This window comes from Kitasatospora sp. NPDC001660 (assembly GCF_053596725.1).
Genome location: NZ_JBSFGU010000017.1, coordinates 56314 through 156219 on the forward strand (window position 1 = coordinate 56314; position 99906 = coordinate 156219).

Sequence of the window (99906 nt, forward strand, 5' to 3'; positions counted from 1 at the left end):
CCGGAGCGCACCGGCCGCCAACTGCTGTACATGATCTGGCAGCGCAGCGACAGCCCGGAGGCGTTCTACAGCTGCTCGGACGTCGACTTCGGCCGGCCCTCCGCCACCGGCGGCGCGCCGGTGTCCGCGTTCGCCGCGCAGGCCCCGGCCGCGCCCAGCGACGCGCAGATCGCTGCGGACGCCCCGAAGTCCACGGTCGCCCACCACGGCCACGGCGGCGACCCCTACTCCCCGGCCGGCGTCGTGGTGCCGACCGCCACCGCGGCCGTCGGCACGTCGGCCGCCGGTCCGCTGCTGCTCGCCGGCGCCGCGGCGATCGGCGTCGGGTGGGCCGGCATGGTGCTCCGGCGCCGTCGCGTCGAGGCTGTTCGACGCGACTCCTGAGCGCCGGACGCGGGGCCGGGCCGGTTCACCCCCGTCCGGTCCGGCTCCCCGCGTGAGTGGTGAACGACGGCGGCCCACCCGGAACGTTCCGGGTGGGCCGCCGCTGTGCGTGAGGAGCCGCCGCCGCTCAGGTGGTGGTGGTGCCGCCCGAGCCGCTGTCCCCCGAAGCGCTGCCGCCCGCGCTGCCACCCGCGCCGCCGCCGGGCAGCGGCATCGAGGGCAGCTTGCCCTTGTAGTCGCCGATGCCCTTGACGATGGTGTCCATCAGCCCGAGGTCCGGCGCCTTGTCGGCGATGTCGAAGCCGAAGTGCACCGAGACGAGGCCGGTGCCGTCGGAGGACGGGAAGACCACGGTCTGTACGTAGCCGCTGTTGCCCTTCGAGGCGTCGACCTTCCAGCGGACGAGGTAGCCGTCCTTGCCGTTCACGGTGACCGCCTCGGACTTCAGCTCCTGGTGGCCGGTGATGTCGCCGTAGGAGCCCTTGGCCGCCTGCGCGATGTCGGTCCTGGCCGCCGCCTGGACGTCGGTGCTGCCGTCGATGTGGCCGGTGTTCACGCCACCGAGGGTGCAGTTGTTGCTGCCGTCCACGCAGGTGTAGTTCCCGACGGTCATCGACGCGAAGCCGTCGGTGGTGCTGCCCGCGTCCCAGCCGGACGGGACGGGCAGGGTGATCCGGTTCACCAGGTCGATCGCGCCGCCGGCGCCCGGGCGGGCCTTGCCGTTGCCGCCGGAGCCGTTGCCGCCCTTGCCGCCCTTGCCGCTGCCGCCGGAGCCGTTGCCCCCGGGGCCGCCGTTGCCGCCGCCGAGGCCGGGGAAGCCGTTCCACGGGCCGTTCCCGTCCCACGGCGCGGCCTGCGGCTTCGCCGCGCGCTGCGGGCCGTCGTTGTGACCGTCCATCGCGAGGTAGGTCGCCCCCGAGCCGACGCCCAGGCCGAGCACCGCCGCCAGGGCGGTCGCGATCACCAGCTTGGACGGCTTGCGCCGGGCCTTGGCCGGCGGCATCGCGGCGCCGTACGCGGTGCCGAAGGGCGGCGGCTCCGGGTAGCGGACCGCACCGCTCTCCAGCACCTCGCCCTCCAGCACCCTCGGCCCGTCGGCCGCCGCCGTGGACTCCTCGACCGTCCCCGGCCCCGGAGCGTCGGGGGCCGGGGGCTCCGGCGTCGGCGCGTCCGAGGGTGCGGGCCGGGTGCTGGCCGTCCAGCCCTTGCCGTCCCACCAGCGCTGCGGTCTCGGGTCGCCGCTGGTGTCCTTGGGGTCCGGGTACCACCCGGCGGGAATCTGCTCACTCACACCAGAGAATCTAAAGGCACCCGGATAAACGTGAAATCAGCGCGACCACGAATTCCCGTACTCCGGGATGAGATTACGGTGAGAAGCACTCCCGGGAGCCCGCGAAGCACTCCGCCCGGCCTACAGCGGTGTGACGTACGCCCCGGCGATGCCGCCGTCCACCAGGAACTCGCTCGCGGTGATGAACGAGGAGTCGTCGCTGGCCAGGAACGCCACCGCGGCGGCGATCTCCTCCGGGCGGGCGAAGCGGCCCAGCGGGATGTGCACCAGCCGGCGCGCGGCCCGCTCCGGGTCCTTGGCGAACAGTTCCCGCAGCAGCGGGGTGTCCACCGGCCCCGGCGACAGCGCGTTCACCCGGATCCCCTCCCGGGCGAACTGCACGCCCAGCTCACGGGACATCGACAGCACCCCGCCCTTCGAGGCGGTGTACGAGACCTGCGAGGTCGCCGCGCCCATCCGGGCCACGAAGCTCGCCGTGTTGATGATCGACCCGCGCCCGTGCCGGCGCATGTACGGCAGCGCCGCCTTGCAGCACAGGTAGACGGAGGTCAGGTTGACCTCCTGCACCCTCCGCCACGCCTCCAGACCCGTGGTCAGGATCGAGTCGTCCTCCGGCGGCGAGATGCCCGCGTTGTTGAAGGCCACGTCCACGCTGCCGTACGTCTCGTAGGCCTCGTCGAACAGCGCCTCCACCATGTACGGGTCGGTGACGTCGGTGTGCACGAACAGACCGCCGACCTCCTTCGCCGCCGCCTTGCCGGTCGCCTCGTCGAGGTCCGCGCACACCACCTTCGCGCCCTCGGCGGCCAGTCGGCGCGCCGCGGCCAGGCCGATGCCGCTGCCCGCGCCGGTGATCACGGCGGTGCGGCCGACCAGGCGGCGGCAGACCACGCCGTCCCGCCCGGAACTGTCGGACTTGGTCATCGGCGGCTACTCCTCGCTGTGGATGAGGACCTTCTCGGTCTCGGTGAAGTGCCGCAGCGCGTCTCCGGTGGCGGGTCCGGTGCCGGTGGCGCGGGCGGTCATCGGCCTCACATCCGTTCGAAGGAGCGGTAGCGCTCCCAGTCGGTCACGGCGCCGTCGTGCGCGGACTGCTCGACCCGGGCCATGTTCAGGTAGTGCTCCACCACGTCGTCTCCGAAGGCCGTCCGGGCGAGCTCGCTGCCGCCCCACAGGTCGGCCGCCTCCCGCAGCGAGCCGGGCACCCGGGCGTACTCCTCGACCGCGTACGCGTTGCCCAGGCACGGTGCGGGCAGTTCCAGCTTCTGCTGGATGCCGTGCAGGCCGGCCGCGATCATCCCGGCCACCGCGAGGTACGGGTTGACGTCACCGCCCGGCACCCGGTTCTCCATCCGCAGGCCGGGCCCGTGGCCCACCACCCGGTACGCGCAGGTGCGGTTGTCCCGGCCCCAGGCGACCGCCGTCGGCGCGAACGAGCCCGGGCGGTAGCGCTTGTACGAGTTGATGTTCGGCGCGTACAGCAGACAGAACTCGCGCAGCGCGACCAGCTGGCCGGCCATGAAGTGCCGCATCGTGTCGGTCATCCGGCCGTCCCGGTCCGCGAACGCGGGGGCGCCCACCGCATCGCGCAGCGACAGGTGGATGTGGCAGCTGTTGCCCTCGCGCTCGTCGTACTTGGCCATGAAGGTGAGCGCGCAGCCCTGCTGGGCGGCGATCTCCTTCGCGCCCGTCTTGTAGACGCTGTGCTGGTCGCACGTGGTGAGGGCGTCGGCGTAGCGGAAGGCGATCTCGTGCTGGCCGAGGTTGCACTCGCCCTTGGCCGACTCGACGGTCAGGCCGGCTCCCGCCATCTCGTTGCGGATCCGCGACAGCAGCGGCTCGACCCGGGCCGTCCCGAGCATCGAGTAGTCGACGTTGTACAGGTTCGCCGGGGTCAGACCGCGGTAGCCGCTCAACCAGGCCTGCTCGTAGGTGTCCCGGAACACCAGGAACTCCAGCTCCGTACCGATGTCGGCGGCCAGCCCGTGCTCGGCCAGCCGCTCGATCTGCCGGCGCAGCAGCTGCCGCGGCGCCGCGTCCACCGGGTGGCCGCCGTGCCGGGTCAGGTCGGCGGTCACCTGGGCGGTGCCGGGCTGCCACGGGGTCAGGCGCAGCGTCGCGAGGTCCGGGCGCATCGCGAAGTCGCCGTAGCCCGTCGCCCAGGACGAGAAGGCGTAGCCGTCCACGGTGTTGAGGTCGACGTCCACGGCCAGCAGGTAGTCGCAGGCCTCGGCTCCGTTCTCGACCACCTCGTCGAGGAAGAACCGGGCCGCGAACCGCTTGCCCTGCAGGCGGCCCTGCATGTCGGTGAAGGCGAGCGCGACGGTGTGCACCTCGCCGGCGTCCACCAGGGTGCGCAGGTCGTCCAGCGCGAGCGGGGCCCGCGGCGGCCCGCCCGCGGCGGCGGCGTTCTCGGACATGGCGACGGAACCCTTCTCCTCGATCACTCTTCGAGATCAGGCGGTCACAGCGAACCGTACGGCCTGCGGCTCGCGGGGCGGAAGAGGGCGGGCGGGTGTGGCGCGCCGAGATGCGTGATTGACGAGGGAACGGACGCGGCGGGTGGAGAATGCGCGCCATGGATCGCAGGCCTTTCATCGGCGTCAGCACCTACGTGGTGGACGCGAGTTGGAGCGACTGGCGGGACCGCCGGGTGGCACTCGTCCCCGAGCGGTACACCGGCTACGTCCAGGACTCCGGCGGGATCGCGGTGCTCCTGCCGCCGGACTCCCCCGAGTGCGTGCCCGACGTCCTCGCCCGGCTGGACGCCCTCGTCATCGCGGGCGGGCCGGACATCGCCCCGGCGTACTACGGCGCGGCCGCGCATCCGCGGACCGAAGCGGACTCGCCGGAGCGGGACGTGTGGGAGGTCGCCCTGCTGCGGGGCGCGCTCGCGGCGGGCATGCCGCTGCTCGGGATCTGCCGGGGGATGCAGGTGCTCAACGTCGTATGCGGGGGGACGCTCGTTCAGCACCTGCCGGACGTCGTCGACGTGGACGTCCACGGGGGCACGCCGGGCACGTACGGGACGCACCTGGTGCGGCCGGTGCCGGGGACGCTGCTGGGCGGGCTGCTGCCGGAGAGCGAGTTGGAGGTGCCGACCTTCCACCACCAGGCGGTCGACCGGGTGGGGGGCGGCCTGCGGGTCTCGGCACACGCGCCGGACGGGACGGTGGAGGCGGTGGAGGGGCCGGGGTTCACGCTGGGGGTGCAGTGGCATCCGGAGCAGGGGGACGACCTGCGGGTGATGCAGGCCCTCGTGCGGGCGGCCACGGCGGCGCAGCTGGATGCGGTGCCGCTGGGGTAGGTGCAATTGCCCTTGGGGAAGCGGGGGTTCGGGTCGCCGCCTCCCGATCCGCACAGTTCCCCCGCGCCCCTACCGCAGCCTCTTGCCCGACGTGGGTGGGTTCGGGGCGCCGTCTTTCGAATCGTGCGGTTCCCGCGGGGATCCGGGGTTCCCGGTGGATCAGGTCGGGGTGGGGACCGGGGTTTCCAGGTGGGTCGCCGCCTCCAGGAGGGTGGGGAGCATGCGGGTGGCGTGGGCGGCGTAGCCGGCCGGGGACGGGTGGACGCCGTCGGGGCCCAGGAGGGTGTCGGCGTGGTCGCGGAACTCGGGGCCCGACGTGGGGGCCAGGTGGGAGCCGGTGCGCGTCGCGGTGCGGGTGTGGAGGCGGGCGAGGCGGCGGGAGCGGTGGTGGCCGATCCAGCGGGCGAGGCAGCGGAAGCCGGGGCCGTGGTTGGGGTTGGGGCACGGCACGATGACGAGCTGCCAGCCGGTCTCCCGCAGCGTCTGCGCCAGGTGGGCGAAGCGGCGGGCGGACCGCCCCAGCGGCGCGGGAAGCAGGACGTCGTTGCCGCCGACGATCAGCACCGCGACCCCCGGCCGCAGCCGCGCCGCCCGCAGCACCTGCCGGCCGACGGCGGCCGTGGTGGCGCCGACCCGGGCGTGGACGCGCAGGACGACCTGACGGCCGGTGCCCTCGGCGAGGCCCTGGGCGAGGCGGGCGCCGAGGGTCTGCCCGGGGCGCTGGGCGCCGAAGCTCTGGGCGAGCGAGTCGCCGAGCATGAGCAGCGTGAGCGGCTGCTCGTCGCCGGGTTCGGCGGGCGCGTACCGCCCGTCCGCGATGGGGACGGACCAGTCGGTGGGCGGGCGGCGGAACACGAGGCGGGCGTAGAACCTGGCGAGGGGGACGGACATCGGGGGCTCCGGGTTCAGGCGGCGGTGAGCACGACGGCGGCGTTCTGCCCGCCGAAGCCGCTGGAGACGGACAGGGCGATGGGGACGGTGAGCGGGCGCGGTGCCTTGGTGACGACATCGGGGTCGATGGCGTCGTCGGGCCGGTCGAACGCGGTGGCCGTCATCGCGGTGCGGAGGCTGTCAGTGCCGCCGGCGAGGACGAGGCCGCAGGTGCCGGAGCGGATGAGGTCGCAGGCGTGCACGCTGTTGGCGCTGCCGCCGAGGACGGTGCCGAGAAGATGCGTCGGTTCATCAATTCCTCTGCGGTCGCTTCGCGTTCGACGAGCCAGCGGACGGGTTCCGCGGTAGCGATCCTCACAATTCATGATCGTCGCGGACCCGCGCGCGACGGTGCAAGCCCGGCTCACTCGGGCGGGTGACGGGTTCACTCGGTTTGACCCGGGCGGTCGCCGAGGACATGCGGAACAGGGCGCGGCACGCCCGTCCGGACGGCAACGACAACGGTCACCACTACAGCCTTTGGATCTTTGTCGATTCTGCGGTTCACTTCCGGTGCGGGGCGATCGCGCCGCGCCCCTTCCCACCCGTGCGTCCAGAGAGGACTTCGATGGCCGGGCACGAGCATTCCCACGATGATCATGCGCATGACCACGACCGCTCCGGCGGCCACGGCGGGCACGCGCACGGCCACGGACCCGGCGGCGGTCACGGCCATGGTCACGGTCACGGCGGCCACTCGCACGGCGTCGCCGCCGACGCCGACCGCCGCTGGCTGCTCGGCGCCCTCGCGCTGATCGTCGTCTTCATGGCCGGCGAGGTCGTGGTCGGCTTCGCGGCCCAGTCGCTGGCCCTGATCTCCGACGCCGCGCACATGCTCACCGACGCCGCCTCGATCGCCTTGGCCCTGGTCGCGATGCGGCTCGCCGCCCGCCCGGCCCGCGGCGGCTACACGTACGGGCTCAAGCGCGCCGAGATCCTCTCCGCGCAGGCCAACGGCGTCACCCTGCTCGTCCTGTCCGCGTGGCTGGGCTACGAGGCGATCACCCGGCTGCTGGAGCCTGCGGACGTCACCGGCTCGCTCGTCCTGGTCACCGCGCTGATCGGCATCGTCGTCAACCTCGCCGCCACGTGGTGCATGTCGAAGGCCAACCGCAGCTCGCTCAACGTCGAGGGCGCCTTCCAGCACGTGCTCACCGACCTGTACGCGTTCATCGCCACCGCCGTCGCCGGCCTCATCGTCCTGACCACCGGCTTCGCCCGGGCCGACGCGATCGCCTCGCTGATCGTCGTCGCCCTGATGCTCAAGGCGGGCATCGGCCTGGTCCGGGACTCCGGACGGATCTTCCTGGAGGCCGCCCCGGCCGGCATCGACCCGGACGCCGTCGCCGACCGCCTGGTCACCGAGCCGCTCGTCGAGGAGATCCACGACCTGCACATCTGGGAGATCACCTCCGGCCAGCCCGCCCTGTCCGCGCACATCCTGGTCACCCCGGGCGGGGACTGCCACGCCGTGCGGCGCGAGCTCCAGCGCCGGCTCGCCGACGAGTACGGGATCACCCACAGCACGCTCCAGGTCGACCACGTCGGCGAGGACGAGGCGGGCGCGCTGCTGCAGATCGCCGCTCCCGGCGACCAGTCCCCCGAGCACTGCGCCGACGCGCACGGCCCGGTGCACCGCGCGGGCCCGCACGAGCACTGACCCACGGGTGGCGGCCCGGGACCGGCGCTCACCACTCCCGGTGCGTCCGAAGCTCCGACTCGATCCCGCGCTCGCGCAGCCACCTCCGCTCGCCGGCCCGGACGATCCCGGCACCGTGCCGCTCCAGGAGCTCCGCCGGATCACTCCGGCCGTCGCCCCCGAGCGCCTGCCGCAGCAGCGGCACGTGCTCGGGGGCGACGGTCACGACGTACTCGTACTCGCGGCCCGGGTCCCGCAGGTCCTGCCCCTCGATCCGCGGTCCCCCGTCCTCCGTGAGGATCATCGTGACCCACACCTCGGGCCAGGGGGTGAACCCCAATGTGCGCTCATTCGCCGTCACGGCTCGACCTTGGGCCGCTCGTCGGCCCGGTACGGCATGATCTGGGACGTGACCGCACCGCGACTGATGCTGCTCGACTCCGCCAGCCTGTACTTCCGGGCCTACTTCGGCGTACCGGACACCCTGCGCTCCCCGCAGGGCGAGCCGGTCAACGCCGTCCGCGGCCTGCTGGACTTCATCGCCCGGCTGGTCCACGACCACCGCCCCGACCACCTGGTCGCGTGCATGGACGCCGACTGGCGCCCGCAGTGGCGGGTGGACCTCGTGCCCTCGTACAAGACCCACCGCCTCGCCGAGGAGGCCGAGGACGGCGAGGAGGAGGTGCCCGACACCCTCGCCCCGCAGGTCCCCGTGATCGAGCAGGTGCTGGACGCACTCGGCATCGCCCGCGTCGGCTCCCCCGGCTACGAGGCGGACGACGTCATCGGCACCCTCACCGCCCGGGCCGCCGGCCCGGTGCAGATCGTCACCGGCGACCGCGACCTGTTCCAACTCGTCGACGACGCCCGAGAGATCACCGTCCTCTACCCCGTCAAGGGCATGGGGAACCTCCAGGTGACGGACGACGCGCTGCTCCTGGAGAAGTACGGCGTGCGCGGCGCGCAGTACGCCGACATGGCCGCCCTCCGCGGCGACCCGTCCGACGGCCTGCCGGGGGTCAAGGGCATCGGCGAGAAGACCGCCGCCCAGCTGATCAACGAGTACGGCGACCTGGCCGGCATCCGCGCCGCCGCCCTCGACGTTGCCTCGAAGCTCACCCCCGCCCGCCGCCGCAACATCGTCGAGGGCTCGGCCTACCTCGACGTCGCCCCGAAGGTCGTCCGCGTCGCCGCCGACGCCCCGCTCCCGGACTTCGACCCCGCCCTGCCGCACGAGCCCCTCGACCCGATGACCCTGGAGGAACTCTCCGCCCGCTGGGGCCTCGGCACCTCCCTCGACCGCGTCCTGGAGTCCCTCGCCGCCCGCTGAACGGCCCTGAGTACCGCTTCGTCGACCGCAGCGGGCCGAGGGGGTGCGGGTAGAAGCCGCCAGGGTCGCAGGCCCGGCGGCCTCCACCCGAGTCATCGCTGGGAGGCCGCCGGAGCCGCAGCCTCGGCGGCTTCCGGCGAGGGCTCAGCCCACCGAGGAGTAGGCGATGATGCCGCGGCGCAGCCCGTCGATCGCCTTGCGGGCGGTCCTGCGCAGGTCGGCGTCCTCGCCGGCGGCGTCCTGGATCTGGCCGAGGACGTCGATCAGCTGCTTGGTCCAGCGGACGAAGTCGCCGGCCGGCATGTCGGCGTCGCGCAGGACCTGGTCGAGGTTGTGGCCGAGCGCCCAGCGGTAGGCGACCCAGGCGAAGCCGAGGTCGGGTTCGCGCTGGCCGACGCCCTCGGCGGTGTTGATCCGGTGCTGCTCCTCCAGGGCGTCGAGGTGGCCCCAGATGCGGACCATCTTGCCGAGCGCCTCCTTGGCCGCGCCTTCCGGCACCCGGGGGGCGCCGGCGTCGTCGGACTGGCGCGCCTCGTACACCAACGCCGAGGCGCAGGCGGCGAGTTCGGCGGCGGCCAGGCCGCTCCAGACGCCTTCGCGGATGCACTCGGAGGCGAGCAGGTCGAGCTCGCCGTAGAGCCGGCCGAGCCGCTTGCCGTCGTCCGTGACGGCGTCGCCCTGCAGGTAGCCGAGGTCGGTGAGCAGCGCGCACACGCGGTCGAAGGTGCGGGCGATGGTGTGGGTGCGGGAGCGCATCTTGCGTTCCAGCAGCTCGGTGTCGCGGTGCAGCCGGTGGTAGCGCTCGGCCCAGCGGGCGTGGTCCTCGCGTTCGTCGCAGCCGTGGCAGGGGTGCTGGCGCAGGGTGGCGCGCAGCCGGGTGATCTCGGGGTCGTCCGCGGCGGCGGCGCGGCCGCGGCGGAAGCGCTCGGGCTCCAGGTGGCCGGCCTTGGTGCGCAGTGCGGAGGCGAGGTCTCGGCGGGACTGCGGGCTGCGCGGGTTGAAGGACTTGGGGATGCGCACCCGCTCGATGGCGGCGACCGGGTACGGAAAGTCGATCATGGCGAGCCGCTTGACCTGCCGCTCGGCGGTGAGCACGACCGGGCGCGGCCCGTCCTGGAAGTCGGGGTGGCGCGAGCCGCCGCGACCGGAGCGGTTGACCGGCGGCAGGCCCGGGTCGAGGACGAGGGCGAGACCGGCGAACTTGCCGGTGGGGACGTGGATGACGTCGCCGGGCTTGAGCTGCTCGATGGACTCGATGGCGGCGGCGCGGCGCTGGCTGGTGCCCTCGCGGGCGAGTTCGTTCTCGCGCTCCTTGAGCCGGCGGCGCAGGCCCATGTACTCGTCGAAGTCGCCGAGGTGGCAGGTCATGGACGCGCGGTAGCCGTCCAGGCCCTCCTCGTTGCGCTGCACCTGGCGGGCGATGCCGACGACCGAGCGGTCCGCCTGGAACTGGGCGAAGGACGTCTCCAGCAGTTCGCGCGAGCGGTGCCGGCCGAACTGGGAGACCAGGTTGACGGCCATGTTGTAGGACGGCCGGAACGAGGACTTGAGCGGGTAGGTGCGGGTGCCGGCGAGGCCGGCGAGCGCCTCCGGGTCGAGGCCGCGCTGCCAGAGCACGACGGCGTGGCCCTCGATGTCGATGCCGCGGCGCCCGGCGCGGCCGGTGAGCTGGGTGTACTCGCCGGGGGTGATGTCGGCGTGGGTCTCGCCGTTCCACTTGACGAGCTTCTCCATGACCACCGAGCGGGCGGGCATGTTGATGCCGAGCGCGAGGGTCTCGGTCGCGAAGACGGCCTTGACCAGGCCCTTCACGAACAGCTCCTCGACGACCTCCTTGAACCGGGGCAGCATCCCGGCGTGGTGGGCGGCGATGCCGCGCTCCAGCCCGTCCAGCCACTCGAAGTAGCCGAGGACGTGCAGGTCCTCGTCGGGGATGTCGGCGCAGCGCTCCTCGACGATGGCGCGGACCTGGGCCCGCTCGGAGTCCTTGTTGAGCCGCAGGCCGGAGCTGAGGCACTGCTGGACGGCGGCCTCGCAGCCGGCCCGGCTGAAGATGAAGGTGATCGCGGGCAGCAGGCCCTCGGCGTCGAGCCGGTCGATGACGTCGACCCGGCCCGGCGTCCAGACCCGGCCGGGGCGGCCATTGGGCATGGAGCGGCCCCGGCCGCGGCCGAAGCGGTCGCGCGGGTTGCGGTCGAGCTCGGCGCGGGCGAGCCGGACGAGCTCGGGGTTGACCGCCTTGCCGGGGTTCTTGAGGCTGTTCTTGGGGCGGCCGTCGCGGTCGGGGTCGGCGAACAGGTCGTACATCCGGTTGCCGGCCATCACGTGCTGCCACAGCGGGACGGGCCGGTGCTCGGAGACGATCACCCTGGTGCCGCCGCGGACGGTGTCCAGCCAGTCGCCGAACTCCTCGGCGTTGGAGACGGTCGCGGAGAGCGAGACGAGGGTGACCGACTCGGGGAGGTGGATGATGACCTCCTCCCACACGGCGCCGCGGAAGCGGTCGGCGAGGTAGTGCACCTCGTCCATGACGACGTAGCCGAGGCCGTCGAGGGTGCTGGAGCCCGCGTACAGCATGTTGCGCAGCACCTCGGTGGTCATGACCACCACGGGGGCGTCGCCGTTGACGGTGTTGTCGCCGGTGAGGAGGCCGACCTTGGCGGCGCCGTAGCGCTTGACCAGGTCGCCGTACTTCTGGTTGGAGAGCGCCTTGATCGGCGTCGTGTAGAAGCACTTGCGGCCGGACGCCAGGGCCAGGTGCACGGCGAACTCGCCGACGATCGTCTTGCCGGAGCCGGTGGGGGCGGCGACGAGGACGCCCTCGCCCGCCTCCAGGGCCCGGCACGCCTGGACCTGGAAGTCGTCCAGCGGGAAGTCGTACAGCTGCTGGAAGCCGTGGAGGGCGGTGGCCTGCTCCTCGGCCCGGCGGCGGCTGGCCGCGTACGCCTCGGCGGGGCTGAGCTCCCGGTCGTCGTGGGGCTCGGGCTCGGGGGTGTTCATCGCCGTCCGGGTGTGGTTGGTGTGATCTCGCATCTCAGCGAGAGGTTACCCGGGAGCACTGACATCGATGGCACCGTTTTTCCCGGCCACCGGCCGGACCGGCCACCTCCGGATCAGTTCTCTCTCAGATCCATAGTTGCAAATGTCTTCAAGCGATCGGAGTCAGGCCCGATCCGGACGTATCCGGCCAGCTTCGGACGTCTGCGATCATCCTCGGTGGAGCGCGGCCCGGCCTCCCTACCTTCGTCGCCACGGCAACCAACAGCCGCCGACCCACGGGAGGACACCGACGATGGCGAACCTGGAAACGTCCCTGAAGGAAGCGATGTCGATCGACGGCGCGATCGGCGTCGCCCTGGTCGACTACGGCAGCGGCATGGCGCTCGGCAGCCTCGGCGACGGCGGCGAGCTGGACCTCAACGTCGCCGCCGCGGGGAACACCGACGTGGTCCGCGCCAAGATGCGGGCGATGGAGATGCTCAACCTGCACGACAACGAGATCGAGGACATCCTGATCAGCCTCACGAACCAGTACCACATGGTCCGGCCGATCACGACGCCCTCCGGCCGCGGCCTGTTCCTGTTCCTCGCGCTCAACCGCAGCCGCTCCAACCTCGCGATGGCCCGCCACCGGCTCAAGCGGATCGAACTCGCCCTGGAGATCTGAGCGGACCGACACCAGGGAAGGGGGGATCTCGTGCCGGTAGCCCTCTACCAGGCCAAGGCCGAGTTCTTCCGGATGCTCGGCCATCCCGTGCGGATCCGGGTCCTGGAGCTGCTCCAGGCCGGACCGACGCCCGTGCGCGACCTGCTCGCGGAGCTGGAAGTCGAACCCTCCAGCCTGTCGCAGCAGCTCGCCGTGCTGCGCCGGTCCGGCATCGTCACCGCCACCCGGGAGGGCAGCACGGTGGTGTACGCGCTCGGCGGGGGCGACGTCGCCGACCTGCTCCGGTCGGCCCGGCGGATCCTCACCGGGCTGCTCGCCGACCAGAACCAGCTCCTCGCCGAGCTGCGCGCCGCATCCGGCGACTAACCCTGCAGCCCGCCCTTGAGCAGCTCCGCCAGCCCGTCCGCCAACCGCTCGTACTCCTCCGGCCGGTTGTACAGCTGCGCGCACACCCGCAGCACCCCGCCGCCGGCCCACGGGCGGACGGCGATCCGGGTGGCGAGGCGCCCCCGCACCTGCGCCATGACCGCCCGCGCGTCCGGCTCGGTCTCGGCCCACCCGGCGGGCAGCCGGACGGTGCGCATCCACACCCCGGGCGGCGCGGGCAGCGGCGCCAGCCCGGCCCGCTCGGCGAGCGCCCGCTGGCCGTACGCGGCGAGTCCGGCGTTGTGCGCGGCGACGCGACCGGTGCCGAGCTCGCGCAGCAGGCGGAACCCGGCGGGGGCGGCCAGCCAGGGCGTGTAGTCGCAGGTGCCGCGCCACTCGACGCCGGCCGGGAAGCCCCGGTCGTGCTCCCAGGAGAGGGCGAGCGGGCGGACCCTGTCCGTCCACTCCGGGCGGACGGACAGGACGGCGGTGGCGCGCGGGGCGAAGGCCCATTTGTGCAGGTTGCCGCACCAGAAGTCGGCCTGCCCGTCGATCGGGGCGGGCAGCATGCCGGGCGCGTGGGCGCCGTCCACGACGGTGGTCACGCCGCGCCGGCGCAGCTCGGCGAGCAGCGCGGGGCCTGCGACGACGCGGGCGGTGGGCGAGGTGATCAGGTCGAGGACGGCGATCCGGGTGCGCCCGTCGACGGCCGCCAGCACCGCCTCCCGGACGGCGTGCTCGTCCGGGAGGTCCAGGGGCAGCGGGACCGTGACGAGCTCGGCGCCGGTCTCGGCGGCCCGCCGGGCGACCGCGCGGGTGACGGCGCCGTAGCCGTGGTCGGTGACGAGGACGCGGTCGCCGGGCGCGAGCGGGACGGTGTCCAGGGCGATCGCGACCGCCTCGGTGACGTTGGTGACCAGCGCGAGCCGGTCGGGGTCGGTGCCCAGCTCGGCGGCGATCCGGACGCGGGCGGCGGCGATCCGGGCGGGCAGGTCGGCGAAGAAGTCGTCCGGGTCGAGCTCGTGCTCGACGCGCAGCCGCTCCTGCACCCGCTGGACCGGGAGCGGCACCGCGCCGTACGAGCCGTGGTTCAGGTGTGCCGCGTCCGCCGACACGCTGAACAGTCCGTCGGCCTCGGCCAGCGGCGCGGGGGGCTCGACGGTCGGCAGGTCCTCGATCACTGCTCTCTCCCTCTGCTGGTGTTGTGTGACATTTCACATGACGCACCCCTGGCCCGGCAAGGCACCGTCCGGCCACCATCGGGCGATGACCATCACGGACCCCTTCCTCACCCTCAGCGCCCGAACCGGCCGGTTCACCTTCGGTGCTCCGCGTGCGACCACGCTCAGCGAGGACGGTACCCGGCTGCTGCTGCTCCGCTCGACCGGTCCCGAGGACCCGGTCGACCGCCTCCACCTGCTCGACACCGCCACCGGCACCGAACGCCTCGTCGCCGATCCCGCCGCGCTCGTCCCCGGCCGCGCCGGCCACCGCGACGACCTGCCCGCCGTCGAGCGCCGGCTGCGCGAACGGACCCGGCTGGCCGCCGCCGGCATCGGCACGTACGCGGCCACCGCCGACCTCGCCGTCGCCGTGTTCACCCTCGACGGCCGGCTCTTCCGTGTCGACACCGCCACCGCCGCCTGCACCGAACCGCCCACCGCAGGGCCCGCGTTCGACCCCCGCCCGGACGCCAGCGGCGAGCGCGTCGCCTACGTCGCCGACGACGCGCTGTACGTCACCCCGGACCTCACGCCCCTCTCCCCCTCCGACCACGCCCGCTGGGGCGTCGCCGAGTTCGCCGCCGCCGAGGAGCTCGGCCGCTCCCGCGGCCACTGGTGGCGCCCGGACGGCGGCGCGCTGCTCGCCGCCCGGGTGGACGAATCCGCCCTGCCCCGACGGTACTTCGCCGACCCGGCCCAACCCGGCCTGCCTGCCGAGGACTTCGCCTACCCGCAGGCCGGCGGCGCGAACGCCGACGTGCAGCTGTGGGTCCTCGGCCTCGACCGCGGCCGCGTCCGACTCCGGTGGGAGGCCGCCGCGTTCCCGTACGTCTGCGACGCCTCCTGGGCCTCGGAGCACGAGGTCCTGCTCACCGTCGCCGACCGGCTCCAGCAGAACGTCCTGCTACTCACCGCCGACCCTGCCACCGGCGAGACCCGCGAACTCTCCCGCACCACCGACGGGTTCTGGGTCGACGACCTGCCCGGCACCCCGGCCCGGCTCCCCGACGGCCGGCTCCTCACCGCCCACGACACCCCCGAGGCCCGCGGCCTCGCCCTCGACGGCAAGCCGCTCGACACCACCGGCCTGCAGATCCGCCGGGTGGTCGGACGGCTGCGCGGCCGGCTGCTCTGCGAGACCACCGAGGGCGAACCCGCCGACCAGCACGTCCACCTCGTCGACCCCGACGGCGGCCCGCCCGAGCGGATCAGCACCGGCCCCGGCGTCCACTGCGCCCTCGCCGCCGCCGACACCCTGCTGCTCACCTCCGCCTCGCCCGACGGCGTCCACCGCAGGCTGCGGCTGCCCGACGGCCGCGAGCTCCCGCTCGCCGACCTGAGCGCCGCCCTCCCGTTCCGCGTCCGGCCGCAGCTCGCCCGGGTCACCGAACTCGCCCTGCCCACCGCCGTGGTGTACCCACGCGACCACGTCCCCGGCCGCCGGCTGCCCGTCCTGCTGGACGTCTACGGCGGGCCCGGCTTCCAGGCCGTGGCGAGCGAGCCGCGCCGCTGGCAGCTCCGTCAGTGGTGGGCCGACCAGGGCTTCGCCGTGGTCACCACCGACAACCGGGGCACCCCGTTCGTCTCCCCCGCGTTCACCCGGGCGATCTTCCGCCGCTTCTCCCACGTGGCGCTCGACGACCAGGTGGCCGCGCTCCACGCCCTCGCCGGGCGCCACCTCGACCTCGACCTCGGCCGGGTCGGCGTGCGCGGCTGGTCGTACGGCGGCTACTTCGCCGCGCTCGCCGTGCTGCGCCGCCCCGACGTCTTCCACACCGCGAGCGCGGGCGCCCCGCCCACCGACTTCCGGGAGTACGACACCGCGTACACCGAGCGCTACCTCGGCCTGCCGCAGGACAACCCGGAGGGCTACGCCGACGACTGCCTGATCGGCGACGCCCCCGCGCTGACCCGCCCGCTGCTGCTGATCCACGGGCTGGCCGACGACAACGTCCACCCCTCGCACACGCTGCTGCTCTCCCGGGCGCTCACCCGGGCCGGCCGCCCGCACCGCGTCCTGCCGCTGCCCGGCGTCACGCACATGACGCCCGGCGGGGTGAGCGAGCAGATCGCGCAGGCCGAACTCGCCTTCCTCCGGGAGACTTTGGGCTGATCCATTGAGTTCCGCCGGGCCGGGCTGCCACACTCCCCGTGATCGCCGCCCGGCCCGGGCGGCGGAACGGGACGGGGAGAGCTCACGGATGAAGATCGAGAGACCGGGCCCGGTCGGGCAGCGCCAGTGGACCCCGCTGACCGCGGTCAACGGGGGGATCGCCTTCGGGCTGGAGCTCGGGCTGCTCGCGGCGCTCTGCTACTGGGGCTTCAAGGCCGGCTCCGACCTGGCCACCAGGCTGCTCCTCGGGATCGGCTCGCCCGCTCTGGCGGCGACCGTCTGGGGCCTGTTCCTGGCCGCGGGCGGGCCGCAGTACCGGCTGCCGCTCGCCGCCGAGATCGCCCTCAAGCTGGTGGTCCTCGGCGCCGGCGTGCCGGCCCTGTACGCCACCGGCCGGACCACGCTCGCGACGGTGTACGGCGTGCTCGTGGTGGCCACCGTGGCCGTGGAGTACGCCACCCGCTGACGCGCGGCGAAACCCCGGTCCCCCGACGACGGGGCCCGGCCCGCGCCGGCTGCCACCACCGGCCTGAACCGCTCCCGCCGGATAGCGTGGAACCCGGCCGGACGCGGCCCTCGTGAGGTTCCCCACCGCGTCCGACCGGGGGTCTGGGTGTCACGCCTCCGGGAAGTGGCAGGCCGCCTCCCGGCCGCCCGGACCGGCGATCCTCAGCAGCGGCCGCTCCGTGCGGCACACCTCCTGCGCCTTCGGGCAGCGCGGGTGGAACGTGCAGCCGGACGGCGGGTTCGCCGGGCTCGGCGGATCCCCCAGCAGCACGATCCGCTCGCGCGCCCGCTCCGCCGCCGGGTCGGGCAGCGGCACGGCCGACAGCAGCGCCTTCGTGTACGGGTGCGCGGGGTTGCCGTACACCTCGGCCTTGTCGCCGATCTCGACGATCCGGCCCAGGTACATCACCGCGACCCGGTCGCAGACCCGCTTGACCACCGAGAGGTCGTGCGCGATGAACACGTAGGCGAGGCCCAGCTCGCGCTGCAGCTCCTCCATCAGGTTGACGACCTGCGCCTGGATCGACACGTCGAGCGCGGACACCGGCTCGTCGGCGATCACCAGCTTCGGCGAGGTGGCCAGCGAGCGGGCGATGCCGATGCGCTGCGCCTGGCCGCCGGAGAACTCGTGCGGGTAGCGGTCGAGGTGCTCGGGGATCAGCCCGACCAGCTCCATCAGCTCGCCAGCCCGCTTCCGCGCCTCCCCCGCGGCCGCCCCCTGGACGAGCAGCGGCTCGGAGATGATCCGGGCCACCGTCTGCCGGGGGTTGAGCGAGGAGTACGGGTCCTGGAAGACCATCTGCAAGTGCCGCCGGTGCGGCCGCAGTTGGGCCTGGGAGAGGCCGCCGATCTCGGCGCCGTCGAAGGTGACGGTGCCCGAGGTCGGGTCGAGCAGCCGGACGATCATCCGCCCGGTGGTGGACTTGCCGCAGCCGGACTCGCCGACCAGGCCCAGGGTCTCGCCCCGGCCGACGTCGAAGGAGACCCCGTCGACAGCCCGGATCGGCGCGCCGGGGCGGCCGGTGCGCCCGCGCCGCCCGGGGAACGTCTTCACCAAGTCCCGTACGGAGAGCAAGGTTTCCCCCATCACACGACCCTTTCCGGCACCAGTGGCAGATGGCAGGCGGCCTGGTGGCCGGGGCCGAGCGGGCCGAGTTCGGGGCGCTCGGCCAGGCAGCGGGCGTGCTCCTCGGCGGTCGCGGCGGTGGTGCGGGCGCAGCGCGGCGCGAAGGAGCAGCCGGGGGCGGGGGCGATCAGCGACGGCGGGCTGCCGGGGATGGCGCGCAGCGGGGCGTCGACGGTGTCGTCGAGGCGGGGCAGCGAGTCGAGCAGGCCGCGGGTGTACGGGTGCGCGGGGGCGCCGAACAGCCCGTCCACCGGGGCCTGTTCGGCGGCCCGGCCGCCGTACATGACGAGCACCTCGTGGGCGACCCGGGCGACGACGCCGAGGTCGTGGGTGATCATGACGACGCCGAGGCCGCGCTCCTGCTGGATCCGGGCGATCAGGTCGAGGATCTGGGCCTGGACGGTGACGTCGAGGGCGGTGGTGGGCTCGTCGGCGATCAGCAGGTCGGGTTCGCAGGCGAGCGCCATGGCGATCATGACGCGCTGGCGCATGCCCCCGGAGAACTGGTGCGGGTACTCGTCGACGCGGCGGGCCGGTTCGGGGATGCCGACCTCGGCGAGCATCTCGACGGCGCGCTGCCGGCCGGCCCGGCGGCCCGCCCTGAAGTGCACCCGGTAGTGCTCGGCGATCTGCTCGCCGACGGTGTAGAAGGGGTGCAGGCTGGACAGCGGGTCCTGGAAGATCATCGCGATCCGGCGGCCCCGGACCGCTCCCAGCTCCCGTTCGCCGAGCCCGTTCAGCTCCCGCCCGTCCAGCCGGATCGAGCCGGTGACGGCGGCGCCGCGGTGCAGGCCCATGACGGCGAGCGAGGTGACGGACTTGCCGCTGCCGGACTCGCCGACCAGGCCGAGCGTGCGCCCGGCCCCGACGACGAAGGAGATGCCGTCCACCGCCCGTACGGTGCCGCGCGGGGTGTCGAAGGAGACCCGGAGGTCGTCCACCTCCAGCAAGGGGGACATCAGTACCTCACTCTCGGGTCGACGAACGCGTAGAGCAGGTCGACCAGCAGGTTCGCGACGACGATGAAGGAGGCCGCGAGCAGGGTGACGCCGAGGATGACGGGCTGGTCGGACCGGACCAGCGCGTCGTAGAAGAGCCGTCCCACACCCGGCAGCCCGAAGATCGACTCGGTGATGACGGCGCCGGCCAGCAGCCCGCCGAGGTCCATCCCGAAGATGGTGAGGATCGGTGTCATGCCGGAGCGCAGCCCGTGCTTGACGGCGACGGTGGCGGCCGGCAGGCCCTTGGCGCGGGCGGTGCGGATGTACGGCTCGGCCATCGCCTCGATCATCGAGGTGCGGCTCTGCCGGGCGTACATGGCCGCGTACAGCAGAGCGAGGGCGATCCAGGGCAGGACCAGGTTGGAGGCCCACTCGACGGGGCTGTCAGTGAGCTCGTGGTAGGCCGGGTAGGGCAGCAGTCCGGCGGTCCTGACGATGCCCCAGATCAGCATGATCGAGGTGAAGTAGACCGGCAGGGACGCGGCGCCGACCGAGAACACCATCAGCGTGCGGTCGACGACCGAGCCCTTGCGCAGCGCCGAGGTGACGCCCGCGCCGAGGCCGAGGGCCAGCCAGAGCACGGCCGCGCCGAGCGCCACCGAGACGGAGACCGGCAGCCGGTCGGTGAGCAGGTCCCAGACCGGCAGCGAGTACTCGTACGAGTAGCCGAGGCACGGGAAGCCGCAGTGCACGGCGCTGGGCCCGCTGCCGTAGTCGCGGCCCGCGAAGATGCCGGTGACGTACGTGGCGAACTGCTCCCAGACCGGTCTGTCCAGGCCCATCGCCGCCTTGACCTCGGCGATCCGCTCGGGGCTGCAGGTCTTGCCGCAGGCCGCGACGGCCGGGTCGGAGGGCAACAGGTAGAAGATGGTGAAGGTGATCGCGCAGATGGCCAACAGGATGCCGAGCGCGCCGAGCAGCCGCCGGCCGAAGTAGAGGATCACGACCGGCCCCCCTTGGGGTCGAGGATGTCGCGCAGCGCGTCACCGAGCAACGTGAAGGCGAGCACGGCGAGGAACAGGAAGGCCGTCGGGATCAGGAAGTACGTCGGGTCGGTCTCGTAGAAGTTGATGCTCTCGGCGATCATCTGGCCCCAGGAAGGGGTCGGCGGGCGCACGCCGACACCGAGGTAGCTGAGCGCGGCCTCGGTCGCGATCATGCCGGGGACGAGCAGCGTCGTGTAGGCGATGACCGGGCCGGAGACGTTGGGCAGGATCTCGCGGGTGAGGATCCGCCAGGAGCGGGCGCCGCCGACCTTGGCGGCCTCGACGTACTCGCGGTGCTTGAGCGAGAGGGTCTGGCCGCGGACCACCCGGGCGATGCCGGGCCAGGAGAACAGGCCGATGACCAGGGTGATCAGCAGGATCCGGTTGACGTCCTTGGCCACCGACATCATCGCGATCATGAAGATCAGGGACGGGAAGGACATGGTGAGGTCCATCAGCCGGGAGAGCACGGAGTCGGTCCGGCCGCCGAAGTAGCCGGCGGCGATCCCGGCCAGGGTGCCGGTGGCCACGACCACGGCCGTGGCGGTGAAGGCGATCAGCAGTGAGACCTGGCCGCCGTGCAGGACCCGGGCGAACAGGTCGCGCCCGGTCGACGGTTCGACGCCCAGCCAGTGCCGGGTGCCGATCCCGCCGAAGTCTCCGATCGGCTGGCCACCGAGGTACGGGTCGATCGCGCGCTTGTCGAACTCGTCGGGGGACCAGCCGCCGAGCGCGCTCAACGGGTCGGCCAGCGCGGCGAGCAGGACCAGGAGGGCGACCGTGATCAGGCCGAACCGGGCCGAGCCCCGGGCCCACAGCTGGTCCCAGACCAGCCGCCAGGGCCCGCGCCCGGTGGCCTTCGCGGGGCCCGCCGCCGCGACCTGCGCGGCGGCGGGCTCAGTGGTGGTACTCATCGGCCGGTCCCTCAGCCCTGGCTCTTGGAGGGGTCCTTGAGGCCGATCGTGGCGAAGTCCCACTGACCGGTCCACACCGGGTGGCCGAAGGCGCCGGCCACGTTGGTGCCGGCCAGCAGCGGGCGGCGCTGCCAGAGCATCGGCACGGTCGGTGCCTTCTTCATCAGGTCGTCGTTGAGCTGGAGCCACGCCTTGTTGGCCTCGGCGACGTCGGTCATCGCGTTGATCCGGTCGATCCGGTCGGAGGTGGCCTGGTCGCGGAACTGTTCGACGTTGCCCTGGTTGCCCTTCTCCTTGATGGTGCGCCCGTCGAAGACCATGGGCAGGAAGGTGGCGCCCGACGGGTAGTCCGGGCACCAGCCGAGGATGGCGAGGTCGGGCGCGTTCTTGGTGTCGCCGATGGTGTCGTAGTACACGGACGGGTCGGCGGTGGTGATGGTGACCTGGATGCCGGCCTTGGCCAGCGACTGCTGGAGCGCCTCGGCCCGGGTCTTGTCACCGGAGGAGACGGTCAGCGAGACCTTGAGGTCGGTCCTGCCCGCCTCCTTGAGCAGTTGCCCGGCCTTCTCCGGGTCGCCGGTCGGGGCGATCTTCATGGTGTCCTGCTTGGTGCCGCCGGTCATCGCGGGCGGCAGGTAGGAGGTGGCCACGTCGCCCATCGCCGGGCCGCCGTTCGCGGTGACCTGGGCGTCCCGGTCCACCGCGTACATCAGTGCCTCGCGCACCTTCGGGTCGTCGAACGGCGCCTTGGAGGTGTTGGGGTAGAGCATGTCGGTGCAGCCCTGCTGCTCGGCGATCAAACGGGACTTCACGTCCGGCTTGGGCAGCACCTTCGCGACCGACTCCGGTCGCAGGTTCATCCACTCGATCGCCGAGGCGTCCGCACCCTCGCTCGCGATGATCCGGTCGTCGACCTGCCCGCCCTTCAGCCCCTGGACGACCACGATCTTGTCCGGGTAGGCCTTGCGGACCGGGTCGGTGGACGGGTCCCAGCCGGTGTTGCGGACGAGCGTGAGCTGCTTGCCGCGGTCGTACGTCTCGATCTTGTACGGGCCGGACGAGAACGGGCGCAGGTCGTACTGCGTGCCCTTGTCCTGGGACTGCGGCACGGGCGCGAAGGTCGGCAGGGTCGCGGTGTAGGAGAACTCGGCCACCGGGCGCTTGAGGTGGAAGACGACGGTCCTGTCGTCCGGGGTCTCGATGCTCGCCAGGTGCTCGCCGCCCAGCGGGCCCTTGTAGTTCTCGCCGCCGGCCAGGTACTGCTGCGCGTAGTCGGGGCCGCCGGTGAGGTCCGGGGCGAAGGAGCGCTCGACGTTGTACTTGATGTCGGCGGACTTGATCGGCGTGCCGTCCTCGTACTTGACGCCGTCCTTGAGGGTGAAGCTCCAGGTCTTCCCGCCGTCCGAGGAGCGGCCGAGGTCGGTGGCGAGGTCGGGAACGATCTCGCTGCCGGCGGCGCCCGGCTCCGCCTTGAAGGTGACCAGGGTGCGGTAGAGCAGCCGGATGCCGAAGTCCATGTTCGGCATGGTCCAGTTGCGGGCCGGATCGAGGTGGGCGAAGTCCTGGTTCGACAGCACGGTCAGGGTGCCGCCCTTGACCGGGGTGCCGCCGACGATCGATCCGGAGGCGGCGCCGGGGGCCCTGGTGCTCGCGGCCTGGCCGTCTCCGCCGCTGTCGCTCTTGTCGTTCTTGCAGGCCCCGAGGCCGAGGGTGAGGGTCGCCGCGAGGGCTGCCGCGAGCGCGGCGTGGGTGCGCCTGGTCATGTTGCCAACTCCGCTGTGGGGGCCTGGTCTGGCCGCTCCGCCATGTGACCCGTAACATAGTAATGTGAAATTGCACTTCACAAGAGGCTGCGCCGCCCGTTACCGAGCTGTGTCCGGCGCCCTACCGCCCGTACCGCACCGAGGAGTTCACCGGTGATCCTCCGTCAAGCCGACCTCGACACCGGGAGCCACGACCTCCCCGTCTCCCCCGCACTCGACGCCTTCATGGCCACGCGGTGGGCTCCCACGCCGCTGCCCGCCGACCGGCGCGTGCCCGGCTTCGACCGCCTCCCTGGCCGACGCGCCCGGCTCTCGGCCGCGTTCCCCGGCGAGCGGCTGATCGTCCCCGCCGGGCGGCTCAAGGTCCGCTGCAACGACCTCGACCACCGCTTCCGCCCGCACAGCGCCTACGCCTGGCTCACCGGCCTCACCGGCGAGGACCAGGCCGACCACGTCCTCGTCCTCGAACCGGCCGGCCCCGACGGCCACGAACCGGTGCTGTACCTGCGCCCCCGCTCGCCCCGCGACGGCGCCGAGTTCTACCGCGACCGCCGCTACGGCGAGTTCTGGGTCGGCCGCCGCCCCGACCTCGCCGAGGCCGCCGCGCTCACCGGCCTGCGCACCGAACACCTCGACGACCTCGGCAAGTTGCTCACCGGCCCGCAGCCGCCCACCCGCGTCCTGGCGGGCACCGACCCGTTCATCGACGCGGCCCTGTCCGGCCGGGATCCCCTCCTGGACGGCGAACTGGCGGCCGTCCTATCGGAGTTGCGCCTGGTCAAGGACACCTGGGAGGTCGAGCAGCTCCAACTCGCCGTCGACCACACCGTCCTGGGCTTCGAGGACGTCGTCCGCGCCCTGCCCGCCGCCCTGCGCCACCCGCGCGGCGAACGCTGGATCGAAGGCGTCTTCGACCTCCGCGCCCGCGCCGAGGGCAACGGCACCGGCTACACCACCATCGCCGCCTCCGGCGCCCATGCCTGCGTCCTGCACTGGATCCGCAACGACGGCGCCCTCGACCCCGGCTCGCTGCTCCTCCTCGACGCCGGCGTCGAGACCGACACCCTCTACTCCGCCGACATCACCCGCACCCTGCCGCTGAGCGGCACCTTCACCCCCGTCCAGCGGCAGGCCTACGACCTCGTCCTCGCCGCCCAGACCGCCGGCATCGCCGCCCTGCGCCCCGGCGCCCGCTTCCGCGACTTCCACCGGGCGGCCATGAGGGTCATCGCCGAAGGCCTCGCCGACTGGGGCGTCCTGCGCATCCCCGCCGAACAGGCCCTCGACGAGGACAACGGCCTGTACCGCCGCTACACCCTCTGCGGCAGCGGCCACATGCTCGGCCTCGACTACCACGACTGCGCCAAGGCCCGCGCCGACCGCTACCTCGACGGCACCCTGGAGGAGGGCATGGTCCTCACCGTCGAACCCGGCCTCTACCTCCAACCCGACGACGAAACCCTCCCCCTGGAACTCCGCGGCCTCGGCATCCGCATCGAGGACGACCTCGTCATCACCCGGGACGGCGCCCACCTGATGTCCGACGGGCTCCCGCGGACGGCCGAGGCCGTCGAGTCGTGGATGGCCGACCTGCTCGGCTGAGCTTCCCTCACTCCCTCCGCGCGGACCGCCAAAGGTCCGCGACGATCCGCTCCGCCGGGCCCGACCGTGTCAGCCGGTGGGCCGTGCCCGCCCAGAGGTGCATGGCCCGGGTGTCGGCTCGGCGGGTGGCGGCGGCGCGCAGGGGGCTGGTCAGGTGGTGCACCTCGGGGTAGGCGGGCGGGGCGTAGGGGCCGTAGCGGTCGATGAAGGCGTTGCGCAGGCCACGGGCCGGGCGGCCGGTGAAGGCGCGGGTGACGACGGTCTCCGGCAGTTCGGTGAGCGCGGCCCGGTGGGCCTTTGACGCGCCGGACTCGTCCGCGCGAAGCAGCCCCGTCCCCAGCTGCACCGCCACCGCCCCGGCCCGCAGGGCCGCCGCGATCGACGGGCCGTCACCGAGTCCGCCGGCCGCGATCAGCGGCAGGGACGTCACCGCCCGTACGGCGCCCAGCAGTTCGAGCAGCGGAAGCTCCCCCGGCTCGTCCCCGACGCGGTGGGTGCCCCGGTGCCCGCCGGCCTCCGGGCCCTGCACGCACAGCGCGTCCATCCCGACCGCTTCCGCCGCCCGCGCCTCCTCGGGCGTGGTGACGGTGCCCACCTGGAATGAACCGGCCGCGCGGACGGCCGCGGCCTCCTCCGCGGTGGGGAGCCCGAAGGTGTACGAGACGACGTCGACCGGACCGGCGAGCAGCGCGTCGCGCTTGGCCTCCCAGTCGTCCCGGTCCGGCCCGATCTCCTCGGGCAGGCGGACGTCCCACCGCTCGGCCTCCGGCCGCAGCCGCTCCCGGTAGGCCGCGACCGCGGCCGGATCGCCGGGCGCGGCCGGGACGAAGAGGTTCACGCCGAACGCCCGGTCCGTCAACTTCCGCACGGAGTCGATCTGTTCGGCCATCGCGGCGGCCGTCCGGTACCCCGCGGCCAGGAACCCCAGCCCGCCGGCCCGGTTCACCGCCGCCACCAGCTCCGGCGTGGACGCCCCGCCCGCCATCGGCGCGGCGATCACGGGAACGGCGAGTTCATCGAGAAGACGGGCCATCAGCGGGTTCCTCCACCGCGGAGAACGGTTCGAACCCGTCCCACCCTACGCCCGCCGGATCAGCCCCCGCCCCCGCGCCTCCCGCACCGCCGCCGTCCGCGAGTCGACGCCCAGCTTCGTGTAGATGTGCACCAGATGCGACTTCACCGTCGCCTGGCTCAGGTGCAGCCGCTGGCTCACCTGCTGGTTGGTCAGCCCGTCCGCGACCAGCCCCAGCACCTCGGTCTCCCGCGCGCTGAGCGCCGCCGCGGGCGTCCGCATCCGCTCCAGCAGCCGGTCCGCGACGGTCGGCGCGAGCGCCGTCCGTCCCGCGGCCGCGGACCGTACCGCCTGTGCGAGATCCTCCGGCGGGGCGTCCTTGAGCAGGTATCCGGTGGCACCCGCCTCCAGGGCCGGCAGGGTGTCCGCGTCCGTGTCGTACGTCGTCACGACGAGCACCCGCGGCGCCCCCGCACGGGCGGTGATCGCGGCCGTCGCCTGGGCGCCGTTCATCGTCGAGCCGGGCCCGAACTGGAGGTCCATCAGCACGACGTCCACGTCGCCCCCGGCGGCCAGTTCGACCGCCCGCTCGGCCGTCGCCGCCTCCGCGACGATCGTGAAGTCCGGTTCGCCCTCCAGGACGGCCCGCAGCCCGGCCCGCACCACCGGGTGGTCGTCCGCCAGCAGCAGCCGGATCACGCGCCCACCTCCGTCACCGGGAGCACCGGCAGCAGCACCGCGAGCGCCGTGCCCTCGCCGGGCGCCGACTCCACCGTGAACGTCCCGCCGAGCGCCCGGGCCCGCGCCCGCATCGACGGCAGCCCGAACCCGCCGTCGTCGCGGCCCGGGCGTCCCGAGACCGCCACCGGATCGAACCCGGCCCCGTCGTCGAACACGTCCAGTGCCACCTCGCCCTCCATGTAGCTGAGCGTCACCTCGGCGTGCGAGGCGCGCGCGTGCCGAACGGTGTTTCCGAGCGCCGACTGCGCGATCCGCAGCAGCGCGACCTCCTGCGGCACCGGCAGCCGCACCGGTTCGCCGGAGACGTGCAGGTGGACGGGCAGGCCACTGTGCGCCGTCGTCGTGGCGCACAGCCGCTCCAGCGCGACGGGCAGCGGGTCGCCGTCCAGCGCGGGCGGGGTCAGCGCGCGGACGAAGCGCCGGGCCTCGTCGAGGTTGTCCTGGGCGGCCTGCCGGGCCTGCTCGATGTGGTCGGCGGCGGCGTCCGTGCGCTCCGGCAGGGCCCGCTGGGCCGCCCGGAGCAGCAGCTGGATGCTGCTGAGGCTCTGGGCGAGGGTGTCGTGGATCTCCCGGGCGAGGCGCTCCCGCTCGGCCATCACCCCGGCGGTGTGGTGGGCGGCGGCGAGGTCGGCGCGGGCGGCGGTGAGCTCGTCGATCAGCCGGCGGCGCTCCTCGCTCTCCCGGTACAGCGCCTGGTAGCCGAGGACGGTCGCGGTGGCGACGGCCGCGCCGAGCGCGGGCCCGATCGACGCGGCCACGCTGAAGGCGTGCTGGTGCCAGGACCACGCGGCGATCGCAGAGGCGGCGGTGAGCCCGACGGCGGCCACCCCGCCGCGGCGCCCGAGCAGGTGCAGCTCCAGGAAGTACAACGGGAACGCCAGCCACACCCCGTCCTGCGTGGCGACGAGCAGGCCCGCCCAGGTGACGCCGAGCAGCGCGAGCCACAGCGCGGCCGCCCGGCGCGACCGGCGGACGGCGGCGAGCCTTGGCCCGGCCGCGTACACGGCGCCCATCGCGGTGGCGCCGGCGGTCACGGACGCCGGGTCGCCGTCGCGGCCGGCGAAGGACCGGGCGACGGCGAGGACGAGCAGGCCCGCCACGAGCAGGTGCAGGCAGACCTGGAGGACGCGGGCGACGGGGGTGGTGCGGGAACGTTCGGTCGCCATCCATCCAGCCTAAGTTCCGCGCCGCTGCGTCGGCATCAATCAAAAGGTTGAACTCCGCTTCTGCCCTTCGATGCCGAGGATGCAATCCCCGGTGCGATGCCCGAAGGCCCCGTTCCCCGCGACTGTGTATGCGCAACAGTCGTTCTTCGCAGAAAGGCCCGTCGTGTTCGTCGCCTGGAGGGATCTGGGGTTCGCCAAGGGGCGGTTCGCCCTGATGGGGACCGTCATCGTGCTGATCACCGTGCTCGTCGGCATGCTGTCCGGGCTCACCGCCGGACTCGGCCGGCAGAACATCTCGGCGATCACCGGCCTGCCCGCCGACCACCTGGTCTTCTCCAGGCCCGCCGAGGGCCAGGAGCTCTCCTTCACCGACTCCCAGGTCACCCCCGATCTGTGGCAGGCCTGGTCGCACGAGCCCGGCGTCACCTCCGCCCAGCCGCTCGGCATCACCACCACCAAGGCCGCCGCCGGGCAGCGCACCGCCGCCCTGTCCGCGTTCGGCGTCCCGGACGGCTCCGGGCTGGCCCCGCTCGGCGGCGAGATCGGCCCCGGCCGGGCGGTGCTGTCGAAGACCGCCGCCAAGAACCTCGGCGACCTCACCCCGGGCGCCACGTTCACCATGGGCGGCCACCCCCTCCAGGTCGCCGCCGTCGAGGGCGACGCCGCGTACAGCCACACCCCGGTCATCTGGACCAGCCTCGCCGACTGGCAGCAGTTCGCCCCCGGCGGCGCCGGCCATGCCACCGTCATCGCCCTCACCACCGCCTCCGGCGCCGACCTCGGCGCGGCCGACGCCCGCCACGGCACCGTGACCCGCACCCGCGACGACGCGCTCGCCGCGATCGGCTCCTACACCTCCGAGAACGGCTCGCTCCAGCTGATGCGCGGCTTCCTGTTCGCCATCTCCGCCCTGGTCATCGGCGCGTTCTTCACGGTCTGGACGATCCAGCGCAGCGGCGACATCGCGGTGCTCAAGGCCCTCGGCGCCTCGACCCGCTACCTGCTGCGCGACGCGCTCGGCCAGGCCGTCCTGCTCCTGGTGCTCGGTACGGCGGCCGGCACCGCGATCGCCCTCGGCGCCGGCTCACTGATCGGCTCCGCCGTCCCGTTCGTCCTGGACGCCCCGACCCTGCTCCTGCCCGCCGTCGTCATGATCGCCCTCGGCGCGGTCGGCGCGGCCCTGTCCATCCGCCGGATCACCTCCGTCGACCCGCTGACCGCCCTCGGGAGCGCCCGATGAGTCTCCACCTCGACCGCATCACCCTGACCTACCCCGACGGCGACGGGCGGCTCACCGCCCTCGACGACGTCTCGCTGACCGTCCCCGAGGGCACCATCACGGCCGTGGTCGGCCCGTCCGGCTCCGGCAAGTCCAGCCTGCTGGCGGTCGCCGCCACCCTGATCACCCCGGACTCCGGCCGGGTCGTGGTGGACGGCACCGACACCACCGCCCTCGGCCGCGCCGAGCTCACCGCACTGCGCCGCACCCGCATCGGCATCGTCTTCCAGCAGGCCAACCTGCTGCCGTCCCTGACGGCCGCCGAACAGCTCCAGGTGATGGCCCACCTCGACGGCCGCTCCCCGCGTGCCGCCCTCCCCCGCGCCCTCGAACTCCTCGACGCCGTCGGCCTGCGCGACCAGGCCCACCGCCGCCCGCACCAGCTCTCCGGCGGTCAGCGCCAACGCGTCAACATCGCACGGGCGTTGATGAACGACCCCAAGGTGCTCCTAATCGACGAACCCACCAGCGCCCTGGACCACGAGCGGGGTGCGGCCGTCCTCGACCTGATCACCACCCTCACCCACCAGCGCGCGACGGCCACCGTCCTGGTCACCCACGACCGCACCCACCTGACCGCCGTCGACCACATCTCCGAAGTCCACGACGGCCGGCTCAGCACACCGGCAGTCGCCTGAACTACTCCTTGGTGATGAGCACGTCGTCCACCGAGATCGTCGCGGTCGCCCCGACCGATTCCGGTAGGGCGAACGACTGCCCTGGGTGGTGGACGGCGTGCACCCTGTATTCCCCGTCACGCGGGTCGGTGAGCACCATGACCTTCATGTTCTTACGGTCGACGATGAGGTAGGCGGGCACTCGCGCGTCGGCATACAGCGCCGGTTTGACCTTCAGATCTGTCAGGTAGTTGGACGACGTCACCTCGATCACGAGCCTGAAGACCGCCGGGTCGTAGCAGTTGTGGTCGATCAGATGACCGGCATAGTCGGCATCAACGATCGACATGTCCGGAATGGCATAGTCCGATGGACCATCGGGCAACCACAGGCCGATCCCCTGAATCACCCGGGTCGTCTTGCCGTGAAGTCCCGCCATGATGAACGGGACGCTGAGGCTGGTGAGAGAGTCACCGTGCTGGCCGTCCGGGGGCGGTGTCACTGTGATCTGACCTCCGAGGATCTCGACCCGGTGCCCCACGAGCTGCCTGGAGATCAGCTCTGCGGTTTCGAGCAGCGTCATCCGCTCGAAGGGTTCTTCCAGTGCGGCGGACATGGAGTTCCTCCTGACTGCCGATGTCGAGAGCATCATGGTAGGCCGCGGGCACGTGGTGGCGCCCGATCCTCGCCTTCCACCCGGACGAGTGGTTTACCCCCTACCGAGCCCGCAGCCGCAGCCCCGGGCGCGGCTCCCCCGGCTCCTCCTGCCCGTTGGCCCACAGCGACCGCACGTGGCTGAGGTGGCGCGTCATGCAGGCCTCCGCCGCCTCCGCGTCGCCGGAGAGCATCAGGTCCAGCAGCTCCAGGTGCTCCTCCGCCGACGACACCAGCTCGCCACGCTCGTCGAGCCGGTTGAGCCCGTACAGCCGCGACCGCTTCCGCAGATCCCCCACCACATCGACGAGCCGCGCGTTGCCCGCGAGGCCCAGCAGGTCGAGGTGGAACTGCCGGTCCGCCTCCAGGTACCCGATGAGGTCGTGCTTGCGCGCCGCGGCCACGATCGCCCCGGCCTGCGGCCTCAGCCGCTCCAGTTGCTCCTTCGTCGCCGTCCGTGTCACCCGCCCGACCGTCGGGACCTCGATCAGGGCACGGATCTCCGTGTAGTCGTCGAGATCCCGCTCGGTGAGTTCGGTGACCCGGAAGCCCTTGTTGCGGACGGCCTCCACCAGCCCCTCACGCGCGAGGTCGAGCATGGCCTCACGCACCGGAGTGGCGGAGACGCCGAAGTCGGCGGCGAGCGCGGGCGCGGAGTAGACGACGCCGGGGCGCAGCTCGCCGGAGATCAGGGCGGCCCGGAGCGCGTGGGCGACCTGGTCGCGGAGCCGCTCCTGCACGGAGATCAGGGTGCGGGATTTGAGCTCGGCCATGGTGTTCCTCCGGGTGGGTGCAGAACACCAGCGTACAATGTCACGTTACGGTGCGTGCGCATCGGTCCACGATTCGAACCGCAGCTCATGGTGGCAGCGGCCGTCGGCCGTGACAACGGCCGACGGCACACGATCCGTCACACCGCCGTCAGCGTCCGCCCGCGTACACCTCCGCCGCCACGGCCAGGTCCTCCCAGGCCATGCCGACGCTCTTGAAGAAGCGCGGCCGGTCCGCCGGCACGTGGACGTCACCGCGCACCAGCTCGGCCAGGTTCCACACCTGGCGCCCGCCGACCCCCGCCATGATCAGGTCCCCGGCCTCGCGCGCCGCCACCGCCCGCGCCTCGGCGTAGAGTTCGGCCCGCCCGACCAGTACCGCGTCCACCTCCCGCGCGTCCGGCTCGTGCGAGCCGACCGCCGCGACGACGGCGTGCGCGGGCACCAGGGCGCCGTCGAACAGCGGCGTGCGCGCGGTGGTGCAGCAGACCACCACGTCCGCCGACGCGACGGCCTCCGGCCCGCCGACCGAGGCCGCCAGCCCGAGCCCCCGCCCGTACGCGGCCAGCTCCTGCGCCGGCCCGGCGCTGCGCGCCACCACGGTGAGCCGGCTCAGCGGCCGGATCGCGAGCAGCGCGTCGAGGTGCCCGTACGCCTGCGGCCCGGCGCCGAACAGCACCAGGTGCGCGGCATCCGGCGGGGCGAGCCGGCGCAGGGCGACGGCGGTGACGGCGGGCGTGCGCAGCGCGGTGAGGGCGGCGCCGTCGAGCAGCGCGACGGGCTGGAGGGTGGGCCCGTCGAGCAGCAGGTAGCTGCCGGTGATCCGGGGCAGTCCGCGGCCGGGGTTGGCGGGCGCGACGCCGGCGATCTTGACGCCCGCGTACGGCCCGGCGGCGGCCGGCATCAGCAGCAGCTCACCCGCCGGGACGGGCACCGCCGAGCGGGCGGGCGCGGTCTCGGGGTCGAGCCCGCCGAGCAGCATCCGCTCGATCGCGTCGGCGGCCCGCACGGCCCCGACCCCACCCGCACCCGGCACGGCGTACTGGAGCGGCTCAGCCGCCGCGCCGGGCGGTACAGGGGAGTCCGGCGCGGACGGTATCGGCTCGGAAGAGGAAGGATTCGGCACGGAAGGATTCACAAGAGGAACCCTGCCCCAAGCCCGTCCCCCTCTTCCAGCACGAATCCGTGCTCGCCGGTCCGGTGCGCCGTCCCCGTCACCTCCGTGACGACCCCACCGTCCACGACACCCGGCAGCACCCGCCCGTGGAACACCGTCCCGATGATCGACTCGTGCCGCAGCTCCTCCCCCGGCGCGAGCCGCCCCTCGGCCGCGAGCACCGCCAGCCGGGCGGAGGTCCCGGAGCCGCACGGCGAGCGGTCGATCTGCCCGTCCGCGAAGACGGTGACGTTCCGCTGGCTCAACCCATCGCCGTCCCACGGGAGTTCGTCGTACAGGACGACCCCGTACACGCCCGAGAGCCGCGGGTCCGACGGATGCGCCACCGCCTCCGCCCCCTCCAGCGCCCGCCTGATCTCCCGTCCCACGGCGGTGAGTTCGGGCAGCAGGGAAGCATCCACCGCCAGCCCCAGCGCTGCCGCCGGCACGGAGACGTAGCAGGCCCCGGAGTGCGCCACCGCGACCTCCACCGTGCCGCGCGAGGTCGCCACCGGCAGCTTCAGCGCGCTCACCCGCGACGGCACGTTGCGGAACGTCACCCCGGCGGTCCGCCCGCCGGCCCGGTGCACGAGCGCCGTGACCCGCCCCGACGGCACGTCGATCCGCACCCGCGCCACGCCGTCCGCGGGGGCCGCGACCAGCCCGGAGTCCACCGCCCACGCGCCGAGCGCGATGGTGCCGTGCCCGCAGGCCGTCGAGTAGCCGTCCTTGTGCCAGAACAGGACGCCCAGGTGCGCCTCGTCGTCGTCCGGCGGCACCAGGAACCCGCCGTACATCCCGGCGTGCCCGCGCGGCTCCCGGCTGAGCAGCCGCCGGACGTCGTCCAGTGGGCCCGGCCGGGGCGCGGTGGCGCCGGCGCCCGCGCCGATCGCGATCGCCCGCCGCTCGGCGACGCTGTCCCCGGGGATCACCGGGACGCCGTCCAGCACGATCCGGAACGGCTCGCCGGCCGTGTGGTAGTCGACGGTGCGGACGTACATCACACACCCCCGGCCGGAAGCACGCTCACCGTCCGGCCGACGGTGTAGAAGTCCAGCGCCGCCTGCCCCTGCTCACGCTCCCCGTGGCTCGCACCCTTGGCGCCGCCGAACGGCAGGTGGAAGTCGACGCCGCTGGACGGCGCGTTGATCCGGATCATGCCCGCGTCCAGCCGGTCGGCGGCGGCCAGGGCGACGTCCAGGCCGCGGCTGTGCACCGAGGTGGACAGGCTGTGCGGGGTGTCGTTGGCGAGCGCGATCGCTGCGTCCAGGTCGGCCGCGACGTGCAGCACGGCGACCGGGCCGAAGAACTCCTCGCGCGCCAGCGGGTGTTCGGCCGGCACCCCGGCGAGCAGCGTCGGCTCGACGTACCAGCCCGCCCGCGGGGGCACCCGCCCGCCGGTGAGCACCGTGGCCCCGGCGGCGACGGCCGAGTCGACGGCCCGCGTCAGCCGGTCCCGGGCGGCGGCGTTGATGACGGGCCCGCAGACCGCGTCGTCCGTCGACTCCAGCGCCTTGACCAGCGCGTCCCGCAGCGGCTCGTACGCCGCGCCGACCGCGATCACCCGGCTGGTGGCGGTGCACTTCTGCCCGGCGTACCCGGCGACGGCGGCGGCGATGTGCCCGGCGGCCTGCGCGATGTCGGCGTCCGGCAGCACCAGCGCGGCGTTCAGCCCGCCGAGTTCGGCCTGCACCGGCACACCGCGCTCGGTGGCGGCCCGCACGACGGCCCGGCCGACCCCCGTCGAGCCGGTGAACGAGACCACGTCCGCCGCGTCGACCAGCGCCGCGCCCTCCTCGGCGCCGCCCGGCAGCACCGTGAACACGTCCGCCGGCAGGCCGGCGAGCGCCACCAGCTCGGACAGCCGCAGCGCGCACGCCGTCGCCTCGGGCGCCGGCTTGAGCACCGCGGTGTTGCCGACCGCCAGGGCCGGCGCCGCCTTCCAGCTCGGGATCGCCAGCGGGAAGTTCCACGGCGCGATCAGCCCGGCCACCCCGTGCGGCCGGCGCCGGGTGAGCAGCAGCCCCGGCCCGCCCGCGGTCTCGTGCACGGCCCCGGACGGCGCGTACGGCGCCTGCGCGTAGTACCGCCAGATCGCCGCCGTCCTGGCGACCTCGCCGCGCGCCTCGGCGAGCGGCTTGCCGACCTCGCGCACGACCAGCGCGGCCAGTTCCTCCGCGTGCGCCTCGACCGCGTCGGCGATCCGGCCGAGCGCCGCCGACCGGGCGCCCGCGCCGGCGGCGAGCCACCCGGCCTGGGCGTCGCGGGCCCGCGCGACGGCGACCCGGACGGCCTCGGCGCCGGGTTCCTCGACGGCGACGACGAGGTCCGCGGGGTCGGCGGGGTTGTACGAGGTGATGGTCACGGCAAATCAGCCCTTCGAACGGAACATCGGAGCAGCCTGTGTCACAGCAGGGCACCCTTTACAACAAGAAGCCCGCCGGGAACGGGTCGCTCGGGTCGAGGAAGTACTGGGCGGTGCCGGTCACCCAGGCCCGCCCGGTGACGGTCGGCACGACGGCGGGCCGCCCGGCCACCTCGGTCTCCTCGACCAGGCGCCCGACGAAGGTCGTCCCGATGAAGGAGTCGTTGCGGAAGTCCCGCCCGATCGGCAGCTCGCCGCGCGCGTGCAGCTGCGCCATCCGCGCCGAGGTGCCGGTGCCGCACGGCGAGCGGTCGAACCAGCCCGGGTGGATGGCCATCGCGTGCCGCGAGTGCTCGGCGGTCGAGCCGGGGGCGAGCAGCTGCACGTGGTGGCAGCTGTGGAAGGACGGGTTCTCCGGGTGCACCGGCCGGTCGGGGCCCGTGTTGATGGCGTCCATCAGGGCCAGCCCGGCGGTGAGGATCTCCTGCTTGCGCTCGCGCTCGAACGGCAGCCCGAACTCGGCGAGCGGCAGGATCGCGTAGAAGTTGCCGCCGTAGGCGAGGTCGTAGCCGACGGTGCCGTACCCGGGCACCTCGATCTTGCGGTCGAGTGCGACCGAGTACGAGGCCACGTTGCGGATCGTCACCGCCTTGGCGGCGCCGTCCTCGACCCGCACCTCCGCGACCACGAGCCCGGCCGGCGTGTCCAGCCGCACGGTGGTCACCGGCTCGACGACCGGCACCATCCCGGTCTCGACCAGCACCGTGGCGACGCCGATCGTGCCGTGCCCGCACATCGGCAGCAGCCCGGAGACCTCGATGAAGAGCACCCCGTAGTCGGCGTCCGGCCGGGTCGGCGGCTGCAGGATGGCGCCGCTCATCGAGGCGTGGCCGCGCGGCTCGTACATCAGCAGGGTGCGGAAGTGGTCCAGGTGCTGCTGGAAGTGCACCCGGCGCTCGGCCATGGTGGCGCCGGGGATGACGCCGAACCCGCCGGTGACGACCCGGGTCGGCATGCCCTCGGTGTGCGAGTCGACGGCGTGGAACACGTGACGGCTGCGCATGAGTCGCAACTCCCCTCGGAGGATGTGGGCCGGCTGCCCCGTCAGCCGGCCTGGACAACTGCTCGAAGCCGCAGGGGCCTCGGGACCACCTACGAAAGCCCCTCGGCCAGCGCCTTCTCGGTGGCCGCGCGGACGGCCGCCTCGGCCTCGGCCCCCAGCGGCTGCCGCGGCGGCCGGACGGGCCCGCCGGGGCGCCCGGCGATGTCCATGGACAGCTTGATGGCCTGGACGAACTCGGTCTTCGAGTCCCAGCGCAGCAGCGGGTGCAGCGCCTTGTAGAGCGGCAGCGCGGTCTCCAGGTCGTGCGCGACGGCGGCGTTGTAGAGCGCCGCGCAGGCCTCCGGCAGCGCGTTCGGGTAGCCGGCGATCCAGCCGACCGCACCCGCCAGCGCGAGCTCCAGCAGCACGTCGTCCGCGCCGATCAACAGGTCGAGCCCGGGGGCGAGTTCGGCGATCTCGTACGCCCGGCGGACGTCACCGCTGAACTCCTTGACCGCGACGATCGAGCCCTCCGCGTACAGCTCGGCGAGCAGCGCGGGGACGAGGTCGACCTTGGTGTCGATGGGGTTGTTGTAGGCGACGACCGGCACGCCGGCCCTGGCCACCTCGGCGTAGTGCGCGCGGACGGCGGCGTGGTCGGCGCGGTACGCGTTCGGCGGCAGCAGCAGGACGGAGCCGGCGCCCGCCTCGGCGGCCTGCTCGGCCCAGCGGCGGGACTCGGCGCTGCCGTACGCGGCGACGCCGGGCATGACGCGGGAGCCGTCGCCGGCCGCCTCGACGGCCACCTCGACGACGCGGGCGCGCTCCTCGGCGGTGAGCGTCTGGTACTCGCCCAGCGAGCCGTTGGGGACGACGCCGTCGCAGCCGTTGTCGATCAGCCAGCGCACGTGCTCGGCGTAGGCGTCGTAGTCGACGGAGAGGTCCCGGCGCAGCGGGATCGCGGTGGCGACCATGATGCCGCGCCAGGGGCGGGTGGTGTCGTGCGGGGTGTGGGACACGGTGATGACTCCTTGGTGAGGTGTGACATTTTATTAGAGGGAACAGGCCGGAGACAAGAGTCCCCGGCCCCCGTGTTCGGTCCGGGCGCGGCTCAGTCGCCGGCCGCCAGCTGCGACAGCGGCACCGGGCAGGCGAACGGCCGCCGGTCGGGCCCGGGCTCCCCCGAACCCGGACCGCCCCCGGACAGGCAGGCCACCGCCGGACCGCACATCCGGCCCTGGCACCACCCCATCCCCGCCCGGGTCAGCAGCTTGACGGTCCGCGGGTCCCCGGCGCCCAGCTCGTCCACCGCCTCCCGGATCGCCGCCACCGGCACCTCCTCGCACCGGCACACGTCGGTGTCCGGGCGCAGCCAGCCGGTCCAGCCGGGACCGGGCCGGTGGGCCGCGGCCATCAGCTCGGCGAAGGCCCGCAGCCGGGCCCGGCGGCGCAGCAGCGCGGGCTCCGGGGCGCGGCCGGCGATCGCGTGCGCGGCCAGCGCGCCCTCCGCGATCGCGAGGTCCGCGCCGCCCACGCCGTTGGTCTCCCCCGCGGACCACAGGCCCGGGACGCTGGTGCGCAGCCGGGCGTCCACTTGCAGCGCGACCGCGCCGTCCGGGCCGGTCCTGGTGGCCGCGCCCAGCTCGGTCGCGAGCTCGATCTGCGGCAGCAGGCCGTGGCCCACCGCGAGCGCGTCGCAGGCGATCCGGCGGCCGGTGCCGGGCACCGGCCGCCAGTCGGCGTCCAGCCGGGCCACCGTGACGGCGGTGACCCGATCGGCGCCGTGCGCCTCGACGACGGCGCTGCGCGGGCGCAGCCGCACCCGGTGGCGCAGCAGCGCGCCGCCGTGCCCGGCGCCCTCCACGAGCTTGGCGGGGACGGCGGCCAGCACGCCGGGGCGCCGCGCGTAGCCGAGGTAGTCGGTGGCCTCGACCACCGCGGGCACCTCGGCCCCGGCGGTGACCAGTGAGGACGCCGCCGCGAGCAGCAGCGGCCCGCTGCCGGCCACCACGATCCGCCGGCCGGGCAGCACCAGCCCGGCCTTGAGCATCGCCTGGGCGCCGCCCGCGGTGACGACCCCGGGCAGGGTCCAGCCGGGGAACGGCAGTTGCCGCTCGTACGCGCCGGTGGCGAGCAGCACGGCGGCGGCCGGCACGGTGGTCCGGTGGCCGGCGTCCGGCCCGAGGGTGACGTGCGCGGCGAGCCCGTCGCCGGTGCGCTCCAGCGCCCACACCTGGTGGCCGCCGAGGAAACCCACCCGTCCGGCCCGCTCGTGCGCGGCGAGCCGGTCGGCGAGGCCGGTGTAGACGGACCAGCCGTGGTGCAGCCGCTCTGGGCGGGCGGCCCCGAGGCCGGGCGCCGGGTGGCGGTAGTACTGGCCGCCGGTCTGCCGGCCCGCGTCGAGCAGGGCGCAGCGCAGCCCGAGGTCGGCGGCGGTGACGGCGGCAGCGAGCCCGGCCGGGCCGGCCCCGATCACCGCGAGGTCGTACCGGAACGGCTGCGACGCTTTCAAAAGCTCAGACGGCGAGGTCGGCACGGCCGTGGCCCTCCTGGGTGGTGACGGTGGTGCCGGGCTCGGCGGGGAGCAGGCAGGTGCGCTGGTTGGGACGTCCGTCGACGGTGGCGAGGCAGTCGAAGCAGGCGCCGATCCCGCAGAACGCTCCGCGCGGCCGCCCGCCGGCCCGGGTGGTACGCCAGGCGAGCACGCCGTCGGCCCAGAGCGCGGCGGCGATCGACTGCCCGGGCAGCGCGGGCACGGGCCGTCCGTCGAACTCGATGTGGTGGGCCGGGCCGGGCTCGGCCCCGACCAGTTCGGCGGGTGTGCGGCGGCGCATCGGCGGCCTCTCCAATCCAACGAATCCAGTCCAACGAAACCAGTCCGGCGAAACCAGTTCGACGAAACCCGGCTTCAGGCGGCCGGGAAGCGGTCCGCCCGGAACGGCGTGAGGTCCAACTCCGGCTGCTTGCCGGTCAGTTGCTCGGCGATCAGCAGCCCGGTGGCCGGCGCGAGCCCGATGCCGGCGCCCTCGTGCCCGCACGCGTGGTACAGCCCGGGCACGCGCGGGTCGGCGCCGACGGCCGGCAGGTGGTCCGGCAGGTACGGGCGGAAGCCCCGGTAGGCGCGCATCACGGCGACGTCGGCGAGCACCGGGAACAGCTCGGCGGCCTGCGCCGCGAGCCGGTGCAGCACCTCGTGGGAGAGCGTGCGGTCGAAGCCGACCCGCTCCCGGCTGGCGCCGATCAGTACCGGCCCGCCGGGCGTCCCCTCCACCACGCCCGAGGTCTCCAGCCCGGCCGAGCCGCTGGCCACGTTCGCGACGTAGTCGGCGGCGTAGACCTTGTGGCGCACGATCCGCGGCAGCGGCTCGGTGACGAGGACGAACCCGCGCCGGGGCAGGACCGGCAGGTGCACCCCGGCCAGCGCGGCCAGCTCCCCGCCCCACGTCCCGGCGGCGTTGACGACGGCGGGCGCGTCGAGTTGCCGCCGGTCGGTCCCGACGCCGAGGACCCCGCCGTCCGCCCCCCGCCGGACGGCCCGGACGGTCTCGCCGGTGATCAGCTCCGCGCCCAGTCGCCGGGCCGCACGCAGCAGGTGGGCGGCGGCGAGGGCGGGCTGCACCTGGGCGTCCTGCGGGTAGCGGAAGCCGCCGGCCATGCGGGGCGAGAGGTGCGGCTCCAGCTCCCGCAGCCGCTCGGCCGGCACCTCCTCTGCGGTGACCCCGGCGGCGGCCTGCCGGGCGGCGAAGGCACGCAGGGCGTCCTGCCCGGCCGGGGTCGGGGCGACGACCAGACCGCCCTTGGGCTCGTACTCCATGGCCGCGCCGAACTCCTCGGCGAGTTCGCGCCACAGCCGGGTGCTGAGCAGCGCGAGGTCGAGCTCGGGTCCGGGCTCCTTGTCGGAGACCAGCAGGTTGCCCTCGCCGGCGCCGGTGGTGCCGCCGGCCACCGGCCCGCGGTCGACGACGGCGACGGCGAGCCCGGCGCGGGCCGCGTAGTAGGCGCAGGCGGCGCCGACGACTCCGGCACCGACCACGACGACGTCCAGGGGAGGTCTGTGGGTCTTGAGCACGCCAGTAATATGTCACATTCCATCAACCCTGCCAAGACCAAGGACCACCGGCCGAGCCGGACCGCGCAAAAGCCCCGGCCCGCCGCACGCGGTGCGACGGGCCGGGGCCGGGTGATCAGGGACCTCAGGTGATGTCGTCCATCTGTTCCCGGCGGCCGGCCGACACCGGAGCGCTCGCCACCGGCGCGGCCGAGGCCTCGACGGCCTGCGCCCCGGCGACCGACTCGACCGAGAGGTCCACGTGCGAGGCCTCCTCGTCGTCCAGGTCGGCGTCCGGGTTGTTGCGCCGCCTGCGCTTGTCGTTGAGCAGCGCGATGCCCACCGCGACGAAGTACAGCGCCCAGATCGGCGCGGCCAGCGCGAGCATGCTCAGCGGGTCGGCGCTCGGCGTGGCGAAGGCCGCGAACACCGTGATGCCCATGACCATCCCGCGCCACCAGCCGAGCAGCCGCTTGCCGGTGACCATGCCGACCATGTTCATCATGACCAGCAGCAGCGGGAACTCGAAGGCCACGCCGAAGACCAGCACCATGCGGGTGGCGATGTCGAAGTAGTCATTGGGCGGCAGGATCGGCGTGGTCGTGTCCGGGGTGAACGAGATCAGCACCTGGACCGTGGTCGGCAGCGTCAGGATGGCGCAGCCCACACCTGCCAGGAACAGCGGCGCCCCGCACGCCATGAAGATGATCGTGTACTTCTTCTCGTGCCGGTGCAGACCGGGCGCCACGAAGGCCCACACCTGCCACAGCCAGACCGGCACCGCGCCGACCACACCGGCCGTCAGCGCCACCTGGAGCATCCAGGTGAAACCGGAGGTCAGACCGATGGTCGAGACCTGAGCGCACTTCCCGTGGAACTGGCCGGCCGTCTCCCGGGTGCACTGCGGCAGCGGCTTCAGCAGGAAGTTCTCGATCTGCTTGTGGTAGATCGCCGCCACGATGGTGATCAGCACGATCGCGATGACCGACTTGACCACGCGGTTGCGCAGTTCCCGCAGGTGGTCGGCGAGGGCCATCCGCCCCTCAGGATCCTTTGACGCCTTCGGCGCCTTGGAGAGCTTGCTCAACCCCGGTCCTCAACTCGTGCGTCGAGGCCCGCCGGTCGACGGGCCTCCGTGGTCGCGTGTGTCACGTGCGCCGCTCAGTGCGGGCGGTCGCCGTCGGCGGCGGGCCGTTCGGCGGCGGGCCCGGCCACCGGCCGGGCCGTGGCGGTGGCCCCGGGAGCGGCCTGGATGGTCCTGGCCGCACCGCCGTCCACCGGCGGCGCCGGTGCGGGCTCCTGCGTCTCGCCGTCCGAGCGCATCGCCTTGACCTCGGTCTTCAGGATCCGCATCGACTGGCCGAGCGAGCGCACCAGATCGGGCAGCCGCTTGGCACCGAAAAGCACGATGGCGAAAACCACGACCACCACGATCGCGGTCATCGAGATGCGCATGCTCGACCACCTTCAGTCAACGCGGCACCGGCGGACCGCCCGCGGCGGATGGTAACCGCTGCGGATGACGCCCCGACGACGTCCGCCCGAACAGGACAGCAGCCCCCGGTACGCGGTTCAGGAGCCATCTGAGAGCGTAACCCGCCCTCTCGCCCGGGCTGCAGTCCCCGTACGACCGAACGACGGACCCCTCAGCGCCCCGGCACCGCCGCCGCCAGCTCCCCGGCCGCGTCGGCCAGCGCCCGCGAGGCCGCGTCCACGCCCTTGGCCAGCGCCCGGACGTCCATCCAGAGCCGGATCCCGAGGACCCCCAGGACCAGCAGGCCCGCGGTGGCGAGCAGGACGGCGGCGACGAGCATCCAGGACATGCGCCCCACCCTATACGGGTGAGGGGCCCGTCTTCGGACTCCCGCCGGCCGTGCGGCGTCGGGAGTCCGAGGACGGGCGCCTCACACTCCGCCGAAACCGGAACCGGGCGTCACCCCTCGGCCGGGACGAGCCGCATGGTGCGCACCCCGGCACCGGTGAGCGCCGCCACGATCTTCTCCCCGGCCGGCTTGCGCACCGCCGCCCCGCACAGCGGGCAGCCGAAGCTGTAGTGCGCCTGCGCCGGCGTGCGGCCGAGGGTCAGTCGGAACTCCTCGGCCGGCAGCTCCACCTTCTCCCGGCACTGCGAGCAGTAGACCTTGAATCTGGTACCGGGCTCCACCGCTCAGTCCCGCCCCTCCCCGTAGGCGGCCAGCGCCTCCCGGGCCGCCGCGCGCGCCTGCTCGGCCAACTGCGGCGGCGAGACGATCCGCCCGTCCCGGCCCAGCCGCAGCGCCAGCGGCCGCAGCTGCGAGGGGTCGGCGCTGCGCAGGGTGATCCGCAGTCCGCCGTCCGGCAGTTCCTCGGCCCGGTCGTGGGTGTAGTACTCGGCCACCCAGCGCCCGCCGGAGGACACCTCGACGACCACCTCGGGGTCGTCGGCCGCCGGGTTGACCAGCCCGCCGGACAGGTCGCGCGGCTCGCGCCGGGGCGGGTCGGCGGGCACGTCCAGCACCCGGATCTCGGCCACCCGGTCCAGCCGGAACATCCGGTGGTCCTCCGAGGTGCGGCACCACGCTTCCAGGTAGGTGTGGCCCTCGGTGAGCAGCCGGATCGGGTCGACCTCGCGCTCGGTCATCCCGCCGCGCCCGTGCGAGTAGTAGCGCAGCCACAGCCGGCGGCCCTCGCTCAGCGCCCGGTCGATGTCGGCGAAGACGTGGCTCTCGGCCTCGAAGGTCACGCCGACCCGGGCGCTGCCCTCGGCGCTCTCCCCCGCCGCGTTCTCGATCTTGGCGACGGCCCGGGTGAGCGCCTCCCGGTCCCCGGCCCGCAGGCCGGGCAGCCCGGCCACCGCGCGGGCGGCGACCAGCAGCGCGGTGGCCTCGTCGGCGGCCAGCCGCAGCGGCTGCGCCACGTCGTCGACGTTGTGCCACCAGATCCGCTCGCCGTCGGTGTCGATGTCGAGCAGGTCGCCGCCGCGGAAGCTGGTGCCGCACATCGGCAGCACGTTGAGGTCACCGATCAGCTCGCGCTCGGTGATCCCGAACGCGCGGGCCACCTCGGCGACCTCGGCCCCGGGCCGCTCCCGCAGGTAGGTCACCAGCGACAGCATCCGCCTGGTCTGGTCGATCGCATTGCTCATGCGTCCACCTCGATTCGCTCGGCGGGCGCTTCGCACGACGCGCCCCTCTTGACGGTTCGCTCTCCCCCGGCCTCCGGCCGGGGGTACCCCCAACGCTCGCTCACGCCCGCACACCCTCCACGTCCAGCCCGGCGACCGCCCGCAGCCGCTCGATCACGTCGGCCCGCAGCTCCTCCGGCCCGAGCACCACGACGTCCGGCCCGAACTCGGCGAGGTCGGCGCCCAGCCCGTTGCCGTACGGGATCTCCAGTTCGTCCCAGACCTCGTCGACCCGCCCGGTGCTCAGCGCCTTGGTGCGCAGCGGGAACCCGGCGCCCCGGCGGACCCGGACGGTCGCGGTGGCCGTGGCACCCTCACCGGCGAACTTGGCGACGGTCGCCCGCACGTCCACGTGCTCCGGCACGGTCCGGAGGAACGCGCCGGTCTTCGCCCGCACCTTGCCGGTGATCCGGCTGAGCCGGAACACCCGAGCGTCGCCCCGGTCGCGGTCCCAGCCGGCCAGGTACCAGTGCCCGCGCCAGCACTCCAGCGCCCACGGCTCGACGCTGCGCTGCTCGACGGCGGCGGCCCCGGCCTTGCGGTACTCGAAGGTGACCGGGCGGCGGTCCCGGGCGGCGGTGAGCAGCGGCTCGAACGCGGCCTCCCGGGCGGGGATGCGCGGCTCCAGGGCGGAGCGCCCCTCGGCCTCGGCGAACGGCACCCCGGCAGCCCGCAGCTTCTGCAGCGCGCCGCTCGCGGCCCCGGACATCTTGGCCTGCTGCCAGACCCGCGCGGCCAGCGTCAGCGCGGCCGCCTCCTCGGCGTCCAGGGCGATCTCGGGCAGCCGGTTGCGGTCGGCGCGGGCCAGGTAGCCGAGCTCGCCGTCCAGGGCGTTCTCGTCGACGTCGATCACCAGGCCGAGCTCGCGCAGGTCGTCCTTGTCCCGCTCGAACATCCGGTTGAAGGCGTCCTCGCTGCTGTTCTGCCAGGCCTCGCGGTACGCCTCGGTGGATTCCCGCAGCTCCTTCTTGGAGAGCGGACGTCTGGTGTTCATCAGGCACAGGGCGAGATTCATCAGCCGCTCTGCCTTCGCGATCGCCATCGCTGACCCTTCCGGTGTGCCGCGCCGCGCGCGGGGTGCGCCGCCGGGCGATCGTCACCCGGCGGGACCGACCGTACCGGTAGCGGTACGCACCGCAAAAGCCGCCTCCCGCCCTGCCCGTTCACAGACGTGCCCGTGGGCCGGGCCCCGGAAGGGGTCCGGCCCACGGGCACGTCAGGCTCAGACGCCCAGCAGGTCGACCACGAAGATCAGGGTCGAGTGCGGCGGGATCAGCGGCGACGGCGACTGCGCACCGTACGCCAGGTGCGACGGGATGACCAGCTCGCGGCGGCCGCCGACCTTCATGCCGACGACGCCCTGGTCCCAGCCCTTGATGACGCGGCCGGCGCCCAACGGGAAGCGGAACTCGTTGGGGCTCCGGTTCCAGCTGGCGTCGAACTCCTCGCCGGTCTCGAAGGTCACGCCGACGTAGCGGACGCTGACGACCTGGCCCGGCTTGGCCTCCTCGCCGTCACCGACGACGATGTCGCGGATCTGCAGCTCGGTCGGAGCGTCGCCGCCCGGGAAATCGATCTCAGGCTTCTCGTTGAGGCTCACAGTCCCTCTTCTCACGGTTTTCTCTGCATCCATGACCAAGCGGCGGGCGCCCGCACCCAGGTCCGCCCCTCAACAACAGTAAGGGCGACGGACCACGGTACGGGCGCCCGCCGCCCGTACGGGACCGGCCACGCGGCCGGTCCCGAAGGTCACACGCACTATTCTCACCCGAAAGTGGATCAGCCCTGACCGGCGTCCAGGATGTCCACCACGAACACCAGCGGCGCGTTGGCCGGGATGTCCCCCTGGCCCTTGTCGCCGTAGGCGAGCGCCGCCGGGATCACCAGCTCGACCCGGCTGCCGACGGTCTGGCCCGCCAGGCCCTGGTCCCAGCCCTGGATGACCTGGCCGCCGCCGACGGGGAAGCTGAACGCCTGGCCCTTGCCGAGCGAGGAGTCGAAGACCTTGCCGTCCTTGAACAGCGCGCCGGTGTACTGGACGACGACCTTCTCGCCCTTCTCCACCACCGGGCCGGTGCCCTTGATCAGGACGTGCGTCTTCAGCTCGGTCGGGTCGGCCGCGCCGGCCACCGGGGTGATGTCGGCCGGCTTCTTGCCGTTGTCCTTGACCTGCGGGAAGCCCGCCGGCGGCGGGGTGACCGTCCCGCTCACCGTCGCGTCGGGCGCGGTGGTGTTGCGGATGTCGATCACGAAGATCAGGTTGTCCTTGGCCCCGATCGACATGTCCGGCTTGCCCTGCGCGCCGAACGCCGCGGCCGGCGGCGCCACCACGAGGACCCGGCTGCCGGCCTTCTTGCCGAGCACCGCCTGGTCCAGCGCCGGGATCAGCGCGTCCGTGCCGGCCTGGAAGATCTGCTGCTTCTGGCCCTGGTCGAAGGAGCTCGGGATGTCCTTGCCGGTGTTCCAGTTCTTCGCGGTGTAGTCCACGGTGGTCCAGTTGCTCTTGTCCACCTTCGGGCCGGTGCCCTCGGACAGCACCTTGACCACGAACGAGCCGTCGGGCTGGTCGGACGGCACCTGGATGTCGGCCTTCTTGCCGAAGTCGCCGGCGATCGTCGGCAGGACCTTGGCGTCGTCCTTGATCGGCGGCACCGGGTCGGCGGTCGGCGTCGGCGGGGCGGTCTTGGCCGCTTCCGGCTTGGCCTCCGAGGAGTTGTCCCGGTTGACCATGTAGAGCGTCACACCGCTGCCGACCAGCAGCACCGCGAGCACCGTGCCCAGGATCACGCCCAGCCGGCCCACCGACGGCGGGTTCTCGTCGTACCCGGCCTCGGAGCTGTCGACCTTGCGCACGTTGGAGGCGAAGATCTGCGGTTCCTCGGTCTTCGTACCGCCCGCCGCCCGCGGCTTGTCGTCCGTTCCGCCCCAGCCGGCCTGCTGCTTCAGGATCGACGGCGGCACGACGATCGACTCGCCATCGCCCGGCAGCGGGCCGCCGGGACGCGACGCCGCCGGGTCACCCGCGGATCCGTCGTTCGCCGCGGTATCCGACCCGCCGGGGTTCGGCGCTTTCTCAGTCATGACTCCCCATCCATCTCGCCACAGGTCATTCGAGGTCTGCCGCCGGCACGGTGAGCGCCGGTTTGCCGTCGCACCGTCCGCCCGGGCCCCGGGCGCCGGCGGCGCCTGCCACAGTGCGAGGGCAGTATGACAGTTCAGGATGAGGGCGGGCGCTTCAGTGTGCGAGCGCCCGCCCAAGCGTACGGAATCCTGCCGGAGTCTTCCTAGACCGCTTCCAGAATGTCGATCACGAACACCAGCGTGGAGTTCGGCGGCACAGAGCCCTGCGCCTGGTCCTTGTACCCGAGCGCGGGCGGCACCACCAGCTCCACCCGGCTGCCGACGTTCTGGCCCACCAACCCCTTGTCCCAGCCCTCGATCACGCTCCCGGTGCCGATCTGCACCGCCTGCGCGCCGCCGTGCGTCCAGGACGAGTCGAACTGCTGGCCGTTGCTCCAGAGCACCCCGGTGTACTGCACCACCAGCGTCTGCCCGGTCTTGACCTGCTTGCCCTCGCCCTTGATCAGCACCTGTTGCTGGAGGTCGGTGGGCGCGGCCTGCCCGGCCGGGATCGTGATCGTCGCCGCGGCCTTGCCGTTGTCCTTGACCTGCGGCAGGTTCGCCGGCGGCTGGGTCATCGTGCCGGTCAGCGTCGAGTCCTGCGGCAGGCTCCCCATGATGTCGAGCACGAACACCACCGTGTCGCCCTTGCCCACGCCCAGCTGGCTGCTGCCCTGGTCGCCGAAGGCCGCCGCCGGCGGGGCCACCACGAGGACCCGGCTGCCGGCCTTCTTGCCGATCACGCTCTGGTCGAAGGCCGGCACCAGCTGACCGCTGCCCGCCTGGTACAGCTGCGGCTTGCCGCCCGCGTCGTACGAGCTCGGCAGGTCCTTGCCGGTGGTCCAGTCCGTCGCCGTGTAGTTGACCGTCACCCAGTCGCCCTTGTTCACCGCCGCCCGGTCGCCCTCGCTGACCGTGTTCACCACGAACTGGCCGCTGGGCTGCTGGCCCTCGGGGATGGCGATGGTCGCCTTGCTGCCGAAACCGCCACCCGAAAGCGTGGGCATCGGCGAGGCCTCGTTGACCGGAGTGGGCACGGTCGGGGCCGCGCTGGCCGTGGTCGGCGTCGCCGGGCCGGCCGCCTTGGTCGAACTGCTGCAGGCGACCACCAGCAGCAGCGGAAGGGTGATCAGCAAACCGGCGGTGCGGCGCACGGTGGTCCTAACTGTCGTTCGAAGTCGGCTCTCCTGACTCGACGGACAGCGTATGCCCCGCACGAGTCCGGCCCCGGTAGACACCACCGGAGCCGGCTCTGCTGACCTGATCATGGGTCCTTGATCACATCCGGGATCACATCCCGGCGATCAGCTTCTCCACCCGCTCGTCCACCGAGCGGAACGGGTCCTTGCACAGGACCGTGCGCTGCGCCTGGTCGTTCAGCTTCAGGTGCACCCAGTCCACCGTGAAGTCCCGGCGCTGCTCCTGCGCCCGGCGGATGAAGTCCCCGCGCAGCCGGGCCCTCGTGGTCTGCGGCGGGATCGACTTGGCCTCGAAGGTCTTGAGGTCGGTGGTCACCCGCTGCGCCTGCCCCTTGCCCTGGAGCAGGTAGAACAGGCCGCGGCGGCGGTGGATGTCGTGGTACGCGAGGTCGATCTGCGCCACCCGCGGGTTGGACATGCTCATCTGGTGCTTCTCGCGGTAGCGCTCGATGAGCTTGTACTTCATGATCCAGTCGATCTCGGTGGCCACCCCGTCCAGCCGCTCGGTCCGGACGGCCTCCAGCGTGCGGCCCCACAGGTCGAGGACCCGGGCGACGGTGCCGGTGTTGATGCCCTTGCGGTCGGCGAACTCCAGCGCCTTGGTGTAGTACTCCTCCTGGATGTCCAGCGCACTGGCCTCCCGCCCGTTGGCGAGCCGCACCTGGTGGGTGCCGGTGAGGTCGTGGCTGACCTCGCGGATCGCCCGGATCGGGTTCTCCAGGGTGAGGTCGCGCATCACCACGCCGGCCTCGATCAGCCGCAGCACCAGGTCGGTGGCGCCGACCTTGAGCAGCGTCGTGGTCTCCGACATGTTGGAGTCGCCGACGATCACGTGCAGCCGCCGGTAGCGCTCGGCGTCCGCGTGCGGCTCGTCGCGGGTGTTGATGATCGGGCGGGAGCGGGTGGTGGCGGAGCTGACGCCCTCCCAGATGTGCTCGGCCCGCTGGCTCACGCAGTACACCGCGCCGCGCGGGGTCTGCAACACCTTGCCCGCGCCGCAGATCAGTTGGCGGGTCACCAGGAACGGGATCAGCACGTCGGCCAGCCGGGAGAACTCGCCGTGCCGGGCCACCAGATAGTTCTCGTGGCAGCCGTAGGAGTTGCCGGCCGAGTCGGTGTTGTTCTTGAAGAGGTAGACGTCCCCCGCGATGCCCTCCTCGTGCAGCCGCCGCTCGGCGTCCACCAGGAGTCCTTCGAGGATGCGCTCGCCCGCCTTGTCGTGCGTCACCAGCTCGACCACGTCGTCGCATTCGGGGGTGGCGTACTCGGGGTGGGAGCCGACGTCGAGGTAGAGCCGGGCGCCGTTGCGCAGGAACACGTTGCTGCTGCGGCCCCAGGAGACGACGCGGCGGAACAGGTACCGCGCCACCTCGTCCGGCGACAGCCGCCGCTGCCCGCGGAACGTGCAGGTGACCCCGTACTCGTTCTCCAGCCCGAAGATCCGGCGGTCCATGAGCACTCCTTTTTCCAGTCGGAGCTGTCCGAAACCGCCTCCACGACGACGTGGAGCCGCCGCAGGGGCACCGGAGTCCCGTGCGGCGATCGCCTCGCCGCACGGGACACCGAAGGCACTACTCGTCCGACGGCGGGGTGGCCGCCGGCTTCTCCTCGTCGTCCGCCGCCGCGGACTGGTCCCCGTCGAGCAGCCGGCCGAGCTGGCCGCCCAGGATCCGCTTGAACTTCCGCTGCTGGAACCGCTGGCGGTCGAGGACGGCCACCTCCAGCTGTTCCGGGGTCAGCGTGCGCGCCGAGCCGCCGTTGGGGTCGCGGGCGAGCGAGTCGACGGCGAGCCGGACCGCCTCGCTCAGCACCATCCCGCTGCGGTGGCGCTGGCCCAGGTGGTTGCCGATGGAGTCGGCGTTGCCGCCGACCACCACGTAGTTCTTCTCGTCGACGATCGAACCGTCCGGGGTGAGGCGGTAGATCTGGTCTTCTTCGGTCGTCCGGCCGACCTCGGCGACGACCAGCTCGACCTCGTACGGCTTCTCGCCGACCGAGGAGAAGATGGTGCCGAGGGTCTGGGCGTAGAGGTTGGCGAGGCCGCGGGCGGTGACGTCGGCCCGGTCGTAGGAGTAGCCGCGCAGGTCGGCGTAGCGGACGCCACCGATGCGCAGGCTCTCGAACTCGTTGTAGCGGCCGACCGCCGCGAAGGCGATCTTGTCGTAGATCTCGGAGACCTTGTGCAGCGCCCGCGAGGTGTTCTCGGCGACGAAGACGATGCCGTCGGCGTAGGTGAGCACGACCACGCTGCGACCGCGCGCGATGCCCTTGCGGGCGTACTCCGCGCGGTCCGCCATGGCCTGCTGGGGCGAGACGTAGAACGGTGTCGACACCGGCGGTCGTCCCTTTCCTGTGAGGTAGCGGCTAGAGCAGCGGGGCCTGCGGGCCGTTGGGGTGGGCGAGGCGCTGGTCGGTGATGGAGACGGCGATCTGCGCGACCTCCGGCTCGGTGAGCCGGCGGAAGCCGTCCTCGGTGATCAGCGAGACGATCGGGTAGATCTTGCGGGCGAGGTCGGGACCGCCGGTGGCGGAATCGTCGTCGGCCGCGTCGTAGAGCGCCTGGACGACCAGGGTGCTGGCCTGCTCGGCCGTCAGGTCGTCCCGGTAGAGCTTCTTCATCGAGCCGCGGGCGAAGACCGAGCCGGAGCCGGTGGCCGCGAAGCCGCGCTCCTCGGAGCGCCCACCGGTGACGTCGTAGCTGAAGATCCGGCCGCGGCCGAGGTCGAGGTCGTAGCCGGCGAACATCGGCACCACCGCGAGGCCCTGCATCGCCATGCCGAGGTTGCCCCGGATCATGCTGGTGAGCCGGTTGGCCTTGCCCTCCAGGGAGAGCGTGGTGCCCTCGATCTTCTCGTAGTGCTCCAGCTCCAGCTGGAACAACCGGACCATCTCGACCGCGAGGCCGGCGGTGCCGGCGATGCCGACCGCGCTGTACTCGTCCGCCGGGAACACCTTCTCGATGTCCCGCTGGGCGATCACGTTGCCCATGGTCGCGCGGCGGTCACCGGCGATGACCACACCACCGCCGAACACCGCGGCAACGATCGTGGTCCCGTGCGGGGCCTCGACCACCGCCCCCTCGGGGAGCGCGCGACGGCCGGGGATCAACTCCGGCTTGTGCTCGGCGAGGAAGTCGAGGAACGACGAGGACCCCGGGGTCAGGAAGGCAGCCGGTAGACGCCCGGTGCCACGAGTGTTGGCTTCCACACGATTCCTTCCAGGTAGCTTGAAGCGCGCAATGCCCGCACCCTACCCGCCCGACGATCACTGTCCACGCGTGGAGGGGCCGGAGCCGGGCGGGCGGACGGCCGTGGCCGCCCGGCCGCCCCCGACGGTCACGACCGTGAATTCCGGAATGCCCGCGGCGGGCTATTGCCCACCCTTCTGGACAAAGCCGCGCACGAAATCCTCGGCATTCGACTCCAAGACCTCGTCGATTTCGTCCAGGACCGCGTCGACGTCGTCGCTCAGTTTTTCCTGGCGCTCCTTGAGGTCGTCGGAATTCTGGGTGTCCGCGGCCTGCTCCTCGACCTCCTCGGAAGAGCGGTTCGCCCGCTGCTGGCCGCCGCCGGTGTCCTTGCTCGCCATTTCCCTCACCCCGCTCGAATCGTCTGGCACGGTTGGGTCGATGCTTGCTGCACCGACCCTATACACAAGGTGCGACTGCCGCTCCCGGTTTGCCGGTGGCGCTTCCTGTCCAACACCCGCTGCCACCCCGGATGATTCCCATTCGGCGGACGTTCACCCGTGGTGATCAAAAAGTTACCCGCCGGAGAGCACCCGGAGCAGGTCCTCGGCCGTCCGGCAGCGGTCCAGCAGTTCCTTGACGTGGTTGCGGGTGCCGCGCAGCGGCTCCAGGGTGGGCACCCGCTGCAGCGAGTCGCGGCCCGGCAGGTCGAAGATGACCGAGTCCCAGGACGCCGCCGCCACGTGCTCCGCGTACTGCTCCAGGCAGCGCCCGCGGAAGTACGCCCTGGTGTCCGCCGGGGGCTTGGAGACGGCCCGCTCGACCTCCTCCTCGGTGACCAGCCGCTCGAACCTGCCGCGGGCCACCAGGCGGTTGTAGAGGCCCTTCTCGGGCCGTACGTCGCTGTACTGGAGGTCGACCAGGTGCAGCCGCGGGTTGTCCCACTGCAGGGCGTCCCGGCTGCGGTAGCCCTCCAGGATCTCCCGCTTGGCGATCCAGTCCAACTGGCGCGAGAGCGACATCGGGTCGCGCTCCAGCCGGCCGAGGACGTCCTCCCAGCGCGCCAGGACGTCCACCGTCTGCTCGTCCGCGTCGGTGCCGAAGCGGTCCTCGACGTACTTGCGCGCGAGCTCGAAGTACTCCAGCTGAAGCTGGACGGCGGTGAGCTTGCGCCCGTTGCGCAGGGTGATCAGGTGCTTGAGGGACGGGTCGTGGGAGACCCGGTGCAGGGTGCGCACCGGCTGGTCGACGGCGAGGTCGGAGGCGATGAAGGAGTCCTCGATCATCGACAGGACCAGCGAGGTGGTGCCCAGCTTGAGGTAGGTGGAGACCTCGGAGAGGTTGGCGTCCCCGATGATCACGTGCAGCCGGCGGTACTTCTCGGCGTCGGCGTGCGGTTCGTCGCGGGTGTTGATGATCGGCCGCTTGAGGGTGGTCTCCAGGCCTACCTCGACCTCGAAGTAGTCCGCCCGCTGGCTGATCTGGAAGCCGTGCGCGGAGCCGTCCTGGCCGATGCCGACCCGGCCCGCGCCGGTGACCACCTGGCGGGAGACGAAGAAGGGGGTGAGGTGGCGGACGATGTCGGCGAACGGCGTCGCCCGCTTCATCAGGTAGTTCTCGTGGGTGCCGTAGGAGGCGCCCTTGTTGTCGGTGTTGTTCTTGTACAGGTGGATCTTCTGCCCGTTGGGCAGTTCCAGCGCGCGCTGCGCGGCGGCCGCCATGATCCGTTCGCCGGCCTTGTCCCACAGCACGGCGTCGCGCGGGTTGGTGACCTCGGGCGAGCTGTACTCGGGGTGCGCGTGGTCCACGTAGAACCGGGCCCCGTTGGTGAGGATGACGTTGGCGAGGCCGATGTCCTCGTCGGTCAGCTGGCTGGCGTCCGCCACCTCGCGCGCGAGGTCGAAGCCCCGTGCGTCGCGCAGCGGGTTCTCCTCCTCGAAGTCCCAGCGGGCCCGCCGAGCCCGGTGCATCGCCGCCGCGTACGCGTTGACGATCTGGGACGAGGTGAGCATGGCGTTGGCGTTGGGGTGCCCGGGCACGGAGATTCCGTACTCGGTCTCGATGCCCATCACGCGCCGTACGGTCATGCGGCCCTCCTTGCCCGGTGTGCCGCCCCCCTGGGCGGAACACGCTGACGTACCGCTGAACAACACCGGCGCCGGCGGTCTGCCCGCGAACGGTGCGTCGAGCCTAGAACGCGGTGCCGACGGCCGGGCCCCGAGACGCGCCGTCCGGCTGCGGGGCCGCGAGGCGCCACAGCCGGACGGGGTGCGTGCTGCTCCGGGGACCGGTGCCGGCCCGGGGTCTAGCGGTTACAGGTACTGCCCCGTGTTGGCGACAGTGTCGATCGAGCGGCCGGACTCGGCGCCCTGCTTGCCGGTGACCAGCGTGCGGATGAAGACGATCCGCTCGCCCTTCTTGCCGGAGATGCGGGCCCAGTCGTCCGGGTTGGTGGTGTTGGGCAGGTCTTCGTTCTCCTTGAACTCGTCCACACAGGCGGCGAGCAGGTGGGAGACGCGAAGACCACGCTGACCGTGGTCGAGGAAGTCCTTGATGGCCATCTTCTTCGCGCGGTCGACGATGTTCTGGATCATCGCGCCGGAGTTGAAGTCCTTGAAGTACAGGACCTCCTTGTCCCCGTTGGCGTAGGTGACCTCCAGGAAGCGGTTGTCCTCGGTCTCCGAGTACATCCGCTCCACGACCGACTGGATCATCGCGGCCACGGTGGTCTCCACCGAGCCTTCGTGCTCCTTGAGGTCGTCCGGGTGGAACGGCAGCGAGGCCTTCAGGTACTTGGAGAAGATGTCCTTCGCGGCCTCGGCGTCCGGGCGCTCGATCTTGATCTTGACGTCCAGGCGGCCGGGCCGCAGGATCGCCGGGTCGATCATGTCCTCGCGGTTGGAGGCGCCGATGACGATGACGTTCTCCAGGCCCTCCACACCGTCGATCTCGGCGAGCAGCTGCGGGACGATGGTGTTCTCCACGTCCGAGCTGACACCCGAGCCACGGGTGCGGAACAGCGACTCCATCTCGTCGAAGAAGACGATGACGGGCGTGCCCTCGCTCGCCTTCTCCCGGGCCCGCTGGAAGACCAGCCGGATCTGCCGCTCGGTCTCGCCCACGTACTTGTTGAGCAGCTCGGGGCCCTTGATGTTGAGGAAGTAGCTCTTGCCCTGGGGGCGGCCGGTGACCTCGGCGACCTTCTTGGCCAGCGAGTTGGCGACCGCCTTGGCGATCAGCGTCTTGCCGCAGCCGGGCGGGCCGTAGAGCAGGACGCCCTTGGGCGGGCGCAGCTCGTACTCCTTGAAGAGGTCGGAGTGCAGGTAGGGCAGCTCGACCGCGTCACGGATCAGCTCGATCTGGTTGTTCAGGCCGCCGATCTGGCGGTAGTCGATGTCCGGGACCTCCTCGAGGACCAGCTCCTCGACCTCGGACTTCGGCACGACCTCGTACACGTAGCCGGAGCGGGGCTCCAGCAGCAGTGCGTCCCCCGCCCGGACGGTGGTCCCGCGCAGCGGTTCGGCGAGGCGCACCACGCGTTCCTCGTCGGTGTGGCCGATGACCAGCGCGCGCTCGCCGTCCTCCAGGACCTCCTTGAGGGTGACGATCTCGCCGATGCGCTCGAAGGCCATCGCGTCCACGATGTTGAGGGCCTCGTTGAGCATCACTTCCTGGCCGCGCCGCAGCTCGTCCAGTTCGACGTTGGGGCTGACGTTGACGCGGAGCTTCCGCCCGCCGGTGAAGATGTCGGCGGTGCCGTCCTCGTTCGCCTGCAGGAAGGTGCCGAAGCCGGCGGGGGGCTGGGCCAGCCGGTCCACTTCCTCCTTGAGCGCGACGATCTGGTCGCGGGCCTCGCGCAGCGTGGAGGCGAGTCGTTCGTTCTGGGCGGTCACGCCGGCCAGGTTGGTCTGGAGCTCGACGATCCGCTCTTCGAGGATTCTCGAATTGCGCGGCGAGTCGGCGAGCTTGCGGCGCAGGACGGCGATTTCCTGCTCAAGGTACGAGACCTGAGCGGTCTCGTCGGAACCACGAGCGGGCCTGCCGGTGCTGCGGTTGTAGTCGTCATCGTGGGCTGCCACGGTCCTCACCTCCTCCGGGGAGCTGGACGCTTCCAGACCCTACCTGGGACCAGGGGTCCGTAAACCCCTAGATCAAGAAAGATGGAACGGGCGTGTCCGATCTTCGCCCTCGCGTGCTTCCCCTCTGCTAAGGGGATACCCACCGCGCACCACCCAAAGCGGACCAGATGTATCGTCGAGCGAGTCGATATCCGATCGCGACCGACGCATGGGGTCCGATCGTTGTACGAATGGCGGGAATGCCCTCACAAAGGGGCGACCCGGGACAGAAACGGCGGAGAGCGATGTCGGTGACCGAGCGGACGGCGGCGGACGAGGCCCTGGAGGTGTGGATCGACCAGGACCTCTGCACCGGTGACGGCATCTGCGCGCAGTACGCACCCGAGGTCTTCGAGCTCGACATCGACGGCCTCGCGTACGTGAAGGGCCCGGACGACGAGCTGCGCCAGCAGCCCGGGGAGACGGCCCCGGTGCCGCTGACGCTGCTTCAGGATGTCGTGGACTCGGCGAAGGAGTGCCCGGGCGACTGCATCCACGTGCGCCGGGTGGCCGACCGGGTCGAGGTGTACGGGCCGGACGCCGAATAGCGGCGAAGCAGAACAGGCGCCTCAGGTCTCGGTGTTCGGGGCGGTGGTCCGGGTACGCACCCAGCCGCCGCCCTTGTGCGTCCAGGTGAGGTCGAGTGAGAGGTCCGGGCTGAAGCGCGGGACGTCGTCGCTCGAATACCCCTGCGCGTGGCCGGTGATGGTGCCGTCGGAGCGCAGTTCGAGCCGGGTGACGGTGAGGTTCTCGCGCTCGGAGACGAGGGTCGCGAGGACGACGGGCCGGTCGGCGGTGCCGCCGAGGAGGTAGACGGCGTCCGGCGGGGTGCCGGTCTCGGCGGCGCAGTGCGCGGCGACGACGGTGCTGGGCCGGCCGTCGCCGAGGTCGGCGGTCAGGCTGACCGTGGCCTTGACCGGGAACGGGCCGCAGTCGAGCGGGAGTTGGGCCTTGGCCGGATCGGGGGCGAGGGCCGCCGGGGCGGCCCTCGGGGTGCCGCGGACGGGTACCGGGGTGCCGGTCGCGGGCGAGGCGGCGAGGGCGGCGGTCACGACGGCGCCGCAGCCGGTGAGCGCGAGGGCCCAGTGCCACGGGGCGGTTCGAGCGTGGCCGGGCCGGGTGCGGCCCGCCGGGGTCTGCTGTCCAGCCGTCGTCCCGACCGCGGTCTCCACCAGGCGTCCCCTCCAGTGGTCTGTGTGAGCTGGCATCGTCCCACATCACGGTGGCCGTCCGGTGACCGGGGCGGGAACGGCGAAGGGGTGGCACGGACGCGTCCGTGCCACCCCTTCTTCGACGGTCGTGCGTCAGCCGAGGTCGGTCGTCTCCGCCTCGGCGGCGCGGGCGGCGGCCCGGGCGGCCGCCCGCTCCTGCAGGGTCGGCTCGGGCGCCCCGCTCTCGTAGTCCTCGCCGTACGCGCCCTTGGCCGGACGGCGGCGGCGCAGCGGCGGCTCGACGCCGTCGGCGAGGCGCCGGGCGGTGAGCAGGAAGCCGGTATGACCGATCATCCGGTGGTCCGGGCGGACGGCCAGGCCCTCCAGGTGCCAGGTGCGGACCATGGTCTCCCAGGCCTGCGGCTCGGTGAAGGTGCCGTGGTCGCGCAGCGCCTCGACGGTCTTGGACATCTGCGTGGTGGTGGCCACGTAGCAGCAGATGAGGCCGCCGGGGACGAGCGCCTTGGAGGCGACGTCCAGGCACTCCCAGGGGGCGAGCATGTCGAGGATGATGCGGTCGACGTCGGTCTCGACCAGGTTGTCCTGGAGGTCGCCGACGGTGAGCTTCCACGCCGGGTGCGACCCGCCGAAGTAGCGCTCGACGTTCGCCTTGGCGATGTCGGCGAAGTCCTGCCGGCGCTCGTAGGAGGCCAGCATGCCCTGCTCGCCGACGGCGCGCAGCAGGTAGGTACTGAGCGCGCCGGAGCCGACGCCGGCCTCGACCACGCGGGCACCCGCGAAGATGTCGGCCATCGCGAGGATCTGACCCGCGTCCTTGGGGTAGATCACGGCGGCGCCGCGCGGCATGGACAGGACGTAGTCGGGGAGCAGGGGACGCAGCGCGAGGTACGGGACGTTCCCCGTGGTGCGCACGACCGTGCCCTCGGGGGCGCCGATCAGCTCGTCGTGCGGGAACGCACCCTTGTGGGTGTGGAACTGGTTCCCGGCCTGGAGCGTGAACGTGTAGTGGCGACCCTTGGGGTCGGTCAGCTGGACCTGGTCCCCGACCTGGAAGGGCCCGCGTCGGCGGGCGGCACCGGTCGGTTCGGACATGCGGACAATCCTAAGGGAAGTGCGCGCTCCCGCCCGACGTGGGCCTCTGGTCAAGCCCTACCGGCGCCCCGCGACGGCGGCGGTGAGGCGCTGCTCGATGTCGGTGAGCGCGGCGACGCCGTACACCCGGCCGTCGGCCTCGACCACCAGGTACTCCCCGGCGGGGGTGGCGCGCACGGCGCGCAGGAGGTCCTCGCCGGTGAGCTCGGCGCTGAGCCGCAGGCCGGGTTCGAGGTCGCGGGCGAGCGGGCCGACGGCGACCCACGGGCGGCGGTGCTCGGGCACGGCGCGCACGGCGGACTCGCGGACGATGGCGACCGGCTCGCCCCGGCCGTCCACCACGACCACGGCCCCGGCCTGGGCCTCGCGGGCGCGCCGCAGCGCCTCGCCGAGCGGGGTGTCGGCGGTGACCTCGACGGCCCGGCGGGCGAGGTCGCGCAGCCGCAGCCCGGGCAGGGCCTCCTTGAGCCGGGCGTTGCGCACGCTGCCGCCGGCGCCGTTCCAGATGATCGCGGCGAGGACGGCGGCGATGACGGCGTCGACCATGGTGTCGGTGCCGGTCCGCTCGACGCCGCGGGAGGCGCTCATCAGGGGCAGCCCGATCAGGACGGCGATGGCCAGCGCCCGCCCCACCCACGCGGCGACGACGGTGCCGGTCATCGGCTTGCCGCTGACCGCCCAGACGACCGCGCGCAGCATCCGGCCGCCGTCCAGCGGCAGTCCGGGCAGCAGGTTGAACGCGGCGACGACGAGGTTGGAGACCATCAGGCCGGTGAGCAGCACCCCCGGCACCGAGGCGAGCTCCACGGCCCGCGTGGCGAGGTAGAAGACCCCGCCGAGCACGAGCGAGAGCAGCGGGCCGACGAAGGCCAGCCAGAACTCCCGCCACGGCGTCTCGGCCTCGTTCTCGATCTCGGAGACGCCGCCGAAGAACTGCAGCTGGATCCGCCGCACACCGAGCCGGTAGCGCAGCGCGACCAGGGTGTGGGCGAGTTCGTGCACCAGGACGGAGGCGTAGAAGGCGACGGCGAAGGAGAACGCGACCAGGTAGCGCGAGCCGCCGAGCTCCGGCAGGACGCCGCCCAGCTGGCCGCCGAACACCCAGGTGATCAGGGCCGCGATGACGAACCAGGACGGGGTGACGTAGATCGGCACGCCGAACGGGCGGCCCATGAGGAGGCCGCCGCCGCGCTCCGGCGGCTCGGGCGGCCGGCCGGGCGGGCGACCGCCGCCGTCCGGTGGCTGGTCGGAGGTCTGCTGCCCCCTGCTGTCGCTCACCGTGATCCCTTCGGTCGTCTCCCCCGAGTTGCGCCGGTGTGCCCACGCTACGTGATCTCGACGGCACCGCGCCCTGCGCCCCTCTGTCTGCCCTCATACCCACTGGCGGAGTCCCTGCGCGGCCACGTGACAGCACGGTGGCAGCGGGATGGCAGCGAGGGGCAATAGGGTCGTAGCCATGCAGCAGACCGACACCACCAGTGCCGCCGGGGCCCCGGCGCGCCCGGCGGCGCCCCCGACCGGCCTGTCCCCGTCCCGCGCGGGTGACTTCCTCACCTGCCCGCTGCTGTACCGGCTGCGGGTGATCGACCGGCTGCCGGAGCCGCCGAGCGCGGCGGCGACCAGGGGCACGCTGGTGCACGCGGTACTGGAGCGGCTGTTCGACAGCCCGGCCGCCGAGCGGACGCCGGAGCGGGCGCTCGGCCTGCTGCGCCCGCAGTGGGAGCGGCTGCTGGGCGAGCGCCCGGAGCTGGGCGGGCTGTTCCCGGACGACCCGGACGGCACGGCGCTCACCCGCTGGCTGGCGGACGCGGAGAAGCTGGTCGGGCAGTGGTTCCGGCTGGAGGACCCGACCCGGCTGCACCCGGTGGAGCGCGAGCTGTACGTCGAGACGGCCCTGGAGTCGGGCCTGCTGCTGCGTGGCTACATCGACCGGGTCGACGTCGCCCCGACCGGCGAGGTCCGCCTCGTGGACTACAAGACCGGCCGGGCGCCCTCGCGGGACTTCGAGGGCAAGGCGATGTTCCAGATGAAGTTCTACGCGCTGGTGGTGTGGCGCTGGAAGGGTGTGATCCCCAAGCGGCTCCAGCTGGTCTACCTCGGCGGGGGCGGGGACGTCGTCTCGTACGACCCGGACGAGGCGGACCTGCTCGCGGTGGAGCGCAAGCTGCAGGCGCTCTGGGAGCGGATCACCCACGCGGTGGCCACCGGGGACTTCCCGGCCACCCGCAACCGGCTCTGCGACTGGTGCGACCACCAGGCCAGCTGCCCGGAGTTCGGCGGGACTCCCCCGCCGTACCCGCTGCCGGTGCCGGCCTGAGAATTCCCGGCGCCGCGGGCCGGGCGGGAATTCCCGGGCCGGCACTTGGCCCGTACGTCTGAAGAGGACGATCCCACGGGGGATCCGAACGGCAAGGAGTCCTAGTGACGATCCGAGTGCTGCTGGTCGACGACCAGCCGCTGCTGCGCACCGGTTTCCGGATGATCCTGGAGGCCGAGTCCGACCTGGTGGTGGTCGGTGAGGCCGGCGACGGTCAGCAGGCGCTGGACCAGGTCCGGGCGCTGCAGCCCGACGTGGTGCTGATGGACATCCGGATGCCCAGGATGGACGGCGTCGAGGCGACCCGCCGGATCGCCGGCCCGGGGCGGGACGGCCCGGCCAAGGTGCTGGTGCTGACCACCTTCGACCTGGACGAGTACGTGGTGGAGGCGCTGCGTGCGGGTGCCAGCGGCTTCCTGCTGAAGGACGTGCCGGCCGAGGAGCTGGTGCAGGCGATCCGGGTGGTCGCGGACGGCGCGGCGATGCTGGCGCCGAGCATCACCCGGCGGCTGCTGGACATGTACGCCACCAAGCTGCCGTCGGGCGAGGAGGCGCCGCCGCAGGCGCTGAACGCGCTCACCGAGCGGGAGTTGGAGGTGCTGAAGCTGGTGGCGCGCGGGCTGTCGAACGCGGAGATCGCGGCCGAGCTGTTCGTCAGCGAGACGACCGTGAAGACGCACGTGGGCCACGTCCTGACGAAGCTCCAGCTGCGGGACCGCGTGCAGGCGGCGGTGTACGCGTACGAGAGCGGGCTGGTGCGGCCGGGCACCCTGTAGGCGTTCCGCGAAACGGCGACGGCCCGTCCGCTCCCCTCTGCGGGGAAGCGGACGGGCCGTCGCGTCAGGTGCTACTTCGCGCCGCGTCCGATCTCCCAGAAGCGGAAGACGCCCGTGGTGTCGACGGTGGACTCGACGCCGGTGACGTACGAGCGGGCCGCGTAGAACGCCTTGTCCTGGAACAGCGGGACGAGCGGCACGTTGTCGGCGACGATCGACTGGATCTGGTTGTAGTTGTTGGCCGCCGCGCCCCGGTCGGTCATCTTGAGGCCGTCCGGCACCAGCTTCTGGCTGATCCGCGGGTCGTCCCAGCCGTCGTGGTAGACGCCGCCGTCGACGACCAGCGGGCTGATGTAGTTGTCGGCGTCCGGGTAGTCGGCGAACCAGCTGAGGATGTAGACCTGGTACTTGCCGTCGGCGAAGCCGGCCTTGTACTTGTCCCAGTCGGGCTCCTGCTGGACCGTCACCTGGAACAGCCCGCCGGTCTCCAGCTGCTTCTTCAGCGTCTCGGCTTCGGCCGCGCCGACCCGCGAGCGGGACCACGTGAGGGTGAGCTTGACGGGCGTCTGCACCTTGGCCTCGGTGAGGTACTTCTTGGCCTTGGCGACGTCCTGGTCCCCGTACTTGTCGAAGAAGACGGTGCTGTGGCCGGTGACGCCGGCCGGGACCATCGAGTACAGCGGCTGGACGGTGCGGGCGAAGACGTCGCGGGCGAGCGCCTTGCGGTCGAGCAGCGCGGCGGCGGCCTGGCGGACGGCGGGGTTGCCGGCGGTCGCGTCCTTGGTGTTGAAGACCAGCGAGCGGGTGTTGTTGCTGTCGCCCTCGACGACCTGGAGGTCGGTCTTGCCGCCCTGCTGGTCGGAGCGGATCTGCGCCGCGGTGCTCGGGTCCAGGCTGTCGTCGGTGAGGTCGACGTCACCCTTGTCGAGGGCGGCCTTCAGGTCGGCGGCCTGGTCGTAGTAGCGGACGGTGAACTTGTCGTTCCGCAGCTTGGCGTCGCCGCTGTACTTGTCGTTGGACGACAGCGCGACCTTGCCGATGCTCTTGCCGCCGCCGCCCAGGGCCTCGACCGAGTCGAGCTTGTACGGGCCGGAGCCGACCAGCTTGTCGTTGGGCAGCAACGAGTCCGCCGGGTAGACCTGGTGGTCGACGATCGCGCCGACGGGGCTGGCCAGCTTGGCGGGGAGGGTCGCGTCGGGCGCGGTGAGCTGGAAGACCACCTCGTTGTCGCCCTTGGCCTCGACGGACTTGATCGAGGAGAGCAGCCCGGCCGGGCCGTTCTTGTCGTTGATCTTCTTGGTGCGCTCGATCGAGTACACGACGTCGGCGGCGGTCAGCGGGTGGCCGTTGGAGAACTTGAGGCCGGGCCGCAGGACGCAGTGGTACTGGGTGGAGTCGCCGCCGGTGAACTCGCAGGACTGCGCGGCGTCCGGGGAGGGCGCGCTGGAGGCGGCGGGGAAGACCAGCAGCGACTGGAAGGTGTTGCGCAGGATCAGCCAGGAGCCGGAGTCGTAGGACCCGGCCGGGTCCAGCACGCTGGTGAGCCGACCGGTGCCCATGGTGACCGACTTGTTGCCGCTGTCCCCCTTGACGGCATCGGTCACGGATCCGCAGCCGGCCACCGTCACGGCGACCAGGCCGGCGCAGCCGAGTACTGCCAGGCGTTCAGCTGAAGTCTTCACGGGGCGCGTCCTTCTGGGGTGCGCGTCGTGCGACCGCGGCCAGGACGGGGTACCCGTCAGCGGCGGTGGCAGGGCTGCGAGGGCGGGAACGAACTGGAGTAGCGTGCCATATCGAACACGCACGACCGATACCCGCGTGGATGACGTTTGGGACACGGTGTTCCGGGGGCTCGCGCACCAGTCGCCGAGTTGTCAGCCAATGCCCGTTTTCTCCCCCGTCCGCCGCCGGAGCGGGCCGCGCACGCCCCCTTACCGGCCAGTAGACCGCGCGGGCAATGAGACCACAATCACACGCGCGAGGCCACCAGCGAGCGGAGCAGTTCAAGATCGACCCGCTCCAGCGAGGACAGCACCAGCCGCCCGGGAGCCGGCTCGATCCGCGCGACCGAGGGCACCGCGATCACCGGGCAGCCGGCCGCCTCGGCCGCCCGCACCCCGGTCGGCGCGTCCTCGATCACGACGCAGCGGGCCGGGTCGGCGCCCAGCCGGCGGGCCGCCTCCAGGTACGGGTCCGGGTGCGGCTTGGTGCGCGGCACCTCGTCCCCGGCGACCGTGAAGGCGAAGTGCTCGGCGCCGAGCGAGCGCAGCACGATGTCGATGATGTGCCGGTGCGAGGCCGACACCAGGGCGGTCGGGATCCCGTGCGCGGCAAGGGTGTTGAGGAGCCGTTCGGCGCCCGGCATGAGCGGCACGCCGCCGCCCAGCAGGTCGACGAAGCGCTGGTTGATGAGCACCGTCAGGTCGGCCGGCGAGAGGTCGACGCCGGTCGTGCCGATCAGGTAGTCGATCACCCGGGCCATCGGGCCGCCGACCACCTGGGCGCGGTCCTCCTCGTCCAGCGCGTAGCCGAGCTCGGCGAACAGCGAGGCCTCGGCCTGCCACCAGAAGTCCTCGGTGTCCACCAGCGTCCCGTCCATGTCCAGCAGCACCGCCTGCAGGCCGCGGCCGTCCCCGTGGTCGAGCGCCGCGACGGCGGTGGAGATGGTGGTCATGGCGATCCTTCCGAGGTGCCCCGCACGTGCTCCGGGGGTGGCACGGGCCGGCCCGCTGGTGAGCGGACCGGCCCGTTCAGGATCATCAACGATACGCCCGGTTCGCCGGAAAAGAGCGAACGCGAGGGGACGTAGCGGTTACCGGGCGTTGAAGTACTTCGCCTCCGGGTGGTGGATCACGATCGCGTCCGTGGACTGCTCCGGGTGGAGCTGGAACTCCTCGGACAGCACCACGCCGATCCGCTCGGGCTTCAGCAGCTCGGCGATCTTGGCGCGGTCCTCCAGCTCCGGGCAGGCCCCGTAGCCGAGCGAGAAGCGGGCGCCCCGGTACTTGAGCGCGAACATGTCCTTGACGTCCTGCGGGTCCTCGCCGGAGAAGCCCAGCTCGTAGCGGACCCGGGCGTGCCAGAACTCGGCCAGCGCCTCGGCCAGCTGCACCGAGAGGCCGTGCAGCTCCAGGTAGTCGCGGTAGGAGTTCCCGGCGAACAGCTCGTTGGCCGCCTCCGAGATCCGGTTGCCCATGGTGACCACCTGGAGGCCCACGACGTCCCGCACACCGGACTCCTCCGGGCGGAAGAAGTCCGCCAGGCAGAGCCGGCGCCCGCGCCGCTGGCGGGGGAAGGTGAAGCGGGTGCGCTCGGTGCCGTCCTCGTGGAAGACGATCAGGTCGTCGCCCTTCGAGTTGGCCGGGAAGTAGCCGTAGACCACCGCCGCCTCCAGCCAGCCCTCGGTCTGCAGCCGGTCCAGCCAGGCCCGCAGGCGCGGGCGGCCCTCGGTCTCCACCAGTTCCTCGTACGACGGCCCTTCGCCGGTGCGCGCGGCCTTCAGGCCCCACTGGCCCTTGAACAGCGCGTCCTCGTCCAGCCAGGAGGCGTAGTCGGCGAACGGGATGCCCTTGACGATCCGGTCGCCCCAGAACGGCGGGGTGGGCACGGTGTTGTCGACGGCGACGTCCGAGCGGATCTGACCGAGGTTGACCTCCGGCTCCGGCTCCTCGACCTCCACCCGGGCGTGCCGGCGCTGCTTGAGCTCCGGCAGGGTCGCGCCGGGCACGCCGCGCTTGACCGCGACCAGCGCGTCCATCAGGCGCAGGCCCTCGAACGCGTCCCGGGCGTAGCGGACCTCGCCCTCGTAGATCTCGTGGAGGTCCTGCTCGACGTAGGCACGGGTGAGCGCGGCCCCGCCCAGGATCACCGGGTAACTGGCCGCCAGCTTGCGCTGGTTGAGCTCCTCCAGGTTCTCCTTCATGATCACGGTCGACTTGACCAGCAGGCCGGACATTCCGATGACGTCGGCCCGGTGCTCCTGCGCGGCGTCCAGGATCGCCGAAACCGGCTGCTTGATGCCGAGGTTGACGACGTTGTAGCCGTTGTTGGACAGGATGATGTCGACCAGGTTCTTGCCGATGTCGTGGACGTCGCCCTTGACGGTGGCCAGCACGATCGTGCCCTTGCCCTCCGAGTCGGACTTCTCCATGTGCGGCTCCAGGTGGGCCACCGCGGTCTTCATGACCTCGGCGGACTGGAGCACGAACGGCAGCTGCATCTGGCCCGAGCCGAAGAGGTCGCCGACGACCTTCATACCGGCCAGCAGCGTCTCGTTGATGATCTCCAGCGCGGGACGCCCGGCCAGCGCCTCGTCCAGGTCGGCCTCCAGGCCGTTGCGCTCACCGTCGATGATCCGGCGCTGCAGCCGCTCGTCCAGCGGGAGCGCGGCCAGCTCCTCCGCCTTGGACGCCTTCACCGAGGCCGAGGAGACGTTCGCGAACAGCTCCAGCAGGCGCTGCAACGGGTCGTAGCCGTCGCGGCGGCGGTCGTGGACCAGGTCGAGGGCCGCCTCGCGCTGCTCCTCGGGGATCCGGGAGATCGGCAGGATCTTGGACGCGTGGACGATCGCCGAGTCCAGGCCCGCCTCCACGCACTCGTGCAGGAACACCGAGTTGAGGACGACGCGGGCGGCCGGGTTGAGGCCGAAGGAGATGTTGGACAGGCCGAGGGTGGTCTGCACCGCCGGGCGGCGGCGCTTGAGCTCGCGGATCGCCTCGATCGTCTCGATGCCGTCCCGGCGGGACTCCTCCTGGCCGGTGGCCAGGGTGAAGGTGAGGCAGTCGACCAGGATCGAGCCCTCGTCGATGCCGTAGTCCGCGGTGAGTTCGGCGATCAGTCGCTCGGCGATCTCGACCTTCTTGGCCGCGGTGCGGGCCTGGCCCTCCTCGTCGATGGTCAGCGCGATCAGGCCGGCGCCGTGCTCGCGGGCCAGCGAGGCGATCCTGCCGAAGCGCGAGTCGGGGGCGTTGCCGTCCTCGTAGTTGACCGAGTTGAGCACCGCGCGGCCGCCGAGCGCCTCCAGGCCGGCACGCAGGACGTCCGGCTCGGTGGAGTCCAGGACGATCGGCAGGGTGGAGGCGGTGGCCAGGCGGCCGGCGATCTCCTTCATGTCGGCGACGCCGTCGCGGCCGACGTAGTCGACGCACAGGTCCAGCAGGTGCGAGCCGTCCCGGATCTGGTCGCGGGCGATCTCCACGCAGGCGTGCCAGTCGCCGGCCAGCATCGACTCGCGGAACTTCTTCGAGCCGTTGGCGTTGGTGCGCTCGCCGATCGCCAGGTACGAGGTGTCCTGGCGGAACGGCACCGCCTGGTACAGCGAGGCGGCCGACGCCTCCGGCTGCGGCGTGCGCGGGGCGATCGCACGGCCCTGGACGCGCTCGACCACCGCGCGCAGGTGCTCGGGCGTGGTGCCGCAGCAGCCGCCGACCAGCGACAGGCCGTACTCGCGGGTGAACACGTCGTGCGCTTCGGCCAGTTCGGCCGGGGAGAGCGGGTAGTGGGCGCCGTCCTTGCCGAGCACCGGCAGACCCGCGTTCGGCATGCAGGACAGGCCGATCCGGGCGTTCTTGGCCAGGTAGCGCAGGTGCTCGCTCATCTCGGCCGGGCCGGTGGCGCAGTTGAGCCCGATGTAGTCCACGCCGAGCGGCTCCAGCGCGGTGAGCGCGGCGCCGATCTCCGAGCCGAGCAGCATCGTGCCGGTGGTCTCCACCGTCACCTGGACCAGCACCGGGAGGTCCAGGCCGGCCTCGGCGAGGGCGCGCTTGGAGCCGAGGATCGCGGCCTTGGCCTGGAGGAGGTCCTGGCTGGTCTCGACCAGCAGCGCGTCGGCGCCACCGGCGATCAGGCCGGCCGCGTTCTGCTGGAAGCCGTCGCGCAGCGCCTCGTACGGGGCGTGGCCGAGCGTGGGCAGCTTGGTGCCGGGGCCGATCGAGCCGAGCACCCACCGGGTGCGGCCGTCGGCGGCGTAGGCGTCGGCGACCTCGCGGGCGATCCGGGCGCCCGCCTCGGACAGCTCGAAGATGCGGTCGGCGATCTCGTACTCGCCGAGCGCGGCGAAGTTGGCGCCGAAGGTGTTGGTCTCCACGCAGTCCACGCCGACGGAGAAGTAGGCCTCGTGGACGGACCGGACGATGTCGGGGCGGGTGAGGTTCAGGACCTCGTTGCAGCCCTCCAGGTTCTGGAAGTCCTCCATGGTCGGGTCCTGTGCCTGGAGCATGGTGCCCATCGCTCCGTCGGCGACCACCACCCGGGTGGCGAGTGCCTCACGCAACGCGTTCGCGCGGCTCTGCTGAGTGATGGACGGTTCGGCTGCAGTGGCCATGGGGCTTCTCCCTGGTGCGACGGCTGTCGGCTTTGCGCGCCCGCTTGCTCGGGCGCGCACGTGGCCAGGGTATCCGGCCCACGGCCCGGCGCGACTGTGCGTTTCGTATCCTGAGCGCTCGGCCGCAAGGGGGGAGCAATCGGTTGGGGCGAACACGCACGTCGATGAGGCGGGTCGGCGCAGCACTGGCAGCACCGCTGCGTACTCCCCTGGGGGCCTTCCGGGCCCGTTGGCGGGGCTGGCCGTGGTGGCGCAGGGCGCTGGTCGCGCTGTCCGTGGCGGCGGCCGTCCCGGTGGCCTCGGTCGGCGGCCTGCTCGTCGCGCTGCGGCTGCACGACGTCGGCCGGGTCGCACCGGACGCCCGCACGCGCGGCCGGGACGCCGTCTGGCTCGGCCACGCCTGGGTGGACGGCCGAAAGACCGACGCCGACGTCGCCGCGCTCGCCCGGCAGCTCGACGGCACCGGCATCCGCGACCTGTACGTGCACACCGGCCCGCTGGAGCACGACGGCTCGCTGCCGCCGTCCGTCCACCCGCGCGCGCAGTGGTTCGTCGAGGCGGTGCACCGCGAGCTGCCGCGGGTCCGGGTGCAGAGCTGGCTCGGCGACGAGGTCAAGCCCGAGAAGGAGGGCCTCGACCTGGAGGACGCGGCCACCCGGGACCGGGTCACCGCCTCCGCCCGGCAGGTCCTGGACCTCGGCTTCGACGGGGTGCACTTCGACATGGAGCCGATCCGCCCCGGCTCGCACGGCTGGCTCGCCCTGCTCGACCAGGTCCGCGCGGTGACCGCCGGGCGCGGCGCGAAGCTCTCCGTCGCCGCCCCGCAGATCGACCCGCTGCCCGGCCTGCACACCGCCGGGATCGCGCTCACCGGGCACGGGAAGTGGTGGGACCAGGCCTACTTCACCGAGACCGCCCGCCGGGTCGACCAGATCGCGGTCATGACGTACGACACCAGCATGCAGACCGAGCCGCTGTACGGCGGCTACGTCGCCCTGCAGACCGAACTGGCCCTGGAGGCCACGCCGTCGGACGTCGACCTGCTGATGGGCCTGCCGTTCTACTGGGACGACACGTGGGCACACCGGGGCGGCGCCGAGACGGTGGACGCGGCCGTGCGCGGCGTCCGGCTGGGCCTCGGCCGCGAGGACCTGCACCGGCCGGCCTTCGGCGTCGCGCTGTACGTGGACTTCGCGGCCACGCCCGAGGACTGGGCCGCGTACCGGCGCGGGTGGGTGGGGTAGGCCTCAGGCCGCCATGCGGTGGGCGAGGGCGCCCAGGTAGCGGTGGACGGTCACGTCCTCGCCGGTCACGTAGTGGGAGACGGCGCGGTACAGCGGCTTGCGGACCTCGCCGCGCTCGGTGACGGTCAGCAGGCAGCCCTCCCCCGCGGGTGTGAGGACGTACGTCCACGTGCCGCCGTACGGCAGGTCCGGGTCGGCGATGCCGGTCACCAGGCGGTGCGGGGCCTCGCTGTCGACCACCTCGTAGGTGGTGTGCCCGCGCCGGTCGTACTCGCGCCAGCGCGCCCGGCCGCCGGCCGCCGGGGGCAGCCGCTCGACGTGCGTGAGGTCCGGGCGCCAGGCCGGGTAGAGGTCGATGTCGGTCAGCACGTCCCAGACCGCGCCGGGCGGCTGGGCGAGCTCCAGGCCGCCCTCGGTGACGTGCTCCACCGGGAGCCGGCGGCCCGCCCGGTCCGCCGCCACCACCGCGGCGCCGGCCACCACCGCCACGCCCGCGCCGATCCACAGCCATCGGTTCATCGGTCCGGCTCCTCACGCCCGCCGCCCGGCCCCGTTGTCCATCATCGCGCCGCCCCGCCCGGCGGGCGCGCCACGACGGTGAGTGGTGGATCGGATACGATCCGTGCCCGACGGGCCGAGGCGGACCGCGCCCGGCCGCCCGGACCCCGGAGAACCGCCGTGCCGCGTCCCCTCCCGCTCGCCGCCCTGGCCGCCGCCCCCTTGCTCTGCGCCGCCCTCGCCGCCCCCGCCGCGGCCGGCCCGGTCCCCAGGTACGCCGCGCTCGGCGACTCGTACGCGGCCGGCGTCGCGGCCGGCTCGTACGACCCGGCCAGCGGCGACTGCCACCGCAGCGGCCGCGGCTACCCCGCGCTGTGGGCCGCCGCGCACGGCGCCGTCCTCACCGAGGCCGCGTGCAACGCCGCCGGGACGGACGAGGTCCGCCGCGACCAGCTGCCGAAGGTCGGCGCGGACACCACCGTGGTCACCCTCACCGTGGGCGGCAACGACCTCGGCTTCACCTCGGCGGCCGTCGACTGCCTCCAGCCGCTCACCACCGACGCCCGCTGCGACCGCACCCTCGACGCCGCCGAGCACCGCCTGGACGACGAGATGCCCGGCCGCCTCGACACCCTCTACACGGCGATCCGCGCCGCCGCCCCGGCCGCCCGGGTCGTCGTCACCGGCTACCCCCGGCTGCTCCGGACCGGCACCCGCTGCCTGATCGCCACCGAGGCGCGCCGACAGCGGTTCAACGCCCTCACCGACCGCCTGGACGAGCTGATCCGCCGCCAGTCCGAGGCCCACGGCTTCGCCTTCGCGGACGTCCGGACGGTCTTCGACGGCCACGGCGCGTGCGGCGGCGGCAAGGAGGAGTGGATCAACGGCATCGTGATCTCCCACCTGTGGGAGTCCTTCCACCCCACCGCCGACGGCCAGGCCCGCGGCTACCTGCCGACCGTCGCCGCGCTGATGTAGGCCCGCGGGCGGACCTGCGGATAACCGCTGGATCACGGCGGCCCGGTCGCCCAGACTGTCCCGGTGCCCCGGCCGGCGTGCGCTTCAAAGCCCGTAGGCTGGGCAGGTAGGGACCGTGGAGCGAGGCGTTCCATGGGTGACGAGAAGTTCGGAGGGAGACGCCGGGTGATCGAGCTGGAAGATGTCCCCGAGTTGATCGACCCGGTGATGGTCTGCGCCTTCGAAGGCTGGAACGACGCGGGCGACGCCGCCTCCGCGGCCCTGGCGCACCTGGACGAGACCTGGGGCGGCAAGGTGTTCGCGGCCCTGGACGCGGAGGACTACTACGACTTCCAGGTCAACCGTCCCACGGTCTGGATGGACGGCGGCATCCGCCGGATCACCTGGCCGACCACCCGGCTCTCGGTGATCCGGGTGACGGAGCCGACGACCCGGGACGTCGTCCTGGTGCGCGGCATCGAGCCGAGCATGCGCTGGCGCTCCTTCTGCAACGAGCTGCTGGGCTTCGCGCACGAGCTGGGCGTCGAGCTGGTGGTGATCCTGGGCGCGCTGCTCGGCGACACCCCGCACAGCCGCCCGGTGCCGGTCAGCGCCGTCACCTCCGACCCGGAGCTGGCCCGCCGACTGGACCTGGAGGAGAGCCGGTACGAGGGCCCGACCGGGATCGTCGGGGTGCTGCAGGAGGCCTGCACGCACGCCGGGGTGCCGGCCGTGACGCTGTGGGCGGCGGTGCCGCACTACGTCGCGCAGCCGCCCAATCCCAAGGCGACGCTGGCACTGATCAACAAGCTGGAGGACCTGCTGGACCTGCGGATCCCGCCGGGCGAGCTCGGCGAGGACGCCCGGGCCTGGCAGCTGGGCGTGGACCAGCTGGCCGCCGAGGACAGCGAGGTGGCCGAGTACGTCCAGCAGTTGGAGGAGGCGCAGGACACCGCGGAGCTGCCGGAGGCCTCCGGCGACGCGATCGCCCGCGAGTTCGAGCGCTACCTGCGCCGCCGGGAGAACGTCGGGCCGACCGGAGAGAAGCCGGTGGCCGGACACGCCACGGCGGAGCGGCCGGCCGAGCCGGAGGCGCCGGGGGCCACCCGGGAGACGCCGGAGAGCTCCACGGACGAGGAGTAGGGCGGGAAGCCGAAGGGGCGTCAGGACGGTTGGTCCTGACGCCCCTTCGGTGTGTGACGGTCCTACAGTGCGACGCCGAGCAGCGCGTCCACGGTGCGGGTGACCAGGCCGGGCGCGCCGGTGTCGGTGCCGCCCTCGGCCCCCTGGAGCGCCGCCCAGCGGTCGACGGCGGCCAGTGCGGCGGGCGCGTCGAGGTCGTTCGCGAGCGCGGTGCGGACCTCGGCGAGCAGCGCCTCGGCGCCCGGGCCGTCCGGCCGGGAGACCGCGGCCCGCCAGCGGGCGAGGCGCTCGACGGCCTCGTCCAGGACGGCCTTGGTCCACTCCCAGTCCTCGCGGTAGTGGTGCGAGAGCAGGGCGAGGCGGATCGCCGCCGGGTCGATGCCCTCGCGGCGCAGCGCCGAGACGAAGACCAGGTTGCCGCGGGACTTGGACATCTTCTGGCCGTCCAGGGCGACCATGCCGGCGTGCACGTACGCCTTCGCGTACGGGTGGGCGCCGGTGGCGACCTGGGCGTGCGAGGCGCCCATCTCGTGGTGCGGGAAGGAGAGGTCGCTGCCGCCGCCCTGGATGTCGAAGGACATGCCGAGGTACTGCAGCGCGATCGCGACGCACTCGATGTGCCAGCCGGGGCGGCCGTGGCCGAGCTCGGTGTCCCAGGCGGGCTCGCCCGGGCGGGCGGCGAGCCAGAGCAGGGCGTCGAGCGGGTTGCGCTTGCCCGGGCGGTCCGGGTCGCCGCCGCGCTCGGCGAAGACCGGGCGCATGGCCTCGCGGGTCAGGCCGGAGACCTCGCCGAAGTGCGGGTCGGAGTCGACCGAGAAGTAGATGTCGCCGTCGACCTCGTAGGCGGCACCGCTGGCCAGGAGCTTCTGGACGATCGGGACGATCCACGGGATGGACTCGACGGCGCCGATGTAGTGGGCCGGCGGGAGCAGCCGCAGCGCGGTCATGTCCTCGCGGAACAGCGCGGTTTCACGCTCGGCCAGGACCGTCCAGTCCTGCCCGGTGGCGACGGCCCGCTCCAGCAGCGGGTCGTCGACGTCGGTGACGTTCTGGATGTACAGGACGTCGTGGCCGGCGTCCTTCCACACCCGCTGCACCAGGTCGAAGGCGTTGTAGGTGGCGGCGTGGCCCATGTGGGTCGCGTCGTAGGGGGTGATGCCGCAGACGTAGATCCGGGCGGTGCCGTCCTGCGGCACGACCTCGCGGACCGTGCCCGCTGCGGTGTCGAAGATACGGAGGGGGAGCCCCTGACCAGGCAGGGCGGGAACCTCGGAGGCGGGCCAGGCATGCATGGGAACGACTTTAACCTTGCGAACATTTGAAAGCCTAACCAATGCACGAGAATGCACAAGATCGACTGGATTCGCTTCCTGTCGCGGCCTGAGCACTCCGTGACCGATTCGGTGCGAATTCTGTCGACTCCTGCGCGTTACCGTGCGGCGCCGAGCGCGGCGGCGGCCTTCAGGGCGGTCTTGCGGCGACCCTTGTCGCGGTAGCACCGGATCGCGGTAGCACCGGACAAGGGCCGAGCCGGTCAGCCGTCCGCGCGCGCCGGGCCGTTCCGCCGACTCCGGCCGGAACTCCCCTAGCGTCATACCGGTCTCCCGGCGGAAGAAGCGGCAGAAGTAGGCCGGATCCACGAAACCGGCTCCCTGGGCGACCTGACGTATCGCCAGATCCGTCCACCGATGTGGTCACACCGGCGGCACTACACCCGCGTCGCTACACCGGCGGCCAGGGGATCGCGGGCCAGTCCTCCGACGGCAGCGGGTGCCGGCCCGTCCCGCGCAGCCCGGCCACCCGGGCGCGGGTCGCGGCCAGTTCGGCGGCCGTCAGGTGCGGCGCCAGGCGCGCGCCGAGGTCGCCGTCCAGCTCCTCGGCCAGCCGGGCCAGCGTCTCCAGCGCCTCGGCCGACAGCGGATCCCCGGCCCAGCCCCAGAGCAGCGTGCGCAGCTTGCCCTCGGTGTTGAAGGTGACGCCGTGGTCGATGCCGTAGAGCCGGCCGTCGGCGGCCGGGATCAGGTGACCGCCCTTGCGGTCGGCGTTGTTGAGGACGGCGTCCAGCACCGCGAGCCGGCGCAGCCGGTCGTCGTCGTGGTGGACCAGCAGCGCGGTGCGCCCGCCGCCGACCTCGGCCTGGACGACCGGCAGCCAGCCGGGCTCCGGGCCGCCCGGGTCCTGGAGGGCCAGCAGCGGCTCGGCCTGCGGGTCCGGCTCGACCCACAGCTGCACCATGCCGGGCCCGTGTGGTCCGTCGCGCAGCACCGTCGGCGGGATCAGCGCCCAGCCGGTGGCGGCGGACAGCTCGTACGCGGCGACCTCGCGGCCCGCGAGCGTGCCGTCCGGGAAGTCCCAGAGCGGGCGCTCGCCGGCCACCGGCTTGTAGACCGCCTGCGCGCTCAGCGAGCCGAGCGCGACGGTGCAGTAGAGCACGGCGTTGGAGGCCTCGGTGAGACGGCCGTGCACCGTCAGCCCGCCCTCGCGCAGCAGCGACAGGGCGGTGGGCACGTCGGCGGCGAGGGCGGCGGCCGCCGCCGGGTCCGCCTGGGGCGGGGTCTCGGTGTTCAGCGCCGGTAGCCGTTCGCGCGCGGGCACAGGTGGCCCTCCGGGTCGAGCGGCAGGTTGCAGAACGGGCAGGGCCTGCGGCCGGCCGCGACGAGGTCCAGCGCGCGCTTGGCGAACACCCGGGCCATCGCGCCGGACAACCGGACGCGGAGCATGTCCGGGCCGTTGTCGTCATCCTCGAAGACCGACTCGGCGGTCTCCTCGTCCTCCTCCTCGACCATCGCCTGCGCCTCGACCACGAGACAGCCGTCCACGCCGTCCCAGGCCAGGGCCATGGTGCCGACCCGGAACTCCTGCTCCAGCGGCAGGTCCAGCGGCGCGGTGTCGAGCAGGTCCACCGGGGCGGTGGCCGGGATGGAGGCGTCGCCGCCGCTGCGCCGCAGCGCCTCGTCCAGGACCTCCTCGATCCGCTCGGCGAGCGCGGCGACCTGGGTCTTCTCCAGCAGCACGCTGGTGATCCGGCCCCGAGCACTGGCCTGCAGGTAGAACGCCCGGGCGCCGGGCTGGCCGACGGTGCCGGCCACGAACCGTTCGGGCTGGTCGTAGAAGAAGACCTGACGGGGCACGCTCTCGCTCCGGATCGTGTCGCTCGGTTGCGGATCCGCCGGGGGATCGCGGGGATCGTTGGACTCGTTAGTCACCCTACGACCTCCGGGCCCCGGCCGGGGAGCCGAGCCGGAGGCGGGGGCCGGGATGGCACCCGGCGGGTCAGGCGGTGCCGCCGACCACGGCGTCGCCGGCCGGGGCGGCCGGGGCGGCGCCGCGCTTGGGCGCCAGCGAGGCGAGGTCGCCGGTGTCGCCCATCCTCAGCACGAACGGGCGCTGCGGGGTGTAGCGGATCGCGGTGACCGAGCACGGCTCGACACTGATCCGCTGGAAGTGGTCCAGGTGCAGGCCGAGCGCGTCCGCGACGACCGCCTTGATGACGTCCCCGTGCGAACAGGCGAGCCAGACCACGTCGTCGCCGTGCTCGGCGGCGATCTTCTCGTTCCACTCGCGCACCGCGCTCACCGTGCGGTGGCTCAGCTCGCGCAGCGACTCGCCGCCGGGGAACGCCGCGGCGGCGGCGTGGTCCTGAACGGTGCGCCACAGCGGCTCCCTGGCCAGCTCGGCCAGCGGGCGGCCGGTCCACTCGCCGTAGTGGCACTCGCCGAGCCGCTCGTCCACGGCGGGCTCGCCCAGCTCGGGCCGGGCGGCGAGCAGCGGCTCCAGGGTCTGCCGGCAGCGCTCCAGCGGGCTGCTGACGGCCTGCGCCAGCGGGACGCCGGCGAGCCGGTCCGCGAGCGCGGCGGCCTGTGCGCGTCCGGTGTCGTCGAGGTCCACTCCGGGGGTCCAACCGGCCAGGATCCCGGCGGTGTTCGCGGTCGAGCGGCCGTGGCGGACGAGCAGCAGGGTCGGCATGGGCCTAGCCTACGGCCTCCGCGCACGGGCCCGGGCGGCGATCGGCGGGCGGATCTTCGAGAGGGCCGGGGACAGGGACGGGCGTGGGCCGCGGCCGGCCCTCCGCATCGGCCGGGTCCGGGGCAGTGGGTGTCCTCGGGTCAGAATGGCCCGCATGATCGTCCACTGTGCCATCTACCGCGACGGCCGCCTGATCGAGGAGCTCCCGGGCCCGGCGGGCACCCGTGCGGCCGCGCGGGCGGCCGGCCCCGGCGGGTTCGTCTGGATAGGCCTGTTCGAGCCGACCGCCGACGAACTCGGCCAGGTCAGCGCGGAGTTCGGGCTGCACCCGCTGGCCGTCGAGGACGCCGCCGGCGCCCACCAGCGGCCCAAGGTCGAGGCTTACCAGGGCTCGCTGTTCGTCGTGCTCAAGTCGCTCGGCTACCACCGTGACGACCACGTGGTGACCACCGGCGAGGTGATGGTGTTCGTCGGCGCCGACTTCGTGCTGACCGTCCGGCACGGCGAGGACAGCCCGCCCGACGGAATGCGGGGCGCGCTGGAGCGCCGGCCCGATCTCGTCGCGCACGGCCCGAGTTCGGTGCTGTACTCCGTCTGCGACACCGTCGTGGACAGCTACGTGGAGGTCGCCGCCGAACTCCAGAACGACCTGGACGAGTTGGAGGCGGATATCTTCTCCCCCGGCCGTACCGGCAGCGACGCGGCCGGGCGGATCCACGGCGCCAAGCGGCAGGTGATGACCGTGCGCCGCGCCACCGCCCCGCTGACGGAGCCGATGGTGCGCCTGGAGCGCGGCGCCGCCTTCGTCCGCCCCGAGGCCGCGCCCTACCTGCGGGACGTCGCCGACCACCTGGCCCGGGTGAACGACCAGGTGGACGGCATGGACCGGCTGCTGTCCGACATCCTCGCCGCCAACCTGGCGCAGGTCAGCGTGCAGCAGAACGACGACATGCGGAAGATCTCCGCCTGGGCGGCGCTGGCCGCGGTGCCGACGATGATCACCGGCATCTACGGCATGAACTTCGTCGACATGCCCGAGCTGCACCAGCCCTGGGGGTACCCGGCGGCCCTCGGGCTGATGACGGTGGTGTGCGTGGTGCTGCACCGGGTTTTCAAGCGGCACGACTGGCTGTAGCGCCCGCCCTGGAGCACCGGCCCCTGCCGTACCCGCCGACCGGCTACGCCAGCCCGGCGCGCTCCAGGGCCTCGACCCCGGTGCGCAGCGCCAGGATCCGCTCGTCCAGGGTGAAGCCGCCGGGGGCCAGGGTGAGCGTGGTGACGCCCGCCTCGGCGTAGGCCTGCATGCGGTCGGCGATGCGGGCCGTGTCGCCGACGAGCGCGGTGGCGTCGATGAGGTCGTGCGGGACGGCCGCGGCGGCGCCCGCGTAGTCCTTGGCCAGGTACTTCTCCTGGATCTCGTCGGCGGCCTGCTCGTAGCCCATCCGCCGGGCGAGCTGGTTGTAGAAGTTCTTCTCCTTGCTGCCCATGCCGCCGATGTACAGCGCCGTGTAGGAGCGCAGCGAGTCGACGCCGGCCTTGATGTCCTCGCCGACCACGATGTTCACCGTCGGGCAGAGGTCGAAGCCGTCCAGCGTCCGCCCGCACTTCTCACGGCCGGCCCGCAGCGCGTCGAGGGACAGCCCGGCGTGCTCGGGCGAGAAGAAGATGCCGAGCCAGCCGTCGGCGATCTCGCCGGTCAGCTCCAGGTTCTTCGGGCCGATCGCGGCGATGTACAGCGGGATGTGCTCGCGCACCGGGTGGACGGTGAGCTTGATCGGCTTGCCGGGGCCGCCGGGCAGCGGCAGCGTCCAGTGGTCGCCCTCGTGGACCAGCCGCTCGCGGGACATCGCCTTGCGGATGATCTCCGCGTACTCGCGGGTGCGGGCGAGCGGCTTGTCGAACTTGACGCCGTACCAGCCCTCGGAGACCTGCGGGCCGGAGACGCCGAGGCCGAGCCGGAACCGGCCGCCGGACAGGGTGTCCAGGGTCGCGGCGGTCATCGCGGTCATGGCCGGGGTGCGGGCCGGGATCTGGAAGATGGCCGAGCCGACGTCGATCCGCTCGGTCCGCGCCGCGACGAAGCTGAGCACGGTCGCCGCGTCCGAGCCGTAGGCCTCGGCCGCCCAGCACACCGAGTAGCCCAGCCGGTCCGCCTCCTGGGCCACGGCGATGTTGTCGGCGTCCATGCCGAGTCCCCAGTAGCCGAGGTTGATGCCGAGTCGCATGTGCCGAACCTTCCAGTCGGGTGGGCTTGGTGGTGAGGGTAACCGGGCTTCCCGCAGTGATGCTACTGGCCGGTAGTGAGGGATTCGGGCACCGCGGGGCCCGCCGCCCGCCGTTGATCGTTCTGCGGGTCTGCGCACCTGCCCGTGCACCGGCCGCTACGCTCTGCCGACGTGGGGAGTCCCTCTCCCCACCTGCGCGTTTACAGGGCTACCGGGGGCGCCCCGGGGCCGCTCAGGCGAGTGGAGGCCAGTCGGATGGAACAGCGTCACCTCGGCCGTACCGGCCTTCAGGTCTCCCGGCTCGGCCTCGGCACCATGACCTGGGGCCGCGACACCGACGAGCACGAGGCCGGCGAGCAGCTCAAGGAGTTCGTCGACGCCGGCGGCAACCTGGTCGACACCGCCGACGTCTACGCCGACGGCGGCGCCGAGTACCTCGTCTCCCGTCTCACCGACAGCCTCGTCCCCCGCTCCGAACTGGTCATCGCCACCAAGGCCGGCAGCGTCCCGGACTCCCCCCGCCGCTTCGACGGCTCGCGCGGCCACCTGCTCGCCGCCCTCGACGCCTCGCTGCGCCGGCTCGGCACCGACTACGTCGACCTGTGGCAGGTGCACGCCTTCGACCCCGGCACGCCCGTCGAGGAGACGCTCAGCGCCCTCGACATCGCCGTCTCCTCCGGGCGCGCCCGCTACGTCGGGGTCTGCGACTTCAGCGGCTGGCAGCTCGCCAGGGCCGCCACCTGGCAGCACGCCCACCACGGGCGGACGCCGCTCGCCGGCGCGCAGTTGGAGTACTCGCTCCTCCAGCGCGGCATCGAGCGCGAGGCGCTGCCCGCCGCCCTGGAGGCCGGGGTCGGGCTGCTCGCCTCCTCGCCGCTCGGGCGCGGGGTGCTCACCGGCAAGTACCGGCACGGCGTCCCGCAGGACTCGCGCGGCGCCTCGCCTCACCTGTCCGGCTTCGTCCAGCCCTACCTCGGGGAGCGCTCGCGGCGGATCGTCGACGCCGTCGCGACCGCCGCGGACGGGCTCGCCAGCACCCCGCTCGCGGTCGCCCTCGCGTGGGTGCGGGACCGGCCCGGGGTGGCGAGCACACTGGTCGGGGCCCGGACGGCGGCGCAGCTGCAGGCGGCGCTGTCGGTGGAGGCCCTTACGCTTCCGGGTGAGATCCGCGGCGCGCTGGACGACATCTCGTCCCCGGTGCACCGCTACCCGGACCAGGGGTGGACCGAGCTCTAGCCCTGTCGAGCAACACACGCAGTGGAGTGACCTTTGGAGCGGACGATGAGTGACACGGAGAACGGCGCTCCGGAGACGAACGGCGTTCCGGAGGCCGGCTCGGCCGACAAGGCCGCGGCGATCGCCGAGCTCGCGCGGCGGATCCGCAGCGTCGGACCGCAGGCGTCGGCGCCCGCTTCGACGGCCGCTCCGGGGTCCGCCGCGGACTCCGGTCCGGCGGCCGGGCCGACGTCCGCCGCCGCGGCGCCCGCGCCCGCCGAGTCCGACGAGCAGCGCGCCCGGGCGCTGCGCGCCGCCGGCGAGGTGCTCACCTCGGGCGGCGCCCCCGCCGAGCTCGCGACCGCCGCCGTGGCCGAGTTCGGTGACGACGCCGCCGAGCGGCTGCGGACGGACCCGTGGGCGGTGCTGGGGCTGCCCGGCGTCCGCCCCGAGCACGCGGACCGCTTCGCCCGCGAGCTGCTCGGCCCCGAGGCCGCGCCGGGCGACACCCGCCGCGCCCGGGCGCTGGTGCTGTGGCTGCTGGAACAGGCCGTGCTGCGCGGGCACTCGGCCCTGGAACTGGCCGAGGTGGCGGCCGGGCTCGAACGCCTGCGCATGCCGGACCCGGCCGCCGCGATCCAGGCCGCCGTCGAGGACGGGCGGGTGCTGCCCTTCCAGGAGGAGCTGTCCGGGCCAGGGGCGCACGGGGCGGGCGACGAGGACGACGAGCCGCCGACCCGGACGCTGCTCGCGCTGGAGCGGCTGGCGATGGCGGAGGACAGCCTCGCGGAGGGGCTGCTCCAGCTGATGGCCACGTTCGTGCCGGGTGAGGACGTCGAGCCGGCGGAGGCCACGGACTCGGAGGGGGAGGGCAGCTCGGAGGAGCAGGCCTCGCAGTACGCCGAGGAGGGCGCCGAGGAGGGCGCCGATTCCGAGGGGAGCGCCGAGGGCACTGCCGAGGCCCCCGAGGCCTCCGAGCCCGCCCCCGGAGCCCCCGGGCCGACCGCCTGGGCCACCGCCGCCGAGGCCGCTGCGTCCTCGTCCGCGACCGCGCTGATCCGGGCCGTCGCCGACAGCGCCCTCGTCCTGCACACCGGCGGCGAGGCCGCCCGCGCCGAACCGGCCGCGCTGCTCGCCGCCGCCTCCGGCCTCGGGCTGCGCGCCTGGGCCGCCACCTGGACCGACCAGGGCCGCGCCTCCTTCGCAGCCCTGGCCGGCGCCGAGGCCCCGGTCGTCACGCTCGCCGAGCTGCTCTCCGGCACCGGCGGCCCCGGCCGCTCGTCCGACGGCACGCTCGCCCTGGACCTCCTGGTCGTCCTCGACGCCCCGCTGCTGGACGTCGAACTCGCCGCCACCGTCCTGGAATCGCTCGCCGACGGCACCCGACTGGTGCTCAGCGGCGACCCCGGCCAGCTCTGGTCGGCCGGCCCCGGCCGGTTCTTCGCCGACCTGCTGGCCGCGAAGGTCTGCCCGGCGGTCGCCTCCCGCACCCCGGACTTCGGCCCGATCGGCGAGCTGGTCTCCGGCGTCGGCATCGGTGAGCTCCAGCCCGTCGAGGCGCCGGACAAGGAGGTGGTCATCCTGGCCGTCCGGGACGGCGCCGAGGCCGTCCACCGTGCCGTCCAGCTGCTCACCGACTCCATCCCGCGCGCCCTCGGCATCCCGGCCGAGGAGGTCGTGCTGCTCACTCCCGGCCACGGCGGCCCGGCCGGCACCCGGGCGCTCAACGCCGCCGCCAAGGCCCGGCTCAACCCCGGCCCCGGCCGGTTCGGCGGCTTCGACCCGGGCGACCGGGTGGTCGACTCCCCCGCGCCCGGCATCGCCCGCCCGGCCCGGGTGCTCGACGGCGACGCCGCCGGGCTGCACCTGGAGTACGCGGACGGCTCCCGCCGAACCGTCCCGCCCGCGGAGGCGGCGCGGCTGCGGCACGGCTGGGCGCTCACCGTCCACCAGGCACTCGGTCGGCGCTGGCCGGGCGCGGTGGTCGTGCTGCCGGAGGACGCCGGCCCGGCGCTGACCCGGCAGTGGGTCTACACCGCCTTCGGACGCGGCGAGCGGCACCTGTCCGTGGTGCACGCGGCGGGCCCGGCGCTCGCCCAGGCCGTCGCCGAGCGCCCGGCGCAACCGCGCACCACCCGGCTGCGGGCGATCCTCGCGGAGAACGCGGCCTCGGCGTACTGACGGTTCCGGAGACGGCGGAGCGGGCCGCCCCACGAGGTGTGGGGCGGCCCGCCCGTACGTCCGGACCGCGTCAGTCGAGGCCCTCGTCGTCGTAGACCTCGCTCACGTCGAACCGGCAGATGAGCAGCTGCGGGTCGGCGTGGTCGAAGGGTTCCGGCAGCCACTCCCCCGGCTCGGTCGGCTCGGCCGCCGCGACCCAGAGCGTCGAGTCGGCCTCCTCCAGGCCGAACTCCTCGCTGCGGGCGGCGATCTCGTCCGGCTCGTACTCGCCGAACAGCACGCCGATCGCGGCGTTCACCCCGCTCGTGCCGCCCCCGCCCGGGGTGAGCGATTCGTCGAGCCGCTCGGCCTGGGCGCGCAGCCGCTTGGGATCGACGACGTGGTAGTCGCGGCGGATCAGCACGCTGATCGCCTCGGGCTGGTCGGGGCCGTGGTAGCCCCCGGGGCCCTCGTCCCCGGGGACCTCGAAGGGGGTGACCTCGTCGTAGGCCTCGTACAGGAGTTGGTCGTAGGCGATGGCCGCCGTCGCGAGCTGCTCGTAGGCGGCGGACACAGCGGGATCATCCGCTGCGCTGGGGCTTGACACCGCTTCCAGATGACGGTCGATGGCGGCCTTGACCGCCTCGGCGGCGGCGCGTACCTCGGCAATGGTGGGCTGCGCGGCATCAGACATGGTGCAGACGCTATCTCCCCGCGGTGTCGGTACGCACAGCGGTTGTCACCTACGCCCGCGATTTCACCGCAACTTCCCCCCCGATGTCCGATCTGCATGGTTTCGTCCCCGCGCAAATCCGGCGCGCAAGGAGTGCGGAGGGCACATCCCGGCCGTTCACGGACGGCTTCGCGCGCCGGGATCGGGGTATCCCGTCCACAGGAGCAACGGAACTGATGCACTGTCAGCCGAGTGGGCGTCCGCCGGGGCGCCCGGGAGGCGTCCGAACGGCCCTCCGGTGGCCCTCGGGCGGCCCGGCGGCGCTGTTCGGGGCTGCGCGGCCGACGGGAGGTCGGCCGGAAATACCCGGCCCCGCTGTCGGAGGCAGGCCGTAGGCTTGCGGGCAGGTGAACCTCAGGAGGAGCGTTTTGACCCCACCGAAGCCGGTCCGGCAGCCGGAGTACGAGTACCAGTCCCTTCGCATGCCGCGCGGCACCTCGCGCAACGCGGCACGCCAACTGCTCACCGAGCACGCCGAGTACGGACACTGGGAGCTCGACCGGCTGCGACTGTTCCCGGACGGGAGCCGGACGGTCCGGCTGCGGCGGCGGATCATCCGGCAGGTCCGCAACTGGTGACGCGCGGGGCCGTTCACCCGGGACGGCCCGCACGACACGGTTCACGCCGGGATTCACTCCGGGCTTCACGCCGGGCTTGCGCGCGCCCACGGCCGTCCGTTCCTCCGGAGGCCGCGGGCGCGCGTCGTTCCGCGCCGGGGTGCCTCAGCGGGCGCCGGCGCGGGCCCGGCGGTAGAGCACGCCGCCACCGAGCAGCAGCGCGAGACCGGCGGCGCCGAGCAGCTCGACGTCACCCGCGCCGGTCGACGCCAGCCGGCCGCCGGTGGCCGAGGTCGCCGTGCCGCTCGTCCGGGCCGCGGCCGGGACGGCCTGGGTGCCCGATCCGCCGCTGCCGCCGCCCGTGGCCGGGGTGGAAGCGGCCGGCGCACCGCCGGGCCGGGTGGTGCCGGTGGACGAGCCGCCGGTGCGGCCGCCGGCCGGGGGGGTCTCGCCGCTGCTCTGCGGCGGGGTGGTGACCGGCGGGGTAATGGCCGGTGGGGTGGTGGCCGGCGGGGTGGGGCTGTGACTCTCGGTACAGTCGTCGGTCGGCTTGGGCGCGGGCGGCGCGACGTTGCCGCATTCGTTGCCGAAGGCCGGGTTGCCGACGCCGGCCGCGTCCACGGAGTTGCCGCAGGCGTTGACCGGGATGTGCACGGGGGTCTGGACGCTGTTGCCGGAGACCACGCCGGGCGAGTGGGCGGCGCCGCCGGAGGCCGAAGCGCCCGAGGCGGAGGAGCCTTGGGCGCCGCCATGGTCGCTGCTGCTGCCACCGGTGTTGGCGGCGCCCGGGTGGCCGCTCACGTTGGCGCAGCGGTTGCCGAAGGACGGGTTGAGCGCGCCGATCACGTCGACGGTGTTGCCGCAGGCGTTGATCGGCACCTCGATCGGCACCTGCACCGAGTTGCCCGAGGCCACGCCCGGCGACCCGGCGGCACCCCCCTGCGCCTCGGCGCCCGCGTAGGCGTAGCCGGCGGTCGAGGCCAGGACACTGCCGGTGGCCACGGCCGTGAGGATCCCCTTCTTGGCTACATTCCTCATGTATTCCCCTGACGTATGACGTGACGTTTCAAGACGACGTGACGACCTTCCGAAAGTCAGACTTTCCGAATACTCGGATATCTCGCAAGGTCTTCGACTGCACAGGAATCAACGAGGCAGTCGAGGGAAGGTTGAGCCGAACGCGCCAGCTTCACCCGATCGAGTGGACGTGTCCGCTCGCCGTATCCGGATGGACCTACCGGCGCGTTCCCCGAGACGCAAGAACCCCCAGCGGCGGGAGTCCGCCGCCGGGGGCCGAGTTTTCGGGCCTTAGAAGTTGGCGCAGTGGTCGCCGAACGCCGGGTTCAGAACGCCGATCACGCTGACGGTGTTGCCGCACGCGTTGACCGGGACGTGAACCGGAACCTGCACCAGGTTGCCGGAGACGACACCCGGCGAGCCGACCGCCGTGCCGTCGGCCGCCGCGCCGCCGTGGGCGGACGCGACACCGGCGGCGGCGAGCACCAGGCCACCGGTGGCAGCGGCGACGGCGGCGATCTTCTTGACCTTCATCATTCCTCCTGTATGGACCACGCAACCCGTTCGGCGGGCTGCACAGGGATGAACGAGGGTGTGGCAAACGGGGTACGGAACAGATTTCCCATTCACTCGCAACAGTGATGGATCGCACAAATGCCCGCCACTGAATTCCTTGCAGGATCGTTTCTGTCGATCACCCTAACCCCGTCCCAAATCATTAGCTCCGACAATGCGGACGGCCCGCCCCCGGAACCCCGGGAACGGGCCGTCCACAGCCTGTGCTCAGCAGTCGCTCACGTTGCTCAACTGGCGCCCAGCGGGTGCTCAGCAGGTGCTCAGCAGGTGCTCAGCAGGCGTCGATGAACCGGTCCAGCACGCGCACGCCGAACCTCAGCCCGTCCACCGGCACGCGCTCGTCCACACCGTGGAACATCCCGGCGAAGTCCAGCTCCGGCGGCAACTGCAGCGGTGCGAAGCCGAAGCAGCGGATCCCGAGGTCCTGGAACGACTTGGCGTCCGTCCCGCCCGACAGGCAGTACGGCACCGCGCGCGCGATCGGGTCCTCCGCCCGCAGCGCCGTCTGCATCGCCTCGACCAGCGCGCCGTCGAAACTGGTCTCGATCGCCCGGTCCGAGTGCACGCTCTCGCGCTTCACGCGCGGGCCGAGCACGCTGTCCAGCTCGGCCAGGAACTCCTCCTCGTAGCCGGGCAGGAAGCGCCCGTCCACGTGCGCGGTGGCCTGACCGGGGATCACGTTGACCTTGTAGCCGGCGCCGAGCATGGTCGGCTGGGCGGTGTTGCGCAGCGTGGTGCCGATCATCTTGGCGATACCGCCGAGCACCCGCAGCGTCTCGTCCATGTTCTCCGGGTCCAGCTCGACCCCGAGCGCGTCCGACAGCTCGTCCAGGAAGGCCCGGACGGTCTTGGTGATCCGCAGCGGGAACTTGTGCCGGCCCAGCCGGGCGACCGCCTCGCACAGCTCGGTGATCGCGTTGTCGTCGTTCTCCATCGAGCCGTGCCCGGCGCGGCCCTCGACCGTCAGGCGCATCCAGTGCATGCCCTTCTCGGCCGTCTCCACCAGGTAGAGACGCACCTGGTCGTTGACCGTGAAAGAGAAGCCGCCGACCTCGCCGATGCCCTCGGTCACGCCCTCGAACAGCTCCGGGTGCTTGTCCACCAGGAACCGCGCGCCGTACGTGCCGCCGGCCTCCTCGTCCGCGACGAAGGCGAGCACCAGGTCGCGTGGGGGCTTGCGCCCGGTGCGCAGCCGGTCGCGGACGACGGCGAGGGTCATCGCGTCCATGTCCTTCATGTCGACCGCGCCGCGCCCCCACACGCAGCCGTCCGCGATCTCGCCGCCGAACGGGTCGTACGTCCAGTCGGCGGCGTTCGCCGGGACCACGTCGGTGTGGCCGTGGATCAGCAGGCCCGGGCGGGAACGGTCCTCGCCCTCGATCCGGACGACGGTCGAGGCCCGCCCCTTGGCCGATTCGAAGATCTGCGGTTCGACGCCGAACTCGGCGAGCTGCTCGGCCACGTACTCGGCCGCCTTCCGCTCGCCCGGTCCGGAGCCGTCGCCGTAGTTGCTGGTGTCGATCCGGATCAGATCGCGACAGATCCCGGCGACCTCCGACTCAGCCGTCACCTTCGGCGTCGCCGACTCGCTCCGCTCGCTCACGGTCACTCCTCGTCTCTGGCCCGCACCGGCGCACCAGCGCGCCACCCCCAGGACCTGCACCCGGGCCGTACGAGCACGTCCGCCCATCCTCCCGCAGGCCCCCAGCGGGATCCACCCCCCGCATGCGGCCGAAACCCCCTGGTCACGCCCTCGCCACACACCCGCCCTTGCCTCCGCCACCACCCCCGCTCCCCCGCCCGGATCCGTTTTGGGACCCCAAGCCGATCTTTGCTACAGTTACATCTGTCAGCGCGGCCGACGGAAAGGCGGAGGCCGCAAAGACGACACCCCGTCCGGGTGGCGGAATGGCAGACGCGCTAGCTTGAGGTGCTAGTGCCCTTTATCGGGCGTGGGGGTTCAAGTCCCCCCTCGGACACCGGCGAAATCCCCACGGGAGCTCGAAAGAGCCCCGTGGGGATTTGTCGTTTCGAGCGCTTGGTGAGGCGAGTGCTGGGTGCCAGGTCGGGCCTCAACGCGGATTTCGGCTTTCGCCGGGTCATACGTCAGATGAAGCCCCAGGCTCCGGTAGATGGCGCTCTTCTCTGCCGGTTCGGCGTCTGCAACGAGGCTGGCGAGCTGTGAGCACCGGCGCACCAGGTCAGTGATCTCGTCGATGGTCGGCTGCGCGTCGGTGAACAGCGCAGTGCGGACTCGGGCTTCGGCGGCGGCTTGACGGGCCTGGGTTTCGGCCATCCAGCCAGCAACGATCTTGGGGTCGGCGCCGGCTTCGAGAGCGGCACGGTGGGTGGCGAGTTTCGCCGCACAGTCGGTGATCTCCTCGCGGGCGCGCTCGGCAAGAGCCAGGTCTCGGCTGGAGTCACCGGACACGGCGTTGGCCATGGCTTCGATGGTGGCAGAGAGCCGGTGGGGGGCGAAGACGGTGCCGATCCACCGGTCGAGCGGCGCGATGATCCAGGACTCGCGGAGGTAGACGTTGCGGGGGTGCTGGACGTGGTTGGCCAGTCCGTACTCGGTGGGGAAGCGGCAGCGGTAGTAGGCGTCCCCTCGGGAGTGCTGGCCCTGCATACGCCGCTCGCAGATTCCGCAGTGCAGGGCGCCACGTAGCAAGTACGGGTGGCGGGTGCGGTGCTGGACGTGGGCCGTTCCGGTCCCGGCGCGGGCGGCGAAGAGGTCCTGGACCTGGGCGAAGGTCTCGTCGTCGACCAGCGGCTGGTGAACGATCTTGTCGGAGACAATCCATTTGTCCCGAGTGTTCCACCGCAGGGTGGTGGCATAGCCGAGGGTGACATCCTCGATGTCGATGAGGGTCTCGTCCTTGCGCTGCTTGTTCCCTTCTGATCTGCAACTGTCAGGCCCCGACGATATTTTACGATTGGGATCAAAGCCAGGACTTCACGGCCGGCACCGGGGACACCCGAGCCTGCCGGGCGCAAGCGCGACGTCTGTCCTTCGAAACGTGCTGAACAGCCCCATTACGATGGATCTTCAGAGGTCCTAACGACCGTTACTGAACGAGCGAAGGGGGATGACGTGGGGGACAACTCCGAAGATACGTGGGACGACCTGCGCCGGCACTGGGAAGCCATCATGGCGCTGGGCAAGACAGATCCCGGCGGCGTGTTCGGGATGATGGCGGATGACATGCGTTCGGCCTCCTGGCCGGAGGACCTTCGCAACGCGCCGCTCATCATCGACACCGACATCGGCGGGGATGCCGACGACGCCCTGGCCGTCGCTGCCGCCGCACGGTACACGTCGGATCTGAAGCTCGTCATCACCGGGGACGAGTCCAAGGGCCGTCGCGCACGCTTCGCGCGTCATCTCCTGGACCTGATGGGTCGCTCCGACGTGGCGACGGTGGCCGGCGCCGAGCTTTCCGACACGCCGTATTTCGTGGTGGAGCACCTCATCCCACAGGACGTCCCAGCCCAGCGCACCGACGTCGTCGCCGCCGTCCGCGAGGTCCTGGCCTCCACCGACGGGCCGGTGAGGTGGGTCGGGATGGCACCGCTGTCGAACCTCGCCCACGTTCTCGCCGCGGCACCCGAGGCGGCCTCACGCCTGAGGGTGACCCAGATGGGCGGAGCCCTGCGCTACCGCAACCCCGAGCGCGCCGAGCACAACGTCCGGCTGGACGTGCCAGCCGCCCACGATGTGCTTGCGGCAGTCGCCGTCGGGCACCTGACCACGCCCGAGTTCATCGCATCCGAGGTCACGTTCACGCCCCGGATCGAGGTCACGCAGCAGAGCCCCCTGTACACGTGGCTGGCCTCTTCCGATGCGCCGCGATGGGCCGGCCTCCTCGCGGCACACCTGGACGCGTGGTTCAGCCGTTTCCACCCCGGCAGCATGCAGCACGACGCGCTCACCCTCTCGGCTGCCCTCAACCTCCCCTTCGTCGACTCCGACGACATCGGCATCGCGATGGACGACATCGGACGAACCACCGCCAGCGACGACGGCGTCCGGCTGCGGTGGAGCTTCGAGGCTGACTATGACGCCTTCATGGCATGGCTGACCAGGACCCTGACAGGCCAGCCGACGTCGGCAGCCGCTCGTCCGGAAAGTGAGCGGAGTTGATAGAGCAGGAGTATCCGACCCTCTCCGCGCTCCTGGACGGATACCAATTAACGCCTGCTGGACGAGAAGCCGCCACGGAGGCGTATGACGTCTTCCGCCGCTTTCACGGACCGTTCATTACGTCCATCGCAGCCGAGATGCTTCCCGATCTCAGGGCGGACGCCGACCAGGGCCGGGTCATCGTCTTCCTGGGACGGGATGGACACAGCTTCGCCGCCGCAACACGGGCCCTTGACCCGGACTTCTTCGCCAAAAGCTGCCGTGAGGTCGTGCTCTCGCGCGTCGTTGCGGAGGCCGCGCTCCAGGATCTCGAGCACAACAGCGGAAGAAGCTTCCCCGAGATCGAAGGATTCCGGGGAACACGGGACCGGGTCGCGTCGGAGAGCATCTCGGGAGCTCACCGCAACCTGACCACGTACCTCCGGCGCCAAGGCGTCCCCGTGGACAAGCCCGGCAGCCGACTGACACTGGTTGACAGCAGCTTCAAAGGGACGGTGCAGGAGCTTCTGTCTGCTGCCTACCCGAAAACGGACTTCGAGGGCCGCTACGCCTTCTTCGGGGCCGCACCGGACGATCCACGCCCCGATCGGAAGATCGGATATGTCGTCCATCTGAGGGCCGAGCAGACCGGCGAGGGCAAGGGGTATCCCTTTGACGACCTCCACCCCACCCCAGGATGGACCTTCGCCAGCAAGGAGCCCGTCAACGTCATCGAGCACACCCTGAACAGCCCGCTGGACACCCCGCGAAGTATGGCGGCCGACGGTCCCCAGCAGCGGCGTCAGCGGGACGTTCCGGACGTCCTCCGCGGCTTCAACCCGATGTTGGTCCCGGAGCGGTTCAGGGACCCGTTGACACGCGAGGCGATCAAGGCTGCGGCGCTGCGGGCCGTGTACGACGCCGCCGCCGAACGCGCCGCTCTCGGCCCGGCGGATGCAAGCTGGCTCGCCGAGCGGATGCAGGAGAGGTTGCAGTTCACCGAAGCCGTCCGGCAGTGGGTCGAGCGAAGCCCTGACGTCGACCCACAGCTGAAGACCGTGCTCGACAGCGTGGTGCGCCGAGTCGATCACCCGGTCTACAGCAAGCTGCAGGACCATCTCGCCGGGCAGGGGATTTCGGAGGAGCAGGCCGCCCGCACCTGGTTCCGGATGGAACAGTTCCCCGACCGGGCGAGTCGAGCCGAGTTCGTCCACGCGACCACCCAACCGTCGGCCGACAACAGGTCGGCTGCGGGCCCGGCGGTGCAGGCGGAGGCGGGTGACGCGCAGCGGCTTCTCTACGGGGACGTGCCAGACGCCGACCTTACCGCGCTGCTCGCCCACACCGCCCGGGAAGCGGAGACCGCCCGAAGCCAGGCAGCGAACGCCGAAGGACGGGCCGACGAGATCGCGACCTCCCTCGCGCCAGGCGGCGAGGTCGAGCAGCGTGTAGCTGCCCGGGCCGAGCGGGTGGATGCCATCCTGCAGAGCCGGGCGGATGGCACCCTCGTGGAGCGGCTGGCTGGTGACGTCGAACGGACTCGCCAGCAGGCTGACGCGGTGGAGGGGCGATTGGCGGAGCGGGGCGGGTTCGGGAGGCCCGCTGTTCGTGGTGCCGAGCGTGACGTCCTCGAGCAGCAGTTGGCGGACCTTCGCGTGGCCACGCGGAGCGGTGAGCAGCACCTCGACGCTGCCCGGAAGCAGCTGGAGGTGAGTGCCCGGGCGGCTGGAGATCCCGCCGAGCATGACGCGGTACTGGCGACTTGGCAGCAGTCCGGCGGTCATCCGGCGGAGGTGCTGGCGCGTGCCACCTCGGCGCGGCAGCGGGGCCTGGAGGCGGCACAGTCGGAGGCGCAGGCCGCGAACGAGCGAGCAGCCGGCCTGGACATCGCGACGGGTCAGATCCGGCAGGAGCTGGGCAGGCGCGCTGCCCAACCTCCAGCTCAGCGTCTCGCCGAGAATGCCCAGCGGGTGCAGGCGGCTCAGCGGGCGGCGGTTCCGCAGCAGCAGGTCCAGCAGTTCGGGCCGGTGCAGGACCGCGGCCAGGGCCGGAGCGGGCCGTCGCGATAGGACGGTTGCGCGAACACGGATGCGCCTCGCCCCCACCGGAAGCACCGATGGCGGCGAGGCGCATCTGTCGAACTCAGGAGGGCCAGCCGCCTGCCTTCATCGCGTGCGCGGCGGCCAGGCGGTTGGCCTCGGCCTCGGCCGGGTGGTACGAGGCCGCGGCGATCCGGCTCGGGTCGTCGTCGAGCCAGTCGGACAGTGCCTCGCCGGTCGGCTTCTTCCGCGTCGGCGGATCCTGATGCCCCTCCTCACAGGCCGGGGCGGCGAGGTACGGGGTGACGGAGTGGAGCTCCTTGATCCAGGCGAGTTCCCCGAAGGTGCCCGTCCGGGTGGGGTCGCCGCAGTAGGTGCGGACCCAGCCGAGGTAGAGCGCGGTCAGGATCTCCAGGATCGGCTCGTGGCCGTCCCGGTACCAGCAGCGGGGGATCTTGCGGTGCAGGTGGTGGTGGGCGATCAGCCAGTCGACCCACGGGGCGAGTTCGACGAGGCGTTGCTGCCTGTCCGCGGGCATCATCGCAGACCACACCCACCGCCTCGGCGGCGGGGGCGCGGTGCTTCCGGTGGCGGGGTCATGCATCGGTGGCCTCCCGGGCCTGGTACGGCAACGCGTCGACAGGCGGCACCGCGGGAGGCCGAGCCAGCCACGCCTTGACGTCCGGGTCGCGCCAGGTCAGGCGCATGCGCACCCGGATCGGCGGACGGTTGAAGTACAGCGCAATCGCGGTGTGTTCAGGGATCTCGCGCAACTGGTGGACGGGTAGCAGGTCGGACTCGACGACGTTGGTGGAGGTGGAGTCTCGGCCGGTGCCGGTGGTGTGGCTGGTCCTCTCCACGAGTTCCCGGCCGAACAGGAACGACATGTAGCGCATCGTCTCGTCGTCGGCCATGCCCGGCAGCAGCAGCCGCAGCGTGCTCGCGGAGATGATGGTCTTGGCTCCTTCGCGGCCCATCCGGCCGGCGAGTTGCGAGTAGTCGTGCCAGATGCTCAGCACAGTGATGCCCATGCCGCGGCCGGTGGTGAGCACGTTGGGCAGCTTCGGGTAGCGCAGGAAGTTGCCGGCCTCGTCGACGAACAGGCCGAGCGAGCGGTCGGGGTGCCGGCCGAGCTTCTCGTAGCGGGCCTCGGCCGCGTGCAGGACGGCGGCGATCAGCGAGGTGAAGTAGGGCGCGAAGCGGTCGGCCTGCGAGGGAGCTGCGATCAGCACGAGCGTGCCGTTGCGTTCCAGCAGTTCCTCGGCGCTGAAGTCGGTCCGCTCGGCGGCCTCGCGGATGCCGGTGCTGCGGTACGTCGCCGCGAGGACGTTCAGGGTGAACTGGACGGAGCCCTTGCCGTCGTCGTGGAGCGTCGTCCAGGGCTGCGCGTAGTCCAGTGCCGCCTCGGGGTGGTCCTCCTCCAGGATCGCGCGAACGTGGTCGACCGCCGCCTCGCCCTGGGTGAGCCAGCGCCGGAACGACTTGATGCCGCCCTTGGACACGCGGGAGGCGAGCAGCAGGCCGGCCACGATGGCGCGGGCCTGGATCAGCCACGGCTCGGCCTTCGGGTCGTACGTCTTCTGGCTCGCATCGGCCATCCACTCGGCCATGCGCTCCGCGGCCTCGTCGTCGACGGCGTAGTCCACCGGCGACCAGTGCGCGGTCAGCCACGGCCCGGCGGGCAGCCCCGCCGGGGCGATCACCCACACCGGGCCGATGTGGCTGCGGGCGGCGTAGATCTCCTCGAGGTCGGAGGCCTTGGTGGTCGTCACCAGCGCCGGCCCCTGCCACTCGGCCGCGTTCGGGGCGAGCAGGCCGGAGGTCTTCGCGGAGCCGGGCGGGCCGAACGCGATCGCGCTCGCGCTGCGTTCGATGACGCCGACGATCTTCCGGGTCTCCTGCCCGCGCCCTGCGGTGATGCGGTCCGCGCGCTCGGCCGGGGCGCCGGGCAGAGCCATCTCCTTCTCGACCTTCGCCCCGCCCCACGTCGCCCCGCCCGCCAGTGAACGACGCCGGCGACGGCCGAGACGCCGCACGACCACCCCGGCGAGGACGGCCAGGAGTACGACCAGGAGTCCGAAGACGGTGTAGAACAGCCAGGCCGGCGGGGCCGGCTGGTAGACGGAGGCCGGCCCCTGTGCGACGGACAGCAGCAGCGTCTCGGGCACGGACGCGGTCATCTTGGGCAGGCCGCCCCCGGACAGCAGTCCCGCCAGGGCGCCGGCCGCGAGCGACACGGCGCCCAGCGAGATGACCGCTCCGGCGGCGAGGCCGAACAGGAACGTGCCGTCGTCCACCCGGTTGTCGGCGGCCACCTCAGATCACCATCTTCTCGTCGGTCTCGAACAACTCGCGCTCGGTGCGCGACAACAGGAGCTGCACGGCGTGCGAACCGCCGCCGCGCCCGACCTTCCACAGCGCCCGCCCGCGCTGCCCGGCGCCCCAGGAGCCGATCAGGTCGCACTCGGCGTCGGTCAGGCCGATCGCCTCGCGGGTGAGGTTCAGCGGCTTGGTGTCCTGGGCGAGCTGGATGCGGGTCTCGCAGCTGGCGATGAGGTCCTTGGCGATGGCGACGGCTTCGGAACCGGCCGCGCCGACCGCCTCGAAGTCGGACAGGCGGTGCGTGGCGAGCAGCTGGATGGTGCCCGTTGCGCGGGACAGCCGCAGGTCGGCGTCGATCTTGCGGACCATCGAGGAGCCGCCCGACTGCATCTGCCGCCACAGCTCGTCGCGCACGATGATCCACGGGCGGCCCGGACGGTCGATGGCGCTCTGGGCCCAGGACGAGACGCAGGTCAGCACCATGGCGACGACCTCGTCCCCGTACTGCTGGAGGGCGGAGATGTCGACGCTCTGGATCGGAGCGTCCCAGTCCAGGGAGACGGACGTCTTCTCGTCGAACAGGCCGCCCAGGTGGCCGCTGATCATCGAGCCGAGGGCGGAGCGGATGCTCGCCATCTGCTCGCGCGCCGTCTGGACGTCGTCGCCGCGCACGCGCAGCTCCCGGGCCATGGCCTCGGTCGGGTCCTTGAGGACCTGGTAGACGGCCGGGAGGGTCGGGGTGTCGAGGCGGGTGTGGCCGGCGCCGGCCAGCGCGCCGGTGACCTCACGCACGGCGACGTCCAGGCACTCCTCCTCCTGCGGCTGCAGCACCCGCTTGAGCTGGAGCTCCAGCAGCGCCTTGCAGAGGGTGAGACGGCGGCGATGGATCTCCGTGAGCCGAGCCTGGAGCTCGGCGCCGTCCTTGATCAGGTGGAGGTCCTGGCCCAGAGGACCTGCGTCCAGCGGATTGAGTCGGCCGGACAACCCGGGGCCGAGCCGCACCGGCTCGGTGCCCAGATGACGGCACAGCGCCGCGTACTCGCCCTTGACGTCCCCGGCGATGAGCGTGCGGTGGCCGAAGGCCATCAGACGGAAGCACAGTGCCTTGACGTGGGCGCTCTTTCCGCTGCCTGGGATGCCGGTGAGGATCACGTTCGGGTTGGTGGCGAGTCCTTCCTGCACCCACACGCTCGGATGCGCGGAAAACGCTTGCATGGTGAGCGTGTTGAACCCGATGTACGCGCCGACCGGCGGCAACGACGCCGCGTGCAGGAACGGGTAGATCCCGCTCGCCCGGCCGGTGTCCGCACGGAACACCTCGGCCTTCGCGTGCGAGGCCGCCCGGCCCGCGAACGGCTGGTGCCACCCCTTCTTCGGCGCGATCCGCATCGCCGTCGCCGGATCCTCCAGCAGGCGGGCACGCCGCAACTCCCGCGCCGTGGGCTGACGCTGGGCGGGGAGATCATCGCCCTGGTCGAACAGGTCACTGACCTTTGTCGATTCGAGGACGGTGTCGCGCCCGTCCCGGCGGCGCGTGAACGGGAAGCCCGCCATCAGATCGCCACCCTTCGCGGCGGCAGCCCCATGCCGAGCGGCAGCGCGGCCGCGGCGAACGCCTCGTCCTGCGCCCCCCAGCAGCGCCGCAGTTCCAGACCGGCATCGCTCGCGTCCGCCTGCAGCTCGGCGCAGGCCGTCTCCAGCTCCTCCAGGTCCGTGACGGTCACCGCGATCAACGCGACCATCCGCACCACGCCCTGACCGGACGCACGTGCGATGTCCTGCGCCCGCGCGATCTCCGACTCGCGACGCTCGTCCTCCGACTCCGCCCGGCCCGTCTTCGCCCGCAGCGCCCGCGCGGACTGCCGCTTCGTCTTCTCCCTGCTCAGCTCCTTGCGTGCGCGGGCCGGACCGATCGGCTCGTAGACCAGCGACATCGACCGCCGCGCGTTCGTCCTCGGCCGCAGCAGCGGCTGCAGGAAGGTGGCGTATACCTCGGACTGCGGGAAGTTCCGCACCTGGTAGGTGACCGTCCACGCCCCGTCGTGCCGGTACAGCCCCCACGTGTACTCCGCCGCGGCCGGCCCGGCCAACGCCGGATCCACACCGGGAGCCGTGCCCGCGTACGACGCGTCATCGGACGCCGCCGAACGGGCCGCCAGCACCTGCTGTGCCTCCGGGTCGTACGCGGTGCGGATCACGGCCGCCACCCGGCGCGGGTCCAGGAGCTCCACCACCTGCAGACCCGCACTGCTCAGCGACCCGTGCATGGCGTGGAACTCCCGCACCAGCACCGCGGCCGCACCGACCTGGCCACCACCGGCACCGCGCACCGCCAGCCGCGCACGGACCGACGACAGCGTGACCGACAGGTACGTCTCGCGGATCGTCGCCGCCGGACCCGCCGACACCATCAGCTCGCCGAGAGCCTGGACGGCGGCGGCTGGGGCGTCCGCGGCGGTGTGCCGGTTGGTCCACGAGCGCAGGGCCTCACCGTCGTCCGGCAGGCTGCGCTGGTGCACCTGGACGCGGACGATCGCGCCGTCCTCCTTGCACTGGCTGCGCAGGAAGGCCGCCCACTGGCGGACCCGGGCGTTCTGCCGGGCGGTGTCGACCAGGGCCAGGCCCGGGAAGGTGACGCGGGCGATCAGCGTGTAGGTGTTGTCGATCGGGTTGTGGACGACGCCGAGCGTGCCGCCCTGGCCGTCCGGTGCGGTCAGGATGCGCAGGCGCGCGAGCACGCCGGGCAGGTCCATCGGCTGGTTGCCTTCCTTGTCGGCGGGGGCGAACACCCCGCTGTAGAACACGTTCCGCTTGGTGGCGACGGCGATCTGGTACCGGACCGCCAGCAGCACCCACTCCTCGGCGGCCAGGCCCATCACGCGGCCGTAGGCCAGGAGGAGCAGCAGGCCGGCGAGCGGCAGCGCCACGAAGGCGGCGGTCCAGCTGTGCTGGTAGATCGGGATCAGGGCGACGACCGAGGCGGCGGCCAACAGGGCGAAGCCCACGCCGGACAACTCGCCGATAAAGCCGGACTTCTCCCGCTGCCAGCCGGTGTAGGTGTCCGGCTCACTGTGGGTCAGAGACACGGCGTCAGCTCCTTTCCGGCGTGGTCGGCAGCGGTGTGGTTGGCGGTGCGGATTCCATCGGCACCGTGGGCGTGGCCGGAGCCACAGGGCCCGTGGCGGGCGTCGGGGCGTCGGCCACGGTCGGGGCCGGGCCGCCGGAAGCCGCTGGCTGCGGCACCTCGGCCTCACCCGCACCCGCCGGGGCGGGGCCCTGGCTCTCCGACGAGCCGCCCGCTTCGGCGTCCTGGCCGCCCTGCTTGGAGGCGGGCGCCGATCCGTCGCCGGATCTGCGGCGCGGAATCACGGTGGAGCCGCCGCCGCCGGGAGCACCCAGGCCGGCGTTCGCGGCGGTGTTCGCCGCCGCGCCCTCCAGCGTGCTCGCTCCGGCGGCGGCGAGCTGCAGACCGAGGCCGGCCGCTCCGCGAATCGAGCCCTTGCTACCCAGGAGAAACTTGCGGGTGCGGCTGTTGGAGCCACCGCTCGCGGCAGAGGCGGTGTCTTCCTCCAGCGCCTTGGTGTAGCCGGAGCCGCCGCCGATGGCACCGGCCCCGGCCGCACCGGCGGCCCCGCCTGCGGCCCCGCCGAACGCTGCGCCGACGCTGCTGCCGACCGAGGAGATCATCCCAGCGGCCACGCTGTTGCCGCCGCCGGCCTCCACCATGGTCAGGAACCGGGCCAACACAGGCCAGGCGACTGCCGCGAGCAAGAAGACGATCAGGCCGACGATCACGTTCTGGATACCGTCCGCGTGACCCATCGCCTCGAACCCGATCCCGAAACACACCACGATCGCAAGCTTCGCGAGCGCCATCGCGGTGAACGCCCGGCGGGCCTTGGGCCACCACTCCTGAGTCTCGTCGGAAAGCTGCCCAGCCACGGCGACGGGCATGGCGACCATCAGCACCATGATTCCGGCCTGGCGCATCAGCACCTCGATCCACAGCGCCCCGACGACCAGGATCGACAGGATCCCGAGCACGATCACCACGCCCACGGCCTGGCTCAGCACGCCCTCGCCGGTCACCAGAGCCGCCCCGGTCGCGCCCGCGCCGCTGCCCGCCACCAGACCGGCGAACATACCGGCGAGCTTCGTCTTCATCAGAACCGCGGCATCCGGCTCGGTCGAGCCGTAACCACCGAACGACTCGGTGATGATCCAGATCGACACCTGATCGATCCACCGCAGGACGATCTGTGCCGAACCGGCGTACACCCCCAGTACCAACGCGTACTTGCCGATTCCCTTCAGCAGGGTCGCCAGCGGTGCGCCCTGCTGGCTCACCGCGACCTTCGCGAATTGGATCAGCATTAGGAACGTGGCGATCAGGACGGACAGGACCGTCATGATCGAGGTCATGTGCCCGATCCCGTCCTGGTGCAGGTTGATGGTCGAGGCCTCGTTGAAGGCGCCGGCGAACTGCTGCAACAGCCAGACCGTACCCTCCCCGATGTCCCCCGCGATCTCCCGCATCGCGTCGGCGGCCAGCTTGCTGATCTTGCCGGCGATCCAGTCCCCCAGGCCACCGGACGGCACCAGAAGGCCCGCGTTATTCTGCTGGCAGTCGTGGAAGTTCATGCCCCCTTCGATGCACTTCCCCACGGCGTCGACGAACTTCTGATAGCCCTCCGTGTGGTGGTCCGTCGTGGCTTCCCAGTCCTTGAGCTTGTCAAGCTCACGCTGCTTGCGTGCTGCGGTGATGTTCGGGTCGTCGCAGGCCTTCTTTCGCTCGTCCGCATTCCCGCTCTCCTCGCACTTGTCGTAGAGGTCGGGCTTCTTGTAGGGCCTGCAGTTGTCGGCCTCGGGCAGCATGCACCAGTGGTTGTCCTTGTCGACGCCGATGCTGCTCTCGCCCCGGTCGTTCCACTGCGCGAGCCAGTCCTTCAACGGGCGGTCGGGCGGGCCGTTCGGGGCGTGGGCGGTCGGGCTGTCGGCCAACGCGGCAGGCGCGGCGATCGCTCCAACGGACATGAGCGCGGCAAGCAGGACGGTCAGCAGGCGGAGGAGCCCGCGGTTAGTCACGGATCACCACCAGCCAGCCGTCCTTGAAGGATGTCGGCGAGTCGGGATTGTAGGGCGACGGGGTGAAACGCTTGGCGACCCACTTCGGATCCGTGGTGATCTTCCAGTCACCGTCTTCCCAGATCAGGACGACATCGGCCAGCTGGTTCTTGAGCGGGCTGTCGTCCGAGGCGGCCTTGGGCAGTGTGGCGGTGCGGCTGTAGTGCATCCAGACGTTGATCACCAGGCCGTCGTCGTCGAGCGCCCAGGCCTGCGCGGCGTCCACGTTGGTGCTGATCGTCATACCGGCCGGGGTGCCCCCGGAGGACGGCAGGCCGACCGTCTCACGAAGCTTGCGCACCTCGCTGACGGCCTTGTCGATGCTCGCCTCACTGCCCTTGGCCGTGGTGACGGTGAGCTGGCGACGCACCATGTCGTCGTCGAGCACACTCAACTCGTCAAGGTGGTAGACCGCAGCCGACATCGCGCCGAAACCGAAGCGCGGGAATCCGATCGAGGCACCGTCCTTCTGCCCGGTCGGCTTGTTCAGATGAACCGGTTTGGCTGTGTTCGGGGTCAGCGTCTTGGTCGCCGACGGGCTCGCCGACACGGCGGGCCCGCTGCTCGCCGAGTCGGTCGGCACAACGGTCGGGGCCGCGTTCGACTTGCCGCCCTTCCCGTCGTCGGACATGCCGCGGACGACGGCGACGCCGCCCACCGCGATGACTGCGCCGGCCACCGCGCTGATCCCTATCAGTCGAAGGCGCGCCCTGCGCGCTGCACGGTCGTGGCGGTCCATCAGGTGGTCACCGCCATCTTGTACGCGGCGAAGATCAGCCCGCTGGTGCAGGCGATGCCGATGCCGGCAATGAGGCTCATGACGATGGCCTTCTTGCCGCGCGCGGCCATGCCGCCGCGCTCGCTGTTCTCGCCGATGGCGACGGCCGCCCAGCCCAGCAGCCCGCCGAGGACGGCGAGCGCCAGGCCGCCGCCGGCGACCCAGCCGAGGATCGTGCCGGTCGGGCTCTTCACGTTCTCCGGCAGCGTCGGCTTGAAGTCCGGGATCGGGTTCTCGATCGACGTCGGCTCGGGCGTCGGTCCGGCGAGGACGTGCGAATGCGGGTCCGACAGCAGGGTGGTGAGGGCGTGGAGGGTCTGGCTCACGGCAGCAGGACTCTTTCTACGGGTTCAACGGAAGGGATCTGAAGAGTGGCCGCCGCCGGGTGACCGGCGGGTGGCAGCGGGACGCCCCAGCTGGCGTGGGCGGAGGCGAGGACGGCCCGGGCGAGCTGGTCGGCCGCCTGGAGCGCCCCGGAGCCCAGCCGGGCGGCGTCCCGCAGGCCCCGGGCGCGGATATCCGGGTCGAACGGGACCCGGACGACGGCCGCGACGCGGGGCGCCAGCATGGTCTCCCCCGCACGGACGGGTGCGGGGGTGCGGCCGTCCCCGGTGGACACGAGGGCGACGACCATGCGGTCGAGCGGCAGTCCGTCGGCCGAGGCGGCCGTCAGTGCGGTCTGCAGGGCAGCCATGCCGGAGGCGGTGGCCGCCGCACACACGACGGGAACGCTCACCGGAAGCGCACACCAGGCGGCGGTCAGGCCGGAGCGGCCGGCGGCGCGGGAGGCGACGATGTCGTGCGCGACCGGGTACGCGGTGTCCGCGATCACGGCCTGCCAGCCGCCGATGGCGGCCAGTTGGTGCCACGCCGCAGGGGCCTCGGGCAGGGCCAGCGGTGGCGCACTCCACTCCTGGTGATCGGTCAGCACGTGCCAGCCGGCCCCGGCCGGGGCCGGGAAGCGCGCTGCCGCCGCCAGGGCCTGGCGCCTGCTCAGTGGTGCATCGGACGGGACGGACGCGAGCCCGGCCCCGGGTTCGACCGCCCACGTCGGCCATGGCGAGGCCAGACGCGGCGCGAGGTCCAGGACCACCGCGGCCGCCGCTCGGGCGAGTGCGACACCCAGCAGCCCCGCGACCGTCGACCGCCCGCTGCCGCCGACGGCCGCCAGGACGGGTACCACGACCCGTCCGTGGGGGGCGATCACCACGGACGGGACAGCTTTCCTTGCCAACGCTCCCCCGAATATCGCCAGCGGACAGCCACGCTCCGGTCAGGCTTCCCGAACACGCCGTGGCTGTCACGAGTACGGGCACTCATGACAGCCCTCTCCCAAGCCCCCTGGATGGGGTGCGGGCTCGGTAACACCCCCGTCACCGTCCGTCTCGGCCCCGCAGTCTAATGTCGGAGCCGAACGTTTGTCGCACACGCTCGGTTCCTGATTATTGGTCACGCCTGTGACAACGTCGAATTCGTGACTGGCACGGTGCCTGAACCGGAGGGACGGCTCCGATCAGGGAGGATGCCCTGCGACGTGTGTCGCTGGCGGGTGTGAGAATGACGCGTCCGCTTGCACGAGGGTGGTTGTCAGCGGGCAATCAGCGTCGTGCGGACGGGTTCTGACCAAGGGGGGTCTGAGTGCAAGTCAAACCTGCGACGGTGCTGGCGGTCGCGGCCGTCGGGCTGAGTCCGCTGGCTCTTGGAGTCGGACTGGTCATGGTCGTCGCCGTTGCCGCCGACGACCAGAAGGGCGGCGGAGGCGGTGTGGCCCCGGTGGTGTCGGTGGCCACTCTTCGCACCGGACCGGGTGGTGTGCCTGAGCAGTACGCGGAGTTCATCAAACAGGCAGCGGCGGCCTGCGACCAGGGGCTGAGCGCGGGCGTCCTGGCCGCGCAGCTCAACGCGGAGTCCGGGTTTAACCCGCGCATCAGCAGTGGCCAGGCGGACGGGATCGCCCAGTTCACCCCGGAGACCTGGGCGAGCTGGGGCAACGGCGGCAGCGTCTGGGAGCCGAAGGACGCGATCGCCGCCCAGGGCCGCTTCATGTGCAGCCTGCTGAAGACCGCCAAGCAGCACCCGGACTACAACGGCAGCGCCATCGAACTCGCGCTGGCCGGCTACAACGCCGGATGGGGCCGCGTCGACCAGTACAAGGGCGTGCCACCCGCCTCGTTCGCGCAGGGCCAGACCTATGACTACGTGAAAAAGATCATGGCGGACGTCCGGAAGTACACGCAGTCCGACGACACCGTGCCGGCCACGCTCCCCGGCGACTACCAGCTGCCCGCCGACACCCCGCAGGCCGTCAAGACTGCGGTGGCATGGGCCCTCGCCCAGCAGGGCGGCTGGTACCAGTGGGGCGGGGACTGCACGAACCCGCTTGGCGACAACACCCAGGGCCGGTGCGACTGCTCCAGCCTGATGCAGCAGGCCTACGCACACGCCGGCGTCACCCTGCCCCGGACGACGTTCGAGCAGGTCAAGACCGGCGCCCGGGTGTCGCCGGACGACGTCAAACCCGGCGACCTCGTCTTCAACGCAGGCAGCGACGGCTCGGACGACTCGCCGGGCCACGTCGGCATGTACGTGGGAAACGGCTTGATCGTCGAGGCCCCGCGCACCGGCGTCAAGACCCGCACCGTCGCCTACAGCGGCTGGCGCAACAGCACGTCGGCACTCACGCGGATCACCCACGTGGTGCGCGTCGTGCAGTGGTGAGAACCGAGGAGAACGCATTGCTTCACGAGGACCAGCCGGCCCGCCCCTGGGGGACTGTGACGCCTGCGTTCTGGGCCGTCCCGGAGGAGCCCGTCGTAGGCGAGGACGAGGGTCTGTACTACGAGGAGCCGCCCGTGTTCGCGGCTGCTCGCTCGAACCTGCCCGAACCGCCCTCGCCGGCACCCGACTTCGCCCATCGCTTCGCCGAGCTGACCGCCACGCTCGGTCAACCGCAGACCAACGGCGCCCTGATGACCGCAGCGGCCAAGGCCGGAGAACTCGACCAAGAGGTCACCGCAGCGCTCGGCCCGGCCGACCCGAACGTCGCGAACGTCCGCGAACTGCGCGGCCTGATCGCCCGCCTCCAGGGTCGACCAGCCGAGGCCGCCCGCTGGCACCTCCACACCACCGGCCTGCACATCGCCGCCGGCGGCGCGGGCACCGCCCGCGCCAGAGCCAGCGCCAAACACGCTCTGGCGGACTGGCGCGAGATCCTGGACCCTGCCGAACGCGCGGCGGTCGGTCGGGAATTCCTCCCCGTACTCACCGCCATCGCCGGCCTCACGGCCCCACCCGTCAGGGAGGTCCAGGCCTACCTCGGCTCGCACCATGTTTGACGCCCGGCGGGGTCCCGCCTTCTCCGAGCGAGTGGATTCCACGGCGACCAGCTGAGGTTCGAATGTGCCTGCGGTCGACGCCCCGGACTCGTCCACGCTGAGGTAGGAATCTGACAGCGATGCCATGAACCTCACGCACAATGCACCGGCGGTGGAGAACACATCGGCGACGCCGGAGAGCCGCGTCGACATTCCGCGGCCAGGAAACGCCCCCGGAGCGGAGGATGCCGCCGCAACGGCCACGCGCCCACGCAGGCCCTCGGCGTGCCCGTCAGCGCCGTTCCGGTGGCGTGCCCGACCTGCGGGGCTCGGCAGCGGCCTGCGTCCCGCAGGCCCTGTCGACGATATCCTGGCACTAGCACTCAGGAGCGGGAGCAGGCATTGGGCTGAGTGTGGAGTTCGATGGCTTACTGCTAGAAGCCCCCGCGA

Annotated in this window: 92 protein-coding genes, 1 tRNA gene and 2 pseudogenes (1 of these 95 only partly in view); 27 read left to right on the forward strand and 68 right to left on the reverse strand. The window is 72.6% G+C overall.

Translation table 11 applies throughout. The annotated features are described in order from the left end of the window. Positions 1 to 384: the end of a lytic polysaccharide monooxygenase auxiliary activity family 9 protein gene (locus tag ACWCXH_RS20070; RefSeq protein WP_449802769.1), read on the forward strand. Its footprint begins 540 nt before the window's first position; the window shows 384 of its 924 coding nt (coding positions 541-924); its start codon lies off the left edge, out of view; the stop codon is at positions 382 to 384. Positions 385 to 511: 127 nt separating this feature from the next. Here ACWCXH_RS20070 and ACWCXH_RS20075 read toward each other — a convergent pair whose 3' ends face one another. The 3 genes from ACWCXH_RS20075 to ACWCXH_RS20085 form a co-directional block, all read right to left on the reverse strand. Then, on the reverse strand, positions 512 to 1675 hold the full coding sequence (locus tag ACWCXH_RS20075) for a DUF2510 domain-containing protein (RefSeq protein WP_449802770.1): 1164 nt from the start codon (positions 1673 to 1675) through the stop codon (positions 512 to 514). 120 nt (positions 1676 to 1795) lie between these two features. Further along, entirely contained in the window at positions 1796 to 2599 is an 804-nt protein-coding gene (locus ACWCXH_RS20080; RefSeq protein ID WP_449802771.1) for a 3-oxoacyl-ACP reductase, read from the reverse strand. A 107-nt stretch (positions 2600 to 2706) separates the two neighbouring features. Further along, complete coding sequence (locus ACWCXH_RS20085; RefSeq protein ID WP_449802772.1) at positions 2707 to 4095, reverse strand: glutamine synthetase family protein; 1389 nt, start codon at positions 4093 to 4095, stop codon at positions 2707 to 2709. 158 nt (positions 4096 to 4253) lie between these two features. Between ACWCXH_RS20085 and ACWCXH_RS20090 the strand changes: the two genes are divergently transcribed. After that, a complete protein-coding gene (locus ACWCXH_RS20090) occupies positions 4254 to 4982 on the forward strand; it encodes a gamma-glutamyl-gamma-aminobutyrate hydrolase family protein (RefSeq protein WP_449802773.1) in 729 nt (242 codons plus the stop codon). A gap of 159 nt (positions 4983 to 5141) precedes the next feature. Here the strand turns inward: ACWCXH_RS20090 and ACWCXH_RS20095 are convergent, their stop codons facing one another. After that, the gene (locus tag ACWCXH_RS20095; RefSeq protein ID WP_449802774.1) at positions 5142 to 5873 is read right to left on the reverse strand and encodes an SGNH/GDSL hydrolase family protein; all 732 of its coding nucleotides are present in this window, start codon (positions 5871 to 5873) and stop codon (positions 5142 to 5144) included. Positions 5874 to 5887: 14 nt separating this feature from the next. Then, positions 5888 to 6115 (reverse strand): beta-ketoacyl synthase N-terminal-like domain-containing protein, encoded by a 228-nt coding sequence (locus ACWCXH_RS20100; RefSeq protein ID WP_449802775.1) that lies wholly within the window; start codon positions 6113 to 6115, stop codon positions 5888 to 5890. A 365-nt stretch (positions 6116 to 6480) separates the two neighbouring features. On the opposite strand from ACWCXH_RS20100, the gene ACWCXH_RS20105 reads away from it, so the two are divergent. Next, positions 6481 to 7572 carry a cation diffusion facilitator family transporter gene (locus ACWCXH_RS20105; protein ID WP_449802776.1) on the forward strand — a complete coding sequence of 364 codons (1092 nt, stop codon included), beginning with the start codon at positions 6481 to 6483 and terminating at the stop codon, positions 7570 to 7572. Positions 7573 to 7600: 28 nt separating this feature from the next. Here the strand turns inward: ACWCXH_RS20105 and ACWCXH_RS20110 are convergent, their stop codons facing one another. After that, on the reverse strand, positions 7601 to 7855 hold the full coding sequence (locus ACWCXH_RS20110) for a hypothetical protein (RefSeq protein ID WP_449802777.1): 255 nt from the start codon (positions 7853 to 7855) through the stop codon (positions 7601 to 7603). A 123-nt stretch (positions 7856 to 7978) separates the two neighbouring features. Between ACWCXH_RS20110 and ACWCXH_RS20115 the strand changes: the two genes are divergently transcribed. Beyond that, positions 7979 to 8881: a 5'-3' exonuclease gene (locus ACWCXH_RS20115; protein ID WP_449802856.1), complete on the forward strand. Its 903-nt coding sequence runs from the start codon at positions 7979 to 7981 to the stop codon at positions 8879 to 8881. A gap of 144 nt (positions 8882 to 9025) precedes the next feature. Here the strand turns inward: ACWCXH_RS20115 and ACWCXH_RS20120 are convergent, their stop codons facing one another. Beyond that, entirely contained in the window at positions 9026 to 11881 is a 2856-nt protein-coding gene (locus ACWCXH_RS20120; RefSeq protein ID WP_449802857.1) for a DEAD/DEAH box helicase, read from the reverse strand. Positions 11882 to 12173: 292 nt separating this feature from the next. Here ACWCXH_RS20120 and ACWCXH_RS20125 point away from each other — a divergent pair, with 292 nt between their 5' ends. Both ACWCXH_RS20125 and ACWCXH_RS20130 read left to right on the forward strand, forming a co-directional pair. Continuing rightward, positions 12174 to 12548, forward strand: a complete 375-nt coding sequence (locus ACWCXH_RS20125) for a hypothetical protein (RefSeq protein ID WP_449802778.1) — start codon at positions 12174 to 12176, stop codon at positions 12546 to 12548. A 30-nt stretch (positions 12549 to 12578) separates the two neighbouring features. Beyond that, positions 12579 to 12914 (forward strand): ArsR/SmtB family transcription factor, encoded by a 336-nt coding sequence (locus tag ACWCXH_RS20130; RefSeq protein ID WP_449802779.1) that lies wholly within the window; start codon positions 12579 to 12581, stop codon positions 12912 to 12914. On the opposite strand, the gene ACWCXH_RS20135 is transcribed toward ACWCXH_RS20130, so the two are convergent. Further along, positions 12911 to 14095 carry an aminotransferase class V-fold PLP-dependent enzyme gene (locus tag ACWCXH_RS20135; RefSeq protein WP_449802780.1) on the reverse strand — a complete coding sequence of 395 codons (1185 nt, stop codon included), beginning with the start codon at positions 14093 to 14095 and terminating at the stop codon, positions 12911 to 12913. The genes ACWCXH_RS20130 and ACWCXH_RS20135 overlap by 4 nt on opposite strands. A gap of 85 nt (positions 14096 to 14180) precedes the next feature. On the opposite strand from ACWCXH_RS20135, the gene ACWCXH_RS20140 reads away from it, so the two are divergent. Together ACWCXH_RS20140 and ACWCXH_RS20145 are read left to right on the forward strand one after the other, a co-directional pair. Next, positions 14181 to 16250, forward strand: coding sequence for a prolyl oligopeptidase family serine peptidase (locus ACWCXH_RS20140; RefSeq protein WP_449802781.1), 2070 nt, complete (start codon positions 14181 to 14183; stop codon positions 16248 to 16250). Between the two features lie 88 nt (positions 16251 to 16338). After that, positions 16339 to 16716: a YrdB family protein gene (locus ACWCXH_RS20145; RefSeq protein WP_449802782.1), complete on the forward strand. Its 378-nt coding sequence runs from the start codon at positions 16339 to 16341 to the stop codon at positions 16714 to 16716. A 150-nt stretch (positions 16717 to 16866) separates the two neighbouring features. Here the strand turns inward: ACWCXH_RS20145 and ACWCXH_RS20150 are convergent, their stop codons facing one another. The 5 genes from ACWCXH_RS20150 to ACWCXH_RS20170 are packed head-to-tail and all read right to left on the reverse strand — an operon-like array spanning position 16867 to position 22547. Next, the gene (locus ACWCXH_RS20150) at positions 16867 to 17844 is read right to left on the reverse strand and encodes an ABC transporter ATP-binding protein (protein WP_449802783.1); all 978 of its coding nucleotides are present in this window, start codon (positions 17842 to 17844) and stop codon (positions 16867 to 16869) included. Then, the gene (locus ACWCXH_RS20155) at positions 17844 to 18842 is read right to left on the reverse strand and encodes an ABC transporter ATP-binding protein (protein WP_449802784.1); all 999 of its coding nucleotides are present in this window, start codon (positions 18840 to 18842) and stop codon (positions 17844 to 17846) included. The genes ACWCXH_RS20150 and ACWCXH_RS20155 overlap by 1 nt, the downstream gene beginning before the upstream one ends. Further along, positions 18842 to 19828, reverse strand: a complete 987-nt coding sequence (locus tag ACWCXH_RS20160; protein WP_449802785.1) for an ABC transporter permease — start codon at positions 19826 to 19828, stop codon at positions 18842 to 18844. The genes ACWCXH_RS20155 and ACWCXH_RS20160 overlap by 1 nt, the downstream gene beginning before the upstream one ends. Next, positions 19825 to 20784: an ABC transporter permease gene (locus ACWCXH_RS20165; protein WP_449802786.1), complete on the reverse strand. Its 960-nt coding sequence runs from the start codon at positions 20782 to 20784 to the stop codon at positions 19825 to 19827. Before ACWCXH_RS20165 ends, ACWCXH_RS20160 begins: the two co-directional genes overlap by 4 nt. A gap of 11 nt (positions 20785 to 20795) precedes the next feature. Then, positions 20796 to 22547, reverse strand: a complete 1752-nt coding sequence (locus ACWCXH_RS20170; RefSeq protein ID WP_449802787.1) for an ABC transporter substrate-binding protein — start codon at positions 22545 to 22547, stop codon at positions 20796 to 20798. 153 nt (positions 22548 to 22700) lie between these two features. Here ACWCXH_RS20170 and ACWCXH_RS20175 point away from each other — a divergent pair, with 153 nt between their 5' ends. Beyond that, positions 22701 to 24149: an aminopeptidase P family protein gene (locus ACWCXH_RS20175; RefSeq protein WP_449802788.1), complete on the forward strand. Its 1449-nt coding sequence runs from the start codon at positions 22701 to 22703 to the stop codon at positions 24147 to 24149. A gap of 7 nt (positions 24150 to 24156) precedes the next feature. On the opposite strand, the gene ACWCXH_RS20180 is transcribed toward ACWCXH_RS20175, so the two are convergent. From ACWCXH_RS20180 to ACWCXH_RS20190, 3 genes are read right to left on the reverse strand one after another with little or no spacing between them, the layout of a single operon-like run. Then, positions 24157 to 25182: a nitronate monooxygenase gene (locus ACWCXH_RS20180; protein ID WP_449802789.1), complete on the reverse strand. Its 1026-nt coding sequence runs from the start codon at positions 25180 to 25182 to the stop codon at positions 24157 to 24159. 45 nt (positions 25183 to 25227) lie between these two features. Further along, positions 25228 to 25860: a response regulator gene (locus tag ACWCXH_RS20185; protein ID WP_449802790.1), complete on the reverse strand. Its 633-nt coding sequence runs from the start codon at positions 25858 to 25860 to the stop codon at positions 25228 to 25230. Next, entirely contained in the window at positions 25857 to 27068 is a 1212-nt protein-coding gene (locus tag ACWCXH_RS20190) for a sensor histidine kinase (protein ID WP_449802791.1), read from the reverse strand. Before ACWCXH_RS20190 ends, ACWCXH_RS20185 begins: the two co-directional genes overlap by 4 nt. A 163-nt stretch (positions 27069 to 27231) precedes the next feature. Between ACWCXH_RS20190 and ACWCXH_RS20195 the strand changes: the two genes are divergently transcribed. Together ACWCXH_RS20195 and ACWCXH_RS20200 are read left to right on the forward strand one after the other, a co-directional pair. Next, positions 27232 to 28308: an ABC transporter permease gene (locus ACWCXH_RS20195; RefSeq protein ID WP_449802792.1), complete on the forward strand. Its 1077-nt coding sequence runs from the start codon at positions 27232 to 27234 to the stop codon at positions 28306 to 28308. Further along, entirely contained in the window at positions 28305 to 28985 is a 681-nt protein-coding gene (locus ACWCXH_RS20200; protein WP_449802793.1) for an ABC transporter ATP-binding protein, read from the forward strand. Before ACWCXH_RS20195 ends, ACWCXH_RS20200 begins: the two co-directional genes overlap by 4 nt. Position 28986: 1 nt before the next feature. Here the strand turns inward: ACWCXH_RS20200 and ACWCXH_RS20205 are convergent, their stop codons facing one another. The 26 genes and pseudogenes from ACWCXH_RS20205 to arc all read right to left on the reverse strand — a co-directional run bounded on the left by ACWCXH_RS20205 (position 28987) and on the right by arc (position 53747). Beyond that, entirely contained in the window at positions 28987 to 29580 is a 594-nt protein-coding gene (locus ACWCXH_RS20205) for a Uma2 family endonuclease (RefSeq protein WP_449802794.1), read from the reverse strand. Positions 29581 to 29680: 100 nt separating this feature from the next. Further along, on the reverse strand, positions 29681 to 30391 hold the full coding sequence (locus ACWCXH_RS20210) for a GntR family transcriptional regulator (protein ID WP_449802795.1): 711 nt from the start codon (positions 30389 to 30391) through the stop codon (positions 29681 to 29683). Positions 30392 to 30539: 148 nt separating this feature from the next. Continuing rightward, complete coding sequence (locus tag ACWCXH_RS20215; protein WP_449802796.1) at positions 30540 to 31397, reverse strand: ornithine cyclodeaminase family protein; 858 nt, start codon at positions 31395 to 31397, stop codon at positions 30540 to 30542. A 125-nt stretch (positions 31398 to 31522) separates the two neighbouring features. Further along, positions 31523 to 32545, reverse strand: a complete 1023-nt coding sequence (locus ACWCXH_RS20220) for a proline racemase family protein (RefSeq protein ID WP_449802797.1) — start codon at positions 32543 to 32545, stop codon at positions 31523 to 31525. Continuing rightward, complete coding sequence (locus tag ACWCXH_RS20225) at positions 32545 to 33909, reverse strand: aldehyde dehydrogenase family protein (protein ID WP_449802798.1); 1365 nt, start codon at positions 33907 to 33909, stop codon at positions 32545 to 32547. Before ACWCXH_RS20225 ends, ACWCXH_RS20220 begins: the two co-directional genes overlap by 1 nt. A 58-nt stretch (positions 33910 to 33967) precedes the next feature. Then, positions 33968 to 34972: a proline racemase family protein gene (locus tag ACWCXH_RS20230; RefSeq protein WP_449802799.1), complete on the reverse strand. Its 1005-nt coding sequence runs from the start codon at positions 34970 to 34972 to the stop codon at positions 33968 to 33970. Positions 34973 to 35061: 89 nt separating this feature from the next. Beyond that, on the reverse strand, positions 35062 to 35925 hold the full coding sequence (locus tag ACWCXH_RS20235) for a dihydrodipicolinate synthase family protein (protein ID WP_449802858.1): 864 nt from the start codon (positions 35923 to 35925) through the stop codon (positions 35062 to 35064). A 137-nt stretch (positions 35926 to 36062) separates the two neighbouring features. Next, positions 36063 to 37487, reverse strand: a complete 1425-nt coding sequence (locus ACWCXH_RS20240) for an FAD/NAD(P)-dependent oxidoreductase (protein ID WP_449802800.1) — start codon at positions 37485 to 37487, stop codon at positions 36063 to 36065. Next, positions 37468 to 37785: a (2Fe-2S)-binding protein gene (locus tag ACWCXH_RS20245; protein ID WP_363656065.1), complete on the reverse strand. Its 318-nt coding sequence runs from the start codon at positions 37783 to 37785 to the stop codon at positions 37468 to 37470. Before ACWCXH_RS20245 ends, ACWCXH_RS20240 begins: the two co-directional genes overlap by 20 nt. A 74-nt stretch (positions 37786 to 37859) precedes the next feature. Continuing rightward, the gene (locus ACWCXH_RS20250; RefSeq protein WP_449802801.1) at positions 37860 to 39020 is read right to left on the reverse strand and encodes an NAD(P)/FAD-dependent oxidoreductase; all 1161 of its coding nucleotides are present in this window, start codon (positions 39018 to 39020) and stop codon (positions 37860 to 37862) included. A gap of 124 nt (positions 39021 to 39144) precedes the next feature. Continuing rightward, the gene (tatC, locus tag ACWCXH_RS20255; RefSeq protein ID WP_449802859.1) at positions 39145 to 40035 is read right to left on the reverse strand and encodes a twin-arginine translocase subunit TatC; all 891 of its coding nucleotides are present in this window, start codon (positions 40033 to 40035) and stop codon (positions 39145 to 39147) included. Between the two features lie 125 nt (positions 40036 to 40160). Further along, positions 40161 to 40454: a Sec-independent protein translocase subunit TatA gene (gene tatA, locus ACWCXH_RS20260; protein WP_449802802.1), complete on the reverse strand. Its 294-nt coding sequence runs from the start codon at positions 40452 to 40454 to the stop codon at positions 40161 to 40163. A gap of 191 nt (positions 40455 to 40645) precedes the next feature. After that, on the reverse strand, positions 40646 to 40822 hold the full coding sequence (locus ACWCXH_RS20265; RefSeq protein ID WP_449802803.1) for a hypothetical protein: 177 nt from the start codon (positions 40820 to 40822) through the stop codon (positions 40646 to 40648). 110 nt (positions 40823 to 40932) lie between these two features. After that, on the reverse strand, positions 40933 to 41163 hold the full coding sequence (locus ACWCXH_RS20270; protein WP_449802804.1) for a hypothetical protein: 231 nt from the start codon (positions 41161 to 41163) through the stop codon (positions 40933 to 40935). 3 nt (positions 41164 to 41166) lie between these two features. Further along, the gene (locus ACWCXH_RS20275) at positions 41167 to 42123 is read right to left on the reverse strand and encodes a helix-turn-helix transcriptional regulator (protein ID WP_359972411.1); all 957 of its coding nucleotides are present in this window, start codon (positions 42121 to 42123) and stop codon (positions 41167 to 41169) included. Between the two features lie 100 nt (positions 42124 to 42223). Then, positions 42224 to 43204 carry a helix-turn-helix transcriptional regulator gene (locus ACWCXH_RS20280; RefSeq protein ID WP_449802805.1) on the reverse strand — a complete coding sequence of 327 codons (981 nt, stop codon included), beginning with the start codon at positions 43202 to 43204 and terminating at the stop codon, positions 42224 to 42226. A gap of 180 nt (positions 43205 to 43384) precedes the next feature. Beyond that, on the reverse strand, positions 43385 to 43795 hold the full coding sequence (locus ACWCXH_RS20285; RefSeq protein WP_449802806.1) for an FKBP-type peptidyl-prolyl cis-trans isomerase: 411 nt from the start codon (positions 43793 to 43795) through the stop codon (positions 43385 to 43387). Between the two features lie 146 nt (positions 43796 to 43941). After that, positions 43942 to 45243, reverse strand: coding sequence for an FKBP-type peptidyl-prolyl cis-trans isomerase (locus tag ACWCXH_RS20290; RefSeq protein ID WP_449802807.1), 1302 nt, complete (start codon positions 45241 to 45243; stop codon positions 43942 to 43944). A gap of 203 nt (positions 45244 to 45446) precedes the next feature. After that, positions 45447 to 46436, reverse strand: coding sequence for an FKBP-type peptidyl-prolyl cis-trans isomerase (locus tag ACWCXH_RS20295; RefSeq protein WP_449802808.1), 990 nt, complete (start codon positions 46434 to 46436; stop codon positions 45447 to 45449). A gap of 136 nt (positions 46437 to 46572) precedes the next feature. Then, the gene (gene pafA / locus ACWCXH_RS20300; protein ID WP_207809376.1) at positions 46573 to 47934 is read right to left on the reverse strand and encodes a Pup--protein ligase; all 1362 of its coding nucleotides are present in this window, start codon (positions 47932 to 47934) and stop codon (positions 46573 to 46575) included. Positions 47935 to 48052: 118 nt separating this feature from the next. Beyond that, the gene (gene prcA / locus ACWCXH_RS20305) at positions 48053 to 48814 is read right to left on the reverse strand and encodes a proteasome subunit alpha (RefSeq protein WP_449802809.1); all 762 of its coding nucleotides are present in this window, start codon (positions 48812 to 48814) and stop codon (positions 48053 to 48055) included. Positions 48815 to 48845: 31 nt separating this feature from the next. Beyond that, entirely contained in the window at positions 48846 to 49643 is a 798-nt protein-coding gene (gene prcB, locus ACWCXH_RS20310; protein WP_449802860.1) for a proteasome subunit beta, read from the reverse strand. Then, a pseudogene (locus ACWCXH_RS20315) lies at positions 49640 to 49717 on the reverse strand (endonuclease VII domain-containing protein); the annotation flags it as partial. The gene prcB and the pseudogene ACWCXH_RS20315, both read right to left, overlap by 4 nt. Positions 49718 to 49850: 133 nt before the next feature. Continuing rightward, positions 49851 to 50069: a ubiquitin-like protein Pup gene (locus ACWCXH_RS20320; protein ID WP_449802810.1), complete on the reverse strand. Its 219-nt coding sequence runs from the start codon at positions 50067 to 50069 to the stop codon at positions 49851 to 49853. Between the two features lie 174 nt (positions 50070 to 50243). Continuing rightward, entirely contained in the window at positions 50244 to 51755 is a 1512-nt protein-coding gene (gene dop, locus ACWCXH_RS20325) for a depupylase/deamidase Dop (protein ID WP_449802811.1), read from the reverse strand. Positions 51756 to 51980: 225 nt separating this feature from the next. Then, positions 51981 to 53747 (reverse strand): proteasome ATPase, encoded by a 1767-nt coding sequence (gene arc, locus ACWCXH_RS20330; RefSeq protein ID WP_449802812.1) that lies wholly within the window; start codon positions 53745 to 53747, stop codon positions 51981 to 51983. Between the two features lie 284 nt (positions 53748 to 54031). On the opposite strand from arc, the gene ACWCXH_RS20335 reads away from it, so the two are divergent. Further along, entirely contained in the window at positions 54032 to 54334 is a 303-nt protein-coding gene (locus tag ACWCXH_RS20335; RefSeq protein WP_449802813.1) for a ferredoxin, read from the forward strand. Positions 54335 to 54355: 21 nt separating this feature from the next. Here the strand turns inward: ACWCXH_RS20335 and ACWCXH_RS20340 are convergent, their stop codons facing one another. From ACWCXH_RS20340 to ACWCXH_RS20350, 3 genes are all read right to left on the reverse strand, one after another. Continuing rightward, positions 54356 to 54994, reverse strand: a complete 639-nt coding sequence (locus ACWCXH_RS20340; protein WP_449802814.1) for a hypothetical protein — start codon at positions 54992 to 54994, stop codon at positions 54356 to 54358. Positions 54995 to 55090: 96 nt separating this feature from the next. Beyond that, entirely contained in the window at positions 55091 to 56050 is a 960-nt protein-coding gene (locus ACWCXH_RS20345) for a tRNA (adenine-N1)-methyltransferase (protein WP_449802815.1), read from the reverse strand. Between the two features lie 57 nt (positions 56051 to 56107). After that, positions 56108 to 57328, reverse strand: coding sequence for a site-2 protease family protein (locus tag ACWCXH_RS20350; protein WP_449802816.1), 1221 nt, complete (start codon positions 57326 to 57328; stop codon positions 56108 to 56110). A gap of 178 nt (positions 57329 to 57506) precedes the next feature. Here ACWCXH_RS20350 and ACWCXH_RS20355 point away from each other — a divergent pair, with 178 nt between their 5' ends. Together ACWCXH_RS20355 and ACWCXH_RS20360 are read left to right on the forward strand one after the other, a co-directional pair. Then, on the forward strand, positions 57507 to 58367 hold the full coding sequence (locus ACWCXH_RS20355) for a RecB family exonuclease (RefSeq protein ID WP_449802817.1): 861 nt from the start codon (positions 57507 to 57509) through the stop codon (positions 58365 to 58367). Between the two features lie 104 nt (positions 58368 to 58471). Further along, entirely contained in the window at positions 58472 to 59143 is a 672-nt protein-coding gene (locus ACWCXH_RS20360) for a response regulator (RefSeq protein ID WP_148647703.1), read from the forward strand. A 71-nt stretch (positions 59144 to 59214) separates the two neighbouring features. Here ACWCXH_RS20360 and ACWCXH_RS20365 read toward each other — a convergent pair whose 3' ends face one another. The 3 genes from ACWCXH_RS20365 to metH form a co-directional block, all read right to left on the reverse strand. After that, on the reverse strand, positions 59215 to 60825 hold the full coding sequence (locus ACWCXH_RS20365; RefSeq protein WP_449802818.1) for an ABC transporter substrate-binding protein: 1611 nt from the start codon (positions 60823 to 60825) through the stop codon (positions 59215 to 59217). A 287-nt stretch (positions 60826 to 61112) separates the two neighbouring features. Then, on the reverse strand, positions 61113 to 61817 hold the full coding sequence (locus ACWCXH_RS20370) for an HAD family hydrolase (protein WP_449802819.1): 705 nt from the start codon (positions 61815 to 61817) through the stop codon (positions 61113 to 61115). Between the two features lie 138 nt (positions 61818 to 61955). Then, positions 61956 to 65465 (reverse strand): methionine synthase, encoded by a 3510-nt coding sequence (metH, locus tag ACWCXH_RS20375; protein WP_449802820.1) that lies wholly within the window; start codon positions 65463 to 65465, stop codon positions 61956 to 61958. A 164-nt stretch (positions 65466 to 65629) separates the two neighbouring features. On the opposite strand from metH, the gene ACWCXH_RS20380 reads away from it, so the two are divergent. Continuing rightward, on the forward strand, positions 65630 to 66709 hold the full coding sequence (locus ACWCXH_RS20380) for a hypothetical protein (RefSeq protein WP_449802821.1): 1080 nt from the start codon (positions 65630 to 65632) through the stop codon (positions 66707 to 66709). Positions 66710 to 66712: 3 nt separating this feature from the next. Here the strand turns inward: ACWCXH_RS20380 and ACWCXH_RS20385 are convergent, their stop codons facing one another. Then, positions 66713 to 67228, reverse strand: coding sequence for an SRPBCC family protein (locus ACWCXH_RS20385; protein WP_449802822.1), 516 nt, complete (start codon positions 67226 to 67228; stop codon positions 66713 to 66715). A 159-nt stretch (positions 67229 to 67387) separates the two neighbouring features. On the opposite strand from ACWCXH_RS20385, the gene ACWCXH_RS20390 reads away from it, so the two are divergent. Then, entirely contained in the window at positions 67388 to 68185 is a 798-nt protein-coding gene (locus ACWCXH_RS20390; RefSeq protein WP_449802823.1) for an SGNH/GDSL hydrolase family protein, read from the forward strand. A 165-nt stretch (positions 68186 to 68350) separates the two neighbouring features. After that, entirely contained in the window at positions 68351 to 69307 is a 957-nt protein-coding gene (locus ACWCXH_RS20395) for a PAC2 family protein (RefSeq protein WP_449802824.1), read from the forward strand. A gap of 62 nt (positions 69308 to 69369) precedes the next feature. Here ACWCXH_RS20395 and mshC read toward each other — a convergent pair whose 3' ends face one another. The 5 genes and pseudogenes from mshC to ACWCXH_RS20420 form a co-directional block, all read right to left on the reverse strand. Then, positions 69370 to 70599 (reverse strand): cysteine--1-D-myo-inosityl 2-amino-2-deoxy-alpha-D-glucopyranoside ligase, encoded by a 1230-nt coding sequence (mshC, locus tag ACWCXH_RS20400; RefSeq protein WP_449802825.1) that lies wholly within the window; start codon positions 70597 to 70599, stop codon positions 69370 to 69372. Between the two features lie 294 nt (positions 70600 to 70893). Then, positions 70894 to 70983, reverse strand: a pseudogene (locus tag ACWCXH_RS20405) (AraC family transcriptional regulator); the annotation flags it as partial. Between the two features lie 46 nt (positions 70984 to 71029). Then, entirely contained in the window at positions 71030 to 71902 is an 873-nt protein-coding gene (locus ACWCXH_RS20410) for an SCO1664 family protein (protein WP_449802826.1), read from the reverse strand. Continuing rightward, positions 71872 to 72438: a DUF3090 domain-containing protein gene (locus ACWCXH_RS20415; RefSeq protein WP_449802827.1), complete on the reverse strand. Its 567-nt coding sequence runs from the start codon at positions 72436 to 72438 to the stop codon at positions 71872 to 71874. The genes ACWCXH_RS20410 and ACWCXH_RS20415 overlap by 31 nt, the downstream gene beginning before the upstream one ends. A gap of 142 nt (positions 72439 to 72580) precedes the next feature. Beyond that, positions 72581 to 73273, reverse strand: a complete 693-nt coding sequence (locus tag ACWCXH_RS20420; RefSeq protein WP_449802828.1) for a histidine phosphatase family protein — start codon at positions 73271 to 73273, stop codon at positions 72581 to 72583. A gap of 145 nt (positions 73274 to 73418) precedes the next feature. Between ACWCXH_RS20420 and ACWCXH_RS20425 the strand changes: the two genes are divergently transcribed. Beyond that, positions 73419 to 74408: a magnesium and cobalt transport protein CorA gene (locus ACWCXH_RS20425; protein ID WP_449802829.1), complete on the forward strand. Its 990-nt coding sequence runs from the start codon at positions 73419 to 73421 to the stop codon at positions 74406 to 74408. Between the two features lie 43 nt (positions 74409 to 74451). On the opposite strand, the gene ACWCXH_RS20430 is transcribed toward ACWCXH_RS20425, so the two are convergent. Then, complete coding sequence (locus ACWCXH_RS20430; RefSeq protein ID WP_449802830.1) at positions 74452 to 75498, reverse strand: LLM class F420-dependent oxidoreductase; 1047 nt, start codon at positions 75496 to 75498, stop codon at positions 74452 to 74454. A 255-nt stretch (positions 75499 to 75753) separates the two neighbouring features. Between ACWCXH_RS20430 and ACWCXH_RS20435 the strand changes: the two genes are divergently transcribed. Next, on the forward strand, positions 75754 to 76734 hold the full coding sequence (locus tag ACWCXH_RS20435) for an aldo/keto reductase (RefSeq protein WP_449802831.1): 981 nt from the start codon (positions 75754 to 75756) through the stop codon (positions 76732 to 76734). Between the two features lie 45 nt (positions 76735 to 76779). Beyond that, the gene (locus tag ACWCXH_RS20440; RefSeq protein WP_449802832.1) at positions 76780 to 78894 is read left to right on the forward strand and encodes a helix-hairpin-helix domain-containing protein; all 2115 of its coding nucleotides are present in this window, start codon (positions 76780 to 76782) and stop codon (positions 78892 to 78894) included. A 70-nt stretch (positions 78895 to 78964) separates the two neighbouring features. On the opposite strand, the gene ACWCXH_RS20445 is transcribed toward ACWCXH_RS20440, so the two are convergent. Then, a complete protein-coding gene (locus ACWCXH_RS20445) occupies positions 78965 to 79567 on the reverse strand; it encodes a hypothetical protein (protein ID WP_449802833.1) in 603 nt (200 codons plus the stop codon). 407 nt (positions 79568 to 79974) lie between these two features. On the opposite strand from ACWCXH_RS20445, the gene ACWCXH_RS20450 reads away from it, so the two are divergent. Continuing rightward, a complete protein-coding gene (locus tag ACWCXH_RS20450; RefSeq protein ID WP_449802834.1) occupies positions 79975 to 80184 on the forward strand; it encodes a DUF5703 family protein in 210 nt (69 codons plus the stop codon). A 144-nt stretch (positions 80185 to 80328) separates the two neighbouring features. Here ACWCXH_RS20450 and ACWCXH_RS20455 read toward each other — a convergent pair whose 3' ends face one another. From ACWCXH_RS20455 to ACWCXH_RS20465, 3 genes are all read right to left on the reverse strand, one after another. After that, positions 80329 to 81201, reverse strand: coding sequence for a chaplin (locus tag ACWCXH_RS20455; protein ID WP_449802835.1), 873 nt, complete (start codon positions 81199 to 81201; stop codon positions 80329 to 80331). Between the two features lie 270 nt (positions 81202 to 81471). Then, positions 81472 to 81717 (reverse strand): chaplin, encoded by a 246-nt coding sequence (locus ACWCXH_RS20460; protein ID WP_449802836.1) that lies wholly within the window; start codon positions 81715 to 81717, stop codon positions 81472 to 81474. A gap of 310 nt (positions 81718 to 82027) precedes the next feature. Next, on the reverse strand, positions 82028 to 83359 hold the full coding sequence (locus ACWCXH_RS20465; protein WP_449802837.1) for a M20/M25/M40 family metallo-hydrolase: 1332 nt from the start codon (positions 83357 to 83359) through the stop codon (positions 82028 to 82030). A gap of 291 nt (positions 83360 to 83650) precedes the next feature. On the opposite strand from ACWCXH_RS20465, the gene ACWCXH_RS20470 reads away from it, so the two are divergent. Further along, positions 83651 to 83735 (forward strand) — tRNA-Leu (locus ACWCXH_RS20470). Here ACWCXH_RS20470 and ACWCXH_RS20475 read toward each other — a convergent pair. Beyond that, the gene (locus tag ACWCXH_RS20475) at positions 83717 to 84427 is read right to left on the reverse strand and encodes a zinc ribbon domain-containing protein (protein WP_449802838.1); all 711 of its coding nucleotides are present in this window, start codon (positions 84425 to 84427) and stop codon (positions 83717 to 83719) included. The two genes, ACWCXH_RS20470 and ACWCXH_RS20475, sit on opposite strands and share 19 nt — an antisense overlap. A 6-nt stretch (positions 84428 to 84433) precedes the next feature. On the opposite strand from ACWCXH_RS20475, the gene ACWCXH_RS20480 reads away from it, so the two are divergent. The 3 genes from ACWCXH_RS20480 to ACWCXH_RS20490 all read left to right on the forward strand — a co-directional run bounded on the left by ACWCXH_RS20480 (position 84434) and on the right by ACWCXH_RS20490 (position 87948). After that, positions 84434 to 84658, forward strand: coding sequence for a hypothetical protein (locus ACWCXH_RS20480; protein ID WP_449802839.1), 225 nt, complete (start codon positions 84434 to 84436; stop codon positions 84656 to 84658). A gap of 192 nt (positions 84659 to 84850) precedes the next feature. After that, a complete protein-coding gene (locus ACWCXH_RS20485) occupies positions 84851 to 85900 on the forward strand; it encodes a nucleoside hydrolase (RefSeq protein WP_449802840.1) in 1050 nt (349 codons plus the stop codon). Beyond that, positions 85897 to 87948, forward strand: a complete 2052-nt coding sequence (locus tag ACWCXH_RS20490) for a hypothetical protein (protein WP_449802841.1) — start codon at positions 85897 to 85899, stop codon at positions 87946 to 87948. Before ACWCXH_RS20485 ends, ACWCXH_RS20490 begins: the two co-directional genes overlap by 4 nt. Before the next feature lie 73 nt (positions 87949 to 88021). Here the strand turns inward: ACWCXH_RS20490 and ACWCXH_RS20495 are convergent, their stop codons facing one another. The 8 genes from ACWCXH_RS20495 to ACWCXH_RS20530 are packed head-to-tail and all read right to left on the reverse strand — an operon-like array spanning position 88022 to position 97352. Then, positions 88022 to 88459, reverse strand: coding sequence for a hypothetical protein (locus ACWCXH_RS20495; RefSeq protein ID WP_449802842.1), 438 nt, complete (start codon positions 88457 to 88459; stop codon positions 88022 to 88024). Between the two features lie 55 nt (positions 88460 to 88514). After that, entirely contained in the window at positions 88515 to 90233 is a 1719-nt protein-coding gene (locus ACWCXH_RS20500) for a type IV secretory system conjugative DNA transfer family protein (protein WP_449802843.1), read from the reverse strand. Position 90234: 1 nt separating this feature from the next. After that, a complete protein-coding gene (locus ACWCXH_RS20505) occupies positions 90235 to 91794 on the reverse strand; it encodes a type VI secretion protein (RefSeq protein ID WP_449802844.1) in 1560 nt (519 codons plus the stop codon). Next, positions 91794 to 93326 (reverse strand): SCO6880 family protein, encoded by a 1533-nt coding sequence (locus ACWCXH_RS20510; protein ID WP_449802845.1) that lies wholly within the window; start codon positions 93324 to 93326, stop codon positions 91794 to 91796. The genes ACWCXH_RS20505 and ACWCXH_RS20510 overlap by 1 nt, the downstream gene beginning before the upstream one ends. Positions 93327 to 93330: 4 nt before the next feature. Beyond that, entirely contained in the window at positions 93331 to 95325 is a 1995-nt protein-coding gene (locus tag ACWCXH_RS20515) for a hypothetical protein (protein ID WP_449802846.1), read from the reverse strand. Further along, positions 95318 to 96103 carry a hypothetical protein gene (locus tag ACWCXH_RS20520; RefSeq protein WP_449802847.1) on the reverse strand — a complete coding sequence of 262 codons (786 nt, stop codon included), beginning with the start codon at positions 96101 to 96103 and terminating at the stop codon, positions 95318 to 95320. Before ACWCXH_RS20520 ends, ACWCXH_RS20515 begins: the two co-directional genes overlap by 8 nt. Further along, entirely contained in the window at positions 96103 to 96468 is a 366-nt protein-coding gene (locus ACWCXH_RS20525) for a hypothetical protein (protein ID WP_449802848.1), read from the reverse strand. Before ACWCXH_RS20525 ends, ACWCXH_RS20520 begins: the two co-directional genes overlap by 1 nt. Beyond that, positions 96465 to 97352: a hypothetical protein gene (locus ACWCXH_RS20530; protein ID WP_449802849.1), complete on the reverse strand. Its 888-nt coding sequence runs from the start codon at positions 97350 to 97352 to the stop codon at positions 96465 to 96467. Before ACWCXH_RS20530 ends, ACWCXH_RS20525 begins: the two co-directional genes overlap by 4 nt. Positions 97353 to 97780: 428 nt before the next feature. Here ACWCXH_RS20530 and ACWCXH_RS20535 point away from each other — a divergent pair, with 428 nt between their 5' ends. Together ACWCXH_RS20535 and ACWCXH_RS20540 are read left to right on the forward strand one after the other, a co-directional pair. Beyond that, the gene (locus tag ACWCXH_RS20535; RefSeq protein WP_449802850.1) at positions 97781 to 98860 is read left to right on the forward strand and encodes an NlpC/P60 family protein; all 1080 of its coding nucleotides are present in this window, start codon (positions 97781 to 97783) and stop codon (positions 98858 to 98860) included. Positions 98861 to 98877: 17 nt separating this feature from the next. Beyond that, positions 98878 to 99477, forward strand: a complete 600-nt coding sequence (locus tag ACWCXH_RS20540) for a hypothetical protein (RefSeq protein ID WP_449802851.1) — start codon at positions 98878 to 98880, stop codon at positions 99475 to 99477. Positions 99478 to 99906: the final 429 nt, after the last annotated feature.

Bases quoted from the DNA above. Each gene is read 5' to 3' on its own strand.
- ACWCXH_RS20355 (WP_449802817.1), top strand. From the start codon at position 57,507: ATGCAGCAGACCGACACCACCAGTGCCGCCGGGGCCCCGGCGCGCCCG.
- metH (WP_449802820.1), bottom strand. From the start codon at position 65,465: ATGGCCACTGCAGCCGAACCGTCCATCACTCAGCAGAGCCGCGCGAAC.
- ACWCXH_RS20125 (WP_449802778.1), top strand. From the start codon at position 12,174: ATGGCGAACCTGGAAACGTCCCTGAAGGAAGCGATGTCGATCGACGGC.
- ACWCXH_RS20460 (WP_449802836.1), bottom strand. From the start codon at position 81,717: ATGATGAAGGTCAAGAAGATCGCCGCCGTCGCCGCTGCCACCGGTGGC.
- ACWCXH_RS20180 (WP_449802789.1), bottom strand. From the start codon at position 25,182: ATGGCCCGTCTTCTCGATGAACTCGCCGTTCCCGTGATCGCCGCGCCG.
- ACWCXH_RS20170 (WP_449802787.1), bottom strand. From the start codon at position 22,547: ATGACCAGGCGCACCCACGCCGCGCTCGCGGCAGCCCTCGCGGCGACC.
- ACWCXH_RS20150 (WP_449802783.1), bottom strand. From the start codon at position 17,844: ATGGGGGAAACCTTGCTCTCCGTACGGGACTTGGTGAAGACGTTCCCC.
- ACWCXH_RS20200 (WP_449802793.1), top strand. From the start codon at position 28,305: ATGAGTCTCCACCTCGACCGCATCACCCTGACCTACCCCGACGGCGAC.
- ACWCXH_RS20335 (WP_449802813.1), top strand. From the start codon at position 54,032: ATGTCGGTGACCGAGCGGACGGCGGCGGACGAGGCCCTGGAGGTGTGG.
- dop (WP_449802811.1), bottom strand. From the start codon at position 51,755: ATGACCGTACGGCGCGTGATGGGCATCGAGACCGAGTACGGAATCTCC.
- ACWCXH_RS20165 (WP_449802786.1), bottom strand. From the start codon at position 20,784: ATGAGTACCACCACTGAGCCCGCCGCCGCGCAGGTCGCGGCGGCGGGC.
- ACWCXH_RS20445 (WP_449802833.1), bottom strand. From the start codon at position 79,567: ATGTCTGATGCCGCGCAGCCCACCATTGCCGAGGTACGCGCCGCCGCC.
- ACWCXH_RS20520 (WP_449802847.1), bottom strand. From the start codon at position 96,103: ATGGACCGCCACGACCGTGCAGCGCGCAGGGCGCGCCTTCGACTGATA.
- ACWCXH_RS20145 (WP_449802782.1), top strand. From the start codon at position 16,339: ATGAAGATCGAGAGACCGGGCCCGGTCGGGCAGCGCCAGTGGACCCCG.
- ACWCXH_RS20210 (WP_449802795.1), bottom strand. From the start codon at position 30,391: ATGGCCGAGCTCAAATCCCGCACCCTGATCTCCGTGCAGGAGCGGCTC.
- ACWCXH_RS20455 (WP_449802835.1), bottom strand. From the start codon at position 81,201: ATGAGGAATGTAGCCAAGAAGGGGATCCTCACGGCCGTGGCCACCGGC.
- ACWCXH_RS20110 (WP_449802777.1), bottom strand. From the start codon at position 7,855: ATGATCCTCACGGAGGACGGGGGACCGCGGATCGAGGGGCAGGACCTG.
- ACWCXH_RS20275 (WP_359972411.1), bottom strand. From the start codon at position 42,123: ATGAGCAATGCGATCGACCAGACCAGGCGGATGCTGTCGCTGGTGACC.
- ACWCXH_RS20080 (WP_449802771.1), bottom strand. From the start codon at position 2,599: ATGACCAAGTCCGACAGTTCCGGGCGGGACGGCGTGGTCTGCCGCCGC.
- ACWCXH_RS20085 (WP_449802772.1), bottom strand. From the start codon at position 4,095: ATGTCCGAGAACGCCGCCGCCGCGGGCGGGCCGCCGCGGGCCCCGCTC.
- ACWCXH_RS20340 (WP_449802814.1), bottom strand. From the start codon at position 54,994: ATGCCAGCTCACACAGACCACTGGAGGGGACGCCTGGTGGAGACCGCG.
- pafA (WP_207809376.1), bottom strand. From the start codon at position 47,934: ATGGACCGCCGGATCTTCGGGCTGGAGAACGAGTACGGGGTCACCTGC.
- ACWCXH_RS20090 (WP_449802773.1), top strand. From the start codon at position 4,254: ATGGATCGCAGGCCTTTCATCGGCGTCAGCACCTACGTGGTGGACGCG.
- ACWCXH_RS20285 (WP_449802806.1), bottom strand. From the start codon at position 43,795: ATGGATGCAGAGAAAACCGTGAGAAGAGGGACTGTGAGCCTCAACGAG.
- mshC (WP_449802825.1), bottom strand. From the start codon at position 70,599: ATGCATGCCTGGCCCGCCTCCGAGGTTCCCGCCCTGCCTGGTCAGGGG.
- ACWCXH_RS20505 (WP_449802844.1), bottom strand. From the start codon at position 91,794: ATGGCGGGCTTCCCGTTCACGCGCCGCCGGGACGGGCGCGACACCGTC.
- ACWCXH_RS20385 (WP_449802822.1), bottom strand. From the start codon at position 67,228: ATGAACCGATGGCTGTGGATCGGCGCGGGCGTGGCGGTGGTGGCCGGC.
- ACWCXH_RS20265 (WP_449802803.1), bottom strand. From the start codon at position 40,822: ATGTCCTGGATGCTCGTCGCCGCCGTCCTGCTCGCCACCGCGGGCCTG.
- ACWCXH_RS20155 (WP_449802784.1), bottom strand. From the start codon at position 18,842: ATGTCCCCCTTGCTGGAGGTGGACGACCTCCGGGTCTCCTTCGACACC.
- ACWCXH_RS20140 (WP_449802781.1), top strand. From the start codon at position 14,181: ATGACCATCACGGACCCCTTCCTCACCCTCAGCGCCCGAACCGGCCGG.
- ACWCXH_RS20105 (WP_449802776.1), top strand. From the start codon at position 6,481: ATGGCCGGGCACGAGCATTCCCACGATGATCATGCGCATGACCACGAC.
- ACWCXH_RS20115 (WP_449802856.1), top strand. From the start codon at position 7,979: ATGCTGCTCGACTCCGCCAGCCTGTACTTCCGGGCCTACTTCGGCGTA.
- ACWCXH_RS20420 (WP_449802828.1), bottom strand. From the start codon at position 73,273: ATGCCGACCCTGCTGCTCGTCCGCCACGGCCGCTCGACCGCGAACACC.
- ACWCXH_RS20495 (WP_449802842.1), bottom strand. From the start codon at position 88,459: ATGATGCCCGCGGACAGGCAGCAACGCCTCGTCGAACTCGCCCCGTGG.
- ACWCXH_RS20370 (WP_449802819.1), bottom strand. From the start codon at position 61,817: ATGACCACCATCTCCACCGCCGTCGCGGCGCTCGACCACGGGGACGGC.
- tatA (WP_449802802.1), bottom strand. From the start codon at position 40,454: ATGCGCATCTCGATGACCGCGATCGTGGTGGTCGTGGTTTTCGCCATC.
- ACWCXH_RS20230 (WP_449802799.1), bottom strand. From the start codon at position 34,972: ATGCGCAGCCGTCACGTGTTCCACGCCGTCGACTCGCACACCGAGGGC.
- ACWCXH_RS20205 (WP_449802794.1), bottom strand. From the start codon at position 29,580: ATGTCCGCCGCACTGGAAGAACCCTTCGAGCGGATGACGCTGCTCGAA.
- ACWCXH_RS20345 (WP_449802815.1), bottom strand. From the start codon at position 56,050: ATGTCCGAACCGACCGGTGCCGCCCGCCGACGCGGGCCCTTCCAGGTC.
- ACWCXH_RS20235 (WP_449802858.1), bottom strand. From the start codon at position 35,925: ATGGTCGCCACCGCGATCCCGCTGCGCCGGGACCTCTCCGTCGACTAC.
- ACWCXH_RS20120 (WP_449802857.1), bottom strand. From the start codon at position 11,881: ATGAACACCCCCGAGCCCGAGCCCCACGACGACCGGGAGCTCAGCCCC.
- ACWCXH_RS20435 (WP_449802831.1), top strand. From the start codon at position 75,754: ATGGAACAGCGTCACCTCGGCCGTACCGGCCTTCAGGTCTCCCGGCTC.
- ACWCXH_RS20190 (WP_449802791.1), bottom strand. From the start codon at position 27,068: ATGGCGACCGAACGTTCCCGCACCACCCCCGTCGCCCGCGTCCTCCAG.
- ACWCXH_RS20440 (WP_449802832.1), top strand. From the start codon at position 76,780: ATGAGTGACACGGAGAACGGCGCTCCGGAGACGAACGGCGTTCCGGAG.
- ACWCXH_RS20380 (WP_449802821.1), top strand. From the start codon at position 65,630: ATGAGGCGGGTCGGCGCAGCACTGGCAGCACCGCTGCGTACTCCCCTG.
- ACWCXH_RS20095 (WP_449802774.1), bottom strand. From the start codon at position 5,873: ATGTCCGTCCCCCTCGCCAGGTTCTACGCCCGCCTCGTGTTCCGCCGC.
- ACWCXH_RS20320 (WP_449802810.1), bottom strand. From the start codon at position 50,069: ATGGCGAGCAAGGACACCGGCGGCGGCCAGCAGCGGGCGAACCGCTCT.
- ACWCXH_RS20220 (WP_449802797.1), bottom strand. From the start codon at position 32,545: ATGTACGTCCGCACCGTCGACTACCACACGGCCGGCGAGCCGTTCCGG.
- ACWCXH_RS20245 (WP_363656065.1), bottom strand. From the start codon at position 37,785: ATGCGCCGCCGCACACCCGCCGAACTGGTCGGGGCCGAGCCCGGCCCG.
- ACWCXH_RS20430 (WP_449802830.1), bottom strand. From the start codon at position 75,498: ATGCGACTCGGCATCAACCTCGGCTACTGGGGACTCGGCATGGACGCC.
- tatC (WP_449802859.1), bottom strand. From the start codon at position 40,035: ATGGCCCTCGCCGACCACCTGCGGGAACTGCGCAACCGCGTGGTCAAG.
- ACWCXH_RS20280 (WP_449802805.1), bottom strand. From the start codon at position 43,204: ATGGCGATCGCGAAGGCAGAGCGGCTGATGAATCTCGCCCTGTGCCTG.
- ACWCXH_RS20290 (WP_449802807.1), bottom strand. From the start codon at position 45,243: ATGACTGAGAAAGCGCCGAACCCCGGCGGGTCGGATACCGCGGCGAAC.
- ACWCXH_RS20425 (WP_449802829.1), top strand. From the start codon at position 73,419: ATGGCCCGCATGATCGTCCACTGTGCCATCTACCGCGACGGCCGCCTG.